The sequence below is a fragment of the Uniformispora flossi genome, assembly GCF_049534875.1.
Taxonomy (GTDB): domain Bacteria; phylum Actinomycetota; class Actinomycetes; order Streptomycetales; family Streptomycetaceae; genus Yinghuangia; species Yinghuangia aomiensis.
The window spans coordinates 388,535-500,592 of record NZ_JBMULZ010000004.1 but is presented as its reverse complement, the minus strand read 5'-3'; the positions used below and the strand labels follow the sequence as shown (position 1 = coordinate 500,592).

106 protein-coding genes, 1 tRNA gene, 2 pseudogenes and 1 riboswitch (1 of these 110 cut by a window edge) are annotated in these 112,058 nt (G+C 72.4%); of the genes and pseudogenes, 52 read left to right on the top strand and 57 right to left on the bottom strand.

The window, feature by feature from the left end; translation table 11 throughout:
• The 5 genes from ACPA54_RS12175 to ACPA54_RS12155 form a co-directional block, all read right to left on the bottom strand.
• Positions 1-13: the start of a type II toxin-antitoxin system HicA family toxin gene (locus ACPA54_RS12175; protein WP_423529017.1), read on the bottom strand. Its footprint begins 161 nt before the window's first position; the window shows 13 of its 174 coding nt (coding positions 1-13); it begins with the start codon at positions 11-13; the stop codon falls past the left edge of the window.
• 54 nt (positions 14-67) lie between these two features.
• Positions 68-295 carry a type II toxin-antitoxin system HicB family antitoxin gene (locus ACPA54_RS12170; protein WP_423528840.1) on the bottom strand — a complete coding sequence of 76 codons (228 nt, stop codon included), beginning with the start codon at positions 293-295 and terminating at the stop codon, positions 68-70.
• 207 nt (positions 296-502) lie between these two features.
• On the bottom strand, positions 503-982 hold the full coding sequence (locus tag ACPA54_RS12165) for a GNAT family N-acetyltransferase (protein ID WP_423529015.1): 480 nt from the start codon (positions 980-982) through the stop codon (positions 503-505).
• Positions 983-1,076: 94 nt separating this feature from the next.
• Complete coding sequence (locus ACPA54_RS12160) at positions 1,077-1,436, bottom strand: ArsR/SmtB family transcription factor (protein ID WP_423528838.1); 360 nt, start codon at positions 1,434-1,436, stop codon at positions 1,077-1,079.
• 30 nt (positions 1,437-1,466) lie between these two features.
• Complete coding sequence (locus ACPA54_RS12155) at positions 1,467-1,880, bottom strand: arsenate reductase ArsC (protein WP_423528836.1); 414 nt, start codon at positions 1,878-1,880, stop codon at positions 1,467-1,469.
• An 89-nt stretch (positions 1,881-1,969) separates the two neighbouring features.
• Between ACPA54_RS12155 and ACPA54_RS12150 the strand changes: the two genes are divergently transcribed.
• On the top strand, positions 1,970-2,284 hold the full coding sequence (locus tag ACPA54_RS12150) for an ArsR/SmtB family transcription factor (RefSeq protein ID WP_423528834.1): 315 nt from the start codon (positions 1,970-1,972) through the stop codon (positions 2,282-2,284).
• Positions 2,281-3,378 carry an ACR3 family arsenite efflux transporter gene (gene arsB / locus ACPA54_RS12145; RefSeq protein WP_423528832.1) on the top strand — a complete coding sequence of 366 codons (1,098 nt, stop codon included), beginning with the start codon at positions 2,281-2,283 and terminating at the stop codon, positions 3,376-3,378. The genes ACPA54_RS12150 and arsB overlap by 4 nt, the downstream gene beginning before the upstream one ends.
• A gap of 18 nt (positions 3,379-3,396) precedes the next feature.
• On the opposite strand, the gene ACPA54_RS12140 is transcribed toward arsB, so the two are convergent.
• Positions 3,397-3,759 carry an ArsR/SmtB family transcription factor gene (locus ACPA54_RS12140; RefSeq protein WP_423528830.1) on the bottom strand — a complete coding sequence of 121 codons (363 nt, stop codon included), beginning with the start codon at positions 3,757-3,759 and terminating at the stop codon, positions 3,397-3,399.
• 208 nt (positions 3,760-3,967) lie between these two features.
• On the opposite strand from ACPA54_RS12140, the gene ACPA54_RS12135 reads away from it, so the two are divergent.
• On the top strand, positions 3,968-4,462 hold the full coding sequence (locus ACPA54_RS12135) for an ArsI/CadI family heavy metal resistance metalloenzyme (RefSeq protein WP_423528828.1): 495 nt from the start codon (positions 3,968-3,970) through the stop codon (positions 4,460-4,462).
• 118 nt (positions 4,463-4,580) lie between these two features.
• On the opposite strand, the gene ACPA54_RS12130 is transcribed toward ACPA54_RS12135, so the two are convergent.
• Positions 4,581-4,654, bottom strand: a tRNA-Thr gene (locus ACPA54_RS12130).
• Between the two features lie 228 nt (positions 4,655-4,882).
• On the opposite strand from ACPA54_RS12130, the gene ACPA54_RS12125 reads away from it, so the two are divergent.
• Together ACPA54_RS12125 and ACPA54_RS12120 are read left to right on the top strand one after the other, a co-directional pair.
• A complete protein-coding gene (locus ACPA54_RS12125; protein WP_423528827.1) occupies positions 4,883-5,155 on the top strand; it encodes a GlsB/YeaQ/YmgE family stress response membrane protein in 273 nt (90 codons plus the stop codon).
• A 91-nt stretch (positions 5,156-5,246) separates the two neighbouring features.
• Complete coding sequence (locus tag ACPA54_RS12120) at positions 5,247-6,107, top strand: acyl-CoA thioesterase (protein ID WP_423528825.1); 861 nt, start codon at positions 5,247-5,249, stop codon at positions 6,105-6,107.
• Positions 6,108-6,232: 125 nt separating this feature from the next.
• On the opposite strand, the gene ACPA54_RS12115 is transcribed toward ACPA54_RS12120, so the two are convergent.
• Positions 6,233-7,810, bottom strand: coding sequence for a GMC family oxidoreductase (locus ACPA54_RS12115; RefSeq protein ID WP_423528823.1), 1,578 nt, complete (start codon positions 7,808-7,810; stop codon positions 6,233-6,235).
• Between the two features lie 180 nt (positions 7,811-7,990).
• Positions 7,991-8,545, bottom strand: a complete 555-nt coding sequence (locus ACPA54_RS12110; RefSeq protein ID WP_345677117.1) for a flavin reductase family protein — start codon at positions 8,543-8,545, stop codon at positions 7,991-7,993.
• Positions 8,546-8,826: 281 nt separating this feature from the next.
• Here ACPA54_RS12110 and ACPA54_RS12105 point away from each other — a divergent pair.
• From ACPA54_RS12105 to ACPA54_RS12095, 3 genes and pseudogenes are all read left to right on the top strand, one after another.
• Positions 8,827-9,609, top strand: a pseudogene (locus ACPA54_RS12105) (MFS transporter); the annotation flags it as partial.
• Between the two features lie 112 nt (positions 9,610-9,721).
• Positions 9,722-10,273 carry an MFS transporter gene (locus tag ACPA54_RS12100; RefSeq protein ID WP_423529013.1) on the top strand — a complete coding sequence of 184 codons (552 nt, stop codon included), beginning with the start codon at positions 9,722-9,724 and terminating at the stop codon, positions 10,271-10,273.
• The gene (locus tag ACPA54_RS12095; RefSeq protein WP_345677115.1) at positions 10,270-10,875 is read left to right on the top strand and encodes a TetR/AcrR family transcriptional regulator; all 606 of its coding nucleotides are present in this window, start codon (positions 10,270-10,272) and stop codon (positions 10,873-10,875) included. The genes ACPA54_RS12100 and ACPA54_RS12095 overlap by 4 nt, the downstream gene beginning before the upstream one ends.
• Positions 10,876-10,964: 89 nt before the next feature.
• Here the strand turns inward: ACPA54_RS12095 and ACPA54_RS12090 are convergent, their stop codons facing one another.
• The 7 genes from ACPA54_RS12090 to ACPA54_RS12060 form a co-directional block, all read right to left on the bottom strand.
• Positions 10,965-12,509 carry a class I adenylate-forming enzyme family protein gene (locus ACPA54_RS12090; protein ID WP_423528821.1) on the bottom strand — a complete coding sequence of 515 codons (1,545 nt, stop codon included), beginning with the start codon at positions 12,507-12,509 and terminating at the stop codon, positions 10,965-10,967.
• A 119-nt stretch (positions 12,510-12,628) separates the two neighbouring features.
• The gene (locus tag ACPA54_RS12085; RefSeq protein WP_423528819.1) at positions 12,629-12,982 is read right to left on the bottom strand and encodes a cupin domain-containing protein; all 354 of its coding nucleotides are present in this window, start codon (positions 12,980-12,982) and stop codon (positions 12,629-12,631) included.
• A 30-nt stretch (positions 12,983-13,012) separates the two neighbouring features.
• Entirely contained in the window at positions 13,013-14,077 is a 1,065-nt protein-coding gene (locus tag ACPA54_RS12080; protein WP_423528817.1) for a D-2-hydroxyacid dehydrogenase, read from the bottom strand.
• Positions 14,074-14,970 (bottom strand): thiamine pyrophosphate-dependent enzyme, encoded by an 897-nt coding sequence (locus tag ACPA54_RS12075; RefSeq protein ID WP_423528815.1) that lies wholly within the window; start codon positions 14,968-14,970, stop codon positions 14,074-14,076. The genes ACPA54_RS12080 and ACPA54_RS12075 overlap by 4 nt, the downstream gene beginning before the upstream one ends.
• Positions 14,967-16,091 (bottom strand): hypothetical protein, encoded by a 1,125-nt coding sequence (locus ACPA54_RS12070; RefSeq protein WP_423528813.1) that lies wholly within the window; start codon positions 16,089-16,091, stop codon positions 14,967-14,969. The genes ACPA54_RS12075 and ACPA54_RS12070 overlap by 4 nt, the downstream gene beginning before the upstream one ends.
• On the bottom strand, positions 16,088-16,363 hold the full coding sequence (locus ACPA54_RS12065) for a 4Fe-4S dicluster domain-containing protein (RefSeq protein WP_423528812.1): 276 nt from the start codon (positions 16,361-16,363) through the stop codon (positions 16,088-16,090). The genes ACPA54_RS12070 and ACPA54_RS12065 overlap by 4 nt, the downstream gene beginning before the upstream one ends.
• Positions 16,360-16,935 carry a 2-oxoacid:acceptor oxidoreductase family protein gene (locus ACPA54_RS12060; RefSeq protein WP_423529011.1) on the bottom strand — a complete coding sequence of 192 codons (576 nt, stop codon included), beginning with the start codon at positions 16,933-16,935 and terminating at the stop codon, positions 16,360-16,362. Before ACPA54_RS12060 ends, ACPA54_RS12065 begins: the two co-directional genes overlap by 4 nt.
• A 126-nt stretch (positions 16,936-17,061) precedes the next feature.
• Here ACPA54_RS12060 and ACPA54_RS12055 point away from each other — a divergent pair, with 126 nt between their 5' ends.
• Entirely contained in the window at positions 17,062-17,871 is an 810-nt protein-coding gene (locus tag ACPA54_RS12055; protein WP_423528810.1) for a TetR family transcriptional regulator, read from the top strand.
• 114 nt (positions 17,872-17,985) lie between these two features.
• On the opposite strand, the pseudogene ACPA54_RS12050 reads toward ACPA54_RS12055, so the two are convergent.
• Positions 17,986-18,248, bottom strand: a pseudogene (locus ACPA54_RS12050) (hypothetical protein); the annotation flags it as partial.
• A 488-nt stretch (positions 18,249-18,736) separates the two neighbouring features.
• On the opposite strand from ACPA54_RS12050, the gene ACPA54_RS12045 reads away from it, so the two are divergent.
• Both ACPA54_RS12045 and ACPA54_RS12040 read left to right on the top strand, forming a co-directional pair.
• Positions 18,737-20,389 (top strand): diguanylate cyclase domain-containing protein, encoded by a 1,653-nt coding sequence (locus ACPA54_RS12045; protein WP_423528808.1) that lies wholly within the window; start codon positions 18,737-18,739, stop codon positions 20,387-20,389.
• Positions 20,390-20,716: 327 nt separating this feature from the next.
• Positions 20,717-21,664, top strand: coding sequence for a carbohydrate-binding protein (locus tag ACPA54_RS12040; protein ID WP_423528806.1), 948 nt, complete (start codon positions 20,717-20,719; stop codon positions 21,662-21,664).
• A 51-nt stretch (positions 21,665-21,715) separates the two neighbouring features.
• On the opposite strand, the gene ACPA54_RS12035 is transcribed toward ACPA54_RS12040, so the two are convergent.
• From ACPA54_RS12035 to ACPA54_RS12025, 3 genes are read right to left on the bottom strand one after another with little or no spacing between them, the layout of a single operon-like run.
• Positions 21,716-22,546: an SAM hydrolase/SAM-dependent halogenase family protein gene (locus ACPA54_RS12035; RefSeq protein ID WP_423528805.1), complete on the bottom strand. Its 831-nt coding sequence runs from the start codon at positions 22,544-22,546 to the stop codon at positions 21,716-21,718.
• The gene (locus tag ACPA54_RS12030) at positions 22,543-24,954 is read right to left on the bottom strand and encodes a glycoside hydrolase family 65 protein (RefSeq protein ID WP_423528804.1); all 2,412 of its coding nucleotides are present in this window, start codon (positions 24,952-24,954) and stop codon (positions 22,543-22,545) included. Before ACPA54_RS12030 ends, ACPA54_RS12035 begins: the two co-directional genes overlap by 4 nt.
• The gene (locus tag ACPA54_RS12025) at positions 24,951-25,721 is read right to left on the bottom strand and encodes an HAD family hydrolase (protein ID WP_423528802.1); all 771 of its coding nucleotides are present in this window, start codon (positions 25,719-25,721) and stop codon (positions 24,951-24,953) included. The genes ACPA54_RS12030 and ACPA54_RS12025 overlap by 4 nt, the downstream gene beginning before the upstream one ends.
• A gap of 213 nt (positions 25,722-25,934) precedes the next feature.
• Here ACPA54_RS12025 and ACPA54_RS12020 point away from each other — a divergent pair, with 213 nt between their 5' ends.
• Together ACPA54_RS12020 and ACPA54_RS12015 are read left to right on the top strand one after the other, a co-directional pair.
• On the top strand, positions 25,935-26,141 hold the full coding sequence (locus ACPA54_RS12020; protein WP_423528800.1) for a hypothetical protein: 207 nt from the start codon (positions 25,935-25,937) through the stop codon (positions 26,139-26,141).
• Positions 26,138-26,443: a hypothetical protein gene (locus tag ACPA54_RS12015; RefSeq protein WP_423528798.1), complete on the top strand. Its 306-nt coding sequence runs from the start codon at positions 26,138-26,140 to the stop codon at positions 26,441-26,443. Before ACPA54_RS12020 ends, ACPA54_RS12015 begins: the two co-directional genes overlap by 4 nt.
• A gap of 42 nt (positions 26,444-26,485) precedes the next feature.
• Here the strand turns inward: ACPA54_RS12015 and ACPA54_RS12010 are convergent, their stop codons facing one another.
• From ACPA54_RS12010 to ACPA54_RS11990, 5 genes are all read right to left on the bottom strand, one after another.
• Positions 26,486-27,361 carry a class II fructose-bisphosphate aldolase gene (locus ACPA54_RS12010; RefSeq protein WP_423528796.1) on the bottom strand — a complete coding sequence of 292 codons (876 nt, stop codon included), beginning with the start codon at positions 27,359-27,361 and terminating at the stop codon, positions 26,486-26,488.
• On the bottom strand, positions 27,339-28,397 hold the full coding sequence (locus ACPA54_RS12005) for a 1-phosphofructokinase family hexose kinase (RefSeq protein WP_423528794.1): 1,059 nt from the start codon (positions 28,395-28,397) through the stop codon (positions 27,339-27,341). Before ACPA54_RS12005 ends, ACPA54_RS12010 begins: the two co-directional genes overlap by 23 nt.
• 96 nt (positions 28,398-28,493) lie before the next feature.
• On the bottom strand, positions 28,494-29,729 hold the full coding sequence (gene nagA / locus ACPA54_RS12000; protein ID WP_423528792.1) for an N-acetylglucosamine-6-phosphate deacetylase: 1,236 nt from the start codon (positions 29,727-29,729) through the stop codon (positions 28,494-28,496).
• A complete protein-coding gene (locus tag ACPA54_RS11995) occupies positions 29,726-30,691 on the bottom strand; it encodes an ROK family protein (RefSeq protein ID WP_423528790.1) in 966 nt (321 codons plus the stop codon). The genes nagA and ACPA54_RS11995 overlap by 4 nt, the downstream gene beginning before the upstream one ends.
• Entirely contained in the window at positions 30,688-31,641 is a 954-nt protein-coding gene (locus ACPA54_RS11990; protein ID WP_423528788.1) for an SIS domain-containing protein, read from the bottom strand. The genes ACPA54_RS11995 and ACPA54_RS11990 overlap by 4 nt, the downstream gene beginning before the upstream one ends.
• A gap of 236 nt (positions 31,642-31,877) precedes the next feature.
• Here ACPA54_RS11990 and ACPA54_RS11985 point away from each other — a divergent pair, with 236 nt between their 5' ends.
• The 4 genes from ACPA54_RS11985 (at position 31,878) to ACPA54_RS11970 (ending at position 36,370) form a co-directional block, all read left to right on the top strand.
• Positions 31,878-32,663: a DeoR/GlpR family DNA-binding transcription regulator gene (locus ACPA54_RS11985; protein WP_423528786.1), complete on the top strand. Its 786-nt coding sequence runs from the start codon at positions 31,878-31,880 to the stop codon at positions 32,661-32,663.
• 415 nt (positions 32,664-33,078) lie between these two features.
• Positions 33,079-34,392, top strand: a complete 1,314-nt coding sequence (locus tag ACPA54_RS11980) for an extracellular solute-binding protein (RefSeq protein WP_423528784.1) — start codon at positions 33,079-33,081, stop codon at positions 34,390-34,392.
• Positions 34,393-34,521: 129 nt separating this feature from the next.
• The gene (locus ACPA54_RS11975) at positions 34,522-35,481 is read left to right on the top strand and encodes a carbohydrate ABC transporter permease (RefSeq protein WP_423528782.1); all 960 of its coding nucleotides are present in this window, start codon (positions 34,522-34,524) and stop codon (positions 35,479-35,481) included.
• Between the two features lies 1 nt (position 35,482).
• The gene (locus ACPA54_RS11970; protein WP_423528780.1) at positions 35,483-36,370 is read left to right on the top strand and encodes a carbohydrate ABC transporter permease; all 888 of its coding nucleotides are present in this window, start codon (positions 35,483-35,485) and stop codon (positions 36,368-36,370) included.
• A gap of 91 nt (positions 36,371-36,461) precedes the next feature.
• On the opposite strand, the gene ACPA54_RS11965 is transcribed toward ACPA54_RS11970, so the two are convergent.
• Positions 36,462-37,040, bottom strand: coding sequence for a TetR/AcrR family transcriptional regulator (locus tag ACPA54_RS11965; protein ID WP_423528778.1), 579 nt, complete (start codon positions 37,038-37,040; stop codon positions 36,462-36,464).
• Positions 37,041-37,130: 90 nt separating this feature from the next.
• Between ACPA54_RS11965 and ACPA54_RS11960 the strand changes: the two genes are divergently transcribed.
• Both ACPA54_RS11960 and ACPA54_RS11955 read left to right on the top strand, forming a co-directional pair.
• Positions 37,131-37,577, top strand: coding sequence for an anthrone oxygenase family protein (locus ACPA54_RS11960; RefSeq protein ID WP_423528776.1), 447 nt, complete (start codon positions 37,131-37,133; stop codon positions 37,575-37,577).
• Between the two features lie 106 nt (positions 37,578-37,683).
• A complete protein-coding gene (locus tag ACPA54_RS11955; protein ID WP_423528774.1) occupies positions 37,684-38,109 on the top strand; it encodes a DUF4267 domain-containing protein in 426 nt (141 codons plus the stop codon).
• A gap of 96 nt (positions 38,110-38,205) precedes the next feature.
• On the opposite strand, the gene ACPA54_RS11950 is transcribed toward ACPA54_RS11955, so the two are convergent.
• Together ACPA54_RS11950 and ACPA54_RS11945 are read right to left on the bottom strand one after the other, a co-directional pair.
• Entirely contained in the window at positions 38,206-38,337 is a 132-nt protein-coding gene (locus tag ACPA54_RS11950) for a DUF397 domain-containing protein (protein ID WP_423528772.1), read from the bottom strand.
• Entirely contained in the window at positions 38,294-39,208 is a 915-nt protein-coding gene (locus tag ACPA54_RS11945) for a helix-turn-helix domain-containing protein (RefSeq protein ID WP_423529009.1), read from the bottom strand. Before ACPA54_RS11945 ends, ACPA54_RS11950 begins: the two co-directional genes overlap by 44 nt.
• Positions 39,209-39,453: 245 nt before the next feature.
• Here ACPA54_RS11945 and ACPA54_RS11940 point away from each other — a divergent pair, with 245 nt between their 5' ends.
• From ACPA54_RS11940 to ACPA54_RS11930, 3 genes are all read left to right on the top strand, one after another.
• Positions 39,454-39,582: a hypothetical protein gene (locus ACPA54_RS11940; RefSeq protein WP_423528771.1), complete on the top strand. Its 129-nt coding sequence runs from the start codon at positions 39,454-39,456 to the stop codon at positions 39,580-39,582.
• The gene (locus tag ACPA54_RS11935; RefSeq protein WP_423528770.1) at positions 39,579-39,902 is read left to right on the top strand and encodes a hypothetical protein; all 324 of its coding nucleotides are present in this window, start codon (positions 39,579-39,581) and stop codon (positions 39,900-39,902) included. The genes ACPA54_RS11940 and ACPA54_RS11935 overlap by 4 nt, the downstream gene beginning before the upstream one ends.
• 419 nt (positions 39,903-40,321) lie before the next feature.
• Positions 40,322-41,866, top strand: a complete 1,545-nt coding sequence (locus tag ACPA54_RS11930) for an ABC transporter substrate-binding protein (RefSeq protein ID WP_423528768.1) — start codon at positions 40,322-40,324, stop codon at positions 41,864-41,866.
• Between the two features lie 78 nt (positions 41,867-41,944).
• On the opposite strand, the gene ACPA54_RS11925 is transcribed toward ACPA54_RS11930, so the two are convergent.
• Complete coding sequence (locus ACPA54_RS11925; RefSeq protein ID WP_345677088.1) at positions 41,945-42,286, bottom strand: cupin domain-containing protein; 342 nt, start codon at positions 42,284-42,286, stop codon at positions 41,945-41,947.
• Between the two features lie 255 nt (positions 42,287-42,541).
• On the opposite strand from ACPA54_RS11925, the gene ACPA54_RS11920 reads away from it, so the two are divergent.
• From ACPA54_RS11920 to otsB, 3 genes are read left to right on the top strand one after another with little or no spacing between them, the layout of a single operon-like run.
• Positions 42,542-42,940: a DUF3263 domain-containing protein gene (locus ACPA54_RS11920; protein ID WP_423528765.1), complete on the top strand. Its 399-nt coding sequence runs from the start codon at positions 42,542-42,544 to the stop codon at positions 42,938-42,940.
• 28 nt (positions 42,941-42,968) lie between these two features.
• Positions 42,969-43,676, top strand: coding sequence for a LytR C-terminal domain-containing protein (locus tag ACPA54_RS11915; RefSeq protein ID WP_423528763.1), 708 nt, complete (start codon positions 42,969-42,971; stop codon positions 43,674-43,676).
• 10 nt (positions 43,677-43,686) lie between these two features.
• Positions 43,687-44,514 carry a trehalose-phosphatase gene (otsB, locus tag ACPA54_RS11910; RefSeq protein ID WP_423528761.1) on the top strand — a complete coding sequence of 276 codons (828 nt, stop codon included), beginning with the start codon at positions 43,687-43,689 and terminating at the stop codon, positions 44,512-44,514.
• An 83-nt stretch (positions 44,515-44,597) separates the two neighbouring features.
• On the opposite strand, the gene ACPA54_RS11905 is transcribed toward otsB, so the two are convergent.
• Entirely contained in the window at positions 44,598-46,040 is a 1,443-nt protein-coding gene (locus ACPA54_RS11905; protein ID WP_423528760.1) for an alpha,alpha-trehalose-phosphate synthase (UDP-forming), read from the bottom strand.
• Between the two features lie 97 nt (positions 46,041-46,137).
• On the bottom strand, positions 46,138-47,121 hold the full coding sequence (locus ACPA54_RS11900; protein ID WP_423528758.1) for a glucosyl-3-phosphoglycerate synthase: 984 nt from the start codon (positions 47,119-47,121) through the stop codon (positions 46,138-46,140).
• A 189-nt stretch (positions 47,122-47,310) separates the two neighbouring features.
• Positions 47,311-47,451, top strand: a riboswitch (SAM riboswitch).
• A gap of 13 nt (positions 47,452-47,464) precedes the next feature.
• On the opposite strand from ACPA54_RS11900, the gene thrC reads away from it, so the two are divergent.
• The 4 genes from thrC to groL all read left to right on the top strand — a co-directional run bounded on the left by thrC (position 47,465) and on the right by groL (position 51,745).
• A complete protein-coding gene (gene thrC, locus ACPA54_RS11895) occupies positions 47,465-48,739 on the top strand; it encodes a threonine synthase (protein ID WP_423528756.1) in 1,275 nt (424 codons plus the stop codon).
• A gap of 39 nt (positions 48,740-48,778) precedes the next feature.
• Positions 48,779-49,057 carry a ubiquitin-like small modifier protein 1 gene (locus tag ACPA54_RS11890; protein WP_345677080.1) on the top strand — a complete coding sequence of 93 codons (279 nt, stop codon included), beginning with the start codon at positions 48,779-48,781 and terminating at the stop codon, positions 49,055-49,057.
• Positions 49,058-49,568: 511 nt separating this feature from the next.
• Positions 49,569-49,772 carry a cold-shock protein gene (locus tag ACPA54_RS11885; protein ID WP_018386095.1) on the top strand — a complete coding sequence of 68 codons (204 nt, stop codon included), beginning with the start codon at positions 49,569-49,571 and terminating at the stop codon, positions 49,770-49,772.
• Positions 49,773-50,119: 347 nt separating this feature from the next.
• Positions 50,120-51,745: a chaperonin GroEL gene (gene groL, locus ACPA54_RS11880; RefSeq protein WP_345677079.1), complete on the top strand. Its 1,626-nt coding sequence runs from the start codon at positions 50,120-50,122 to the stop codon at positions 51,743-51,745.
• 105 nt (positions 51,746-51,850) lie between these two features.
• Here groL and ACPA54_RS11875 read toward each other — a convergent pair whose 3' ends face one another.
• Complete coding sequence (locus tag ACPA54_RS11875; protein WP_423528754.1) at positions 51,851-52,228, bottom strand: hypothetical protein; 378 nt, start codon at positions 52,226-52,228, stop codon at positions 51,851-51,853.
• Positions 52,229-52,360: 132 nt separating this feature from the next.
• Here ACPA54_RS11875 and ACPA54_RS11870 point away from each other — a divergent pair, with 132 nt between their 5' ends.
• A complete protein-coding gene (locus ACPA54_RS11870) occupies positions 52,361-52,648 on the top strand; it encodes a DUF4031 domain-containing protein (RefSeq protein WP_423528752.1) in 288 nt (95 codons plus the stop codon).
• A gap of 14 nt (positions 52,649-52,662) precedes the next feature.
• Here ACPA54_RS11870 and ACPA54_RS11865 read toward each other — a convergent pair whose 3' ends face one another.
• Positions 52,663-53,301 (bottom strand): HD domain-containing protein, encoded by a 639-nt coding sequence (locus tag ACPA54_RS11865; protein ID WP_423529007.1) that lies wholly within the window; start codon positions 53,299-53,301, stop codon positions 52,663-52,665.
• 162 nt (positions 53,302-53,463) lie between these two features.
• Entirely contained in the window at positions 53,464-55,629 is a 2,166-nt protein-coding gene (locus tag ACPA54_RS11860) for a HelD family protein (protein WP_423528750.1), read from the bottom strand.
• A gap of 301 nt (positions 55,630-55,930) precedes the next feature.
• On the opposite strand from ACPA54_RS11860, the gene ACPA54_RS11855 reads away from it, so the two are divergent.
• Complete coding sequence (locus ACPA54_RS11855) at positions 55,931-56,119, top strand: hypothetical protein (RefSeq protein ID WP_345677074.1); 189 nt, start codon at positions 55,931-55,933, stop codon at positions 56,117-56,119.
• Positions 56,120-56,183: 64 nt separating this feature from the next.
• Here the strand turns inward: ACPA54_RS11855 and ACPA54_RS11850 are convergent, their stop codons facing one another.
• Positions 56,184-57,857 carry a DNA repair helicase XPB gene (locus ACPA54_RS11850; protein WP_423528748.1) on the bottom strand — a complete coding sequence of 558 codons (1,674 nt, stop codon included), beginning with the start codon at positions 57,855-57,857 and terminating at the stop codon, positions 56,184-56,186.
• Positions 57,858-58,198: 341 nt separating this feature from the next.
• Between ACPA54_RS11850 and ACPA54_RS11845 the strand changes: the two genes are divergently transcribed.
• Positions 58,199-59,083: an ABC transporter ATP-binding protein gene (locus ACPA54_RS11845; protein ID WP_423528746.1), complete on the top strand. Its 885-nt coding sequence runs from the start codon at positions 58,199-58,201 to the stop codon at positions 59,081-59,083.
• On the top strand, positions 59,080-59,943 hold the full coding sequence (locus ACPA54_RS11840; protein WP_423528744.1) for a hypothetical protein: 864 nt from the start codon (positions 59,080-59,082) through the stop codon (positions 59,941-59,943). The genes ACPA54_RS11845 and ACPA54_RS11840 overlap by 4 nt, the downstream gene beginning before the upstream one ends.
• Positions 59,944-59,973: 30 nt before the next feature.
• On the opposite strand, the gene ACPA54_RS11835 is transcribed toward ACPA54_RS11840, so the two are convergent.
• Positions 59,974-62,397 carry a helicase-associated domain-containing protein gene (locus tag ACPA54_RS11835; RefSeq protein ID WP_423528742.1) on the bottom strand — a complete coding sequence of 808 codons (2,424 nt, stop codon included), beginning with the start codon at positions 62,395-62,397 and terminating at the stop codon, positions 59,974-59,976.
• 189 nt (positions 62,398-62,586) lie between these two features.
• Between ACPA54_RS11835 and ACPA54_RS11830 the strand changes: the two genes are divergently transcribed.
• Entirely contained in the window at positions 62,587-63,459 is an 873-nt protein-coding gene (locus ACPA54_RS11830; RefSeq protein ID WP_423528741.1) for a hypothetical protein, read from the top strand.
• Positions 63,460-63,467: 8 nt separating this feature from the next.
• Here the strand turns inward: ACPA54_RS11830 and ACPA54_RS11825 are convergent, their stop codons facing one another.
• The 5 genes from ACPA54_RS11825 to ACPA54_RS11805 all read right to left on the bottom strand — a co-directional run bounded on the left by ACPA54_RS11825 (position 63,468) and on the right by ACPA54_RS11805 (position 68,429).
• On the bottom strand, positions 63,468-64,442 hold the full coding sequence (locus ACPA54_RS11825) for a sucrase ferredoxin (RefSeq protein ID WP_423528739.1): 975 nt from the start codon (positions 64,440-64,442) through the stop codon (positions 63,468-63,470).
• 232 nt (positions 64,443-64,674) lie between these two features.
• Positions 64,675-65,571, bottom strand: a complete 897-nt coding sequence (locus ACPA54_RS11820) for an ABC transporter ATP-binding protein (RefSeq protein ID WP_423528737.1) — start codon at positions 65,569-65,571, stop codon at positions 64,675-64,677.
• Positions 65,568-66,680: a FecCD family ABC transporter permease gene (locus ACPA54_RS11815; RefSeq protein WP_423528735.1), complete on the bottom strand. Its 1,113-nt coding sequence runs from the start codon at positions 66,678-66,680 to the stop codon at positions 65,568-65,570. Before ACPA54_RS11815 ends, ACPA54_RS11820 begins: the two co-directional genes overlap by 4 nt.
• Positions 66,677-67,699, bottom strand: a complete 1,023-nt coding sequence (locus ACPA54_RS11810) for a FecCD family ABC transporter permease (protein WP_423528733.1) — start codon at positions 67,697-67,699, stop codon at positions 66,677-66,679. Before ACPA54_RS11810 ends, ACPA54_RS11815 begins: the two co-directional genes overlap by 4 nt.
• A 475-nt stretch (positions 67,700-68,174) precedes the next feature.
• A complete protein-coding gene (locus ACPA54_RS11805; RefSeq protein WP_345677064.1) occupies positions 68,175-68,429 on the bottom strand; it encodes a hypothetical protein in 255 nt (84 codons plus the stop codon).
• A 186-nt stretch (positions 68,430-68,615) separates the two neighbouring features.
• Between ACPA54_RS11805 and ACPA54_RS11800 the strand changes: the two genes are divergently transcribed.
• Positions 68,616-68,999, top strand: coding sequence for a cold-shock protein (locus tag ACPA54_RS11800; RefSeq protein ID WP_345677063.1), 384 nt, complete (start codon positions 68,616-68,618; stop codon positions 68,997-68,999).
• A 20-nt stretch (positions 69,000-69,019) separates the two neighbouring features.
• On the opposite strand, the gene ACPA54_RS11795 is transcribed toward ACPA54_RS11800, so the two are convergent.
• The 4 genes from ACPA54_RS11795 to ACPA54_RS11780 are packed head-to-tail and all read right to left on the bottom strand — an operon-like array spanning position 69,020 to position 72,509.
• Positions 69,020-69,850 (bottom strand): 1,4-dihydroxy-6-naphtoate synthase, encoded by an 831-nt coding sequence (locus ACPA54_RS11795; protein ID WP_423529005.1) that lies wholly within the window; start codon positions 69,848-69,850, stop codon positions 69,020-69,022.
• 30 nt (positions 69,851-69,880) lie between these two features.
• On the bottom strand, positions 69,881-70,525 hold the full coding sequence (locus ACPA54_RS11790; RefSeq protein ID WP_423528730.1) for a futalosine hydrolase: 645 nt from the start codon (positions 70,523-70,525) through the stop codon (positions 69,881-69,883).
• 9 nt (positions 70,526-70,534) lie between these two features.
• Positions 70,535-71,020, bottom strand: a complete 486-nt coding sequence (locus ACPA54_RS11785; protein WP_423528728.1) for a hypothetical protein — start codon at positions 71,018-71,020, stop codon at positions 70,535-70,537.
• A gap of 10 nt (positions 71,021-71,030) precedes the next feature.
• On the bottom strand, positions 71,031-72,509 hold the full coding sequence (locus ACPA54_RS11780; RefSeq protein ID WP_423528727.1) for an MFS transporter: 1,479 nt from the start codon (positions 72,507-72,509) through the stop codon (positions 71,031-71,033).
• Between the two features lie 198 nt (positions 72,510-72,707).
• On the opposite strand from ACPA54_RS11780, the gene ACPA54_RS11775 reads away from it, so the two are divergent.
• Together ACPA54_RS11775 and ACPA54_RS11770 are read left to right on the top strand one after the other, a co-directional pair.
• Complete coding sequence (locus ACPA54_RS11775) at positions 72,708-73,550, top strand: DUF3027 domain-containing protein (RefSeq protein ID WP_345677204.1); 843 nt, start codon at positions 72,708-72,710, stop codon at positions 73,548-73,550.
• A gap of 160 nt (positions 73,551-73,710) precedes the next feature.
• Positions 73,711-76,830: a sacsin N-terminal ATP-binding-like domain-containing protein gene (locus tag ACPA54_RS11770; protein ID WP_423528725.1), complete on the top strand. Its 3,120-nt coding sequence runs from the start codon at positions 73,711-73,713 to the stop codon at positions 76,828-76,830.
• A 15-nt stretch (positions 76,831-76,845) separates the two neighbouring features.
• Here the strand turns inward: ACPA54_RS11770 and ACPA54_RS11765 are convergent, their stop codons facing one another.
• Together ACPA54_RS11765 and ACPA54_RS11760 are read right to left on the bottom strand one after the other, a co-directional pair.
• A complete protein-coding gene (locus ACPA54_RS11765) occupies positions 76,846-79,263 on the bottom strand; it encodes an HAD-IC family P-type ATPase (protein WP_423528723.1) in 2,418 nt (805 codons plus the stop codon).
• A 52-nt stretch (positions 79,264-79,315) separates the two neighbouring features.
• Entirely contained in the window at positions 79,316-79,639 is a 324-nt protein-coding gene (locus ACPA54_RS11760) for a DUF2530 domain-containing protein (protein ID WP_423528721.1), read from the bottom strand.
• Positions 79,640-79,862: 223 nt separating this feature from the next.
• Between ACPA54_RS11760 and ACPA54_RS11755 the strand changes: the two genes are divergently transcribed.
• From ACPA54_RS11755 to ACPA54_RS11725, 7 genes are all read left to right on the top strand, one after another.
• Positions 79,863-81,359, top strand: coding sequence for an NCS2 family permease (locus tag ACPA54_RS11755; protein WP_423528719.1), 1,497 nt, complete (start codon positions 79,863-79,865; stop codon positions 81,357-81,359).
• A 63-nt stretch (positions 81,360-81,422) separates the two neighbouring features.
• A complete protein-coding gene (locus tag ACPA54_RS11750) occupies positions 81,423-81,854 on the top strand; it encodes a MarR family winged helix-turn-helix transcriptional regulator (RefSeq protein ID WP_423528717.1) in 432 nt (143 codons plus the stop codon).
• Positions 81,855-81,996: 142 nt separating this feature from the next.
• Positions 81,997-83,271, top strand: a complete 1,275-nt coding sequence (locus ACPA54_RS11745) for an MFS transporter (RefSeq protein WP_423528715.1) — start codon at positions 81,997-81,999, stop codon at positions 83,269-83,271.
• Between the two features lie 134 nt (positions 83,272-83,405).
• Positions 83,406-84,131: a maleylpyruvate isomerase family mycothiol-dependent enzyme gene (locus tag ACPA54_RS11740; RefSeq protein ID WP_423528713.1), complete on the top strand. Its 726-nt coding sequence runs from the start codon at positions 83,406-83,408 to the stop codon at positions 84,129-84,131.
• A 576-nt stretch (positions 84,132-84,707) separates the two neighbouring features.
• Positions 84,708-85,214, top strand: coding sequence for a SigE family RNA polymerase sigma factor (locus ACPA54_RS11735; RefSeq protein ID WP_423528712.1), 507 nt, complete (start codon positions 84,708-84,710; stop codon positions 85,212-85,214).
• A complete protein-coding gene (locus ACPA54_RS11730; protein ID WP_423528710.1) occupies positions 85,201-86,070 on the top strand; it encodes an AsmA family protein in 870 nt (289 codons plus the stop codon). The genes ACPA54_RS11735 and ACPA54_RS11730 overlap by 14 nt, the downstream gene beginning before the upstream one ends.
• A gap of 107 nt (positions 86,071-86,177) precedes the next feature.
• Positions 86,178-87,239: a hypothetical protein gene (locus ACPA54_RS11725; RefSeq protein ID WP_423528708.1), complete on the top strand. Its 1,062-nt coding sequence runs from the start codon at positions 86,178-86,180 to the stop codon at positions 87,237-87,239.
• A gap of 13 nt (positions 87,240-87,252) precedes the next feature.
• Here the strand turns inward: ACPA54_RS11725 and ACPA54_RS11720 are convergent, their stop codons facing one another.
• Positions 87,253-88,482 (bottom strand): MFS transporter, encoded by a 1,230-nt coding sequence (locus ACPA54_RS11720; protein ID WP_423528706.1) that lies wholly within the window; start codon positions 88,480-88,482, stop codon positions 87,253-87,255.
• Between the two features lie 95 nt (positions 88,483-88,577).
• On the bottom strand, positions 88,578-89,699 hold the full coding sequence (gene serC, locus ACPA54_RS11715; protein ID WP_423528704.1) for a phosphoserine transaminase: 1,122 nt from the start codon (positions 89,697-89,699) through the stop codon (positions 88,578-88,580).
• 157 nt (positions 89,700-89,856) lie between these two features.
• On the opposite strand from serC, the gene ACPA54_RS11710 reads away from it, so the two are divergent.
• Together ACPA54_RS11710 and ACPA54_RS11705 are read left to right on the top strand one after the other, a co-directional pair.
• On the top strand, positions 89,857-90,210 hold the full coding sequence (locus ACPA54_RS11710; RefSeq protein ID WP_423528703.1) for an Imm51 family immunity protein: 354 nt from the start codon (positions 89,857-89,859) through the stop codon (positions 90,208-90,210).
• A 113-nt stretch (positions 90,211-90,323) separates the two neighbouring features.
• Positions 90,324-93,299 (top strand): FAD-binding and (Fe-S)-binding domain-containing protein, encoded by a 2,976-nt coding sequence (locus ACPA54_RS11705; RefSeq protein WP_423529003.1) that lies wholly within the window; start codon positions 90,324-90,326, stop codon positions 93,297-93,299.
• Positions 93,300-93,410: 111 nt separating this feature from the next.
• Here ACPA54_RS11705 and ACPA54_RS11700 read toward each other — a convergent pair whose 3' ends face one another.
• A complete protein-coding gene (locus tag ACPA54_RS11700; RefSeq protein ID WP_423528701.1) occupies positions 93,411-95,201 on the bottom strand; it encodes a PucR family transcriptional regulator in 1,791 nt (596 codons plus the stop codon).
• Positions 95,202-95,472: 271 nt separating this feature from the next.
• Here ACPA54_RS11700 and ACPA54_RS11695 point away from each other — a divergent pair, with 271 nt between their 5' ends.
• Both ACPA54_RS11695 and ACPA54_RS11690 read left to right on the top strand, forming a co-directional pair.
• Entirely contained in the window at positions 95,473-97,035 is a 1,563-nt protein-coding gene (locus ACPA54_RS11695) for an APC family permease (protein WP_423528699.1), read from the top strand.
• A 206-nt stretch (positions 97,036-97,241) separates the two neighbouring features.
• Positions 97,242-98,903, top strand: coding sequence for a flavin monoamine oxidase family protein (locus ACPA54_RS11690; protein WP_423528697.1), 1,662 nt, complete (start codon positions 97,242-97,244; stop codon positions 98,901-98,903).
• Positions 98,904-99,551: 648 nt separating this feature from the next.
• On the opposite strand, the gene ACPA54_RS11685 is transcribed toward ACPA54_RS11690, so the two are convergent.
• The 3 genes from ACPA54_RS11685 to ACPA54_RS11675 form a co-directional block, all read right to left on the bottom strand.
• Positions 99,552-100,307: an SDR family NAD(P)-dependent oxidoreductase gene (locus ACPA54_RS11685; RefSeq protein ID WP_423528695.1), complete on the bottom strand. Its 756-nt coding sequence runs from the start codon at positions 100,305-100,307 to the stop codon at positions 99,552-99,554.
• Positions 100,308-100,379: 72 nt separating this feature from the next.
• Positions 100,380-100,961: a nuclear transport factor 2 family protein gene (locus ACPA54_RS11680; RefSeq protein ID WP_423528693.1), complete on the bottom strand. Its 582-nt coding sequence runs from the start codon at positions 100,959-100,961 to the stop codon at positions 100,380-100,382.
• 202 nt (positions 100,962-101,163) lie between these two features.
• Positions 101,164-102,276, bottom strand: a complete 1,113-nt coding sequence (locus ACPA54_RS11675) for a citrate synthase 2 (RefSeq protein ID WP_423528692.1) — start codon at positions 102,274-102,276, stop codon at positions 101,164-101,166.
• 416 nt (positions 102,277-102,692) lie between these two features.
• Here ACPA54_RS11675 and pdxH point away from each other — a divergent pair, with 416 nt between their 5' ends.
• A complete protein-coding gene (pdxH, locus tag ACPA54_RS11670) occupies positions 102,693-103,355 on the top strand; it encodes a pyridoxamine 5'-phosphate oxidase (RefSeq protein ID WP_345677041.1) in 663 nt (220 codons plus the stop codon).
• A gap of 77 nt (positions 103,356-103,432) precedes the next feature.
• Here the strand turns inward: pdxH and ACPA54_RS11665 are convergent, their stop codons facing one another.
• Entirely contained in the window at positions 103,433-104,206 is a 774-nt protein-coding gene (locus ACPA54_RS11665) for an SDR family NAD(P)-dependent oxidoreductase (protein WP_423528689.1), read from the bottom strand.
• Positions 104,207-104,663: 457 nt separating this feature from the next.
• Here ACPA54_RS11665 and ACPA54_RS11660 point away from each other — a divergent pair, with 457 nt between their 5' ends.
• Positions 104,664-106,040 carry an MFS transporter gene (locus tag ACPA54_RS11660; protein ID WP_423528687.1) on the top strand — a complete coding sequence of 459 codons (1,377 nt, stop codon included), beginning with the start codon at positions 104,664-104,666 and terminating at the stop codon, positions 106,038-106,040.
• 132 nt (positions 106,041-106,172) lie between these two features.
• Here the strand turns inward: ACPA54_RS11660 and ACPA54_RS11655 are convergent, their stop codons facing one another.
• From ACPA54_RS11655 to ACPA54_RS11645, 3 genes are all read right to left on the bottom strand, one after another.
• Positions 106,173-107,192 carry a lytic polysaccharide monooxygenase auxiliary activity family 9 protein gene (locus ACPA54_RS11655; RefSeq protein ID WP_423528685.1) on the bottom strand — a complete coding sequence of 340 codons (1,020 nt, stop codon included), beginning with the start codon at positions 107,190-107,192 and terminating at the stop codon, positions 106,173-106,175.
• A 165-nt stretch (positions 107,193-107,357) separates the two neighbouring features.
• A complete protein-coding gene (locus tag ACPA54_RS11650; RefSeq protein ID WP_423528683.1) occupies positions 107,358-108,131 on the bottom strand; it encodes a hypothetical protein in 774 nt (257 codons plus the stop codon).
• 67 nt (positions 108,132-108,198) lie between these two features.
• The gene (locus ACPA54_RS11645) at positions 108,199-108,954 is read right to left on the bottom strand and encodes a sugar isomerase domain-containing protein (protein WP_423528681.1); all 756 of its coding nucleotides are present in this window, start codon (positions 108,952-108,954) and stop codon (positions 108,199-108,201) included.
• Positions 108,955-109,311: 357 nt separating this feature from the next.
• On the opposite strand from ACPA54_RS11645, the gene ACPA54_RS11640 reads away from it, so the two are divergent.
• Both ACPA54_RS11640 and ACPA54_RS11635 read left to right on the top strand, forming a co-directional pair.
• Complete coding sequence (locus ACPA54_RS11640; protein WP_345677036.1) at positions 109,312-109,998, top strand: iron-dependent transcriptional repressor DtxR; 687 nt, start codon at positions 109,312-109,314, stop codon at positions 109,996-109,998.
• A gap of 300 nt (positions 109,999-110,298) precedes the next feature.
• The gene (locus ACPA54_RS11635) at positions 110,299-111,861 is read left to right on the top strand and encodes an MFS transporter (RefSeq protein ID WP_423528679.1); all 1,563 of its coding nucleotides are present in this window, start codon (positions 110,299-110,301) and stop codon (positions 111,859-111,861) included.
• Positions 111,862-112,058: the final 197 nt, after the last annotated feature.

Sequence of the window (112,058 nt, the reverse complement as noted above, 5' to 3'; positions counted from 1 at the left end):
AGGTCCGACACAGCTCAGCCAGGACGCGGGCACCCGAGAGGTCGCGCGGTAACGGGGCCCGCCGGGCTCATGCGGAGATCCGGAGCTGCAGGCGCTCAAGGTGCGCGTCTTCCAGCGGGATCGGCGGAGCCGCGGCATCGTCGTCGAAGTACAGCTCCAAGGACTCGCGCACCATTGCCACAGCTTCGGCCTCGGTGCGCCCTTGGCTTGCGACTTCGACCTCCAGGCAGCGGGCCACCCACCACGGATTCTCGAAGGTGAGGACGAGAGACAAGTCCAGCTTGCGCTCGGTCATGGCGTCAGCGTATGCCTGGGATGCCTCGGCTGGTCCGGCTTCGGATGGTGCCCCGAGTGGGGAGGATGGCGCGCTGGAAGGTCGGCCCGCAGGGTCCGTACGACAACGTGTACTGCCCGCCCAAACGACACCAGACGGGCAGACGGCGTCTGGCCTGCGGCCGGCATTTTGCGGCGAGCTCCCCGCGGCACGGCGGGCGGCCGAGGGCTACAGCCGCGGACTGCGGCGTTCGATCATCACGACGTCGCGCCAGGTGCCGTGGTGGCGTCCGATGCGTTCGCGGATGCCGATGGTGCGGAAGCCCGCGGCCTGGTGGAGGGCGAGGCTGGCGGTGTTCTCGGGGAAGACGCCGGACTGGATGGTCCAGATGCCGGCTGCCTCCGTCGAGGTGATCAGGGCTTGCAAGAGTGCGCGGCCGACGCCTCGGCGTCGGGCGTTGGGGTGTACGTAGACGGAGTGTTCGACGACGCCTGCGTACACGCAGCGGTCCGACACGGCGGAGGCCGCGATCCAGCCGAGTACGCGCTCGTGGCCCGCTTCGTGCGCGAGGGCGACGAATCGGTGCTCGGGCAGCCGGACTTGGTCGAAGTCGGCCCAGGTGGGTGTCCGGGTCTCGAAGGTGGCGTGCCCGGTGTCGATGCCCGCCTGGTACACGGCGAGGACCTGGTCGGCGTGGTCGGCGGTCATCCCGGCCACGCGGACGATGCCGGTCGGCGACGTGCTCACCGGCGCCTCGCCCGGACGGCGGCGGTTGCGTCGGCGGGTTGGTGGCTGTCGTCGCTCATGTCGTCTCCTCGCAGGGCACGGCCGACGGGGTGGGGGCGGGGTGGCCCATGACGGCGTCGGCGGCGGTCGGGAAGCGGGACAGGCAGTTCTCGTTCACCCGGTAGAACACGGAGGTGCCGCGCCGCTCGGCGATGACGAACCGCACGTCGGCGAGCAGCTTGAGATGGTGCGAGACCGTGGACTGCCCAACCTCGGAGCGCCCGACGATCTCGCCGACGCTCATCGGGCGTCGCTCGACCGCGAGCAGGTTGACCAGTCGGACCCGGGTGGGGTCCGCGAGTGCCTTGAACCAGGTCGCGTAGGTGGCGGCGGTGTCGGCGTCGAGCGGCCGAGGGCGCCCGTTCTCGTCATTCATCGACAATCGACGATAGACGATGCAGGGCGGTCAGGCGGTGTCGGGCAGCAGTTCGGCGAGAAGCGTGCGGACGCGACGTTCGATCGCGTCGCGGATCGGGCGGACCGCGTCGACGTCCTGTCCGGCGGGGTCGTCGAGTGCCCAGTCGAGGTAGCGCTTGCCGGGGAAGACCGGGCAGGCGTCGCCGCACCCCATGGTGATGACGACGTCGGATGCCTGGACGGCTTCGGTGGTCAGGACCTTGGGCTGCCGGCCGGCGATGTCGATGCCGACCTCCTTCATCGCCTCCACGGCGACGGGGTTGACCCGGTCGCCGGGGATCGAGCCTGCCGAGCGGACCTCGACCCGGTCGCCGCCGAGGTGGCCGAGGAATCCCGCCGCCATTTGGGAGCGGCCCGCGTTGTGGACGCAGACGAACAGCACTGAAGGCTTTTCGAGGGACATGCGGGTGCCTTTCCGCGGCTCGGGGTCTGGGGGCGCGCATCGCTGGGGGGTTCGCGTGGGTGCTTTCGCGGCCGGTAACGTATCAGTCCATGATGACGTCAGCTGACACTGATCTGTTGAAGGTGCTGGCCGATCCGCTGCGGATGCGGATCGCCCAGTTGCTGGCGCGCGAGGCGCTGTGCGTGTGCCACTTGGTGGAAGAGACCGGCGCCAAGCAGACGAATCTGTCGAACCACCTCAAGGTGCTGCGCGAGGCCGGCCTCGTCGACACCGAGCCGTGCGGGCGGTTCCTCTACTACCGGCTCAAGGCCGACGTCGTCGCCGAACTCGCCGCGTCCCTCGGCCGGCTCGCCGAGACCGCGGCCCGGACCGCGACGTCCGACCGGAAGAGGCCCTGTACGTGACCGCCACCGAACCCCGCCGCGCACCGGCCGCGTCCGGCGAGGGCGGCACGGCGATCGTCGGGAAGCTGTCGACGCTCGACCGGTTCTTGCCGGTGTGGATCGGTGTCGCCATGGGCGTCGGGCTGGGCCTGGGCAAGCTGATCCCGGGTCTGGACGACGGGTTGAGCAAGGTCGAGGTCGGCGGGATCTCCCTGCCGATCGCGCTCGGCCTGCTCCTGATGATGTACCCGGTGCTCGCGAAGGTCCGCTACGACAAGCTCGATACCGTCACCGGCGACAAGCGGCTGATGGCGTCCTCGCTGGTCGTCAACTGGGTGATCGGCCCGGCGATGATGTTCGCGCTCGCCTGGGTCTTCCTGTCGGACCTGCCGGAGTACCGCACTGGTCTGATCATCGTCGGGTTGGCGCGGTGCATCGCCATGGTGATCATCTGGAACGACCTCGCCTGCGGGGACCGTGAAGCCGCGGCCGTGTTGGTGGCGCTCAACTCGGTGTTCCAGGTCGTGATGTTCGGCGTGCTCGGGTGGTTCTACCTCGACGTGCTGCCCGGGTGGCTCGGCCTCGGCGAGGGGGAGCACCTGGACGTGTCGTTCTGGAAGATCGCGCTGAACGTCGTGGTGTTCCTCGGCATCCCGCTCCTGGCCGGCTTCCTGACACGCCGCCAGGGCGAACGTGCGAAGGGGCGCCAGTGGTACGAGGAGCGTTTCCTGCCGAAGATCGGCCCGGTCGCGCTGTACGGGCTGTTGTTCACGATCGTGATCCTGTTCGCGCTGCAAGGTGACACGATCACCTCGGAGCCCGGCGACGTCGCGCGGATCGCGCTGCCGCTGCTGGTGTACTTCGGGGTCATGTGGTTCGGCTCGTACGCGCTGGGCCGCGGCATCGGCCTGCCGTACGACCGGACCGCCACGCTGGCGTTCACCGCCGCGGGCAACAACTTCGAACTCGCGATCGCGGTCGCCATCGGCACGTTCGGCGTGACCAGCGGGCAGGCCCTCGCGGGCGTCGTCGGCCCGCTCATCGAAGTGCCCGTCCTGGTGGGGCTGGTGTACGTGTCGCTCGCCCTCGGGCGGCGCATCCGACGCCCGGCGTGACGCGTGGCCGAACGTGCGTCAGCTTCGGTCGGCGAGCAGGCCCGACAGTGCGGTGAGGGCGGCCGGCTCGACCTTGTAGAACATCCAGCTCGCCTTGCGCCGGGCGGAGACCAAGCCGGCCTCGCGCAGCTTCTTCAGGTGGTGGGACACCGTCGGCTGCGACACCCCCACGTCCGGCAGGTCGCACACACACGCCTCGCCGCCTTCGTGGGAGGCGATGAACGAGAACAGCCGCAGCCGCACCGGGTCGCCGAGCGCCTTGAACATGGCGGCCAGCCGGTCCGCGTCGACCGCGTCCAGCGGCTTGCGGGACAGCGGCGGGCAGCACGGAACCGCGTCCGCGGCGGCGTCCAGGACCGGCAGCTCCCGAAGATTCGACATACGTCGATATTGACACCCGTCGACTGGCCCGGCAAGAAGCGCCCGGCCGCCGCGATGCGCGACTGCCCGGCGCTCGGATATGGCCGACGCCCGACTGATTCGACAAACGCCGATATTGACAATCGCCGAATCCGGGGAGATGCTCGGAGTAAGCGATATAGACAGACGTCGAATCAATGGCGTCGCCCCGACCCTGGAGGTATCCGCCGTGTCCCGCGTCCAGCTCGCCCTGCGCGTCGCCGACCTCGACGCCTCGATCGCGTTCTACAGCAAGCTGTTCGGCACCGAACCGGCCAAGCTCCGCGACGGCTATGCCAACTTCGCCATCGCCGAACCCCCGCTCAAGCTCGTCCTCATCCAGGGCGCCGAGGGCGAACCGACGGTCATGGACCACCTCGGCGTCGAGGTCGAGACCGTCGGCCAGGTCGCCGCGGCCACCACCCGCCTCGCGGACGCGGGCCTGGCCACGATCGAGGAGAACGACACCGCCTGTTGCTACGCGGTCCAGGACAAGGTCTGGGTCCACGGCCCCGGCCGGGAGCCGTGGGAGGTCTACGTCGTCAAAGGCGACGCCGACCGGATGGCCAAGGACGGAGACTCGGCGTGCTGCCTGCCCGCTACCGACTCGGGTGTCCCGGCGCCGTTGGCCGCCGGAAACCTCATCGGCCTGAATCCGGCGAACTCCGGTGGCTGCTGCGGGTGAAGCCGGCCTGCGCGGAGAGCCCCGCATCCGGGACGGGGTGCGGGGCTTTCGGCGTCGAATATCCGCCGGAAAACGGCAAACCCCAGGCCAGAGGCTGTCTGTCCTGGGGTTTGAGGGGAGCCCCGAGTCGGGTTCGAACCGACGACCTACGCTTTACAAGAGCGCCGCTCTGGCCAGCTGAGCTATCGGGGCGGAAATGCGCACGGACCATTGTGCACCGTGCGGGACACGGTACAAGCCACGGGCCTGGGCGGGCGATGCGATTTGGGAGACCTGCGGCCAAGGGGGGCCTGGTGGTGCGGGGGCGGGGTGGGAGGCCCGGCCTGAGGTTTTGTCTCGTTTGTTGCGGTTATTGGGGCGGGTGTCGTCGGAGTTCTCCGCGGGCCTGTCGGCTGCCGCGTCACGAGCGGGAGGGATCGCATGTTCTGGACCATCATCGGCCTCATCTTCACCGGGCTGATCATCGGACTGCTGGGCCGGCTGTTCCTGCCCGGGAGGCAGAGCATCGGGATGCTCGCCACGATCGGCGTCGGCATCCTCGGCACGCTGATCGGCTACTGGATCGCGGCCGCGCTGGGCGTCGAGGAGACCCGGGGCGTCGACTGGATCCGGTGGATCATCAGCATCGCGGTGTCGGCGGGGCTTGTCGCCCTGGTCGCGGGCTATCTGAACAAGGGGCGCTCGCGGATGTGAGGGCCGGGGGAAGGGGTGCCCGCAGCAGGGGGCGGAATCGCGGATTCCGCCCCCTGACGCATCGTCAGATCGGGTTTGCGATCATGCGGGCATGGCCAGTGGAACAGCTTTGTGGCCGGGCATCGACCTGGCCGACCTGATAGCCGCCTTGCAGCTCACCGACACCGGTGCCGCGGATCCGGCGCCGCACGCGGCCCGCTTCCGGGCCCGCAACGTCCCCTCGCGGCTGCCGACCACGCTCGGCAGCCAGGTGCTCGCGCAAGCCGTCGTGGCGGCCGAGCGGGTGGTGCCGGGGATGGCGGTGCAGTCGATCCAGGGCGTCTTCCCGCGCGGCGGGGTCGCGGCGGACCCGGTCGGGATCGACGTGGAGATCGTGCAGTCCGGGCGCGCGCTCGCCACGGTTGCCGTGACGTTCCAGCAGGAAGGCCGGGAGCACTGCCGCGCCTTGGTGATGCTGTCGCGCGACGAGCCGGACTTCCTGCGGCACCAGCGTCCGCTTCCCGACGACGTGCCGCGGCCCGACGCCTGTGCGGATCTCCCGGTCGCGCTGATGCCGTGGGAGGTGCGGACCTTCGGCGGGGAGGACGCGCTCGCGCCGGACCTCGCCGGGCCGCCCGCGCTGGACGTGTGGATGCGGTGCAAGGACGTCGACGATTCGCCGACGCTGTCCCGGGCGCTGCTCGCGCACGGCACCGAAGGCTTCCTCGGGCCGGTCGCGCTGCGGCCGTACCCGGCGGACCACATCGCGGCGCGGGGCGGCAAGGGCACGTCGGTGATGCTCAGTCAGACGGTGACTTTCCACGAGCCGTTCTCGATCCACGAGTGGCTGCTGCTGCGCTGCGAGAGCGTGTACGCGGGCCGCAGCCGCATGCACGGCCGCATTCACGTCTACGCGGAGGACGGACGCCTGGTCGCCTCGGTCGCGGCGGACGGGCTGATGCGGGTGGCGTGAGGTCGGCCCGAGCCGTGCAGCAGGCCCGAGCCGCGAGGTCAGCCCGTGTCCGAGTGGTGCGGTCGGCCCGGGTCGTGCAGCAGGCCCCGGCCGTGGGGCGGACGTCGTCCGCCCCGCGGCCCCGGCTACTTCTTCATCAGGTCCGCCGCCTTCTCCGCGATCATCACCGTCGGTGCGTGTGTGTGTCCCCGGTTGATGCGCGGCATCACCGAGGCGTCGACCACCCGCAGGTTCGTGATGCCGTGCACGCGCAGCTCCGGGTCCACCACGGCGTCGTCGCCGGTGCCCATGCGGCAGGTGCCGACCGGGTGGTAGAGCGTTTCGGAGTGCTCGTTGACGTAGCGGTTGATGGTGTCGTCGTCGCCGGTGCCGGGCCAAGGGGGCATCGGGGCGCCCACGTAGCGGCCGAGGGCGCTGGTCGTGAGCAGGCTTGCCGCGCGGCGTAGGCCCGCGACCAGGGTGGTGCGGTCTTCCGGGGTGCTCAGGTAGGCCGGGTCGATGACCGGGCGTCGGTACGGGTCGGGGCCGGACGGGACGATGGTGCCGGTGCTGCGCGGCTGGAGCAGGACGGCGGCGACGGTGATGCCGTGGCCGGCCGGGGGTTCAAGGCCGTGGTTGACGAACGGGCCCGGTGCGAAGATCAGTTCGATGTCCGGGGCGGGGGCGTCCTCGTCGGTGCGGATGAAGGCGACGGCCTCGCCGACGTTGGACGTGAGCAGGCCCTTGGCGAGCAGGAGATAGCGCAGCAGTTGGGCCGGGGACTCGGCGCCGGCGAGGGTCACCGGTTCGGTGCAGCCCGACAGCGTGGCGGCGGCCAGGTGGTCCTGCAAGTTACGCCCGACGCCTGGGAGTTCGTGGCGGACCGGCAGTTCGGCGGTGCGCAGCACGTTCGGGTCGCCGATGCCGGACAGCATGAGCAGGTGCGGCGAGCCGATCGCGCCGCCGCTGAGGACGACGTCGCGGCGGGCGCGTACCTGGTGGATGCGGTCGGACGAGTCGGCGTACTCGACGCCGATCGCGCGCTTGTCGTTGTCGACCAGCACCTTGCGGGCGCGGGCACCTGTGGTGACGGTGAGGTTGGGGCGCTTGCGGGCCGGGTGCAGGTAGCCGTCGGCCGCGCTCCAGCGGCGGCCGCGCTTCTGGGTCACGGGGGTCGGCGAATAGCCCTCGTTGTCGGGGAAGTTGAGTTCGCCCAGGCGTGGCATGCCTTGTTCGGCGCACGCGGCGAGGAAGGCGATCGTGGTGGGGTTGGGGTCGCGCAACTCCTGGATGTGCAGCGGGCCTTCGGTGCCGTAGACGTCGCCGTGGTTGGAGCCGGTGCGGTGCTCCGCGCGGCGGAAGTACGGGGCGACCTCGTCGTAGGACCAGCCTTCCGCGCCGAGTTCGGCCCAACCGTCGTAGTCGGCACGGTGTCCGCGCACCCACATCTGCGCGTTGAGCGACGAACTGCCGCCGAGCGTCCGCCCACGCGGCCAGTACAGCTCGCGCTGGGCCAGTTCGGGCTGCTTGCCCGTGTGGAAGTCCCAGTCGTAGGCGGTCTTGAACAGTTTGGAGAATGCCGCGGGGACGCGGATCTCCTGCTTGCGGTCCGACGGTCCGGCTTCGAGCAGCAGGACCTGCACCGTCGGGTCCTCGGAAAGCCGCCCGGCCAGCACGCAGCCCGCGGAGCCGGCGCCGACGATGACGTAGTCGTACGTGAGCATGTGGCGGCCTTCCCTCGGCAGGGGTCGTGGGACGCGTACGCGTACTCGTGCCGTACTCGTGCCGTACTCGCGTGGTGCTCGTGGAGATGCGCGCGGACTACTCGGGGGTAGTGACCACGTGCGTACGCACAGGAGTCTGGCGCGTCGCGGCGCCGCCGGGTAGGGGCCGACCCGGGTCGGTTAACCGAGCGATCGGTAACGGCCGCGGAAGTGCACCAGCGGCAGGCCCTCGGGGCTGGGGAGTTCGGCGGCCAGGACCTCGCCGATGACGAGGGAGTGGTCGCCTGCTTCGACGATTTTGTGGGTGCGGCATTCGAGGGTCGCCAGCGCGCCGCCGACCAGCGGGGCGCCGCTGACCGGGCCGCGCCGGTGCGGGACGTCCGCGAACATCAGGCGGTCGCTCACCCGCCCCGGGATCGCGAACCGTCCGGCGACGTGCCGCTGGCTCTGCGACAGCAGCGAAACCGCCCACAGCGGCTGCGCGTCGAGGACGGCGCGCATGCGCGCCAGGTGCCGCAGGCTCACCAGGACGAGCGGCGGGTCCAGTGAGACGGACAGGAACGCGGTCGCCGTCATACCGACGTCGTCGGACGCGGGGGTGTCGCTGGTCTCCCCGGTCTCGTGCGCGGTGACCACGACGACCCCCGCGGCGAAGCGGGACAGCGCGTTCTTGAAGGTGTCGGGGTCGACCGGGTAGGTGCTCGCGCGGTCGGCGGCGGGATCGGGAATGTCCACGGGCTCAGCCTAGGCGGCGGGACCGCCCGAGCCCGGGATGCGGCCCCGGGGCCCTGGGGGGCTAGAGAAACCTGCGGGGAGATGCCGTATGGTCCCGAAAAGTCATCGACCCATGATGTTGCCGGGGGGCGGACGCGTGGGCGTTGGGCGGGCGGGGCCGGACCCGGCCCGGTCCGGCGACGGCACGGCCGCCCCCGGTGGGCGGCCCCTGGAGCGGGAGTACGGGGCTGGACGCACACACCGGTGGGACCGGGCGCCTCGGGGCGCGGCAGCGGGCGCTGATGCCCGTCCTCATCTTCACCGCGGTCGCCGTGTCGGTCATGAGCACGCTCGGCGCGCCGCTCGTGCCGACCGTCGCGCGCGAGCAGAACGTGTCGCTGGACACCGCGCAGTGGCTGCTCACCGTCACGCTGCTGACCGGCGCCGTCGCGGCCCCCGTGATGGGGCGCCTGGGCGACGGCCCGCACCGGCGCGGCGTGATCGTGGGTGCGCTGGTGTGCGTGGTGGCGGGCGGTGCGCTGGGCGCGGTGGCGCCCGGGTTCGGGCTGCTGGTGACCGGGCGGGCGCTGCAGGGCGTCGGCATGGGCATCATGCCGCTGACCATCGCGGTGGCCCGCGACCATCTCGAACCGGCGAAGGTCCGGTCGGGGATCGCGGTGCTGTCGGTGACCACGTCGGTGGGTGCCGGGCTCGGATACCCGGTGACCGGGTTCATCGCGCGCGAGCTGGACTACCGTGCGGCGTTCTGGTTCGCCGCGCTGGTGGGTGCGGTCGCGCTGCTGCTCGTCGCGCTGGTGGTGCCGAAGGGCTTGGCGTCGCGGCGGCAGCCGCTCGACCTCACTGGGGCGCTGCTGTTGTGCGGAGGCCTGGCCTCGCTGCTGCTGATGGTCAGTCAGGGCGGGCGCTGGGGTTGGGGATCCGGGACCGTGCTGGGCCTTGGGGGGTGCTCGGCGGTGCTGTTCGCGGCGTGGGTGTGGCAGGCGCTGCGTACCGCCCATCCGCTGGTCGAACTGCGGCTGCTGGGCAACCGCGACGTCCTGACCGCGGATGTCGCCGCCGTGCTGGTCGGGATCGGCCTGTACATGACGATGTCGCTGATCAACCTCTACTCGCAGATCCCCGGCCACCACGGCTACGGCTTCGGAACTGTCGGTGGTCGGCGCCGGACTGGTGCTGATGCCGCTGTCGCTGGGCAGCCTCGGCGCGAACCGGGTGGCGGGGGTGTTCGCGGCACGCTTCGGCATGGGGCCGGTGCTCCCTATCGGCTCGCTTGTGGTCGCGGCGGACATGGTGTTCTTGGCCTTGTGGCGCGACCACCTGTGGCAACTGGTGGCCGGGTCGGTGCTGTTGGGCGTCGGCGTCGGCACCACGTTCGCGGCGATGCCGGCGCTGATCGTCAAGGCGGTGCCGCCGCACGAGACCGGCAGCGCGACCAGCCTGAACGCGGTCCTGCGGTCGGTCGGCGGGGCGTTCGGATCGGCGGCCGTCGCGGCGCTCCTGACCGCTTACACCCCCGCGTCCGGGGGCCCGGCGGAAGACCGCGGTTACACAGTGGCCTTCCTCGTCGGAGCGGGGGCTTGTATTTTGGGGGCGTTTGCGGCAATTGGCATACCTGCGACCAGGCGCAATGTGAGCCGACAGACGTCGGGATCACACGGCGACCGAATGGTCGACGGGCTACCGTCTAAGGCCCTGGATGGCCCCTGCGGCGAAGGAAGTACGCGGTGAACAGCTCGGCACCCCACTACGCGACCACCGACCGGCCGCGCCGTCGCGATGCCGCGGCCAGCCGCAAGGCACTGCTCGACGCCGCGCGCCTGCTCTTCGGCGAACGCGGCTACGACCGGACCACGCTCCGCGACATCGGCGACCGCGCCGGCGTGGACGCGGCCCTGGTGGCCCGCTACTACGGCAACAAGGCGGGCCTGTACCTCGCGGCGATCGAGGAGGACGGCCAGGACGCCGTCGCCGCCCGCCGCGACCTCGCGCACATCGGCAAGCTCGCCGACTTCCTCGTCGCCCGCATCGACGACCTCGGCGGCCCCGGCCCGATGTTCCGCGCCGCGCTCGGCGAGGAAGGCGATGTGGCCGTCCGTGCGGAAGCGGCCGCGGCGGTCCGCCGCGCGATGGTCGACCCGATGGTCGAACGCATCGGCGGCGACACGGTCCGCGCCCGCCAGCGCGTCGAACTCGCCGTCGCCGCACTCATCGGCCTCGCGGCGATCCGCCCCACCGGCTTCTTCACCGAGCTGACCGCGCTGTCGCGGGACGACCTGGTGGCCCTGTTCGAGGAGGCCTTCGCGGGGATGCTGGGAGACGCGGAGGAGTAAGCGGAGGAGTAGGGGTAGCGCTTCCGTGAGCGCGGCGCCGTCGTCGGACGGTGCCGCGCTCACGCGTTTTCCGGGCGATTTTCGGGGCCTCAGCCCGCCCGTGCCGCCAGGATCTCGTCCACCAACTGTCGCCGGCGCACCTGGCCGGTCGCCGGGGTCCGCGGCAGCTCGTCCGCGTAGAAGACGCGGCGCGGGTGCTTGTGCGAGGCGAGGCGGCCTTCGCAGGCGGTGCGGATGGCGGCGGGGCCGGGGATGGCCGACGGGTCGGCGGGGACGACCACGGCGCAGACGACTTCGCCCCACGTCGTATCGGGGAGGCCTATGACCGCGACATCGCGGACGCCCGTGACATCGGCGAGGACGCGTTCGACCTCGGCGGGGGCGACGCTTTCGCCGCCGGTGCGGATCAGGTCGCGGCTGCGTCCGGCGATCGACAGGTAGCCGTCTTCGTCGAGCACGGCCAGGTCGCCGGTGCGGTACCAGCCGTCCTGGAGGACCTCGGCGGTGGCCTCCGGGTCGTCGAAGTAGCCGTCGAAGAGCAGCGGGCCGCTCACGTACAGCTCGCCCTCCGGGTCGAGGGCCAGGTGCTGGTAGATGCTCGGCACGCCGCAGCTGCCCGGCTTGCGGACCACGTCCGGGCCGTCGAGGGAGGTCACGTTGCCGGCCTCGGTCGACCCGTAGAACACCCGCAGGACGGCGTTGGGTGCCACGTGGGCTATTTCCGCGAGGAGTTCCGGGCCGGTGGCCGAGGTGCCGGAGTCGGCGAAGCGGAGCGTCGGGAGGGTCCCGCGGTCGTCCACGGGTGCGGAGACGGCTTCGACGGCCGAGCCGTCGGCCGCGGGTTCCGCGGCGTCGCCCCCCTGCTCCTCGGCGAGCGCGGCCAGCACGCGTTCCCACACCGCGGGCACGCAGTTCAGCCGGGTCGCCGCGTGCTTGCGGACCGCGGCGACGATCGACGCGCCGTCGGTCTGCGGCACCATGACGAGGGTGTCGCGGGCCTGCCACTGCTGGAGCGCGATCGTCCACGCGCCCATGTGGAACATCGGGTACACGCACACCATCGCCCCGCGCGGCTCCAGCTGCGAGCCCGGGTGGGTGCGCAGCACGTTCACGCGGTGCGACAGCACGACGCCCTTGGGCTTCCCGGTGCTGCCCGAGGTGAAGAAGATCGCGTGCGGGTCGGTCTCCTGCGGTTCCGGCACGTCCGGGGCCTCGGCGGGCTCGTCCGCGGCCAGTTCGCGCAGGTCGGCGAGCGACAGCACGGGCACGCCCGTCCGTTCGCCGACCTCGTCCGCGGCCACTCGCTCGTCGCCGATCAGCAGCGCCGGTTTGGCGGTGCGGATCAGGCTTTCCGCTTCGTCCGGCGGCAGCGCCGGCCCGATCGGCACGTATACCGCGCCGATCCGGGCCAGCGCGGCGAACACCGGCAGGATGTCGAGCGACGTCGCGTTCCAGCAGACCACGCGGTCGCCGGGGGAGACGCCGTAGCCGAGCAGCGCCCGCGCCGTGCGGTCGCCGTCGGCGGCCAGCTCGGCGAAGGTGACGCTCCGGTCGCCCAGGATTGCCGCGGCGCGGCCGGGGACGGCCCGTGCCGCACCGGCGAAGACCTCCCCGATGACGAGTCCCTGCCCCACCCCGTACCTCCCTGTTCGTGCCCGCGCGGCCGCCCGGTCGTGCACCCGCCCGACCCAGGTACGTTACGAGCCGGAGGGGATGCTGAAAAGAGCAGCGTCCCCGGGCCGGCCGCCGCCGGTCAGGCGTCCTTCAACTCCACGATGATCTCGTAGTACGGCTGTTCGCCGACGTTGACCGCGGTCTCCACGCCGCCCCGCTTCATCGGCACCACGACGCCCGGCACGACGTCCGCCGCGAAGTAGTCGCGGTACTCGCCCGCGCTGTCCGGTTCGGGCTCCACCGCGATCCGGTCGCCGCCGATCTGCACGAGGTAGTAGTCGAGGTCGTGCCGGTGCACGTCGCTGCGCTCGCCGGGGGCGAGCGCCAGTTCCCAGATGCGGACCTTGGCGTCCTCGAACAGGATCTTGCTGCCGATGCCGCCGAGCTTGCGCTCCGCGGTCCCGCCCTCGCCGGGCTGGTGCTGCTCGCTCATGCCGGTCTCCTCGCAGATTCGGACGGGGCGTCAGTAGCCCGCGTCGGGGTCGACGGTGTTGCGCAGCGGTTCGCCCGCGAGGTAGCGGGCCAGGTTCTCCCGGAACAGCCGGTACACGCCGGTGAAGTGGTCGCGGCCGTCGCTGGAGCAGTGGGCGGAGATCGCCAGGTTGGGGGCGTCCCACAGCGGGTCGTCGGCGGGCAGCGGCTCGGCGCGGGCGACGTCGATCGCCGCCGCGGCCAAGTGCCCCGATTCCAGGGCCTCGATCAGGTCCTTCTCGACCACGAACGAGCCGCGTCCGACGTTGCAGTAGAAGGCGCCCGGCTTCATCGCCGCGAAGGCGGCCGCGTCCATCGTGTCGATGGTGTCCGCGGTCTCGGGAGCCGCCGAGATCACCGCATCGCACAGGCCGAGCATGGTGTGCAGGTCGCTCGGGGCGAAGAGGCGGTCGACGTGCGGGGCCGGGGTGTCGGTGCGGCGCCGTGTCGCGTACACCGTCATCCCGAACGCCTGGGCGCGCTTGGCGATCTCGCTGCCGATGCCGCCGACGCCGACGAGTCCCAGCGTGCGGCCGGACGCGAGCGTGCCGAACACGGCCTTCCACGTGTGCTCGCGCTGCCGCTCGGCGAGTTCGCGGTGGCCCTTGTAGTGCGCGAGCAGGCGCGCGAACGCGAACTCGGCGATGGGGACGCCGTTGACGCCCGCGGCCGTGGTCGCGGTGATGCGTGCGGTCGGCAGACCCGAGGACAGCAGCTGTCCGTTGCCCGCGGCGACGCTCTGCACCCAGCGCAGGCGGGGCGCGTGGTCCGCCACGTCGAAGGGGAGGTCGGCGACCAAGGCCACCTCGACGCGGGCCAGGGCGTCGATCTGCTCGGGCGTCAGTTCGGGTGCGCGGGAGCGCAGTTCGGCGTCGGCTTCGGAGCCCGGGCGGCCGCGTTCGGTGCGCAGGGCGAAGTCCTCGACGTAGCGGCAGTCGACGATCTCGATGCGCGGGTCGAGCGCGCGCAGCGCGTCGATGTCCGCGGCGACGCGCTCGGGCGGGCGTGCGTCCCAGGTCGGCGGATGCATGATGCCGACGACGAGCGGTGCGTTCATGTGCGACGTCCTTTGTCCGTGCTGCTGCGGGTGGAGCCGGGCTCTTTGCCGAGGTCTTTGCCGTCTTTGCCGAGGTCTTTGCGGAGGTCTTTGCGGAGGTCTTTGAGGACGCCGGGCCGGTGGGTGTGCGCCACCACCTCGTCGAGGTAACCGGGGGCTTCGGTGGTGTCGACGAACCAGCCGGTCGGGCACATCGTGAGGATTTCCACGAAGGAGAAGCCCAGCCCGGCGCGTTGCACCCGGAACGCGTCCTTGATCATGCGGTTGGCGCGGGTGATGTTGACGGCGTTGTTGACCGCGGCGCGGGCGACGTAGGCGACGCCGTCCAGGCCCGCGATCAGGTCGGCGAGCCGGATCGGATGGCCGTGCGCGGCCGCGTCACGCCCGCCGAGGGTGTTCTTGGTGCGTTGTCCGAGCACGGTCGCGGCGGTCATGTGGCCGCCGGTCTCGCCGAACACCCCGTTGTTGAGCATGAAGCAGGTGATGTTCTCGCCGCGGGCCGCCGCGTGGACGACCTCCTGCAGCCCTTCGTTGACCATGTCGCCGTCGCCTTGCACGGTGAACACCAGCGTGTCCGGGCGGCAGCGTTTGACTCCGGTCGCCAGCGAGGGCGCACGGCCGTGCAGCGCTTGCAGGACCTCGATGTCGAGGTTGTTGGAGTACGCGGTGTAGCAGCCGATGCCGAACACCGCGATCGCCCGGTCGACCTCGCCGAGTTCCTCGACCTGCTCGACCATCGAACGCATGGCGATCGGCTCGCCGCAGCCCGGGCACAGGTGGTGGGCGCCGACGTCGATGAGCGCCGGGGTGAAGTCGTGCACGAGGCGCGCACCGCACGACGGCGGGGCGTCCGTCGGCACGACGGGGGTGAGGGGGAGTCGCTTGCCGGTCACGAGGTCCTCCCGACGGTCGCGGCGCCGCCCACGGCCGCGTCGTGGACGGCGGTGATGCGGCTCCGCAGGACGGCCACGTCGAGGTCCGGCGCGATGCCGAAGCCGGACGGATCGAGGCTGAGGCCGCCGATGAAGTGCACCGGCGCGGCCCCGAGGACGGCGAGCCGGACGTCGTCGAGCATCTGGCCGCGGTTGTTCTCGTACACGGCGACCGCACGGGCCCGTCGGGCCCCCTCGGCGACGGCTCCGGCCGGGAACGGGACGAGGGTGATGGGGCGGATGTAGCCGACCCGGCGGCCCTCGGCGCGGAGTTCGCGGACGGCTTGGCGGACGTAGGTGCCCGGTGTGCCGTAGGCGATCACGACCACGTCCGCGTCGTCGGTGAACGCGCTCTCCGCCAAGGGGGTTTCCTCGGCGACCATGCGCTCCATCGCGTCGACGTGCCGGTGGTAGAACTCGGCGAGGTCGTAGCCCGCGTCCGCGCGGCCCTCGGCGTGGCGCTGTTTGGCGTCGCTCAGCGGCGAGATCAGCTTGGCCGCGCCGGTGCCGCCGGACCTGCCGTCCAACGCCCAGTCGCGCGGCGGCAGCGGGCCGAAGTCGAGGGGCTCCACGGTGACCGACTGGTGGGTGTGCGCGAGGTAGTAGTCGCCCATGACCAGCACCGGGCTGCGCCACTTGTCCGCCAAGTGGAACGCGCGCTGCGTGAGTTCGACGGCCTCCGGAACACCGGCCGGAGCCAGCACGAGGTGCCGGTAGTCGCCGTGTCCGCCGCCGCGGGTGGCCTGGAAATAGTCGCCCTGCGCCCGGGCCATGTTGAGGACGACCAGCGGGAGCCTCGCGTACACGATTTCGGCGAGGGACTCCTGCATGAGCGACAGCCCCTGCCCGGTGGAGCCGGTGGCCGCGCGGGTGCCGGTCGCCGCCGCGCCCCAGGCCATGCCGACGGCCTCCAGCTCGCTCTCCGCGTTGACGCAGACTCCGCCGACCTCCGGCAGGCGCGCGGCCATGGTCTCCAGGACCTCGGTGAACGGGGTCATGGGGTAGCCGGCGAAGAACCGGCAGCCGGCCGCGAGCATGGCTTCGGCGATGGCCGCGGAGCCGGGCATGATCGCGGGCGTCATGCGGGGCCTCCGGCGGTGTCGTGGGTCTGCGGCTCCGTGTACCGGTACACCTGGAAGACGAAGTCGGGGCAGATCGCCGTGCACGCTTTGCAGGCGATGCAGCCGGGCAGCAATTGCGGGTAGCGGTAGCCGCGTTCGTTGACCTCGTCGGTGGTCATGCGCAGCACGCGCGGCGGGCACGCGTCGATGCACAGTTCGCAGCCCTTGCAGGCTTCGGTGTCGATGACGAGGGTGCCGAGGCTGACGGCGCGCTCGTCGGGGGATTCGCTCATGCCGGGACTCCCGTCGTCGCCCACGCGTCGAGCAGCGGGGTGGCGGCCTCGTGGCCGGCGCGCAGGGCGGCTTCGTTGGCGGGGATGTGGCGGTGCCGGTAGGCGGGCAGCACGTCGGGCAGGACGCGGATCAACGTGTCCAGCGCGGCGATGCCGGTGGCGGCCGCGAACGCGCCGAGCGCGACCATGCCGACCGCGTTCGGGTTCCCGACGCCGGTGGCGAGTTCGGTCGCGGGGATGCGGACGGCCGGGCCGGGGTGGGTGCCGGGGTCGGCGTCGAGCGTCGCGTTTGCGACGAGCAGCCCGTCCGGCCGGAGCTTCGTCAAGGGCCCGGCGGCGTGGGCGGGATGGAGGACCACCGCCGCCCAGGCACTGCCGACGGTGGGTGGGGACTCGACGGGGGTGTCGCCGAGTACGAGCGTGGTCTCGGAGTTGCCGCCGCGCATCATGCCGCCGTACGAGCCGAAGAACATCGCGTGCCGGCCCTCCGCGACGGCCGCGTGCGCGAGGAGTTCGGTGGCGAGCTGGACGCCTTGGCCGCCGATACCGGTCCACAGGGTTTCGCGTTGCACGCACACCTCCGAGACGCCGTCCGGAACAAGCGCCACAAGTATGAGAACGTTGTTCCGGAGAGTAGCGTCCGGCGTTCCGGACCGGAAGAGTTCCGGGGTGGGAGCTGCGGACGGGCGGGAGCGGGGATGCGCGGCGAGGGTGCGGAAGGCGCCGGCGGCGGGGAGCGGCCGGACGGCGCGCGGGTGCCGGAGGGGCTGGTGCGCGAAGCGGTGCAGCGGCCGCTGGCGGCGCGGTGGGCGGTGTACGCGGAAGAGGTGCGGCGGCTGGTCGACGCGACGTACCGGGTCGTCGAGCGGACCGGGAGCCTGGACCCGACGGTGCGCGAGATCCTGCGCGAGTCCGGGCTGTCGAACCAGGCGTTCTATCGGCACTTCCGCTCCAAGGACGAACTGCTCGTCGCGCTGCTCGACGACGGCCGCCGCCGGATGGCGGACTACCTGCGGCACCGGATCGCCGCCGCCCCGGACCCCGCGGGCCGGGTCCGCGCCTGGATCGAGGGCGTCCTCGCGCAGGCGGGCGACCCGGTCGCGGCGGCGCGCACCCGGCCGTTCCTCGCCCACCAGGACCGCCTCGCCGAACAGTTCCCGACCGAGCAGCGGAACTCGGCGGAGGCGATGATCGGCCCGCTGCGGGAGGTGCTGGCGGAGGCGTACGGGGCGGCGGACGGGGAAGCCGGGGACGGCGTCGCGTCCCGCAGGCGTGACACCGGGACCGGACGCTCGGCCGCCGGTGCGCCGGGTCGCCGCGATGCCGAGGCCGAACGCTCCGCCCCCGAGATCTCGGACCGTCGCGCCGCCGCCGCGGACGACGCCCTGACCGTCTACCGCCTGTCCGTGGCATGCCTCCACGACCACTTGCGCGCCCGGACGGCGCCCGAGCCGGACGAGACGGCTCGCGTGGTGGAGTTCGCGCTGCGGGGGCTGGGGCTGCGCTGAGGGGCCCGGGCCGCAATTCGGCAGTGAGGCGTCCGGGCGCGGTGTGGGTGGCCGGCTCGACTGGGAGGGTTGCTCGCGCGGGACGCGTTCGGGCGCGCTGTCCGGGAGGGGCGGGCGGCAGGCCCCGCCGTCCCACGCGTGCGCCGGACGCGCCGCGAAGTGCGGGGCCGCAGGCGGCGGGGCGCCTGGGCTGGCCCCGCATCGGTCTGGCCGACCCGGTCGACGCCCGTTTAGCGGTCGCACACGTGCTCGCCGTCGGCCTCGATGAACACCACGCGGTGCCATGGGATGTCGCCGCCCGGCACAAACGCCGGCAGCGGCACGCGCTTGGGCTCCTTGCCGCGGCGGCTCACGCCCAGCACGAACCGGACCGGCAGGGGTTGCTCGCGCGGGACGCTCGTGCCGCTGGGCGCAGCGCCGGTGGGGGAGGGCCGGGTGGTCCGAGCCGTCACGCATCGGGCCGGTCGGCTCGGGTGGCCTCGTCCGCCATCGGCGTCATGAGCGGTTCGGCCGAGCCGCCGGGGGTGTTCGCCGCCGCTCGTTCCCCCGTCGCCCGGGGCCTTCACGGGGTCTTCGTGATCTCTCCGCGGGGCCCGCACGGATTCCCGTTGCCCGGCCCGGTCCGCAGGCGGTTGAATGAGCGCGCTCCGCGTCGCCAGCGAAACGGTTTGTGCAGCCCGATACGGTGTGACGCGTGAGGTGGCTCACAGTGAGCCCGGTATCGATGACAGTACGTCGCCGATGCTGTGCCCCCTGTGATTCAGTTTCCCTGGAATCGGACGATATCTGTTCAGAAGACGCTCACACGAGCACCGATGAACGAGAACCACCCCAGAAGCACCTTCGCCCTCGCTCGGGGAGACCGATGACCGCCGAGACGGAAACCCACGTCCGGCTGGCGACCCTCCGCCTCCTCTACCGGGTCGTCGCGGACCTCAACGCCACGCGAGACCTGCGCGACACCCTGCAAGCCGTGGTGGACGGCGTCGTGTCCGGGCTCGGCTTCAACGCCGCCGCGGTCAACGTGGTCCGCGCGGACGGCGACCTCGAAGTGTCCGCGGTGGCCGGCGGCGACCACCGCGGGGGTGTGGCCGGCGACCGGGGCCGCGACCTCTCCGCCGCACTGGTCGGCCGCGTCGGCCCGCGCGCCGACTGGGAGCGACTCCTCGCCTCCGCCGAGCACTGGGGGCCGCTCCGATTCCTGAGCCACCGTCAGGGCCCGCACCCGCACGGCCGCGTCCCCGCCTGGGTGCCGGACATCCCGGTCAGCGACCACCCCGACGCCTGGCACCCCTACGACGCGCTCCTCGCCCCCCTCACCACCCCGGAAGGCGAACTCGTCGGCGTACTGTCCGTCGATCTCCCCGTCGACGGCCGCAGACCCGGCCCGTGGCGCTGCGAGGTGCTCGGGATGTTCGCCGCCCAAGCCGCCATCGCCGTCGACAACGCCCGGCTGCGCGCCGAGATGGTGCGCGCGCTCGCCCGGCTCGAAGACGAGCAGCACGCGCTGCGGGCCAGCGAGGAGAGCTTCCGGCACGCTTTCGAATACGCGCCGAGCGGCATGGTCATGACCGGCGTGCTCGGCCGTGAACGCGGCAAGCTGCTGCGCGCCAACGACGCCCTGTGCCGCATGCTCGGTTATCCGGCGCCGGTCCTGCGCCGCCTCGGCCTGGCCGCCGTCGTGCACCAGGACGACATCGACCTGCTGGTCTGCCACCTCGGCGGCACGGCACCCACCGAAGGCTGCACGGAACTGCGGCTCGCCCGCAGCGACGGCACCTACCGCTGGGTGTCCCTGCGGACCTCGCACGTCGGCGACGGCGACGGGAACCCGCGGTTCCTGCTCACCCACGTCGAGGACGTCGAAGACCGCCGGCTGCGCGAGCAGGCCCTCGTGCACCAGGCCAGCCACGACCCGCTCACCGGGCTGCCCAACGGCCGCGAACTCCGGGCCCGCCTCGACGCCACGTTCACCCGGGCCCCGCGGCTCGCCGAGGTCGGCGCCGGTCCGATCCCCGCGCAGTCCCCCGCGCTCCTGCACCCGGGCGGGATGGCCGCGCACGGCCAGCACGCCATGCACACGCACGCGCCCGGCCCGCACAGTGTGCACGGCGACGGGAAGGGCCTCGCACTGCTCTTCTGCGACCTCGACGGCTTCAAGCGCATCAACGACGACTACGGCCACCACGTCGGCGACGCCGTGCTCGTCGAGGTCGCCCGGCGCCTCACCGTCGCGGTCCGCGAAGGCGACACCGTCGCCCGGCTCGGCGGGGACGAGTTCGTGGTGCTCGCCGACGGCATCGGGCGCGACGAGGCGCACGACCTCGCGGTCCGGCTGCGCCGCGCGCTGTCGCTGCCGATCCGTGCCGAGGGCGAGATGGTGCCGCTGGACGGCGCGAGTTTCGGCATTGCGTGGGCGGACTCCGCGGAAAAACCGGAGGACCTGCTGCGGATTGCGGACGAGCGCATGTACCGGCAGAAGCGCGGCCGCGAGCGCGCCCAGCGCCAAGCCGGCTGACGGCCGATTCGACCGCACCCGACCGCCGACCCGACAGGTGCGCGCATCTCGGTCTTGACGGGGCGGATCGCCCGTTCGGACCTGGCGCGGGAACGTCGGAAAAGTGCCGCAAAGGGGCACGCATGTTCGCCGGAAAACGGGGCGATTGCCGCCGTACGGCCCAACCGTGGGGCGGATGTTTGTGGTCCAGGCGATGGACAGTGGCCATCCCGTCGTCCGTCGCCCGTTAGTGTGATGCGTCGGCCTGTCGACGCGAATCGATAGCCGTGCGCCGTCAGCGGACCGCACGGAGCGTACGAAGTCAGTCTCACAGGAAGGGCGAACCCGATGACGGTGGGTACCGAGGGAGAGCCGGAGGACCCGTACGGCTACCTCTACCGCCCCGGCCCGGGTGAGGCGCAAGGCGGCGTCCCGTCTGCGCCCCCGTCGGGGTTCGGTACATCGCCGTATGTGCAGGTCGGGCAGACCCGCTACGGGCAGCCGCAGCCTTACGGCTCGCCCCCCGGTCCGGAGACCCAGGCCTTTGCCTCGGGAGCGGCCGGACAGGGTTCGCAGGCCACCCAGGCCATACCGGGCGGACCCGCGTCCGCGCCGCCGGGCGTGCCTCCGCAGCGCCGCGACGGCGGCGGGCACGGCGGCCGGGGCGGCGGATCGCGCGGCCGCGGCCCGCTGATCGGCGCGGTCGTCGCCGTGGTCGTGGTCATCGCGGTGATCGCCGGTGTGCTCGCCATGAACTCGGACGGCGACGACGCGAAGGGCAACGAGTCCGCCTCGCCGACGGCCGTGAAGCCGAGCAGCGCACCCCCATCGACGCAGCCGCAGACCTCCGCGCCCGCGACGACGGCGGCACCCGACAAGTTCGGCGAGAACGAAGCGGAGAACGCGCAGCTCGCCGGCGGTGCCGCGGTCGCGAACAACGCCCAGAAGTTCAGCGGCAGCGGCTTCGTCAACGTGCCGGCCGCGCCGGGCGCGTCCATCACGATCACCGTCGAGGCGCCGACCAAGGGCACGTACTCGCTGTACGTCCTGTACGCCAACCCGGACCCGGTCACCAGCGGCGCCAACCGTGCCAAGCGCACCCTCACGGTCAGCGCCAACGGCGACCCGAAGTACGGCCAGCTCAACATGTACGGCACCGGCAGCCCGGACAGCTGGTACACCACGTACCGCACGGTCGACCTCAACCAGGGCACCAACGCGGTCAGCCTCACCTGCCAGCCCGGCGACTCGTGCAACGTCGCCGTCGACAAGATGTGGATAGGGCCGAAGAAGTAGCCGTCGGCCTGGGGGCGGGCCGTATCGCCCGCCCCCGTCGCGCACCGCCTGTTACACCGCTCCCGTGCCGCCGTCCGGCCGCCGGAGCTTGACCGGGTCGCCCGGCCGCACGCGGAGAGCGCGTGCCGCGTCGCCGCCGTTGACGGTGAGCGCGACGTACCCTGCCGAGTCCAGCAGCGCCACGAGCGCACCCGCGGCCACGTCGCCGAACGTGCGGCGGTACGGCACCCAGTGCACGTCGCCGTCGGCCTCCACGTCCAAGGCGCCGCCGCGTTCCACGCCCAGCTCGCGGATGTGGCGTTCGGTCAGCGACAGTTGCACGTTCCCGAACCGGTCCTCGGTGAGGACTTCGGCGTAGCCCGTCCCGCGGTCCACGTACGCGACCGGATCGGCCGGCCGCACCAGGCTCCCGGCGTCGAGGCGTCGCCCGACCTCGGACGGCGGCGTCCCCGTGCCGAGATGCGCGGCGATCGGTGCGAACACGTCGCGGCCGTGGAAGGTCGCGGACACATGCGGCAGCATCAGCGCGGGGTTGCCGAGTTCGTACGCCTCCCGGATCCCGCCCAGCGCGTCCGCCGCCCACGGCAGCAGACCGTTGTCCGGCCCCACCAGCAGGTGTTCGGACGTGCACACCAGCACGCCGCGCCGTGCCGTCCCCACCCCGGGATCGACGACCGCGACGTGTACCCCCGGCGGGAGATAGGGGAGTGTCTGCGCGAGCAGCAGCGCGCCGCGCCGGATGTCCCCCGGCGGGACTTCGTGGGTGATGTCGAGGACGCGGGCCTCCGGGGCGATCCGGGCCATGACACCGCGGCACGCCGCGACGAAGCCGTCCGCCGTGCCGTAGTCGGTCAGGAACGAGATGGGCAGCACCGGCGTCACAGGTCGGCGTCGTGCAGCGTGGGCTCGGTGCCCGAGCCCACGTTCGGGCCGGACTGCGCGTGGCGGCGCGCCGGTTCGCGGCCGGGCGGCTGGTGCAGGCGTTCCAGCGGCACCGGGCGCGGGATCGGGCGGCTCACCGGCCGGCCCCGGACCACTTCCACTTCCTCCTCGTCGTGCATCAATGTCATGCGCTCGCCCTGGCGCAGTTCGTAGGTCGCGTGTGAGGGCGTGATCTCGACGTACAGCAGCGAATCGCGCCGCAGCATCATCGAGAACGCGATTCGGGACAGCCCGGACGGCAGGCGCGGCCGGAACACCAAGTGGTCGTCGTGGTCGCGGAGTCCGCCGAACCCGGCGGTCAGCGCGATGCACGCACCCGCCAACGAGGCCATGTGCAGGCCGTCCTTGGTGTTGCCGCCGAGGTCGTGCAGGTCCATCAAGGCGGCCTCGGCGAGGTAGTCGTAGGCCAGGTCGAGGTGCCCGACCTCGGCCGCGATGACGGCCTGCGAGCAGGCGGACAGCGACGAGTCGCGCACCGTCAGGCGCTCGTAGTAGGCGAAGTTGCGGGCCTTCTCCTCGGCGGTGAACGCGTCGCCGCGCACCTGCATGGCGAGCACCAGGTCGGCCTGTTTGACGACTTGCTTGCGGTACAGATCGAAGTAGGGGAAGTGCAGGAGCAGCGGGTACTTCTCCGGCGGCGTGTTGTCGAAGTCCCACATCTCGTGGTTGGTGAAGCCTTCGGACTGGCAGTGCACGCCGAGCTTGTCGTCGTACGGCAGGAACATGGCCGCGGCGGCGTCGCGCCAGCCCGCCATCTCCTCGGTGTTCACGCCCAGCGCGCCGGCTTCGTGCAGGTGCCGGGTGGCCGAGTCGGCGGCCGCGCGGAGGTTCGCCTGCGCCATGAGGTTCGTGTACATGTTGTTGTCGGCGATGGCGCTGTACTCGTCGGGCCCGGTCACCCCGTCGATGCGGAACAGGCCTTCGGCGTCGTGGTGGCCGAGCGACCGCCACATGCGCGCCGTTTCGACGAGGATCTCCATGCCGAAGTCGCGCTCGAAATCGATGTCGCCGCTGGCCCGCACGTAGCGTTCGACGGCGCGGGCGATGTCGGCGCCGATGTGGAAGGCCGCGGTGCCGGCCGGCCAGTAGCCCGAGCATTCCTCGCCGCGGATCGTCCGCCAGGGGAATACGGCGCCGGCCAGTCCGAGTTGGCTCGCGCGTTCGCGGGCCAGCGGCAGCGTCGAGTGGCGCCAGCGCAGCGCCTGGGCGACCGCGTCGGGCAGGCAGAAGGTCAGCACCGGGAGCACGAACGTCTCGGTGTCCCAGAAGCAGTGGCCGTCGTAGCCGGGGCCGGTGAGGCCCTTGGCCGGAATGGCGCGTTCCTCCGTGCGGGCGCCCGCCTGGAGGACGTGGAACAGCGCGAACCGGATGGCCTGCTGGAGTTCCATGTCGCCGTCGATCTCGATGTCCGAGCGCTTCCAGAAGTCGCCGAGGTACTGGCGCTGCTCGTTGACGAGGCCGTCCCAGCCGGTGAACCGGGCGGCGGTGAGCGCGGCGGCGACCTGGTCGCGGACCGCGGGGAGGGAGCGCGCGGCGGACCAGCCGTAGGCGATGTACTTCACCAGCCGCAGCGTCTGGCCGGGCTGGAGGACCGTGGTGACGCTGTAGCGGGCCTGGTCGGGGTCGCTTTCCACTTCGCCCTGGAAGTCGGCGGGGCAGTCGACTTCGTGGTCCATCGCGGCGGCGACCCGCAGGCCGCTGAACCGGGTCTGGTGCACCAGCAGCGCCTTGGCGTCGGTGTTGTGCGTGTGCTGCTCGGCGACCAGCGGTGCTTCCATGACCGCGGAGGCGCGCGGGTCGCCGGTCCACGCCGGAAGCTGCTCGTTGGCGACGAGTTCGGACTGCACGACGATGCGTGCGGGCCCGTTGAGCGGTTCGACTTCGTAGGCGATGGCGGCGACGGCGCGCTGGGTGAGGGACACCAGGCGTGTCGAGGTGACCCGCACCGAGCGGCCCGCCGGGGACGTCCATTCCGCGCGCCGGCGGAGCATGCCGTCCCGGAAGTCGAGGCGGCGCTGGTGCTCGCGGAGGTCGCCGTACCGCAGGTCGAACGGCTCGTCGTCGACGAGCAGCCGGATGATCTTGCCGTTGGTGACGTTGATGACGCTCTGGCCGGATTCCGGCTGCCCGTAAGCGGCTTCCGCGTACGGCAGCGGCCGGAGTTCGAACACGCCGTTGAGGTAGGTGCCGGGCAGGCCGTGCGGCTCGCCTTCGTCGAGGTTGGCGCGCAGCCCGACGTGCCCGTTGGACAGCGCGAACACCGATTCGGCGCGGGCGAGTACGTCGAGGTCGAGGGACGTTTCGGTGAGCCCCCACGGCTCGACCGTGTAGGCGTCGTGCGCGGTCATGAGGGGTCCTCCGGGTCGTGCGGGTGCCGCGGGTCGAGCAGGTCCGCGAGGTCGGTGACGACGATGTCCGCGCCGTGTTTGCGCAGGGCGTCGGCTTGGCCGACCCGGTCGACGCCGACGACGTACCCGAAGTCGCCCGCCCGGCCCGCCGCGACGCCGGCCAAGGCGTCCTCGAACACCGCGGCTTCGGCGGGTGGGTAGCCGAGCTTGCGGGCGGCGGCGAGGAAGGTGTCCGGGGCGGGTTTGCCCGGCAGGTTCTCGTCGTGCGCCACGATGCCGTCGACGATCACGTCGAACAGGCCGTCGTATCCGGCGGCGTGCAGCACGTCGCGGCAGTTGGCGCTGGACGAGACGACGGCGCGCGGCACGTCGAGGGCCTGCAGCTTGCGGACGTAGTCGAGCGAGCCGGCGTACGGCTCGACGCCCTGTTCGCGGATCATCCGCAGCACGGTGTCGTTCTTCTCGTTGGACAAGCCGTAGACGGTGCGGGTGCCCGGCGGGTCGTCCGGGTCGCCTTCCGGCAGCGTGATGTCGCGCGAGGCGAGGAAGCCGCGGGTGCCGTCCAAGCGGGGTCTGCCGTCCACGTAGGTGTCGTAGTCCGCGCCCGCGTCGAACGGCACGAACGGGGTTCCGGTGCGCGCCGCCTCGGCGCGCAGGAACCGGTCGAACGTGTCCTTCCACGCGGCGTCGTGCACTTTCGCGGTCTGCGTGAGCACTCCGTCGAGGTCGAACAGAAAGGCGTGGATCGAGTCCGGCAGTCCCAACATGCGCCCACTGTTACCCGGGAGGGGGCCCGCTCATCCGCGGCGCGCCGACCGCGGGCCGATCCGGTGCGGATCGGGGCGCGGATCCGCGCCGGGCGCCGGCTTCCGGCCGCGGCGGTCCGGGACGCGGCCGGGAACCCGCTACCTTGGGGCTTTGCCGGGCCGGGACCCGGGCGGATCCTCGGGACGAGGGACGACGAGGGGAGGGGGTCGGCCATGGCGGTCGTAAAGGTCGCGCTGTCGCTGCCGGACGACTTGGCGGCCGCGGTGCGCGAAGCCTCGGGCGGCGATCTGGAGGCGTACATCGTCAAGGCGCTGCGGTCGGCGCTGCTGATGGACGCGATGCGGGAAGTGGCCGACGCCGGGCCGCCGGCGCCGCCGCCCGACGACGTGCTGCATGCGGCAGAGACGGATTTGCGATGAGGCGCGGCCAGGTCTGGCGGATTCCCACGGTGGGCCGCGAGCGCACTGTCCTGGTGGTCGGGGCCGACGAGGTGACCGCCCTGTACGGGCAGGCGCTGTGCGTGGTCGTGCACGAGCCCGGCACGTTCCCCGAGTCGCTGGTGACGGTGCCGCTGACCGAGCCGGTGGAGGGTGTCGTCGGGGTTCCCGACGTGGCCGGTTTCCGGCAGGCCCGGTTCGACCACGGCAAGCTGCTCGGGCGCGTGGACGTCGACACGATGGAGCGCGTGGAGGTCGCGCTGCGGGCGATTCTGGAGCTGTGAGCCGGGCCCGGCACGGCGCCCGGATGGGGGTCCGGAACGGGCTCAGCCTGCCGGTGTGGTGCCGGGGTCCGCGGTGATCACCGTCAGCAAGTGCCGCACGGTTTCGGCCATGGCGTCGCGGGCTCGGGACAGGGCGGGGCGCGGGTCCTTGCGGTCCGGGTGGGCGGCGAACTCGGTGCGCAGGGCGCCGTCGAAGGCGATGTTGAGCGCCGTCCCCACGTTGATCTTGGTCATGCCGTGCGCGGTCGCCTGCCGGAGTTCGCCGTCCGGCACTCCCGACGAGCCGTGCAGGACGAGCGGTACGCCGACCGCGGCACGCAGCTCGGCTATCAGCGCGTGGTCGAGGGCGGCGGTGCGTGTGGTCATTGCGTGGCTGCTGCCGACCGCGACGGCGAGGGCGTCGACGCCGGTCGCGGCGACGAACTCGACCGCCTCGTCCGGCCGGGTGCGGGCGCCGGGAGCGTGCGCGTCGAGGGCGGGCTCGCCGGCTTTGCCGCCGACCTGGCCGAGTTCGGCTTCGAGCCACAATCCGCGGTCGTGCGCCCATGCGGCGGCGGCGCGGGTGGCCGCGACGTTGCCGGCGTAGGGCAGCTTCGACGCGTCGAACATCACCGAGCTGATCGCCGTCCCGGCCGCCGCGTGCAGCAGGTCTTCGGACACCACGTGGTCCAGGTGCAGGCCGACCGGCACCGCGGCATCCGCGGCGAGGGCCGCGCACGCCGCGGCGAGCGGACGCAGCCGTCCGCCGTGGAACCGGACGGCGTTCTCGCTGAGGGCGAGGACCACCGGCAGCCCGGCCGCCTCCGCACCGGCGACGACGGCCTCGGCGTGTTCGAGCGTGATCGCGTTGAACGCGCCCGCCCCGCGCCCGGCCTTGCGCGCGGACCCGACGATCTCACCGGTCACCGTGAGCGGCATGGCAGTTCCTTTCCGAAGGGCCGCTTTCCGAAGGGCCGCTTTCCGAGGGGCCGCTTTCCGAAAGCCCGCTTTCCCGGGGCCCGCTGTCGGGGGGCCTGCGTTCGGGAGGCTCCGTGGCGCTGACCAGCACATGGGCGCGGGCGGTCGCGTAGGTGGTGCGGTCCACGCTGCCGGCGAGCGGTGCGGCGACCGCGGAGGCCGACCACGCGACCGCCTCGGCGAGCAGATCCGGCCACGGCCGGCCCGCGGTCAGCCCGGCCAGCAGCGCCGCGACGCCCGCGTCGCCCGCGCCGGTCGGGTTGCCGTGGATCGCATACGGCAGCCGCGCCCGCCACCAGCCCGCCCCGGTGGCGGCCCGCAGTCCGCGCGGGCCGAGCGAGGCGACGACCGCGTCGCCGCCCGCGGCACGGAGCATCGCGGACAATGCGGCGACCGCCTGCCCGGGATCGGATTCGCCGGTGGCGTCGCGGAGTTCGTCGGCGTTCGGCTTGACGAGGTCGGGGCCGGCGGCGAGCCCTGCGCGGAAGGCCGGTCCGGAGGTGTCCAGCAGCACCGGGACGCCCGCGTCGCGGGCGCGGCGGACGAGGCCGGCGTAGAGGTCAGTGGGTGCGCCGGGCGGAAGGCTGCCGCACAGCGCGACGCCGCGGGCGTCGCCGAGGAGTGCGTCGTAGGCGTCCCGGAGCCGGGCCCAGTCGGCGTCGCCGAGGTGGGGACCGGCTTCGTTGAAGACCGTCGCGTCGTCGGCGGACGCGTCGACGACGGTGGTGGTGCGGCGGCTTTCCGCGGCGACCGGGACGGTGGCGTCGCGGAGTCCGGCGGCGGCGAGGTCCTCGCGTATCTGCTCGCCGGTGCGGCCGCCGACCGGACCGAGCACCGCGGCCGGTATGCCGAGCGCGGCGAGCACCCGGGCGACGTTGACGCCTTTGCCGCCCGCTCGGGCCGCGACGTCCTCGACGCGGTTGCTGCCGTGCCACGCGACGCGGTCGAGGTGGTAGGTGACATCCAGCGCGGGATTCGCGGTGACCGTGACGATCACGCGGTCCCCCGGGAAGACAGGCGAGGCGGGACGGCCGGAGCCGGCGGTATGCCGGACTCCCCGGACGGGCTCCCCGGCGACGGCGCGGTCACGCCCTCACCGCCCGTCCGGCCGGATCCGGCGCGGCGGCGCCTCCCCGACCCAGCGCCCGCCCCACAGCACCCCGGCGACCCGCAGATCGGCGTCCAGCACCACCAGGTCGGCCCGCAGGCCGGGGGCGATCGCGCCGACCCGGTCGCCGAGGCCGAGCGCCCGCGCGGGCGTCGTGCTCAGTGCCCGGACGGCGTCGGTGATCGGCAGATGGTTGTCGCGCACCGCGGTACGCAGCGCCCGGTCCAGCGTGAGCGTGCTGCCCGCGATCGAGTCCCCGTCCGCGAGCCGCGCTATCCCGCCCTCGACCCGCGCGGTCATCGGCCCGAGCGGATACACGCCGTCCGGCATGCCCGCGGCGCCCATCGCGTCGGTGATGAACGCGACCCGCTCGGCGCCCGCCGCGGCGAACGCGAGGTTCACCGTGCCCGGATGCAGGTGCACGCCGTCGTTGATGAGCTCGACGACAACGTCGCTGTCCTGGAGCAGCGCGGTGACCGGGCCCGGCTCGCGGTGGTGGACGCTGCGCATCGCGTTGAACAGGTGCGTCGCCACCGAGGCCCCGGCGCCGATCGCCGCCTGCGTCTCGCGGTGCGTGCCGTCGGTGTGCCCGACCGCGGCCAGCACGCCGCCGTCCACGAGCTGCCGCACGAGGTCGACGCCGCCCGCGAGTTCGGGAGCGAGCGTGACCATCCGCACGGTGCCGCGGCCGGCCCTGAGGAGCGCGTCGACTTCGCCGCGGTCGGGTTCGCGCAGCAGGTCCGGATCGTGCGCGCCGCACCGTGCGCGGCTCAGGTAGGGGCCCTCCAGGTGGATTCCGGTCAGCACGCCGTCCTCGACGAGGCCCGCCAACGCGTCCACGGAACGCAGGAGTTCCTCGTGCGAGGCGGTGACCAACGAAGCCATCGTCGTGGTGGTGCCGTGCGCGCGGTGGAACGCCGCGACGCGCAGTGCCTGCCCAGGGTCGCCGGACATGTACGACGCCCCGCCGCCGCCGTGCACGTGCATGTCGACGAAGCCGGGCACCAGCCAGTGCCCGGAGAGGTCGTGCACGGCGTCCCCGGCGGCCGGTTCGACAGGTCCGACGGGTCCGACAGGTTCGACGGGTCCGACGGGTTCGACGGGTTCGGCAGTCGGCCCGGCGCTTTCGATCAGGCCGTCCGCGACGACGATTTCGCCGTTCTCCAGCACGCCGGACGGCAGCACGACGCGGGCTCCGCGGAGCCGGGTGCGGCGCCTCACCGGAGGCCCTCGGCCAAGTCCCAGGCCAGCAGCGCCGCGCCGTGGCAGCCGGCGTCGTCGCCGAGCGCGGCGGCCTCGATGCGCGGCACGTGCTGGACGGTCGCGCGTTCCGCGAGGGCCGCGCGCAGCGGCTCGAAAAGCGTGTCGCGGGCGCGGGAGAGACCGCCGCCGACGACCACCAGCCGCGTGTCGAGCAGCGCGAGCGCGATCAGCAGGCCGTCGGCGAGCGCGGAGACCGCCTCGTCCCAGACCCGGGCGGCCACCGGGTCGCCCGCGCCGACCCGGGCGGCGACTTCGGCCGCGGTGGCATGCGAGCCGGGCACGGCCTCGGCGTACATGCGGGCCACCGCGGGGCCGGAGATGACGGTTTCCAGGCAGCCGCGCGCGCCGCAGCCGCACGGCGTGCCGCCGGGCCGCACGACGATGTGGCCGATTTCGCCGGCGCGGCCCTGGGCGCCCGCGTACGGCTTGCCGTCGAGCACGAACGCGCCCGCGACGCCGGTGCCGAGCGGCAGGAACAGGAAGTTGTCGCAGCCCTTCGCGGCGCCGAGCCGGCTTTCCGCGAGCCCGCCCGCGCGGACGTCGTGGTCGAACGCGACCGGCAGGCCCAGGCGTTCCGCGACCAGGTCGCGCAGCGGCAGGTCGCGGAAACCGAGGTTCGTGGAATACACGGCAGTGCCGGTGGCGGCGTCGACGATGCCCGGCACCACGACGCCCGCGGCGACCGGGTCGAGGCCGCGTTCGAGCGCGGTGCGGCGCAGGTCGTCGGCGAAGCCGATGATGCGCTCGGTCACCGCGGCGGGGCCGCCTTCGCGGCCGGTGGGGCGGCGTTCGGTGTGCACGAACGTGCCGTCGGCGCCGACGAGTCCGCCCTTGACGACGGTGCCGCCGACGTCGAGGGCGACCACGCAGTCGGCCGGGAAGCCGGGCGTGGGGAGGGGGTCCGGGTGTGCGTGCGTCACTGCTGCTCCTGGCCGAGGATCACCGAGCGGGTGAGGTTGCGCGGTCGGTCCGGGTCGAGGCCGCGGGCGTAGGCGACGGCCGCGGCGAGGCGCTGGATGCGCACCAGGTCGGCCATCGGGTCGCGGTCCGGTGCGGTGACGAGGCGGCCGCCGGTGGCCGCGACGTCGGCGGCGAGGCCGTCCGGGACGGCGCCCAGCACCCAGGTCACGCGGCCCGGCGCGGCGATGCTGATCGGGCCGTGGCGGTACTCCATGGCCGGGTAGTGCTCGGTCCACGCGGTCGCGGCTTCGCGCATCTTGAGGGCGGCTTCGGCGGCGAGGCCGACCGTCCAGCCGGTGCCGAGGAAGGTGAACTGCTCGGCGGCGACCAGGTCGGCGGGGAGGTCTTCGGCCAGCGCGTCCGCCGCGTCGCGGACCGCCGCGGCCAGGTCCTCGCCGAGGTGGGCGCGCAGCAGCGCGAGCGCGGTGGTGGCGAACCGGGTCTGCACGACGGACTCTTCGTCGGCCCAGTCGAGCATCACCAGGTGCCGGGCGGCACCGACGACGGGGGTGCCGGGGGATCCGGTGATCGCGGTGGCGGGCACGTCGGGGGAGGTGGCGCGCAGGCGGGCGAGCAGGTCGAGGCATTCGGTGGTGGTGCCGGAGCGGGTGAGCACGACGATCCGGTCGTAGGCGCGGCCGTAGGGGAACTCGGACGCGGCGAACGCGTCCGTCCAGCCGTGCCCGGCGCGTTCGCGCAGCTCGGCGTAGGCCTGCGCGACGAACCACGAGGTGCCGCAGCCGGCTATCGCGACGCGTTCGCCCGGCCGCGGGAGTGCGGCGGCGAGGTCCGCCGGCGGTTCCGCGGCGAGCTGCGCGGCCCGCGCCCACAGCCCGGGCTGGGTGGCGATCTCGGCGAGGGTGTGGCCCGCGCCGAGGGAAGGGCCGCCCGTTCCGTCGTTCGCCGTCATGCGCGTGTCCTCCCGGGGCTGCGGAGCGGTCTCGACCTTGTGGCGTGAAACGAGCGGTCCGAGCCGAGGTCGGCAGGGGTGTTCTGCTCGAATGTGCTCATTGAATAGCAGTTGAAAGCACAAATCTGCAAGAACGCCATAGGCTGGCGCGTGCGGAGCGCGCCGGACCGCGGCGCCCGCCGCACAGCCGGGCCGCCCGACGCGGCAGGATGTCGTCGACAAGTGGGAGGTGCGGCGTGAGTCGCTATGAGCGTTGGGGCGCGCTCCTGGAGCTGCTGGCGAAGGAAGGCCGCCTGGACGTCGACGAGGCCGCCGGCGTCCTCGACGTGTCCGCGGCGACGATCCGCCGCGACCTCGACCAGCTCGCCCAGCAGCAGATGCTCACCCGCACGCGTGGCGGCGCGGTCGCGCACTCCGTCTCGTACGACCTTCCGCTGCGCTACAAGACCGCGCGCCGGGCCTCCGAGAAGCAGCGGATCGCGGTGGCCGCGGCCGGCCTCGTGCAGCCCGGGCAGACCGTCGGCCTCAACGGCGGCACCACGATGACCGAGGTCGCGCGGGCCCTGGTGACCCGCGCCGACCTGCACGCCGAGGGCGAAGCGACGACGCTGACCGTGGTGACGAACGCGCTGAACATCGCGGGCGAACTCGCCGTCCGCCGGCACGTGAAGATCGTGGTCACCGGGGGTGTCGCGCGCCCGCAGTCCTACGAGCTGATCGGCCCGCTGGCCACCGGCATCCTGCGCGAAGTCGCTCTGGACGTCGCGATGCTCGGCGTCGACGCGGTGGACGTGGAGCACGGCGCGAGCGCCCACCACGAGGGCGAGGCGAGCATCAACCAGCTGATGGCCGCGGGCGCCGACCGGGTGATCGTGGCCGCCGACTCGTCCAAGCTCGGCCGCCGCGCGTTCGCGCGCATTTGCGCGGTCGACGCCATCGACACCCTGGTGACCGACGCCGCCGCGTCGGACGCGCTGATCGCCCGGTTCCAGGACGCCGGCGTCCGCGTGCTGCGCGTCTGACCCGCCACCGCACCGCCACCACACCGCCGCCGCACCACCACCGCACCACCTCCGACCCGCCGCGGGCGCGGAGTTGATCCGCATCCGGGTCGCGGCCGATCCGCCGTCGCCCAATCGTTACTGATCCAATTCCGGGCGGAGCCGCCCCTTTTGCCGGTCCATGTACGGGTTCGGCGCGCATTGCCGCGCATCTTCGCCCAATTGATCATTCCAATCCGGGAATTGGTGTAGACCTTTCGCGGGCCGGGGTGTTGACTCGATACCGGTGGAGTCCCAAGATGCTCGTCACTGCTTGAACGTTTGCACAGTGGTCCCTTTGCAAGCACTTATGCGCACGTGCAAGCACACGGCTCCGCTTTTTGCCGGAGCCGGCCACGGCACCAGTCGTGATCTCCGGTGAAAAGGTGGATTCAGGGTGAAGCGGAAGCTCATGGCGGCGGCGGCAATCGGCCTGTCCGCGACGATGATGCTCACGGCGTGCGGCAGCAGCGGCGACGACAAGACGGACGACACCAACGCGTCCGCGCCGGGCGGGGGCGGCGGCAGCGCCCCCAAGGACGGCACGATCAAGCTCGTCGTGGCCGACTACGGCAGCGGCGACGGCAGCACGCAGAAGTACTGGAACGGTGTGATCGGGAATTTCAACGCGAAATACCCGGGGATCAAGGTCGACCTCCAGGTGATCAACTGGGACGACATCGACAAGCAAGTCCAGACCATGGTCCAGAACAACCAGTTGCCGGACATCCTGCAGACCGGCGGATATGCGGACAAGGTCGCGGACGACCTGCTCTACCCGGTCGACGAAGTCATGTCGGACACCACCCGCGCCGACTTCATCGACTCGTTCCTGCCGGCGGCCACGGTCAACGGAAAGCAGTACGGAATTCCGTTCACCTCCAGCACCCGCCAGCTGATCTACAACAAGGACCTCTTCGCCAAGGCCGGCATCGCCGAGCCGCCGAAGACCTGGGACGAACTCAAGGCCGACGCCGAGAAGCTCAAGGCGGCCGGCGTCGCCACCCCCTTCGGCCTGCCGCTCGGCAAGGAGGAGGCCCAGGGCGAGTTCATGAACTGGATGCTCGGCAACGGCGGCGGCTACAAGACCGGTGACAAGTACACGGTCAACAGCCAGGCCAACGTCGACACCATGACGTGGATCAACGACAACCTCGTCAAGACCGGCCTCACCGAGCCCAACCCGGGCACCAAGGACCGCAAAGAGGTCTACACGGACTTCTACGGCGGCAACGTCGGCATGGTGAACAGCAACCCGACGATGCTGACCCAGATCAAGTCCAAGTACCCGAACCTCAACTACGGCACCGCGGCCATCCCGGGCAAGACCGACCCGCTCACCGAGACCCTCGGCGTCTGCGACTGGGTCATGGCGTTCAAGAAGAACGGCAAGAAGGACCAGATCAAGGCCTTCCTCGACGTCGCCTTCAACACCGAGAACTCCCTGAAGTTCCAGCAGGAGAACTCGTTCGCGCCGGTCACCAAGTCGGTCATGGCCAAGATGGTCGCCGACCCGGCCAACGCCCCGCTCAAGCCGTACATCGACCTGCTGCCCAAGGCGAAGTTCTACCCGCTGAACGACACCGCGTGGGACGTCCTCTCGCCGAAGATCAAGGAGCAGCTCGGCCTCGCCGTCTCCGGCAAGTCGCCGAAGGACGTCCTGGACCAGCTCCAGAAGGAAGCCGAAGCCGCCGTCCAGCAGCAGAAGTAGCCGCCGCGACGTCCGAATACCGGCCTGCCGGACCCTGACCGGGGCCGCCGCCCACCCCCCGCCGCCCGGACCGCGGCGGGACGGCGGCGGCCCCGGCCGACCACCCTCCGACCGAGGGAGGAGACCACCGTGCGCGAGACCGCGCCACCGTCCCCGCCGCAGGACGCCTCCGCGGCGGACCGGGCGGCCGCCCGATCCCGCCGCCCCCTGCCCGTCCGGCTGCGCCGGGCGCTCGGCCCCGTCCCGTGGATCGCCCCCGCGGTCCTGCTCATCGTGCTCGTCGTGCTGTGGCCCGTGTACGAGATGGTGCGCAGTTCGTTCCTGCGCATCCGCCGCAGCGGCGTCGTCAAAGGCTCCAACGGCACCGACAACTACAAAAAGCTGTTCGACGAACCCGACTTCACCCACGTGCTGTGGAACACCGTCATGTGGGTGGTCGTCGTGGTCGGCGTCACCGTCATCCTGTCGCTGGCCCTCGCCCAACTGTTCAACCAGCACTTCCCCGGCCGCCGGGTCGCCCGCTGGGCGCTCATCGTGCCGTGGGCCGCGTCGGTCTTCATGACCGCGCTGGTGTTCCGCTGGATGCTGCACCACAGCTACGGCGTGATGAACACCCTGCTGGTCGACCTGCACATCATCGACCAGGGCAAGGACTGGCTCGGGAAACCGGCCACCGCGTTCCCGTGGATGATGGGCGTCGCGGTGTTCGTGTCCCTGCCGTTCACCACGTACACGCTGCTCGCCGGACTCCAGACCGTCCCCGCCGAGGTGTACGAAGCCGCGCGCGTGGACGGCGCCTCCAAGTGGCGCACCTACCTGTCCGTGACGCTGCCGCTGCTGCGCCCGGCGATCCTCGTCGCCGTCGTCATCAACCTCATCAACGTCTTCAACTCGTTCCCCATCATCTGGGCGATGACCGGCGGCGGTCCCGGCTACGAGACCGACACCACGACGACGTTCATGTACAAGCTCAAAGCGGCCGACATCGGCGAAAGCGCCGCGCTGTCGGTGGTGAACTTCGGGATCCTCATCGTCCTGGTGCTGGTCTACCTCGGGGTCAACCGCTGGACGACCAAGGAGGCGGACTGACATGGCGGACACCGTCGTCGCCGAGGACGTGCGCGTCGAACCGCCGGCCGCCCCCGTCCGGCCGCGCCGCCGTTCCCCCGGGTACCGCAAGTGGCTGGTCGCCATAGCCGCGTGGGCGATCGCGCTGCTGTTCCTCTTCCCGTACGTGGAAATGTTCCTCGGCGCGCTGCGCCCCAGTGAGGAACTCACCGAACCCGGCTACCTGCCCTCGAAGTTCGAGTGGTCGAACTTCGTGAACGTGTGGCGCGACTCCCAGCTCGGCCACAACCTCCAGGTGTCGCTGCTCGTCGCCGCACTGTCCACCGTGGTGGTCATTGCGGTGGCGCTGCCCGCCGCGTACTACACGGCCCGGCACCGCTACCGCGGACGCGGCGCCTTCCTGATGCTCGTGCTGGTGACCCAGATGTTCCAGCCGACGTCGCTGGTGGTCGGCCTGTACCGGGAGTTCTACAACGCGGACCTGCTCGACTCGGTGTGGGCGCTGGTCATCGTGAACGGCGCGTTCAACCTGGCGTTCGCCGTGTGGATCCTCACCGCGTACTTCGCGTCGATCCCCGTCGAACTGGAAGAGGCCGCGATGATCGACGGCGCGTCGCGCTTCGGCGCGCTGCGCCGGGTCACGCTGCCGCTGGCCATGCCCGGCATCGTGACCGCGGTGATCTTCGCGTTCATCACCGCGTGGAACGAGTTCGTGGTCGCGCTGACCTTGATCACCACCCCGGAGAAGCAGCCGCTGACCGTCGGCATCAACAGCTTCCTCGGCGCGTACGAGGTGCAGTGGCAGTACATGTTCGCCGGTTCGCTGGTGGCGATCATCCCGGTTGTGGTGCTCTTCGCCTACATCGAACGCCACGTGGTGTCGGGGCTGACGGCGGGGTCGATCAAGTAACGGACTGCCGCCCACCGTCCGGGCGGCGAAAACGGGCCGGACGAGGCGCGCCCCCGAAGCGCCTCGCCCGGCCGGGGCTTGTGCCCGGGCGTCAGAGCACGGCGAGCCGGTCCACCAGCAGCTCCACCCGGGGCTCCGCGTAATCCGGCAGCAGGCGGTTGGTGCGGGTCAGGGTGGCGAGGCCGTGCAGGGACGCCCAGAACGTCTCGGTGAACAGCCCCGGGTCGACGCCGTCCCCGGCGACCTCGGCGAGGCTCTCCATGAGCGCGGCGAACGCGTCTTTCAACGGTGCCGGGGTGTCCTCCCGCGCGTAGGCCAGGCCGCCGTCGAGCTGGAAGATGGCGTCGTAGACCGCCGGGTTGCGTGCGGCGAAGTCGAGGTAGGCGCGGGCCAGCGCGGCGACCCGGGCGCGCGGGCCGTCCGCGGCCGAGGTCGCGGCACGCAGGGCCGCGGCCAGTTCGGTGGCCCCCTCCAAGGCGACGGCGCCGATGATCTCGCGCTTGCCGCGGAAGTGGCTGTAGAGGACCGGCTGGCTGTACTCGATGCGCTCGGCGAGCCGGCGGGTCGTGACGGCGTCCCAGCCCTGCTGCTCGGCGAGTTCGCGGGCGGTGGCCACGATGAGGCGCTCGCGCTCGGCCCGCTCGCGCTCCTTGCGTTCCTGTACTGACATGCTTCGAATCTAGCAGTGATAGACAATCGAGCGCCAGCAATGCTAGCGTTGCCCCATCACCTAGCAGCGCTAGATTCCAGAGGGGTCCCCATGCTCGCCACGCTCCAAGTCGTCACCGTCGTCGTCGTCGGCCTGATGGTGGGGGTGGAGTTCTGTGTCGCCTTCATCACGAAGCGCATCCTGGACGCGCTTCCCGGCGACGCCGGCCAGCTCGGCCACGCCCACGGCGGCCGGATGCTCGGCGCCCTCATGCCGTTCTGGTACATAGGCTCGGTCGTCCTCAGCGCGATCTGGGCCGTCGCCGCATGGGGCGATCACGGCACCGGGCTCGTGGTCACCGCCGCCGGTCTCTTGGTCCTCAGCGTGGTCATGTCGGTGCTGCTGCTCGTGCCGATCAACAACCGGAACAAGACCTGGACCCCCGAGAACCGGCCCGCTGACTGGCAGGGGCAGCTGAACCGCTGGGAGCGCTACCACTACGGCCGCGTCGCCGTCATCATCGCCGCGTTCACCTTGCTGGTCGCCGCCCTCGTCTGACCCGGAAGCCGCTCCGGCAAGCGCCGGTTCAGTCATCCGCCGAGCCGACGAAGCCCCGCAGAAGACCTGTTCGACGACCGTACGACGCCCCGCAGGGAGAAGAACAATGTCGCTGAAGAAGATCAACACGGTCCTCGCCGCCACTTTCGTCCTCTTCATCCTGTGGTTCGGGACGGAGTACATCGTGAATCCGCAGTCGGTGGCGCCGGGCTACGGCGTGCCGGACTGGCCGTCCGGCGACGGCGGCGGCTTCCTGGTCGTCAAGGGGATCCGCGACGTCGTCATGGCCCTGGGCCTGGGCGCCCTGCTGGTGACGGGGCAGCGCCGGGCGCTGGGCTGGGTGATGGTGGTGGAGGCCTTCGCCGCCTATGGAGACATGGCCAACGTGCTCACCCACCACGGCTCCGTGGCCACCGCGCTCGGCGTGCACTGCCTGACCGCGACGCTGATGGTGGTCAACGGCCTGCTGATCATGCGCGAGACCCGCGCGGTCGCGGCCGCGCCGGCGACGCGTGCCGCGCAGCCCGCCTGAGTCCGTGTCGGCGAGTCCAGGCAGCCCCGGACAGGTCGGAAAACCGGAAGCCCCGGCCGGAACACTCCGACCGGGGCTGTCCGGGCTCTTCGTGCGTCAGTTCGTCGCGGACTTCAGGGAGTCCGTGAGCGACGCCCAGGAGGACGCCGAGACGGCAAGCGACCCCCGCGCCGGGTCCTTGCTGTCACGGACGGGGACGACACCGGGGGAGCCGTCGGCTACCTCCACGCAGTTGCCGCCGGCTTGGTTGCTGTAGCTGCTCTTGCGCCATGCGAGGGATCCGAGGCGGGGGCGGGACACGTCCACGGCTGAAGTCCTCCATTGCTGATGCGATCAAGTCGAGCGACATGATCGGGGGTAGGGCAAGTGCCCGAAGCTGATCGTAAGTGGTCTGGTAGTGAGCGACGTCCGCGGCGTCTTCGACGAGTCGGCCGTAGTCGGCGCCTTCCGTGTACGCAGCCGGGGGGTCGTCCCCGGGCAGGGTCAGCAGCGTCAACGATCCGCCCATAGCCGCGTGTTCGCCCTGGTCGAAACACAACACCTGAATGGTGATTCGGGGATCGTCGGCCGCTTCTCGAAGCCGGGCAAGCTGTCGCCGCATGACATCAAGCCCACCGACAGGGCGACGGATCACCGCTTCGTCCAAGACGATCCCCAGCTTTGGCGCATCCGCCTTCCGGAGCCGTTCCTGACGGGCCATCCGCAGCATGAGCTGTTCCGCAAGTTGCTCCTCGCTCGTCCAGGAGGGCCACACGCGGAGCAACGCGCTTGCGTACTCCTCGGTTTGAAGCAGACCCGGCACAGTGTGAGCCGCGTACTCGCGGATGAATGACGCGTACCCGGCTCGATCCATGAACTCCTGTGACCAGTCCGGGAACGCCTGCTTGATCAGGTGCTCCCACAGATCCACGAGCCATCCGTCGGCGCCCAGGGTGTCGTCCAGGGCTTGGGCCAGTTCCCGGGTCGGCCGGTGCCCCCGCGCTCGTTCGATCTGCGTGATCCGCGTGCTGTGGACGCGGACTTCCTCGCCCAACTTCTCCTGTGTCCAGCCGCGCGCCTCGCGCAGCAGCCGCACGCGGCGCCCGAACAACGCGGCCAACGAGTCGACCGGTTTCACGTTTGGCACGAATTCCCCCTCGGCCAAGATCATTTCCCCTGAAACCTCCACGTTTCAGGAAGGCATGCCTTACGAGACTAGCCGCGCTGCGCCACCGTCGAGATACACACGGTGACAGTGCGGTTGACGGATTGGACGGCAGGTAGGGCATGGGCGAGACGAGCAGGCGCCGGTATCCCGCAGGTCCGGCGACCGGGACGGCGCGTGACCTTCACGCGGCGTTTCGGATGGCCGGATTCGAACTCCCGGAAATCGAGCCCCGGTTGCTCGCCGACGGGTCGGTGGGCGTCGACGTCGGTCCCGTGTCGCTCAACGTCGCCGCGCGGCTCGCCGACTGGATCCGGGAGCGCACGTGAAGGCCGCGGCGTTCGCCTGGGATCGGGACGGCGACATCGTGGTGCTTCAGCCCAGCCAGGTTCGCGCCCGAACCGCCGTGCTCCGCAGGCTCCGCTGCGAGCCGACGCAGCCCCAGCAGACCGGCGCGCCGTTCGCCGTCGGCGACTGGGTCGCGACCCGCGACGGCTTCGTGTACCGCCCGGCGGGCCGGGTGGTCATGGTGGCGAAACCCGCCGGCGGGCCCGATTGGATCCTCCAAGTCCGTCCCGACGGGGACGGGTTCCCCTACCTGATCGAGTCCGCGAAGGTCCGCAGGATTCCGGCACCGAAGCGACGATGACCTCCGGTTGTCCAGAGCCCGCAGGGTAGGCCGCGCGCGAGGGGAACACGCCCGCACCGGGCGGTAGAAAGACCTCACCGCAACGGAGTCCCGCCGGATGGTCGTGTCGCCGCGACCACCCGGTGCTTCGCGTCCGCGGAATCGCACCGGCACCACCGTTGTCGACGGCCTTCCGTCCCAAGGCCCGCGGACAAGCACGGACAGCACGCCGCACCACACACCACTCCGACCGGAAGCGGCCGACCACCCCCCGACGGAAACCGCATCGGCCCCGGATCCGCGTACCACAGCCGCCCGTTGACGCGGGCGTGGCCCATCAGGTGAAGGTTGGCCCTGCATTGACTCGCATTTCGCGCGTACTGCCCCCATTCTCAAGACACGGCCGGGGCGCACGACCGCGCCGCGGGCGGCTCGTCGCGGTGGCCGCGGCCGTCGGCATTCTCGTCAGCGGCTGCGCGTCCGGCGGAGGATCCCCGACGCCGGCGGACACGCCTCGCAGGGGTGGCTCGCTCACCCTGAGCCTGCCGGGCGACGCGGCCAGTTTCGACCCCACGCAGACGATGTTCGCGAACGTCGCCGACGGCCAGCGGCTGGCCGCCGTCTACGACAATCTGCTGTGGACCGATCCGGGCACCGGCACGGTCCAGCCGAAGATCGCCGAAAGTCTCGTACCCGAACGCGAAGGCGCGGCCTGGGTGCTGCGGATCCGGCCGGGCGTGAAGTTCAGCGACGGCACGCCGTACGACGCGGCGGCGGTGGCGGCCAACTGGCAATGGCACAAGCTCCCCGCGAACAAGTCGTTCCAGACGATGGCCGTACTCAACATCAAGGCCCTCGACGTCGATCCCGCCGACCCCCTCGTCCTGCACATCACGTTGGGGCAGGCCAATGCGAACTTCGACCGCATCGTGGCCCGCAACCTGTCCTTCATCGCCGCGCCCAAGACCCTGGACAGCGCCGGGACGGCACGCGACAGGCCGGTCGGCGCGGGGCCGTTCCTGCTCAAGGAATGGACCAAGGGGCCGAAAGGCCGCCAGGTCTACGTCCGCAACCCGGACTACTGGGAGAAGGACAAAGGGCTGCCGTATCTCGACGAACTGATCATCAAGCCGGAACTCGACATCGAGCACGCGGTCAAGGGGCTGGGCACCGACGCGGACCTGACCGTCACCGTCGATCCCAAGAACCTGGCGCTTGCCCGCGACCACGGCCTTGATGTCCAGGAACTGCGGCTCAACGGCGGTGCGATGGTGCTGTTCAACACCGCGACCGGTCCGTTTGCCGACCCACGGGCCCGCCGGGCCGTCGCGCTGGCGTTGAGCGGCTCGGAGATCAACGACAAGTTCTACAAAGGCGCGGGGACTCCGGCCAAGGGCATCTTCAGTTCGTCGTCGCCGCTGGCCAACAACCAGATCGCCGCGCCGGAGAACGACGCCGCACAGGCCGCGCGGTTGTTCGACGAGGTGACCGGCAACGGTGCCAAGCCCTTGGAATTCACCTATGTGACGCCGGCGGCGCCGACCACGGTGGCGGTCGCGAAGTACATGCAGGCCAAGCTCGCTGCCTACCGCGGTGTCTCGATGAGCATCCGGGAGGTCGACGTCCCCACGTACATCGGGACGGTGCGGAAGGGCTCCGGCGCCTGGAACGCCGCGGTCGGACAGCAGTGGATCGACGACCCGGAACCGGGTGTCTACGACGTCCTCAACGCCGCGAGCTTCGCCAACCTGTCCGGCTACAACAGCCCGGCGGTCAACGCGGCGCTGGACGAGGCCCGCCGCACCACCGACACCGCGGCCCGCCGCGACGCGTACACCCGCGTCCAGCTCCAGGTGAACCGGGACATGCCGTTCTGGGTGTACCAGGAGGCGGTCGCCGCGGCCTTGTCGACGTCCAAGGTCGTCGGCCTTCAGCTCTTCAACGACGGGTTGATCCACTGGGACCGCATCGGGCTCAGCGCGTAGCGGTGCCGGAGCGGACGCTGTCGGCTGATGCCACCGTGCCATGCACGGGTGGGACCGGCCGACAGCGTCCGGACTCGGTCAGAGCTGGATGACGTAGGCCTTGCGCAGCGTCTCGTGGATGGTCCAGCGGGTCTTCGCGCCCTCTTCGAGCACGCACGCGTCGCCGGGGCCGACCTCGATCGTCTCGCCGCCCTCGACCTCGATGGTCGCGCGGCCGCTGACCACGACGAACATCTCGTTCGCCTCGGTGTCGGTGACGACGCCCGGGGTGATCTGCCAGATTCCGCGGAGGATCTTGCCGTCCTCGGACTCCCACAGCACCTTGCCGGTGACCTCGGGGGTCCCGGACACGATGAGGGACGGGTCGAGCGGATCGGCTTCGAGTTCCGCGTCGGGGATGTGAACGGCAAAAGTCGACATGTCTGGCGACGATAGTCGGCGCGCGCGACGCGCGGGGCCGCGAACGGGCCGCGCGGTGTCTGGACTTTGCGCCGTACGTTGACACGCTGTCAGGGCGTGCGGCATTTGCCCCGAACCTCTGCGCAGGCGGGTGAATCGAATGATTTCTCCGACCCGGTGCGGTGGCGGTCCCCGGCTGCGTCGGTGCGGCCCGGCAGAATGGCGCCCGGAAAGACAGGCCTCGGCGGCGAGGCGCGCGAGGCTCGGAGGGGCAGCATGACCGATCGGAACAACGCCGGACAGCCGGCCGCGACCGCCCGCATACCCGGGCTCGACGACGCCGCGGCCGCCCCGCCGCCGTCCGGCCCGGGCCGCCCCGCCGTCCCGGCGCCGTCCCCGGCGCCCACGGAAACGGCCCCGGCCGGCGGTGAGCTGTCGGACCGCGAGCTGGACATCCTCGAATTCGAACGCCAGTGGTGGAAGCACGCGGGCGCCAAGGAACGCGCGGTGCGCGACCGGTTCGGCTGCTCGCCGACCCGCTACTACCAGGCGCTCAACGCCCTGCTCGACCGTCCCGAAGCCCTGCGGCACGACCCGGTCCTGGTCCAGCGGCTGCGCCGGTTGCGCGAAGCGCGGCAGCGGGCCCGGTCGGCGGTGTCCCGGCCCGGGAGCTGACGCCCACTCAGACAGCCGGAGACCGCCCATGCGCCCCCGTCCCGCCCGCCGGAACCGCCGTCGCCCCGCGGACCTCACCGACCCGGGTACGGGATTCCACGGGTTCCCCGGCTTCGGGCAGGACGCCGGGGTGTGGCACCGGCCCGACCACCTCGAGGCCCCCGACGCGGAACCGCCGCCGGGGCCGCTGGAACGCGTCGGCCCGGTCGGGTCGTCGGCGGTCGCGGTGCTGGCGGTGGCCTTGCTGGTCGGCGGCCTTGTCGCCGGGTTCGGCCATGCCCCGGGCGATCCGAGTGCCCGCCTCGGCCCGGGGCCGCCCGCGAGCGCCGTCGCCGCCGCGGGACCCGCGGAGGCACCCGCCGCGGCCACCGCCTCCGCACCGGCTGCCCCGCAGTCCGCGGCGAAGTCCGGCGACGTGGTGGTGCTCGACCAGGGACGCACTCCGACGGCGGCCCGCGCGCTCGTGCAGAAGCTGGGCGGGGGCGGGTGGCGGGTGACCGGCACCGGGGCCTTCCACGGCAACGTCCCGGCGACCACCGCCTATTACCCGACGGGCCAGGAAGCCGCCGCGAAGAAGCTGGCCGCGGCGTTCCCGGAGATCCGCCGGGTCAAGCCCGCGTTCCCCGGGATCTCGCAGACCAAGCTCGTGGTGATCGTGGTCGACACGCAGAATCCGCCGCTCGTTCGGAAGGTGTTGGGCACCGAAGCGCCCCATACGCCGTCAAAAGGTCGCTAGGTTGGAGGCCATGGAGCTGCCCCAACCGACCACGCCCGCCGGCAAAGCCGGGCTGACCGCACTCCTCGACGACCCCTCCGGTGCGGTCGTGGCCCTCGATTTCGACGGCACCCTCGCGCCGATCGTCGACGACCCGGAGGCCGCCCGCGCGGACACCGATGCGGTCCTGGCCCTGTCCCGGCTGTCCCCGCACCTGGACGCCGTGGTGATCGTGACCGGCCGCCCCGCCGCGGTCGCCGTCGCCTACGGCCGGTTCGCCGGCGTCCCCGGACTCGACCGCCTCGTGGTGCTCGGCCACTACGGCCTGGAGCGCTGGGACGCGGTCAGCGGGCGCGTGCACGCGCCCGACGTCCCGCCCGGCGTCGACGCCGTGCGGGCCCTGCTGCCCGGCGTGCTGTCCGGACTCGGCCTGTGGGAGACCACCTGGACCGAGGACAAAGGCAGCGCGCTCGCCGTCCACACGCGCCGCGCCGCCGACCCGCAAGGCGCCCTCGACGCACTTCGCGCCCCGCTCGCCGCGCTCGCGCACGACCACGGCCTGGTCGTCGAACCCGGCCGGTACGTGCTGGAGTTGCGTCCCGCCGGGATGGACAAGGGCCAGGCCCTCACCGCGTTCCTCGCGGAACGCGGCGCGCGCAGCGTGCTGTTCGCCGGTGACGACCTGGGCGACCTGGCCGCGTTCGACGCGGTGGAACGGCTGCGCGGCGAGGGCGTCGCGGGCGTGACGGTGTGCAGCGGCTCCGCGGAGGTGAGCGAACTCGCCGAGCGCGCCGACGTGGTCGTCGACGGACCGCCCGGGGTCGCGGCGCTGCTTGCCGCCCTCGCGGACGCGGTGTAGCGGGCGGCCTGCCCAAGCGGAACCAAGCCCGGGTCCATGCCAGCCCGGGGCCGGCCCAAGCCCGGCCCAAGTCCGGCCCGGGCTCAGCCCAGCGCGTCCAGCTGGTCGAGGAACCACTGCTGTGGGCTCAGCGCGGTCGCCGCCGCGGCGAGCCGCTTGGTGCGTTCGCCGCGTTCCGCGTCGTCCATCGACAGCGCGGTGTGCAGGGCCTCGGTCGTCGCCGTCACATCGAACGGGTTCACCACGACGGCGTCCGCGCCGAGTTCCTCGAATGCGCCCGCCTCGCGGGACAGCACCAGCGCGCAGCCGCGCTCGGACACCACCGGGATCTCCTTGGCGACCAGGTTCATGCCGTCCCGGATCGGGTTCACCAGCGCCACGTCGGCGAGCCGGTACGCCGCCAGCGACCGCGGGAAGTCGTCGTTGACGTGCAGGATCAGCGGCTGCCAGGTGCCGTCCCCGAACTCGTCGTCGATCTCCTTGGCGATCCGCTGCACCGCCGCCGTGTACTCGCGGTACTCCGGCAGGTCGTGCCGCGACGGGTACGCGAACGCGACGTGCACCACGCGCCCGAGCCACTCCGGCCGGGTCCGCAGCAGGTCGCGGTAGGCCAGCAGCCCCCGCACGATGTTCTTCGACAGCTCGGTCCGGTCCACCCGCACGATGACCTTGCGGTCGCCGACCGCCTCGCGCAGCGCGGCCAGCCGCGCCTCGACGTCCGGCCGCGACGCGCGGTCGCGCAGGAATTCGGCGTCCGCGCCGAGCCCGTGCACGCCGATCTCGGTCACCCGGCCGGCGTGCGTGACGGTCATCGCCGCGCGGTCGACGTCGGCGCCGAGCAGTTCCTCGCAGCAGTCCAGGAACGCGCCCGCCCACCGCCGGGTCAGGAATCCCGCGTGGTCCGCGCCGAGGATGCCTTCCAGTACGGCACGCGCGATGTCGTCCGGCAGCAGCCGGAAGTAGTCCGGCGGCGCCCACGGGGTGTGCGAGAAGTGCCCGATCCGCAGGTCGGGCCGCAACGAGCGGAGCATCCGCGGGGTGAGCGTCAGGTGGTAGTCCTGCACGACGACCTGCGCGCCTTCGCTCGCCTCCGCCGCGAGGGCCTCGGCGAACGCCGCGTTGTAGGCCTCGTACGACGCCCACTCCTTGCGGAACCGGCCGTCGAAGACCGGCGTGGTCGCCGTGTCGTACAGCATGTGGTGGATGAACCACAGCGTCGAATTGGCTATGGCGTTGTAGGCCCGCGCGAACGTCCCCGGGTCGATGTCCAGCATGTGGACGGCCAGTCCGCCGGTGTCGTACCCGGCCCGGTCGATCCGCCCGGCCGGCGCTTCCCGCGCCGCGGTGCGGTCCGCCTCCGACAGCGCCGCGCACACCCACACCGCGCCGGTGCCCTGGCCTGCCGCGGAGAGCCCGGACACGAGTCCGCCGCCGCCGCGCCGGACGCTCAGCGAACCGTCGTCCTCGGCGTGGAACGACACCGGACCGCGGTTGGACGCGACAAGGACACGTGCTTGGGCGCTCATGCCTGCAAACCTAGCCATCCGGCCGGTCGGACAAACCCCGGAGCCGTGCCGCGCACCCGGGCGCGACCCGGCACGGCGTCCGGGACTGCCCGCGGGATCAGCCGGCGAGCGCGTCGCGGGCGCGGTACTCCGGGATCGTGATCATCGGGGGCCGTTCGTGCGCGGCCACGTCGTGGCTGGTCACCCGGAACCCCTTCTCGTCGCGTTCGAACTGGGCGAACAGCGTGTTGAGGCCGCCCGCGCCCTTGCGCACCCGGCCGTCGCGGTGCAGCCGCTCCAGCACCGCCTGCCAGATCTCGCCCGCCATCCGGCCGAGCCCGGCTTCGTCCTGGTGGCTGTGCCGCCGCACGCCCACGTCGACCTGCGCCATCGCGTCCAGGCCGACCAGGTTCAGGGTGTCGACGAGCATCGCGGTCTCGATGCCGTAGCCGCACGGGAACGGCAGGCGTTCCAGGAGGTGGCGGCGCACCGCGTACTCGCCGCCGAGCGGCTGCACGAACCCGGCGAGTTCCGGCCAGTACATGTTGAGCAGGGGACGCGCGACCAACTCGGTGACCCGGCCGCCGCCCGCGGGCACCACGGTGTCGCCGATCTCCAGCGGCCGGTCGTACATCGCCTTCACGAGCTGCACGGACGGGTCGGTCAGCAGCGGGCCGAGGATGCCGGACACGAAGTCCGCGGAGAACCCGCGCAGGTCGGCGTCGACGAAGCAGACGAGGTCGCCGGTCGTGGCGAGAAGCGATCGCCACAGCACCTCGCCCTTGCCGCGCACCGCGGGCAGCCGGGGCAGGATCTCGTCGCGGTGCACCACGCGGGCGCCCGCCGCGGCGGCGACGTCGGCAGTGCGGTCGGTGGACCCGGAGTCGACCACGACCAGCTCGTCGACGAGCGGGTGGCGCTCCATCAGCTCGCTGCGGATCGTGCGGACTATCGCCCCGACGGTCGGCTCCTCGTCGAGGGCCGGCAGCACCACGCTGACCCGGATCTGCCCTGCCCGCTTTGCTTCCACCAGCTTCGGGACCGGCCAATCGGCGGCGGTCGAGGACCTCCGGTCCAGCCAGCGGCTCACCTCGGGCAGCACTGTGACGTTCCCCTGTCGCTTCTTGCGCGCATCGTGCGATTCGTGTGTCTATCGTCTCGCGTGGCGGACGGCGATGATCGGCGGGTGGCCGCTTCGGTTACAGTCTTCGTCACGAGGTACGACGATCGCACGTCGACCCGGACAAATGCGGTGCACGAGCCGGTGATACGGCCCACTAGCCCGCCATACAGCTCATCCAGAGGGGCAGAGGGAACGGCCCGTTGAAGCCCCGGCAACCATCCGATCGGTACCCATGTGCATTGCACGCGGGCCTCCCGGCGGACTGGTGCCAAGTCCGTCCCGCGGGAACCCCCGTGGGGAAGATGAGGAGAGAGGCCTCGCCATGGCTACACCCACGATCGATTCCGCCGCCCTGACCTCCGGTGCCTTCGGCCCCGCGGCCGCCTTGTCGTGCCGCGAATGCGGTGAGCGCTACGACCTCGGCCCGATCTTCGCGTGTGCGTTCTGTTTCGGGCCGCTGGAGGTCGCCTACGACTTCTCCGGCGGCGTGACCCGCGAGCAGATCGAAGCCGGTCCGAACAGCATCTGGCGGTACGCGCCGCTGCTGCCCGTGTCCGCGGACGTGGCCTCCCGCCCGAACCTCAACCCGGGCTTCACCAAGCTGGTCGCGGCCCGCAACCTGGGCCGCGAGCTGGGCCTGAAGGACCTGTACGTCAAGGACGACTCGGGCAACCCGACGCACTCGTTCAAGGACCGCGTGGTGGCCATCGCCCTCGAGGCGGCCCGCAACTTCGGCTTCACCACGCTCTCCTGCTCGTCGACCGGGAACCTGGCCGGTGCCGTCGGCGCCGCGGCCGCCCGGGCGGGCCTGCGCTCCTGCGTGTTCATCCCGTCCGACCTGGAGGCCGGCAAGGTCGTCACGGCGGCCGCCTACGGCGGCGAGCTGGTCGCGATCGAGGGCACCTACGACGAGGTCAACCGATTCTGCTCGGAGCTGATCGGCGACCCGGTCGGCGAGGGATGGGGCTTCGTCAACGTCAACCTGCGGCCGTACTACGGCGAGGGCTCCAAGACGCTGGCCTACGAGATCGCCGAGCAGCTCGGCTGGCGGCTGCCCGAGCAGATCGTGATCCCGATCGCGTCCGGCTCGCAGCTCACCAAGATCGACAAGGGCTTCCGCGAGCTGATCAAGCTCGGCCTGGTCGAGGACGCCCCCTACAAGATCTTCGGGGCGCAGGCCGAGGGCTGCTCGCCGGTGTCCGCCGCGTGGAAGGCCGGGCACGACGTGATCCGGCCGGTCAAGCCGGACACCATCGCCAAGTCCCTGGCCATCGGCAACCCGGCGGACGGGCCCTACGTGCTCGACGTGTGCAAGCGGACCGGCGGCGCGGTGGAGGACGTCGACGACACGCAGGTCGTCGACGCGATCAAGCTGCTGGCCCGGACCGAGGGCATCTTCGGCGAGACCGCGGGCGGCGTGACCGTCGGCGTGCTGCGCAAGCTGGTGGAGACCGGGCAGCTGGACCCGGACGCCACGACCGTCGTCCTCAACACCGGCGACGGACTCAAGACCCTGGACGCCATCGAGGGCACGACGGGCGCGACCGCGACCATCCGCCCTTCGCTGGACGCGTTCCGCGCGGCCGGCCTGGCCTGACGCCGCCTCCGTAAGAGCCTCGAAAGGTTGATGACACAGATGAGCGTTTCCGTCCGCATTCCGACGATCCTGCGCACCTACACCGACGGCGCCGCCGAGGTCACCGCCGAGGGCGCGACGCTGGCCGAGGTCGTCGAGTCGCTGGAGAAGAGCTACCCGGGCATCGCGGCGCGCGTGCTCGACGACACCGGCAAGCTGCGCCGGTTCGTGAACGTCTATGTCAACGACGACGACGTGCGTTTCGCGGACGGCCTGCAGACCGCGACGCCGGACGGTGCGAACGTCTCGGTGATCCCGGCCGTCGCGGGCGGTTGTTGATCCCGCAATAAACGAAGTCCGCCGCCCGGTGCACCGGGCGGCGGACTTTTTTCATGATCCCAACCCGAGGCCCGCCAGAGCGCCTTGCGGCGCGCCGCATTCGGAACCGCCGATTCCGTGGAAGGCTGGTGCCGGTGCACTCCGGTACTACCGCATTTTCCGGAGATGTCGCGGCAACCGCCACAGAATCCCGTGGCCGGGATCACACCCGAAATGTCCCGTTCGTCGCATTTATTGCGGAGTGAAATGCGGCTTTCCGTGGCCTACGTCACGCTCTGGGGCTTTTATTCCTCCCGGATTTCTCGTCCGTTTGACCTGTTGCGTCGGGCACGCATCCGGATACATTCAGCCGCGGTCGGACGGTTCCACGTACTGGTTCCTGGTGTGTGGCAACAACTCGCGAACCTGCTTGCCCTGTGCTGACTTCACTCAGTCGGTCAAGAAGTAAGCGAACGACCCGGAGCTGCGGCGCGCAGTTTCCGTGAAAGGGCCAGTAACAGGGGAGTTAGGAATGGCTCAGGGCACCGTCAAGTGGTTCAACGCGGAGAAGGGGTACGGCTTCATCGCGGTCGACGGTGGTGCGGACGTCTTCGTCCACTACAGCGCGATCCAGATGGACGGGTACCGGACGCTTGAGGAAGGACAGCGGGTCGAGTTCGAGATCTCGCAGGGGCAGAAGGGCCCGCAGGCGGACATGGTCCGCGTGACCGGCTGAGCCCGTTCACAGCTCTTCTGAATACTGCTTTTCTTCTTCAGACGTGCCGAAGGCCCGGTCCCCCGTGCAGGGGGGTCCGGGCCTTCGGCGTGCCCGGGGGGCGCCGGAGCGGGCGGGACGGCAGGGGCGGCAGCGCGGCGCGGGCCCTGATACGGCCGGGTCCGCTTGCACTCGACCTACCCGAGTGCTAATCATTGGCGTTAGCACTCTGGATGTGAGAGTGACAAAAGGACCGGGCAGACGAGGTCCGGAGGCCGTGGGGGAAGGATCCCCGCGGAGTCGGGTCGTCCGTCGCGGGCGTCGGCCGGTCCTTCAGCATCCACCCCGTTCTGGGAGGACCTCACCACATGGCCAAGATCATCGCGTTCGACGAAGAGGCGCGTCGCGGCCTTGAGCGCGGGATGAACCAGCTCGCCGACGCCGTCAAGGTCACGCTCGGCCCCAAGGGCCGCAACGTCGTGCTCGAGAAGAAGTGGGGCGCGCCCACCATCACCAACGATGGTGTGAGCATCGCCAAGGAAATCGAGCTGGAAGACCCGTACGAGAAGATCGGCGCCGAGCTGGTCAAGGAGGTCGCGAAGAAGACGGACGACGTCGCCGGTGACGGCACGACGACCGCGACCGTCCTGGCCCAGGCGCTCGTGCGTGAGGGTCTCCGCAACGTCGCCGCCGGCGCCAACCCGATGGCCCTCAAGCGCGGCATCGAGAAGGCCGTCGAGGCCGTCTCCGAGCAGCTGCTCAACCTGGCGAAGGACGTCGAGACCAAGGAGCAGATCGCTTCCACGGCCTCCATCTCCGCCGCCGACCCGCAGATCGGCGAGATGATCGCCGAGGCGATGGACAAGGTCGGCAAGGAAGGCGTCATCACCGTCGAGGAGAGCAACACCTTCGGGCTCGAGCTCGAGCTCACCGAGGGCATGCGCTTCGACAAGGGCTACATCTCGCCCTACTTCTCCACCGACCCGGAGCGTATGGAGGCCGTCCTCGACGACCCGTACATCCTGATCGTCAACAGCAAGATCGCCTCGGTGAAGGACCTCCTCCCGCTGCTGGAGAAGGTCATGCAGAGCGGCAAGCCGCTCGCGATCATCGCCGAGGACGTCGAGGGCGAGGCCCTGGCCACGCTCGTCGTCAACAAGATCCGCGGCACCTTCAAGTCCGTCGCCGTCAAGGCCCCGGGCTTCGGCGACCGCCGCAAGGCCATGCTGGGCGACATCGCCATCCTCACCGGTGGCCAGGTCGTCAGCGAAGAGGTCGGCCTCAAGCTGGAGAACGCGGGCATCGACCTGCTCGGCCGCGCCCGCAAGGTCGTCGTCACCAAGGACGAGACGACGATCGTCGACGGCGCCGGCGACTCGGACCAGGTCGCGGGCCGCGTGAACCAGATCCGCGCGGAGATCGAGCAGTCCGACTCGGACTACGACCGCGAGAAGCTCCAGGAGCGCCTCGCCAAGCTGGCCGGCGGCGTGGCCGTCATCAAGGCCGGCGCGGCCACCGAGGTGGAGCTCAAGGAGCGCAAGCACCGCATCGAGGACGCGGTGCGCAACGCCAAGGCCGCCGTCGAGGAGGGCATCGTCGCCGGTGGTGGCGTGGCCCTGCTCCAGGCGTCCGAGGGTGCGTTCGGCAAGCTCGAGCTGGACGGCGACGAGGCCACCGGTGCCGCGATCGTCAAGCTCGCCGTCGAGGCCCCGCTGAAGCAGATCGCGGTCAACGCCGGCCTTGAGGGCGGCGTTGTCGTGGAGAAGGTGCGCAACCTTCCCTCGGGCCACGGTCTGAACGCCGCGACCGGCGAGTACGTCGACCTGGTCGCGACCGGCATCATCGACCCGGCCAAGGTGACGCGCTCCGCGCTGCAGAACGCGGCCTCCATCGCCGCGCTGTTCCTCACCACCGAGGCCGTCATCGCGGACAAGCCGGAGAAGGGCGGCGCCCCGGCCGGCGGCGCCCCCGACATGGGCGGCATGGACTTCTGATCCGAGGGCCCGGTGACCGGGCCCGCGGACCGGACGGCGGGTATTCGACGCCGAGGTCTCTTCGGAGGGCGGCATCCCCTTGGGGGTGCCGCCCTTCGGCGTTTCCTACTCGGCCGCCGAGAGCCACCCCAGCGGGGCGATCGGAGTCGCCGCCTTCTCGCACATCCACGTCGGGTCTTCGCCCAGTTCGGGTTCCAGGTAGAGCTGGTGGGCGTCTTCCGTGTCGGCGTGGTGGGGGCAGGCGGGCCAGCGGATGCCCGTTTCGTCGAGGGCTTCCTGGACGTCCTGCGCGACGAGTCCGGGGGCGAACTTCGCGCCGTCCGGCCACTCGCGGCACCACCAGCGGCGCCCCGCCACGGCGTCCTCGACGAGGGACACGATGGCCGGGTCGGTGGCGCCGCACGCGGTCAGGTCGCGCAGCACCACCGCGCGGGCTTCGTGAAGGGCGGTTTCGACGGGGTCTTCGATGGGGTCTGCGTCCACCCCTCCATTGTCCGCGGCCGGGGGCGGAGCCGCGGCGGGGGCACGCGGCACGGGCAGGGCCGATCGCGTGGCGGACGTCGTCCCGCCGCGTCCCCCGGGCCTGTCGGCCGCGCCGCGGGGGATGATCGACCCGTGACGGTACTCATCGATCCCCCCACGTGGCCCGGTCACGGCCGCATGTGGTCGCACCTGGTCAGCGACGTCTCCTACGACGAACTGCACGCGTTCGCACGCGCTTTGGGCGCGCCCGAGCGCGGGTTCGACCGGGACCACTACGACGTCCCGGCGGAAATGTACGACCGGGCGATCGCGCTGGGCGCGCAACCGGTCGGCGGCAGGGAACTCGTGGCGCGGCTCAATGCCGCCGGGCTGCGGCGGCGGAAGCGGCGCAACGCGGGCCCGGCGCCGGACGCGCCCTAGACACGCCCTGGCGCTCAGCCCTGCTGCCGGGGGATCCCGCCTTCCAGCCGCTCCAGTTCCGTCCGCAGGTTGCGCCGCGCCGGCTCCTCGTAGCGGGCGTAGCCCATCGGCGTGTGGAACAGCCGTGGCAGCGCCAGCAGATCACGCAGTACCGCGGCGCGCGCGTTGCGGAAGGCCTCCTCCGGGACGAACGCGTACTCGTCCCGGACCGCCGCCGCATAGGCGTCGTAGGTCTCGCGCGGCGTGGCCAGGATCGCGAGGTCCGCGTCGCACAGCACCGCCGCGTTGCGGTCGCCTTCGGACGGGGCGTGCTCGGCGGTGACCCGTACCAGCCGGGCGGTCTCCGCGACCAGCGGCGGGTCGATGCCCGCCTCGGTGAGCGCGCGTTCCGCGAGGCGGGCGCTGCGTTCCTCGTTGTCGGCGCGGGCCGGGTCGTAGACCGCGTCGTGGAACCACGCGGCGAACCGGACCGCGTCCGGGTCGTCGGCGTCCTGGGCGAGTTCGTCGACGAGGTCGAGTACCGCGAGCAGGTGTCCCGTCGCGTGGTAGCGCCGGTGCGCCTGCGAGTACCGGCCGATCAGATCCTCGCCGACGGCGGCGGCCGTCGCGCCGGAGTCCCCGACGAGCCGGGCCCAGCGTTCCTGCAGCGTCATGGTGGCGGTCTCCTGGATGCGTTCCACGGGTTCAGCATGCCAGCCGCCCCCGGCATTTCCCGGGACGCCATGCGGTGCGGCGCCCCGAGCGGAGCATCCCCCGAGACCCGGTCGGCGAATCCGATGATCGTTCCGGGAATGCGGGCGTGACGTCCGTCCGGTTCAGGCGGCGAGTTCGTCGGGGAGTGCGCGGCTGTGCGTGACCACCAGGCCGGAGACGGCGCGGGTCAACACGACGTACAGCCGTCGCAGGCCTTGCGGTTCGGCTTCGACGATCTCCGCCGGTTCGACGACCGCGATGTGGTCGAACTCAAGGCCCTTGGCCAGGCTCGCCGGGACCAGGTTGAGCCGCGACTCGGTCGCGGTGTCGGCGCCCAACTCGCGGAAATCGGTGCCGGTTTCGGCGAGCGCCTTGGCCAGCGCCGGAATGCGGGCGTCGGCGGCGATCAGGCCGACCGAGCCTTCCAGACCGAGCAGGACCCGGGCGTCGGCGGCCGCCGCGGTGTCCAAGTCCGCCGCGTCGGCCGGGTTCAGGGTGAGCGACCCGGGCGCCTCGCGAACCGACGACGCGGGGGCCAGGCCGGGGGCGATGTGCGGGAGCAGGCGGCTCGCGAAGTCGAGGATTTCGCGCGGCACCCGGAAGCCCTGGGTCAACTCCTCGACACGGGCGCCCTCGTGCCCGAGGTGCCGGAGCGTCTCGGCCCAGTCGGCGGCCGCCCACGGCGTGGTGCCCTGCGCGATGTCGCCGAGCACGGTCGCCGAACCCGTGGTGCAGCGGCGGCCGATCGCGCGGCACTGCATCGCCGACAGGTCCTGGGCTTCGTCGACGACGACGTGGCCGACGCTCGGTGTCCGCGCGACCAGGTCGGCCGCCTCGTCGATGAGCACCGCGTCCGCGGGCGTCCACTTCGCCGAACCGACCCCGCGGGCCGGCTTCTCCCACAGCAGCAGCGCCTGTTCCTCGGTGGTGAGGATGCCGTCCGCGTTCGCGGCCAGGAACTCCGGGTCGGAGAACAGCCGCAGCACCAGCTTCGCCGGATCGACGGCCGGCCACACCGCGTTGACCACGTCGCGCACCGGCTTGGACCGCGCCACCGCGTCCTGCACCCGGTCGTCCGGGGACTCGCCGGCGCGTTCCATCTGCACCAGCACCGCGTGCGCGAGGCGCTGGTGCAGCATGTCGCGGGCGGCGCCGTACCGGACGTCGCGGCCGCGCAGCGCGGTCACGACCTCCTCGATCTCGTACGCGGGCAGCCGCCACCGCCGCGAACCCCGCACCACCAGCAGCGACTCGGCCGGCATCGCGACACCGGACCACACCGCGCAGCGCAGCACCTCGGCCATCCGCGCGTCGCCCTTGAGCCGCCCCCGGTCCGGGTCGTCGGGGGCTTTGACCGGTACGCGCGCGACGCGGCCGACGAGGTCCTCGACGGTGGTCTGCCCGACCTCGACCTCGCCGAGCGCGGGCAGCACCTGCTGGATGTAGTCGAGGAACGACCGGTTCGGGCCGACGACCAGGGTGCCGCTGCGCTGGAGCCGCTCGCGGTGCGCGTACAGCAGCCACGCCACGCGGTGCAGGCCGACCGCGGTCTTCCCGGTGCCGGGCGCGCCTTGGACGCAGACGGTGTCGCCGAGGTCGGCGCGGACGATCTCGTCCTGTTCGGGCTGGATGGTCGCGACGATGTCGCGCATCGGGCCGACGCGCGGGCGCTCGATCTCCGCGGCCAGGATCGCGCTCGCGCGGTCGGTCTCGTCGCGGTCGGTGAGGTGCTCGTCCTCGAACGCGGTCAGGTCGCCGCCGGTCCAGCCGAAACGGCGGCGCAGCTCCACGCCGAGCGGTTCGATGCGGGTGGCGCGGTAGAACGACCGCGACACCGGGGCGCGCCAGTCGACGACCATCGGGTCGCCGAGGTGGTCGTGCACATGGCGGCGGCCGATCCAGAAGCGTTCGACGGGTCGCGTCGGATCGGCGGCGACCTCGACGGGCGCGGTGCCGGTGGACACGTCGGGGGCGTCCGCGAAGCGGCCGTCGACGCGGCCGAAGAACAGCGGGGCGTGCGCGTGGTCGGCGAGGGCCGCGATGCGGGCCTGGATCAGGCTGTGCACGAGCTTGTTGGAGACGTCGTTGCCGCCGACGTCGCGGAGGTCGAGCGCCTCGGTCTCCTCGCGCATGCGGCGCAGGGCCGTGCGGGCCGCGGCCAGGTGGGCTTGTTCCGCGGCGAGTGCGGCTTCGGGGTCCGCCTCGGTGTCGGGCAGGTCGGCCGACCGGGCGTCGGGGGCGAGGCCGTCGCCGGCGTAGGGGGCGGGGTCCGTTTCGAACGCGGGCATGCGGGCTCCGGGTGCGGTAGCGGCAGCGGGGTCGCCGACCGATTCCGACCGGGCGGCGTGGCGCCGGCGCCCAACCCTCGCGGGCAGTGCGGTTACGCGGCAGCGGAAGCAGGCCAGCTTAGGCGGGCGCTCCGGGGCGGGCAAACCGATTCCGGCGCGGAATCCGATGCGCGTCCGGGCCCCGGGGCCGACCCCGAGGGCGTCCCCGAGGCCGGGTCGGGGGTGTCATCCCCGCGGCCTACCCCGATTGGCGACCCGGTGCCGACGCGCCCCTTATGCGGGGAAACCTAACGTTGTGGACATGGTGACCGTATTCCACTCCCACGCTCTGTCCGCCCCGCTCGGCCCGGACGCCGCGGCGTCCGGCCGGGCCCACGAAAGCGTCCTCGCCCGGACCGGCCGGATCGCCGCGCTCACCGTGCGCGGCGCGGCGATCTTCGCCGTCACCGGGCTGAAAGTCGCGATCCTCGGCAAGGACGGCGTCGATTGACCGCCGTCCCTGCCGTCCCTGCCGTCCCTGGCATCTCTGCCGTCCCGCCCGTCCGGTCCGTCTCTCAGGAAACCTCGTCCGGAAGCTCGCCGCCGCGCAGGTCGTCGGCGTCGACGATGCGGTACGCGTAGCCCTGCTCGGCCAGGAACCGCTGCCGGTGCGCGGCGAACTCCTGGTCGATCGTGTCCCGCGCCACCACCGAGTAGAAGCGCGCCGCGCGGCCGTCCGCCTTCGGGCGCAGCACCCGGCCGAGGCGCTGGGCCTCCTCCTGGCGCGACCCGAACGAGCCGGACACCTGGATCGCGACCGCCGCCTCCGGCAGGTCGATCGAGAAGTTGGCGACCTTGCTGACCACCAGCACGGAGATCTCGCCCTGCCGGAACGCCTCGAACAGCCGCTCCCGCTCGGTGTTGCGGGTCTCGCCCTTGATGACCGGGGCGTTCAGCGTCTCGCCGAGTTCGTCGAGCTGGTCGATGTACTGGCCGATGACCAGCGTCTGCTCGCCCGCATGGCTCTCCACCAGTTCGCGGGTGACCCGCGTCTTGGTCGCGGTGGTCGCGCAGAACCGGTAGCGCTCCTCCGGCTCGGCCGTCGCGTACGCCAGTCGTTCCGCGTCGGTCAGCGTGACCCGCACCTCGACGCAGTCCGCGGGCGCGATGTAGCCCTGGTTCTCGATCTCCTTCCACGGCGCGTCGTACCGCTTCGGGCCGATCAGCGAGAACACGTCGCCTTCGCGGCCGTCTTCGCGCACCAGCGTCGCGGTCAGGCCGAGCCGCCGCCGGGCCTGCAGGTCGGCGGTGAACCGGAAGATCGGCGCGGGCAGCAGGTGCACCTCGTCGTAGACGATGAGGCCCCAGTCCCGCGAATCGAACAGCTCCAGGTGCGGGTAGACGCCCTTCCGGCGCGTCGTCACCACCTGGTACGTGGCGATCGTGACCGGGCGGATCTCCTTGCGGGTGCCGCTGTACTCGCCGATCTCGTCCTCGGTCAGCGACGTCCGCTTGACCAGCTCGGCCTTCCACTGCCGCGCCGAGACCGTGTTGGTCACCAGGATCAGCGTGGTCGCCTTCGCGGTCGCCATCGCCGCCGCGCCGACGAGCGTCTTGCCGGCGCCGCACGGCAGCACCACGACACCCGAACCGCCGTGCCAGAAGCCCTCCACGGCCTCCAGCTGGTACGGGCGCAGGTGCCAGCCGTCCTCGGCCAGGTCGATCTGGTGCGCCTCGCCGTCCACGTACCCGGCCAGGTCTTCCGCGGGCCAGCCCAGCTTGAGCAGCACCTGCTTGATCTGGCCGCGCTCGGACGGGTGCACCGCCACGGTGTCCGGGTCCACCCGGTTGCCGACCAGCGGTGCCATCTTCTTGCTGCGCAGCACCTCTTCGAGGACCGCGCGGTCGGTCGTGGTCAGGACCAGGCCGTGCGCGGGGTGCTTGGCGAGGGTGAGGCGGCCGTACCGCCCCATGGTGTCGGCGACGTCGACCAGCAGCGCGTGCGGCACCGGGTAGCGCGAGTAGCGCAGCAGCACGTCGACGACCTGCTCGGCGTCGTGGCCCGCGGCGCGCGCGTTCCACAGGCCGAGCGGCGTCAGCCGGTAGGTGTGCACGTGCTCGGGCGCGCGCTCCAGCTCGGCGAACGGCGCGATGGCCCTGCGGCACTCGGCGGCGGCCTCGTGGTCGATCTCCAGGAGGAGGGTCTTGTCGGACTGGACGATCAGGGGGCCGGATGTCGGCTGAGCCACGCGGACCTTCCTTACGGCGAACGGCGGACAACAAGTGTGAACCACTCCGGGAGCCCGGGTGTTCCGCCCGCCGGACCGGCGGCCCGTTGCGCGGCGCCGAGCGGGGCCGGGCGCCCGGCGGGAACCGGCGCGGAAACCGGCCGAAAACCGATCCGGACCGGCGATATTCCCCCCGGGTAGCAGCCGTCTTGCACCGTACTGCGCAGGGATGAGCGGGAGAGCCATCCCTAGGGAGGAACCACGGCCGAGGCACCCGCTTTTACTCTGGATATTCAATGGCGCATTTCCTGCCGCGGCCGGTACCCTCCGACCCCCTTGCGGCCTCCGACCCAGGTCCCGCGTTGAGTACGCACGGGCTGACCCGCGACTACGGCCGCGGCACCGGCGTGTTCGACGTGGGGCTGGTCGTGCCGCGCGGCTGCGTGTACGGACTGGTCGGGCCCAACGGCGCCGGCAAGACCACCCTGCTGTCGCTCATCAACGGCCTGCGCCGCGCCGACTCCGGCGAGGTCGTCTTCGGTGTCCCGGCGCACCGCGTCGCGGTCTGCACCGACGTGCCCGAGTTCGAACCCTGGCTCGACGCCGAGGAAGCCGTCGAACTGGCGGGCCGCCTGGTCAACCCGGACCTGCGCCCGGAGAACGTCAAAAACGCGCTGCACCGCGCCGGCCTCGTCGAGGCCGCCGACCGCAGGGTCGGCTCGTTCTCGCGCGGCATGACCCAGCGTCTCGGCCTGGCCGCCGCCCTGGTCGGCGAACCCGACCTGATGATCCTCGACGAACCCACCTCGGCGCTCGACCCGCGCGGCCGCGCCGAAGTCCTCGACCTGGTCGCCGGGATGCGCGGCCGCACCACCGTGGTGTTCTCCAGCCACATCCTGGCCGACGTGCAGCGGGTCTGCGACCACGTCGGCGTGCTGCGCGCCGGCCGCCTGCTCTACCAGGGCCCGGTCGCCGAACTCGTCGCCGAACACGTGCGCCCCACCTGGCTCATCCGGCTCCGCGACGACGGCGCCGCACTGTGCCGCACCTTCGCCGCCGAGGACTGGGTGGTCCGCGTCTCGTCGGTCCGCCCCGGCCTGGTCCGGGTGCACGCGCGCACCGTCGAGGACGGCGAACGGCACATCCTCGGCGTGCTCGACCGCAGCGGCGCCCGCGTCATCTCCGTCGGACCGGAGGAATCGGACCTGGAGAGCGCGTTCCTGTCCATCACCGGGGCGGCCCGATGACCAGCCGTTCCGACACGGCCGCCGCCGACGTGCGCGCCGACGCCCCGGCGGTGGCCGGGACCCGGTACGCGCGCACCGCCGCCGCGGCCGCCGCGGTCCGCCGCCGCCGTCCCCTCGGACTGTGGCGCCTCGAAGTCCTGCGCGTCGTCCGCACCAAGCGCTGGCTCCTGTTGTTCATCGCCTACCCGGTGCTGGGCAGCGCGGGGCCGATCATCGTCCGGCACATCAACTCGATCCTGTCCGCGCTCGGCGCGGACGGCGTCGACGTGCCGACCGACCTCACCGCCGACGCGGCGATGACCTCCTACGTCGGCGTGTCCGGCCAGATCGGCCTGCTCGTCGCGCTCGGCATGTGCGCGGCCGCCCTCGCCGTCGACCACCGGCCCGGCCTCGCCGCGTTCTACCGCACCCGCACCTGCAAACCCTGGCAGCTCGTCCTGCCCCGCTGGACGGTGTGCGCGGGCGCGGTGTGCCTGGCGAACCTCGTCGCGTCCGTCATCGTGTGGGCGGAAATCCGCTGGCTGTTCGGCCCCGTCCGCACCGACCTCATGCTGTACGGGATCTTCTTCTCGACCATCTACCTGCTCATGGCGCTCAGCCTGGTGGCCGGCGCCGCCGCGTTCCTGCGCCGCCCCGTGGCCCTGTTCGGCACGGCCCTCATCGCGCTGATCGTGTCGCCGCTGCCGCGCCTGTGGAAGCCGCTGCGCGGCTGGTCCCCGGACAAGCTCAGCTCCGTCGAGATCGGCCTGCTCGACGGCCATGAACCGGGCAGCTACGCCGGACCGGCCGCGGTCGCGCTCATGATCACCGGCACGCTGCTCGGCCTGTCGGTGTGGCGGATCGGGCGCCGGGAGATGTGAGGCGGCGGCCGGGATTTCCCCCGGCCGCGCTCAGGCTTCGTCGTCGCCCGGTTCCACCGGCGCGACGCCCGTGATCCGGTGCAGCGGATAGGTGTGGAGTTCGCCGACGGTCTGCTCCTGCGCCGTCACGAAACCGCCCTCCAGACCCAGCGGCACGATGATGCGCTGCGTGGCCCGGCCTTCGCGGGTGACGTAGCCGATCCACACCGGACGCCGCTCCGCCTGCGCGGACTGCAACGCCAGCAGCGTCTCCGCCGCCGAGGTGCGCGGCAGCTCGGCGGGCGCCTCGGCGTCCCCCGCCCCCCGGCCGCGGCCCGCGGTGGTGCGGTCCCCGGCGCGGATCGCGGTCACCGCGGCGGCGACCAGCGTCCCGCCCGGCGCGGGCGGCTCCCCGGCGACGCGCGGCGGCAGCGACCGCGGCGGGGTCCGCAGCGCGTCCGGGCGGGTCACCACGACGTCGCCGGTCGCCGACTCGGCCATCGGCGCGTATCCGAGTTGGCGCAGCATCGACAGGACCGCGTCCGGTGCCGCCTCGGCGGCCACCACCGTCGGTGCGAGCCGCCGCATCCGCAGCCCGTGCGCGCGGCGGTCGGCCAGCAGCTCGCCGAGCAGTGCCTCGTCGTCGCACCGCAGGTAGGCCGACGCCGCGCCGACGCGCAGCCGGCCGTGCCGCCGGGCCACGTCGTCGACCAGGTAGGTCAGCGGCTGCGGCACCGGCGTGCGGGAGTGCGTGGCGAACAGCCGGTGCAAGTCGGCGGCCGTCCGTCCGGAGTCCAGCGCGCGGCGGATCGATGGCTCGCTGAACCGGTACACCGTCGCACCGCCCGTGGACTCGACGTCCGCGGCCATGTGCAGCTCCTGCGCCAACTCCACCACCAGCGGGCCCGGCGCGACCGCGGTCAGGTCGGCCTGCAGCAGCACGTGGTCGAGCGGCGTCGGCAGCAGCGGCTCCAGCAGCAACGCGGCCCGCGGCAGGTCCCCGCCGAGCAGCGCCCGGCCCGCGGCGCTCAGCGCACCGCGCCCGGTCACGCCCAGCAGCTCCGCCTCGACGAGCGTGCGGTCGGCCAGCTCGGACCGCAGCCGCGCGGTCCGCACCGGGCGGTGCCAGGCCAGATCGGCGAGCAGGTCGGCGGCGGGCGCCGTGCTGCCGGGGGCGAGGCCGGCGAGGCGGCCGAGCAGCGCGTGCCGCACATCGGGTGCGGCGGTGCGGTCCACGCCGGGGCCCAGCGCGTTCACCGGGCGGTCCTTGTCGTCGCGCGTGCCGACCAGGCCCGGGACACGGGTCGTCTCCAGCCACACCCCGGCCAGCACCGACCAGCGTTCCGCGGTCGGGCGGGCCCGCCAGGTGTCATATGCCGGAGTGGGAAGCCACCGCTCGTCGGCTTCGCCGTCGCCCGCCGCCAACCCGGCCGCGTAGGCGAGTTCCAGCCACAGCGCGGCCTCCGGTTCGGGGACGTCGAGCGTCACCGCGGCACGCTTGAGGTCGCGCATGCCGAGGCCTCCGGCGCGCAGCACCGGCGGCCCGCCCGCGCTCCACGCCTCCAGCAGGTCCTCGATCCGCCGCACCGCGGTGAAGGCCGCCCCGGCCGCCGCCGCGTCGACCAGTTCGGGATCGCGCGGGGTCACCGCCAACTCGGGCGGCTCCGGCTCGAGCTGCCGGTGCACCCGGCCGCCGCGCAGCGTCAGCGCGACCTCGCGCGGCAGCACCACCGTCTGCGGCCCTGCGGGCACCAGCAGCGCCCGCGCCAGCAGCCACTCGACGGGGCTGCTCGCCTCGTCGGCCCGCACCGGCCGGTCGGCGCCGCGGACGCTGCCGGTGGGCGGGCCCCAGACCAGCTTCTCCAGCACTTCGGCGGCCTGCGGGGCCTCGGCGAGAAGGGCGCGCAGGGCGTCGGCGTCGGCGAACAGGGCACCGATCTCGGCGATCGCGGTCACCGCGTCCGGGGTGGGCGGAAGGCCGAGCGCGGACAGCAGCTCCTGGAGCCGGGCGGGGCCGGTCGCGGACAGCGCGGAGGCGAGGGCGGGGCCGAGCCCGGCCGGGGCGGCGCCGGCCAGGTCGCGCACGGTGCGGACCACGCGCAGAGCGTCCTCGGGGCCCCACAGCAGCGCCCGGGTCCGCAGCTCGGCGACGGCGCCGGGCAGCTGCGGCACTTCGGGGCCCACCAGCGCGGCGAGGTCGGCGAACCGGAAGCCGTCGGGGAGCACCACGGCGGCATCGACGACCTGCAGGGCGAACCGGTCCAGGCGCTCCAGCGCGCGGGACACCGACGCGCGGGTGGTGGCGCGGGTGGCGAGCTGGGTGAAGTCGACCGGGACGGGCGTGACCAGGTCCGGGCGGGCGCGGAGCAGCGCGCCGAGTTCGTCGTCGCTGCGGCGGCGCAAGTCCTCGGCGAGCGTCCGCGGGCCCCCGGGTGATCCGGCGGTCTCGGTGGCGGTCTCGGTCGACATGGTCATCCCCACAACGTTAGAGCGTCGGAGGCGAAGGTGAGCACCAGGATGATCGGTGGCGGGAGGTGCCGGATCGCGGTCATCGGATCGGGGTCATCGGATCGGGGTCATCGGATCGGGGTAAGGGATCGTAGGGCTCACGCTCCGGACCGTAAGCTCGTTCCCGGTTCTGTCCGGGTGATCAGGGGGCCGGCAATGGATTTCGAGAGCGACCGTCTGGTCCTGGAATACCTGGGGCAGGTCGGCGATGCCGCGCAGCGGAAGCTGCGGCCGGCCGACCGGGCCCGGCTCGTCGACCGGCTGCGTACGCAGATCAACAGCGAGCGGGAGCGGGCGAGTTCCGACAATCCGTCGCAGGTGCGGACGATCCTGGCCCGGATGGGGTCGCCCGAGGCCGTGGTCGCGAACGAGGTGCTGCGGGCGCCCAGTTACGACGCGCACAATGCGCTGGCCGGGGCGGGGCTCGGCGAGACCGCCGGCTATTCGCGGGGGTCGCGGGCGACGATCGCCGCGCAGATCGGGTTCCGGCCGGACGCCAGCCCGGTGCCGTCGCAGCGCGACGGCTCGGACGGCGACGGATTGGAGGCCAAGCCGATCGCGCCGCTCGGCGACGGGCTCATCGGCTGGCCCGCCTACCCGATCGGGATCCTGCCGGAGGGCAGCTCCGACTGGGAGGGCGGCGAGATCGTCGGGCCGGAGCCGGTGCGCCGTATTCCGATGCGCGCTTCCGCGCGGGAGCTGATGGCGATCGTGCTGATCGCGGTCGGTGCGATGGTCGGCTCCGTGGTGGTCGTGGTGATAGGGCTGCTGGTCGTCTTCACGTCCGGGGTGTGGGCCGGCGACGACAAGCGCATGGCGGCGTACGTCCTCCCGTCGGTGACCGTCGCGGCGTTCGTGACCGCGATGTGGCTGCGCGCCACCGGCCACGCGGGCGTGGACCTGACGCGGTCTCAGGCCGTGCACCGCTTCGAGGAGTTGCTGCCCGCGATCCCGCGGATAGCGGGAGCCGCGGCAGCCGTCTACCTGCTGTTCAAACTGCTGCGGACGCAAGCGCCCGATGCCGAGTAGCCCGCGGATCACCTGGCAGGCGCCGAGAGTTCCCGCAGTTCGTCGAGCACGAATCCGTCCGGGTCCGTCACCGAGCCCTGCGAGCACGACGTGAGGCGCGGGCAGCCGCTGCGCGCCGTGCGCACCGTCACCCGGAACATCCGTCCCGCCGCGGTGAGATCGACCGTCGTGCCGCCGTCGGCACGCTCGACGTGGCCGAGCGTGCGCACCGCCTCGACCGTGAGGATGCCGGTGTGGCTGCGCACGAACCACTCGGCGGCCTGCGCGGCGTGCGGCAGGCCCATCCGCCCGCGGTAATGCGCCAGGTCCACCTCGCCGCGCAGGCACGCCGCGCCGACCTTCGCCGCGACAGGCTCGGTCACCAGACCGTGGTAACTCCCGTGCGGCAGCGCCACGAGGTTGGCGGCGAACCGGTCGCCGCCCACGTGCGTGGTCTCCCACACCGGCTCGCCGTAGGCCGCGTGCAGCGTGCGCACGGTGGGCCGCCCGAACTGCGCGCAGCACGGCTCGCGTTTGCCGTGCGTGCACACCAGCAGGACCGGCTCGCGGTGCTCCGTCCCCCAGTTCGGGCGCTCGCCGCGCGACACCGCGGCGACGTCGAGGTCCAGCAGTTCGCGCAGGTCGGCGACTTCGCGCTGCTCCATCCACACCGGGGCGCCGTGCGGGCCGCCGGAGTACGCGACGTAGACCTGGTGCGGGGGCACCGGGCGGCGGTTTCCGGGGCGGCGCACGAGCTGCGGGCGGATCCGGTACGCGGGCAGCCGTTCGATGAACTCCGCGACGTCCGCGGGGACATCCGTAGGCAGACCGTGGGCGGGCCACGGGCCCGGGTGTTCGACGACCAGCCAGGCGTCGCAGGTCTCGGGCGCGCTGCCGAGCACCGCTTCGCCGAGCGCACGGGTGACGGCGGCGCAGCGGTTCGCACCCCGGGCCGGGGCGGCGGCGGGGGCGGCGGGGGCGGTCGAACTCACCGGTGGGTTCATCGGGCGGCTCCTGGTCCATGCGGTGCGCCGACGAGTGCGGCACGGCAGGAACGTTTGTGCGAACGAGCGTGTGTGCGAGTCGAGCGGGGCGAATCGGGCAGGCAACGCGGATCGAACAGGTGAAGCAGGTGGAGCAGGCGCAGCAGTCGTAGAAGGAGCAACAGGGACAGCAGTTGCCGCACGCAGAACAGACGCGGCAGGTGAGCAGGTGAGACGGGCAGCGCGGAACGGCTCAGCCGTCCGACGTGTCCGCCCCGTCCTTCGCGGACTCCGACTCCGACCCGGACTTCCGCACCCCTGGCGCTCCCGGCACGATCATCGGCGCGCCCGTCACCGGGCACGGCACGACGACGCAGTCCAGGCCGAAGACCTCGCCGACCAGTTCCGCGGTGACGATGTCGGACGGCGCGCCCTGCGCGACGATCCGGCCCGCGCGCATGGCCACGAGGTGGTCGGCGTACCGGCACGCCTGGTTGAGGTCGTGCAGTACGGCGACCGTGGTGCGGCCGCCTTCCTCGCCGAGTTCGCGTATCAGGTCGAGGACCTCGACCTGGTGCGAGATGTCCAGGAAGGTGGTGGGCTCGTCGAGCAGCAGGATCTCGGTGCCCTGGGCGAGGGCCATGGCGATCCAGACGCGCTGGCGCTGGCCGCCGGAGAGTTCGTCGACGTAGCGGTCGGCGAGGTCGGTGACGTCGGTGCGGCGCATCGCGTCCTCGACGGCGGCTTCGTCGTCGCGCGACCACTGCTGCCACCAGCGCTGGTGGGGCTGGCGGCCGCGGGCGACCAGGTCGCCGACGGTGATGCCCTCGGGCGGCTGCGGGCTCTGCGGCAGTACGCCGACCTGCTGGGCGACGGTGCGGGTGGGCAGCGACCGCAGGTCGGCGCCGTCCAGCAGTACGGCGCCGGCGGCGGGCTTGAGGAGGCGGCCGAGGGCACGCAGCGTCGTCGACTTGCCGCACGCGTTGGGCCCGACGACGACCGTGACGGCGCCGGCCGGGATGTCGAGGTCGAGGTCCTCGACGATGATGCGGTCTTCGTAGGCCAGGCGCAGCCCGCGTGCGGAGAGTTCGCGGCGGGCGGCGGGGGCTTCCGCGTGCGTGTCGACAGGGGAGTCGGCAGTCACGGTCATGCGGCACCTCCGGTCCGGGAACGGGTGAGCAGCCACAGCAGGTAGGGGCCGCCGATCGCGGCGGTGACCACGCCGACCGGCAGTTCGGTGGGGGAGAAGAGCAGGCGGGCGCCGATGTCGGCGACGCACACGATGAGCGCGCCGACGAGCGCCGACGACACCAGGGGGATCTGCGGGGTGCGGGCGAGCCGCCGGGCGACCTGCGGGGCCATCAGGGCGACGAACTCGACGGGGCCCGCGGCGGCGGTGGCCGCGGACGCGAGGACGATGCCGATGACGGCGAGCCCGAGGCGGGTGCGGCCCAGGCGGATGCCCAGCGACGTGGCGGTGTCGTCGTCGAACCCGGCGGTGCGCTGCGCGCGTCCGGCCCAGGCGAGGAACGGCAGCAGCACGAGCAGGGTCAGCGCGAGGGGTTCGGCGTAGTCCCAGCCGCGGCCGTTGAGGCTGCCGGACATCCACACCTTGGCCTGCTGCGCGAGCACCACGTCGGCCTTGGTGAGGAGCATGTTGGTGACGCTCACCAGGGCCAGCGAGATGCCGACGCCGATGAGCACGAAGCGCTGGGCCTGCAGGCCGCGGCGCCACGCGAGGAGGTAGACGAGTGCGGCGGCGCCGATGCCGCCGAGGAGGGCCGCGTACGGGATGTCGCCGCTGCTCATGCCGCCGAGCACGAGGAATCCGACGACGCAGGCGCCCGCCCCGCGGGTGATGCCGATGACGTCCGGGCTGGCGAGCGGGTTGCGGGCGACGGTCTGGATGAGCGACCCGGCCGCGCCGAACGCGAGGCCGACCAGGACGCCGGTGACGACGCGCGGGAGCCGGAGCGTCCCGACGACGAAGTCGTTGTCGTTGGGCACCCCGAAGACCGAACGCAGCGCGTCGAGGGGGGACACGTAGGTCTCGCCGACGCACAGCGCGGTGACGAACGCGGCGGCGAGCAGCAGGAGGAGCACGCCCGCGACGACCGCGGACCGCCGGTGCACGAGGAACGACGCGCGGCGGTGCCGCAGCAGGCCGTGCCCCGCGGGCCGGGGCCGGCCGGATGGCCGGGACGGCGGCTCGGCGGGCTTCGCGGCGCCCGGCTCGGGGCGCGTGGTCAGGTCCGTCATGCGGCGGCCACCGGGCGTCGGCGGACCAGCAGGATCAGGACGGGCACGCCGAGCAGCGCGGTCATCACGCCGACGCCGACCTCGGCGGGCGGGAAGATCACCCGGCCGATGACGTCGGAGACCAGCAGGAGCGCGGGGGCGAGCACCGCGGACGTCGCGAGGACCCAGCGGTGGTCGGTGCCGACCAGGGCGCGGGCGGCGTGCGGGACGGCGAGGCCGACGAAGGCGATGGGCCCGGTGGCGGCGACCGCGGCGCCGGTCAGCACGACCGCGCCGAGTCCGCCGACGATGCGGATGGCGGCGACGTTGCGGCCGAGTCCGGCGGCCACGTCGTCGCCGAGGGCGAGCGCGTCCAGGCCGCGCGCGACGGCGATCACCAGCGTCGCGCCGACGGCGAGGAACGGCAGGACCTGCCAGGCGACGTCGGCGGTGCGGCCGGACAGCGACCCGGCGAGCCAGAACCGGTACTCGTCGAGGGTGCGCTGATCGGTCGTCAGGATCCCGGTGACGACGGCGCCGAGCGATGCGGCGAGGGCCTGCCCGGCGAGGGCGAGTTTGACGGGGGTGGCGCCGCCGCGGCCGCGCGAGGCGACCGCGTAGACCGCCACACCGGTCAGGAGCGCCCCGGCGAGGCCGAACCATACGTAGCCGGTGAGTGATCCGACGCCGAATACCGCGATCGCGGTGACCACGCCGACCGCCGCGCCGGTGCTGATGCCGAGGATGCCCGGCTCCGCGATGGGGTTCCGGGTGAGGCCCTGCATGACGGTGCCGGCGAGGCCGAGCGCCGCGCCGACCGCGATGCCGACGACGGTGCGCGGCACGCGCATCGACCGGACGACGACCGCGTCGGGGCTGTCGCCGCCGTGCAGCAGCGCCGACCAGACGGTGCCGAGCGACATGTGGCGGCTGCCGACCGCGAGGGAGAGGAAGGCCGCGACGACCAGCACGAGCAGCGCCGCGACCAGGAACCCGGTCCGGCGCAGCGTCGTCCGCTCGCGGATTCCCTGGGCTGCCACGGAATTAGGTTAGGTTAACCTAAACGCCCTGGCAAAGCCTGGTGGGATGTGGGGTGTTGCACATTCGCCGCGAAAAGGCGCGCGCCGGTCGCGTGGAAGGGCGGTCGGCCGCCGGCCGCACGGGCCAGGCGCACGGCGAGTCGATGTCCGGTCCTGCCCTTTGTGGGCGTGGGGCCGCGCCCCGGCCGTGGCCCCACGCCGCAAGGGACAGGGCGTGCGGCGCCGTCCGCGTTCGCCCTTTGTGGATCATCGGAGATCGACGTACAGGTCTGTGCGTTTCGGTTCGCCGGGGGTTCCGGTGCCGCGAACTTCCCATCGTTAAGAGCGCTTGTCAATAGACGATGACAACGTGCGCGTGTCGACACGTGTCGATGCCGCGCGGCGTGACGCAGCGTGGCCGAAACGCGGCTGACGGGGCGTCAGCCAAGCTGTCCGACAGGCGCTCGGGCAGGCCGGGTTTCCGGCAGGCGGGTTGCTAGGCGGGCAGCTTGCGGCGCTGGCCGCGCGCGGCGGCGAACAGCCCGCCCATCGCCAGGGCGAAGCCGAGCGGCATCAGCATGCTCAGCAGATACACGGCGCGCGGCAGCGGGTGCGCGCCGATGAGGAACGGGGTCAGCGTGACCAGGACGGCCAGCGTGCCGACCGCGAACACGATCGCGCCGACCCGGATCGCCAGGTCGGCCCGGCCGACCGCGGGGGCCGCTGCGGGGGAAGTTTCGACGGTGCTCACCCGTCCACCGTACTTGCTGCGCCGGGCGGTTCCCGGCCGGGTATCCCCGTATGCCCCGTCGGTCCCGACCGTTAGCCTGGTCGGGTGAACGGGGGGCGTCCGCTGCGTCACCTGGCGTACCCCGTCATGGAACTACCCGTCCCGGGCCATCCAGATGGCGACGTCCCGACACAATCGAGGTCCCCCGTGCCTACCGGCAAGGTCAAGTGGTTCGACACCGAGAAGGGCTTCGGCTTCCTCTCCCGGGACGACGGCGGCGACGTCTTCGTCCACTCCTCCGCGCTGCCGCAGGGTGTCGACTCGCTCAAGCCCGGCATGCGGGTCGAGTTCGGCATCGTCGAAGGCCGCCGCGGCGAGCAGGCGCTGTCCGTGCGCGTGCTGGACCCTCGCCCGTCCGTGGTCGCCGCCACCCGGAAGAAGCCCGACGAGATGACCGTCATCGTCGAGGACGTCATCAAGGTCCTCGACGGCGTCTCCAACACGCTGCGCCGCGGCCGCCACCCCGACAAGCCGACCGCGCACAAGGTCGCCGAACTCCTGCGCGCGGTGGCCGACCAGCTGGAGAGCTGAACCCGGCGGCCCGGACCGCGTCAGCGGCCCGGGAACGCCAGCAGTTCGGGGGCCACGCCCGGGACCAGGCCCTCGTCGGCGGCGCGCGTCAGCAGCCCGCGCACGGCCGCGTAGCCCGCTTCGCCGAGGTCGCGGGTGAACTCGTTGACATACAAGCCGATGTGGCGCTCCTGCACGGTCGCGCTCATCTCCTGCGCGTGCTCCTGCACGTAGGCCCGTGACGCCGCCGGGTCCGCCCACGCGTACTCCACCGACGCCCGCGCCGCCGCGGCCAGCGCCGGAAGATCCAGCGAACGCCGCGCGACGATCGCGCCCAGCGGGATCGGCAGGCCGGTGTCCGCCTCCCACGCCTCGCCCATGTCGGCCAGGCACGTCAGGCCGTACTCCTGGAACGTGAAACGCGCTTCGTGGATCACCAGGCCCGCGTCCACCACGCCGTCGCGCACCGCGGGCATGATCTCGTGGAACGGCAGCACCCGGATCTCGCCGACGCCGCCCGGCACCGCCTTCGCCGCCCACAGCCGGAACAGCAGGTACGCCGTGGACCGTTCGCTCGGCACCGCCACCACACGGTCCGCCAGGTCGGCCGGCGCCGCCGCGTCCCGGGTGAGCACCAGCGGCCCGCAGCCGCGGCCCAGCGCACCGCCGCACGGCAGCAGCGCGTATTCGTCCAGGACCCAGGGCAGGGCCGCGTAGGAGATCTTCAGGATGTCCAGTGCGCCTTGCTCGGCAAGCCCGTTGGTGATGTCGATGTCCGCGTACCGCACCTCGACGCCGGGTGCGCCGGGCACCAGGCCGTGCGTCCACGCGTGGAACGTGAACGTGTCGTTCGGGCACGGCGAATACGCCATCGTCAGACTCACGCGGCCACCTCGCTCAGCTCAGCTTTCGTCCAGTACCGGCAGCACCGCCGCCATGGCCGTGCCCAAGGCCGTCAGCGCGCCGGGAATCCGCCACGCCGCCCGGTCCCGCGGACCCACCGCGTTGGACACGGTGCGCAGTTCGCCGACCGGCAGTCCCGCCGCGGCCGCCGCGGTGGCGACCCCGAAGCCCTCCATGGCCTCCGCCGCCGCTCCCGGGTGACGCGCCGTCAGCTCGGCCGCGCGCGCCGCGCTGCCGGTCACCGTCGACACGGTGAGGACCGGGCCCTCGACCACCTGCGGGAGCACGCCGCGCGCCGCGGCGGCGATCCGCGCGGACAACTCCGGGTCGACGTCGTAGCGCACGGTGCCGAAGCCGAGTTCGTCGACCGGCACGAAACCGTCGGCCGTTTCCGCGCCCAGATCCGCCGCCGTTATCGAGGTCGCGACCACCAGCGCGCCGAGCGGCGCGGCCGGGGCGAAGCCGCCGCCGATGCCCGCGCTCAGCACCAGGTCGTAGGGCGCGAGCGACAGCGCCGCCGCGGTCCCGGCCGCGGCCGCCGCCGGACCCACGCCGGCGGCCAGCACGTCGACGTGCGGAAAGGCGCCGCCCGCGAGCACGGCATCGCGCTCGGCGGGCACGGCGGTGACGATCAGGATCCGCACGGGAGGGGGTTACTTCTTTTCGAGCGAGAAGAGCCAGACCTTGTTCGCGGTCTCGTCCTTGCCGTACTCGATGACCGCGACCGGCAGCGACTTGACCTTCTTGCCGTTCTGGTCCGTCTGCTCGAACGTGCCGACCGGCACCCGGAAGCCCTGGTAGTACGTCTTGTCCGTAATGATCGGTCCGGCCTGGCTGCCGACGATGACCTGCCAACTGTGGTCCTTGACCGACGTGTCCACACCGACGCCCACGTCGGCACCCTCGGACACCTTCAGCACGGTCGGCTTCTTGAGGCCCTCGGAATCCGGCGTGGCGCACGCGTCGGCCTTGGCCTGGTCGGTGCCGACGTTCTTGCAACGCGCTTCGGCGTGCACCGACTCGGTCCCGCTGACCACGGTGACCAGAGCGGACGGCTTGGAGAGGCCGCAGCCCGTCAGGGCGAACGCCCCGAGAGCGGCGACACCCGCGACGGCGGCGGTGCGGCGGCGGTTCATCATGATCCGAAGGTTACCTGCCGCTGCGTACCCGGAAGCCGGGGGACCTCGTCGGGCGCCCCCGGCGCGTCGTGAGCCGCCGTCCGGCGGTCAGCAGGGTGAGCAGCAGGACCGACGCGGCGATGCTCATGCCGAGCGTGCCGTTCAGCGGCAGCGCGATACCGACGCCGCCGCCGATCACCCACGCCATTTGCAGCGCGGTCTCCGACCGTGCGAAGGCAGACGTGCGCACTTCCTCGGGAATGTCGCGCTGGATCATCGCGTCGAGCGACAGCTTGCCGAGTGCCTGCGCGAGACCCGCCACCGCGGCTACCCCGCACACCGTCGGCAGGCCGTAGGCGATGGCCGCCATGACCGCCGACGCGGCGGCCACCGCGAGCGTCCCGGCGATGATCGCCTCGGGCGCCTTCGACTTCAGCCACGCCCCGAGCGCGGTGCCGACCGCGTTGCCGACCGCTGCTGCGACGACGACGACGGCGAGCGCCTTCTTGCCGTCGTAGCCGCCGATCGGCTCCTCGCGCAGCAGGAAGCCGAGGAACATGATCAGGAAGCCGGAGAAGGCGCGGAAGGCCGCGTTGGCCCACAGCGCGAGCACCACAGACGGGCCGACACTGCGCAGCCGCCGCTTCCCCTTGCCCTTCGAGCCGAGCTTGTCGGCGACCGTCTTGCCCTCGCGGCGCGGCCGCGGGAACGACGACTCGTGGTCGACGCCCGCCGCCTCGCCGGTGAACGAGGCTCGGTCCTCACCCTCCGGCGAGTCGACCTTCGCGGGCAGCGTGAACGACAGGATGGCGCCGAAGAGGAACACCACGGCCGCGGTGTACATGATCCAGGCGGTTCCGGCGGTCGCCTTCAGGCCGCCCGCCACCGGTGCCGCCAGCATGGTGCCGATCAGGCCGAACAAGGTGATCCGCGAGTTGACCTTGACCAGCGACATGGAGCGCGGTTGCAGGCGCGGGACGACGGCGCTGCGAGTGACGCCGTAGGCCTTCGACGTCATCAGGACGGCGAACGCCTCCGGATACAGCTCGATCCCGCCGTCCTCGATCGACCCGGCCATCGCGTACGCGAGCCCCGCGCGCACCAGCATGGTGAGCGCGATGGCGAACCGGCGGCCGCGCCGCAGGCGGTCCAGCAGCGGCCCGATGATCGGCGCCATGAGCGCGAACGGCGCCATGGTGATCAGCAGGTACAGCGCCACCCGGTCGCGCGCCTGCCCGGTCGGCACGGAGAAGAACACCGTGGTGGCGAGCGAGATCGTGACCAGCGCGTCGCCCGCGTTGTTGAGCGCGTGCAGCTCGATGAGGTTGCCCAGGCCGCTCTCGCCCGCGCCCTTGGAATGCGACGCGCGGCGGAACTTCCGGGCCAGGTTCGCGGGCAGGCCGCCGAACCAGGCGGCCATCCGGCGGGTGCGGCCGGTGCCGGCCGCGCTGCTGCCGCGTACCCGTACGCCGCCGCTCCGTGCTTCGCCTCGCGTCCGCACCGCGCCCATTCCTTCGGCTGTCCCTCGGAGTCGGAGATGAAATCTGAGATGACTGAAACTGTGCAGCTCGGTGTGCATCCTGCCCGGTCGGGACCGGGTTGCATCATCGGTGACACGCCGAAGAAGCCCGCCGGTTGCGGCCTTGGCAGGGGCAATCTGCGCCTCTTGAGGGTAGCCCTCGCCATCGGGCCCGGCGGTTGAGAGAGAATCACTCTCGTGAGTGCCCCGATCCGTAGTCGAATCCCTGACCGCCTGTGCGCGGAAGCGGTCGAACTCGCCCTTGCCGCCGTGGAGGAAGTCGCCGGCCGCGGGCGGGTCGGCGAGCACCTGAGCCTCCAGGTGGACGGTGACCGCGTCGTCACGCATTTCTTCGCCTGCCGAGAGGAGGCCTACCACGGCTGGCGCTGGGCGGTGACCGTCGCCCGAGCGCCGCGCGCCAAACTGGTGACCGTAGACGAGACCGTGCTGGTGCCCGGTCCCGACGCGCTCCTCGCCCCCGAGTGGGTGCCATGGAGCGACCGGCTCAGGCCCGGCGACCTCGGGGTCGGCGACCTGCTGCCGACCAAGGAGGACGACGACCGCCTCGAGCCCGGCTTCTCCGGCGCCGACGAGCCGCCCGAGAAACTCGCCGACCCCGTCGGGTTCGGCCCCGCGTCGCTCGCCAACGAGCTGGGCCTCGGCCGGCAGCGGGTGCTGTCGCCGCTCGGCCTGGACCTGGCCGCGGACCGCTGGGAGGAGCACTTCGGCGTCCGTACGCCGATGGCGCAGGCCGCCCCGGCGCAGTGCGTGACGTGCGGGTTCCTCATCCGCATCGGCGGGCCGCTCGGCCAGGCGTTCGGCGTGTGCGCCAACGAGTACGCGCCCGCCGACGGCCACATGGTGTCGCTCGGCTTCGGCTGCGGCGGCCACTCGGAGGCCGCCGTCATGCCCGCCGTGCCGCCGGCCGCCGAGCCGGTCGTCGACGACTACGAGATCGAGCCGGTGCGGGTGCACCACGAGGCCGGTTCCGTGGACGCCGCCGAGCCGGCCGAGGAACTCGGTCACTCGTGAGCCGCTCGTAAGCCGCTCCCGACGCACGCCCCGCCACGCTCCGGATCCGGCCCCGCCGGGCCCGGAGCGGGCGGAGTTTGCCGGTTGTGCCCGGCTCTCTCCGGCTCCGTCTCCGTGCGGATTTGGCACTCGACCCCCCAGTGCGGGCAGGGTTGTCGCCATGGGCACCGAGGACACCTTCGCCACAGGCGGACTGCGCCGCGCCGTGTTGGACGCGTGGGCCGCGCAGCCTGCGCGCTTTCGTGAGGACGCCAACGCCGAAGAGGAACTCGCCCTGGGCGGGTATCGCGACCGCCTGGTGGTCGAGCTGGCGCAGAACGCCGCCGACGCCGCGGTCCGCGCGGGCGTCCCCGGCCGCCTGCGGCTGACGCTCCGCGACGGCGTGCTGACCGCCGCCAACACCGGCGACCCGCTGAACGCCGACGGCGTCCTGGCGCTGTCCACGCTGCGCGCCTCCGCGAAACGCGACGCCGACCCCGCCACCGTCGGGCGCTTCGGCGTGGGCTTCGCCGCGGTCCTCGCGGTCACCGACGAGCCGGCCGTGCTGTCCGCCCCCGGCGGGGTGCGCTGGTCGCTCCGCGAGGCCCGCGAACTCGCCGCCGGGATCCCGGAGATCGCCGCCGAGGTGGCGCGCCGCGACGGCGCCGTGCCGGTGCTGCGGCTGCCGCTGCCCGCGGACGGGACCCCGCCCGAGGGCTACGACACCGCCGTCGTGCTGCCGCTGCGCGATGGGCCCGCCGCCGACCTCGCCGACCGGCTCCTCGCCGAGATCGACGACGCGCTCCTGCTGACCCTGCCCGGCCTGGCCGAGATCGTCGTGGACACCGCCGACGGCGTCCGCGTGCTCACTCGCCGGGACGAGGACGGCCTCGTCGTGGTCGCCGACCGCGGCCGCGACACCCGCTGGCGGCTCGGCACCGCGGGCGGACCGCTGGACGCCGCGCTGCTCGCCGACCGCCCCACCGAGGAGCGGCTGCGCGGCGCCTGGTCGGTGCTGTGGGCCATCCCGGTGGACGACACCGGCGCCCCGCTGCCGCTCACCGCGCCCGCCGCGACGTGGCGCGCCGACACCGGCGCGGCCGCCGCCGGACCCGTGGCGGTCAAACCGGTCGTGCACGCCCCGACCCCGTCCGACGAACCGCTGGGCCTGCCCGCATTGCTCGTCGCCACGTTCCCGCTGGACAGCACGCGGCGGCACGTCGCCCCCGGTCCGCTGCGCGACCACCTCGTGGAGCGCGCCGCGGACGCGTATGCCGCGCTGCTGCGCGACTGGCCGGGTCCGTTCCGGCGCGACCTGCTCGCCTTGGTGCCCGCCCCCGCGCCGGAAGGCGAACTCGACGCGCTGCTGCGCCGCGCCATCCTGGCCCGGCTCGCGGAGACCCCGTTCCTGCCGCTCGCCGCGCGCGGCGCCACCGCGGCCGAGCCCGCCGAGCCCGCCGAGGCCGCGGCGGACCTGCCGGCCGCGCAGCGGCCCCGGGACGCCGTCCTGCTCGACGGCGCCGGCCCCGCGCTCGTCGCCGCGCTCGCCCCCGTCCTGCCCGGCCTGCTGCCCGCCGGCCTCGACAAGACGCCCGCGCTGCGCGCGCTGGCCGTGCGGCGGCTGCCGCTCGCCGAGGTGGTCGACCAGCTCGCCGCGCTCGACCGCGAGCCGGAGTGGTGGCACGGCCTGTACGGGGCACTCGACCCGGCCGACCGCGACGCCCTCGGCGCGCTGCCCGTCCCGCTCGCCGACGGCCGTCTGGTGCGCGGCCCGCGCCACCTGCTGCTGCCCGGCCCGGACACCCCCAAGCCCGCCGTGCTCGCCCCGCTCGACCTGCGGATCGTGCACCCTGACGCGGTGCACCCGCTGCTGGAACGCCTCGGCGCGGTGCCCGCGGCGCCGCGCACCGTCCTGGCCGACCCGGCGGTGCGCGCCGGGGTCACGGACGTCGACGACCACGACGACCCGGACGCGTTCACCGACGCCGTCCTCGAACTCGTCCGCGCCGCGCACCTCGCCGAAGGCGACGAACCGTGGCTCGCCGAACTGCCGTTGCCCGACGACCAGGGCGAACTCGTCCCGGCCGGCGAGCTGATGCTGCCCGGCGGCACCCTCACCGCGCTCGTCGAGCCCGGGACGCTCGGCGTCGCCGACCCGGAACTGGTCGAGCGGTGGGGCGCCGACGTGCTGCGCGCGGTCGGCGTACTCGACTCGTTCGGGTTGGTCGCCGAGGACGACGTGGTCCTCGACCACGACGCCTGCGAACACGACCTCGACCTGGAAGCCGACTGGCTCGACGACGTCCTCGACCACCTGCCCGACCCCGAAGTGCCGCCGGTGCTCGCCACGTTCACCGCGGTCCGGGACCTCGACCTGGTGGCCGACGAGGCCTGGGAAGACGCGCTCGACGTGCTGGCCGCGCCGCCGCTGCGCGCCGCCGTGGTGGACCCGGCGTACGCGCTGCTGCCGGACGGCAGCCGTGCCGAGATCCCGTCCTACACCGCGTGGTGGCTGCGCGGGCACCCGGTGCTCGACGGCCGCCCGCCCGCCGGGCTGCTCGCCGCGGGCGCCGACCCGGCGCTGCACGGGCTGTACGACGAGGTCGACTCGCACCTGGACGACGTGTTCCTGCGCGCCCTCGGCGTCCGCACCACGCTTGCCGCGCTGCTCGCCGAACCGGGCGGCCCGGACGAGCTGCTCGACCGGCTCGCCAAGCGCTCGCACGATGTCGAGCGCGACCAACTGCGGCTGCTCTACACGGCGCTGGCGGACGTCGACATGGACCGCGTGGACGCCCCGCACGAGGTGCGTGCGGTCGTCGCGGGCCGGCTGACCGTGGTCGAGGCGAGTTCCGCCGCGGTCGCCGACGCCCCCGACCTGGCCGCGCTGCTCGCCGACGACCCGGCGTGGGCGATCCTGCCGGTGCGCCCGGACAAGGCCTCCGCGCTCGCCGAGCTGCTGCAGCTTCCGCTGGTGTCCGAGGTGGTGCCGGGTGCGGTGCTGAGCCTCGGCGTGCGGCACCCGGTGCCCGACGCGGTGCAGGCGGCGCTGGCGGGTGCTCCGACGGAATATGTGGAGCACGGCGAGCTCCTGGTCGCCGGTCCGGACGCGGCCGAGCTGGAAGCCGAGTGGCGGTACCTCGACGGCGAGGTCCACGCGACCACGTTCGAGGGCTTGGCCCGCGGGCTGGCGTGGGCGGCGGGGGAGTGGCACCGCCGCTTCGAGGTCGCGCAGTTGCTGGCCGACCCGTCGCTCGCCCCGCTGCTGGACGCGGAACGCGACTTCGACAACCCCCTGTAGCGGCTTCGGCTGCTGCTACGTCCTGGCGCCCGGCTTGCGCGGCTTCGCGTGGGCCGGGCCCTTGCGTTCCGGGTGCGTGCCGTTCGCGTTCCCGTGTTCCGGCCGGTAGCGGTCGATCCAGCCGGAGACGTGCCAGCCGAGTTCCAGGACGGCCATGCCGATACCGCCGATGCCGACCGCGATGCCCCAGTTCGGCAGGTCGTCGGGGTACAGCGCGAAGAAGTCGGCCAGGAACGGCACGAACAGCGCCAGCACATAGCCGAGTCCCATCGCGGCGATCAGCAGGATCTTCCACCACGTGTAGGGCCGCGCGACGATCGCCAGGATCCACATGGCGACCATGAACAGCGTGATGGTGGCCGCCGTGCGGTCCTGGTCGAGGCTGGATTCGCCGGCCACCCGGGCGATGGCGTAGGTGGTGAACGTGGCGGCGGCCGCGACGATGCCCGAGGGGATCGCGAACCGCAGCACGCGTTCCACGAATCCCGGCCGGGCGCGCTCGTTGTTGGGGGCGAGTGCGAGGAAGAACGCGGGGGTGCCGATGGTGAGGGTGCCGATGAGCGTGAGGTGCCGGGGCAGGAACGGGAACGGCAGGCTCACGACGCCGATGAGCAGCGACAGCAGCAGCGAGTAGACGGTCTTCGACAGGAACAGGTTCGCGACCCGTTCGATGTTGCCGATCACCCGGCGGCCTTCCGCGACCACCGACGGGAGGCTGGCGAACTTGTCGTCGAGCAGCACGATTTGCGCGACCGCGCGGGTGGCCGCGCTGCCGGTGCCCATGGCGACGCCGATGTCGGCGTCCTTGAGGGCGAGGACGTCGTTGACGCCGTCGCCGGTCATCGCGACGGTGTGCCCGTTCGACTGCAGGGCCGACACCATCGCCCGCTTCTGCTGCGGGGTGACCCGGCCGAAGATCGTGTTGTCGTCGAGCTTCCGGGCGAGTTCGGGTTGGTCGGCGGGCAGGGTGCGGGCGTCGACGGGGTGGTCGGCGCCGTCCAGGCCGAGCTTGCCGGCGACCGCGCCGACGGCCACCGCGTTGTCGCCGGAGATGACCTTGGTGGCGACCTGCTGGGTGTGGAAGTACCGCAGGGTGTCCGCCGCGTCGGGCCGGAGGCGCTGCTCCAGGACGACCAGGGCGGCCGGGGTGGCGGAGCGCGCCGCGTCGTCGGACAGCGCGCCGTCCACCTGCGCGAGGAGCAGCACGCGCAGGCCTTGGGAGCCGAGTTCGTCGACGTCGGAGAGGAGCGGCGTGCCCGGTCGGAGGAGGACGTCGGGGGCGCCGAGCAGCCACGAGCCGTGTGCGGCGAAGGTGGCGCCGCTCCACTTGCGGGCGGAGGAGAACGGTTCGACGGCGGTGACGCGCCAGCCTTCGCCTTCCGGGGCGGGGCAGGCGTCGACGATGGCCTGGAGGCTGGCGTTGGGCCGCGGGTCGGCGGTGCCGAGGGCGCCGAGCACGTCCTTGACCGGCAGGTCGCCGTCGAGGGTGCGGATCTCGCCGACGTCCATGCCGCCTTCGGTCAGCGTGCCGGTCTTGTCGCAGCACACGACGTCGACGCGGGCGAGGCCCTCGATGGCGGGCAGTTCCTGGACGAGGCACTGGCGGCGGCCGAGCCGGATCACGCCGACGGCGAAGGCGACCGAGGTGAGCAGCATGAGGCCCTCGGGGACCATCGTCACCACGCCGGCGACCATGCCGGTCATGGCGCCCGCGAACGAGTTGCTGCTGCGGAGCTGGCTGACGAGGAGCAGGACCGCGACCGGGACCATGATCCAGGTGACGTATTTGAGGATGCGGTCGAGTCCGGACCGCAGCTCGGAGCTGGTCAGGGTGAAGCGGCTGGCTTCCTCGGCGAGCTGGGCCGCGTAGGCGTCGCGGCCGACCTTGGTGGCGCGGAAGGCGCCGTTTCCGGCCGCCGCGAAGCTGCCGGACATGACCGGGTCGCCGGGGCGCTTGTGCACCGGGTCGGACTCGCCGGTCAGCAGCGACTCGTCCATCTCCAGGCCTTCGGCGGCGACCACGACGCCGTCGACGACCGCCTGCTCGCCGGAGCCGATCTCGCAGACGTCGTCGAGCACCAGGTCGCGGGGGGTGACCTCGGTGGTGCGGCCGTCGCGGCGCACGCGCGCCTTGGCCTCGCCGACGACCGCGAGCGCGTCGAGGGTCTTCTTGGCGCGCAGCTCCTGGATGATGCCGATGGCGGTGTTGGCCACGATGACCAGGCCGAACAGGCCGTCCGCGGGCTCGCCGAACACCATGATCACGACGAACAGCGTCCCGATGATGGCGTTGAACCGGGTGAAGACGTTGGCCTTGACGATGTCCGCGGTGCCGCGGCTGGACCGCGCCGGGACGTCGTTGACCTGTCCCGCCTCGACCCGTTCGGCGACCTCCTGCGAGGTCAGTCCGGTGGGCGGCTCAGCTTCGATCATGACCTGAAGTTACGTCATGAGATGACCGATTTTGTGCGGTTTGCCGGTGTGTTCAGTCGCGGGGCATGTCCGGGTCGTCGCGCGGGGCGTTCGGGTGCCGCGCGGCGTATTCGGCGGCGTGGCGTTCGGCGTCCCGGCGGTCCAGCGCCGCGTGCCGGCGGCGCACGTACCAGAGGCCGAGTATCCCCAGCCCGGCGCCGGCCAGCGCGCACCACGACCACCACTCGTGGCCGTCGTCGGCGAGGGTGTCGCGGAACGGCAGCGACATGAGGAACAGGGCGAACCAGACCACCGTGCCGACTGCGACGATCTTCACATCGTCGGCTTCGAGCGGTTCGGGGTCGGGGCGGCGGATGCGCGCTTGCTGCCTGGTCACAAGCGGCAAGGCTACTCGGCGCGGGTGGACGGGGGGTCTTGGGAGGGGGTATGCGACACGCGACCGGTTTCGTCCGATGCGTACCTGTCTGGCACCCTGTGAGCGCCGGATAAGGAGTTGGAGCTTTCCCCAGGGAATCCCCGCAACCGCCGGCCTCCCCCTGGAGGAACATCCGAACCGGCGCTCGTCCCCGCCCGCGCCGCAGTCCCCGAGGAACGCCTTCATGACCGCCGGTGCCCCCGCATCCGCCGTCCGCACCCCCGCGCCCAAGCCGCCGAAGAAGGGCCGGATCGCCGCGCTGGCCGCGCGCGGCGCGCGAGCCAACGACCGCTTCTTCAAGATCTCCGAGCGGGGCTCCTCGCCGCTCCAGGAGGCGCGCGGCGGCATCGCGACCTTCTTCACGATGGCCTACATCATCGTGCTGAACCCGATCATCCTGAGCGGCGCGACGGACAAGTACGGCCACCACCTGTCGCACGGACAGGTGGTCACCATGACCGTCCTGGTGGCCGCGGTGATGACGGTGATCATGGGGGTGGTCGGCAACATCCCGCTGGCGATCGCCGCCGGGCTCGGCCTCAACGGCGTGGTCGCCTTCCAGATCGCGCCGAAGATGTCGTGGCCCGACGCGATGGGCCTGGTGGTGCTGTCCGGCATCGCGATCGTGCTGCTGGTGGTCACCGGGCTACGCGAACTGATCATGGACGCCATCCCGCTGGGGCTGAAACAGGCCATCGGGGTCGGCATCGGCTCGTTCATCGCCTTCCTCGGCCTCGTCGACGCGGGCTTCATCTCCCGCACCCCGGACGCGGCCGGCTCGACCGTCCCGGTCACCCTCGGCACCGACGGCCACCTGCAGGGCTGGCCGACGCTGGTGTTCTGCCTCGGCGTGCTGCTCACCTTCGTGCTGCTCGTCCGCAAGGTGCGGGGCGCCATCCTCATCAGCATCGTGCTGATGACCGTGCTGGCCATGATCGTCAACGGGATCGCCGACATCGCGCCCGGTCAGTGGGGCCTGATCCAGCCCGAGGTGCCGGACCAGGTCGTCTCCACGCCGGACTTCGGGCTGCTCGGCAATGTGAGCCTGACCGGCGCGTTCTCCGAGGTCGGCGTGCTCACCGCGGTGATCTTCGTGTTCACCCTCATGCTGTCCGACTTCTTCGACGCGATGGGCACGATCATCGGCGTCAGCAGCGAGGCCGGGCTGGTGGACGAGAAGGGCAAGATGCCGCGCATCGGCCGGATCCTGTTCGTCGACGGCCTCGCCGCCGTCGCGGGCGGCGCCGCGTCCTGCTCGTCCAACACCTGCTACGTGGAGTCCACCGCGGGCGTCGGCGAAGGCGCCCGCACCGGCTTCGCCAACGTGGTCACCGGCCTGTTCTTCGCCGCCGCCCTGTTCCTCACCCCGCTGGCCACCGTGGTGCCGTACCAGGCCGCCACTCCGGCGCTGGTCGCGGTCGGCTTCCTGCTCATGACCCAGGTGAAGAAGATCGACTGGGACGACTGGGAGCTGGCCGTCCCGGCGTTCCTCACGATCGTGCTCATGCCGTTCACCTACTCGATCACCAACGGCATCGGCGCGGGCTTCCTCGCCTACGTCGTGCTCAAGGCCGCCAACGGCAAGGCCAAGCAGGTGCCGTGGCTGCTGTGGATCGTCGCGGCGTTCTTCTTCGTCTACTTCGCCATCGACCCGATCGAGCAGCTGCTGGGCGTGAACTGACGGAATAGGACGGGTGCAGAATCCGTTGGCCGTTAGCGAAGGTAATGATCTAAGCTAACGAACGTGTCCTTGTCCGATTCCGACCGCGCCTCGGTCGCCGTGCTCCGCGCGTCCGTGCTCAAGCTCGCCCGCCGCCTGCGCAACCAGCGGGCGGACGAGACCCTGAGCCCCACGCAGCTTTCCGTGCTGGGCGTCCTGGTCGCCAAAGGGGCCATGACCCCCGGCGAACTGGCCCGGCACGAAAAGGTGCAGCCGCCGTCGATGACGCGCGTCATCGCCGGGTTGGAGGACCGCGGCCTCGTGCGCCGCGATCCGCACCCCGACGACCGCCGCCAGATCACGGTCACCGCCACCGAACCGGCGGCCCACGTGGTCGCCGAGAGCCGGCGCCTCGGGAACGCGTGGCTCGCCGCGCACCTCGAAGCGCTCTCCGAGGACGAGCTGGCCGCGCTCCGCGCCGCCGTGCCCGTCCTGGAGCGCCTCGCCCAGCTCTGACGGGGGGAACGAGGCGGACGGCCGAAGGGGTCGGACGGACGAGGAGACGCACCGTGCTCGCGGTGCCGCACGTCCGTCCGATGAAGGGAGCGCCTTGGCCACCGCCGCGCCGCAGGCCAGTGCCGGACCGGCCCGACCATCCATGTTTTCCTCGCTCCACAACCGCAACTACCGCCTCTTCGCGGCGGGCCAGGTCGTCTCCAACACCGGCACCTGGATGCAGCGCCTCGCCCAGGACTGGCTGGTCCTGAAGCTCACCGGCAGCGCGATGGCGCTCGGCATCACCACCGGTCTCCAGTTCCTGCCCATGCTGCTGTTCGGCCTGTGGGGCGGCGCGATCGCCGACCGCTACCGCAAGCGCCCGCTGCTCATCGCCACCCAGACCGTGATGGGCCTGCTCGCCGCCACCCTCGCGGTCCTCGACCTCACGGGCGCCGTCGACGTCTGGCACGTGTGGCTGCTCGCCGTCGGCCTCGGCCTGGCCACCGCCGTCGACAACCCGACCCGCCAGTCCTTCGTCGTCGAAATGGTCGGCCGCAAGGACCTGCCCAACGCGGTCAGCCTCAACTCCGCCAACTTCCAGCTCGCCCGCATCACCGGCCCCGCCGTCGCGGGTCTGCTCATCGCCGCGATCGGCACCGGCTGGGTCTTCGCCGTCAACGCGGTGTCGTACGCCGCCGTCATCGCCGGCCTGGCCGCGATGCGCGAGCGCGAACTGAACCCGGTCGTGCCGGTGCGCCGCGAACCCGGCCAGCTCCGCGAAGCCCTGCGGTACGTGCGGGCTCGTCCCGACCTGATCGCGACGTTCGCCCTGGTCGGCTTCATCGGCACCTTCGGCTTCAACTTCGCGGTCACCCTCGGCGGCTTCGCCAACCAGGTCTTCCACGCCGGACCCGGCGCGTTCGGCCTCCTCAACACGGTCTTCGCCCTCGGCTCGCTGGCCGGCGCCCTGCTCGCCGCGCGGCGCGGGCGGTCGCGGATGCGCATGCTCATCGGCGCGGCCCTGGCCTTCGGCGTGCTGAGCGTCGTGGCCTCGCTGATGCCGGGCTACTGGAGCTTCGCGATCGCGTTGATCCCCATCGGCATCGCCGGGATCACCTTCAACACCGCGGCGAATTCCACCGTGCAACTCGGCGTGGACGCCGCGCTGCGAGGGCGGGTGATGGGCCTGTACATGCTCGTGTTCATGGGCGGTACGCCCCTCGGCGGCCCGCTGGTGGGCTGGATCGCCGAGCAATTCGGGCCGCGCGCGGCGCTGTTCTTCGGCGGCGCGGTGTCCGCCGCCGCGGCGGTCGCCGTAGGCCTTGTCCTGGCCCGGAATTCCGGCCTGAAGGTGCGTGTGCGGGTGCGCCCGCACCCGGCCGTCCATCTGGTGGACCGGGCGCCCGCGACCAGTCCCGAACCCGTTGCGGTGTGATTCCTTACCCCTGTGGTCAAGAACTAACACATAGTCAAAATCCTTGCGGTGTAAGGCAAATCTTTATGGGTTGCTAGCCCGCATGGGTGACGGAAGTCATCGACATCAATCGTTCCACGCGGAACGATTGACCTATGGACTATGTGCGATTCCAGCACTCGCTCCAGGCGGAAGGCGTACGCCTGGCCGAATCCGCGGCGACTGGACTGGACACCCCGGTCCCGTCCTGCCCCGGATGGACGGTCGCCGATCTGGTCGGACACACCGGATCGGTCTACCGGACGGCAACCGAGCAACTACGCACCGGAAACCGCGGCGATCCAGCCGCGGCGGCGGCTCCCCGAGCAGACCTGCTCGCCTGGTACAGCGAGGCTTTGGCCGAACTCCGCGCGGAACTGGCCCGCCGCGACCCCGGTGACCCGGCGGACGGCGGGGACGGCTCCGCCGACGACGTCGGATTCTGGTACCGGCGGCTGGCCCACGAGGCAGCGATGCACCGCACGGACGTGGAGATGGCGGTGGGCGTCCCAAGGCCCATCGACGTCGACCTCGCCGTCGACGGCATCGACGAGGCCCTGCGCGTACTGCTGCCCATCCGGTACGACGCGGCCGGACCCGATGCGGCGGTCGGCCGCACCATCGGCGTCCACACCCACCAGCAGCACTGGCGCCTGACGCTGCGCCGCGACAACGTCGAAGTGTCCCGCTCGCCGGGCTTCACCGACGCCGCCGTCGCGGGCGATCCCGGGGACCTGCTGCTCTACCTGTGGGGCCGCCGCCCCGGCACGGTGGTGTCGCGCACCGGCGACCTGACCGTCCTCGGCGCGTTCCGGCGGCGGCTCGCGCTCTCGATGGTGTAGCCCACCCCCGATGGTGTAGGCCCGCACCGCCCGCCGACCCCGGCGGTTTCGACCCGACCGCCGTCCTCGACCCGTGCCCGGAGCCGGGTGGGGCCGCGCGGGGGTTAGTTTGGACGGGTGAACCCACGCACGCGTACGCGGATCGTGTCCGCCACCCTCATCCTCCTGCTCATTGCCGTCGCGATCGGTGCAGCATTCCAGTGACCTCGCGATGACCCTGCGTCGACCTGCGGCAACAGCCGCCGACCGGTCCGCCGAACCTTCGCCCACCCCCGCCGCACCGCGTCGGGCCGGGGCGTTCCCAGGAGACTCACAGGTTTCCTTCACTGGTTCGTAACAGTTTCCGTGCAACCGTCTGCCTTCGCCGGTGTGTAATCCCCCCGGGTGAACCGGTAATTCCCGGGATGGGCGGAGGTGGCGCGGAGCGTGCTGGTGCGGACGGCCGAAACGGCGGCGGGAAGGCCTGTGGGATCATCGGTCCTTTGGCCGACCACGCAGCCGGCCCGCGCGGTGCCGCGCCCCCGAGGGGGGCCGCCGGCCACGGGCCGGGCGCCCGACCCCGAGGGACGACGACACATGACCGAGGAGGAGTTCGACGCGTTCTACCATGCGTCGTTCTCCCGCCTCGTCCACCAGCTCTATGCGCTGACCGGGGACTTCTCCGAGGCGCAGGACGTGGTGCAGGAAGCGTTCGTCCGGGCCTGGGACCGCCGCTCGCAGTTCTTCGCCGCGGACGCCCCCGAAGCGTGGATCCGCACCGTCGCGTGGCGGCTCGCGGTGAGCCGCTGGCGGCGCGCCAAGCGCGGGTGGGAACTCCTCCGCCGCAACCACGTCGACCAGCCCGTCGAAGGTCCGGACCCCAACCACGCGACCCTGGTCGCCGCGCTGAAGCAGCTTCCCGAAGCCCAGCGCCAGGCCATCGTGCTGCACCACCTGTGCGACATGACGGTCGACCAGATCGCCGCGGAGGCGGACGTCCCCACCGGCACCGTCAAGGCCCGCCTGTCGCGCGGCCGGGCGGCGCTCGCGAAGATCATCGGGGACCGGGAAGGGGAGGCGGAGGACAACCGTGCCCGTTCCTGACGACGACCTCGCCGACGTGTACCCCGACCAGCACCAGGACCCCGCGCTGGCGCGCGCGCTGCGCGACCTGCCGATGCCCTCGCCCGCGGTGCCGCGGTGGTCGCCCGCCGAGGTGCGGCAGCGGGGCGTCCGGCGGCGCAACCGGCGGCATGCCGCCTGGGGCGGCGCGGGGGTGATCGCCGCCGCACTCGTCGGGGTCCTCATCGCCGGGCCTCTCACGCCCGAGCGGGGCCCTACCGGGGCGGCCGGGCCGCAGCAGGTCCAGGCCGCCGACCCGGGGGCGTCGAACAGAACGCCGGGACCGGGGTCTGACGGCGCGACGCCGTCGGCGTCGCCGTCCGCCGCGCGCATCGACATCGGCAACCTCGAACTCACCATCTACGACGACTCCGGACGCCCGAGCGGCGACATGATGGACGCGGTGGCGAACGACGCCGCGGTGGACACCCTGACCGGGCCGACCCACCTCGAAGTCGTCGGCCGGTACGAGAGCAAGGCCTTCGAAGTCGCGGCGACCGCGGGCGGATCCGACCTCAGCCTGCCGTGGGTCGTGGAACTCGCCACCGGCAACGGCCAGTTGCTCTACGTCACCTCTCCCGCGGCGTGCCCCGACCAGGGTTGCGAAGACCATCTGGCGAACCAGGCGGTCATCGGAGTGTTCACCCAGGCCGGCGCCCGCAAGTTCTACGACTCGGTCGAACAGGGCGACGCCGTCGACGTGGTGGGCTACTGGGGCGGCGGCAACTCGACGGTGCCGCCGTCGTCGGCGCCCGCGGACGCGTCGTCGGCGGCGAAGTCCCGAGCAGGGCAGCCCGAAGCGCGGACCTCGGCACCCCCGGACACGGTCGCGGGCTGACCCGGCGCGGCCGACCGGCGGGGGCGGCGGACCACGGGACGGCGGACCACGGGACGACGGCGACCCTCCGCTGCCGCAGCACACGCGGGCTGGCACTGTTGTGCGGCATGAGGTTGTCCCGCCCGCGTCTGCCCGCGGCCGCCGTGCCGGTAATTGCCTTTCTGCTGCTGCCCGTTGCCGCCGCGCGGGCGGAGACCGCACAGAGCGAGCTGTTCGCGGTCCAGGATCCGCGGATCACCGAGTCCAGCGGCCTGGCCGCCAGCGCGCTGCATGCCGACGTCTACTGGACCCACAACGACAGCGGCGACCAGCCGCGGATCTATGCGATCGGTGCGGACGGCCGAACCAAAGCGACGGTGACGCTCGCCGGGGTGCAGGCCCGCGACTGGGAGGCGATATCCACCGGCAAGGACGACGCCGGGCGGCCGGTGCTGTTCGTCGGCGACATCGGCGACAACAAGGCCGAGCGCTCCGAGGTGGTGGTCTACCGCGTCGCCGAACCGGCCGAGCTGAAGGACGCCACGGTCACTCCGGTGAAGTACCGGGTGCGCTACCAGGACGGGCCGCGGGATGCGGAAGCGCTGATGGCCGATCCGCGCAGCGGGAAGCTGTACATCGCGAGCAAGGCCAATCAGGGCGCCGTGTACGAGCAGCCCGCCGCGTTGTCCGACTCCGCCGTCAACACGTTCACCCGGGTCGCCGCGGCACCCCCGGTGGTGACCGACGGCGCGTTCTCGCCGGACGGCACGCGGCTGATCCTGCGGGGCTACTTCGGCGCCACCATGTACGCCGCACCGGGCCGGGAGATCGGCACGGTCAGCGTGCCGTTCCAGAAGCAGGGCGAGTCGGTGACGTTTACCCGCGACGGGCGGGCGGTGCTGTTCGGCAGCGAAGGCGCGAACAGCACGGTTTACCGGGTCGCGTTGGAGGGCGAGGCGGTGCCGGACATGGCGGCGGGCCGCGGGGCCGCGGGACCGCAGGTCGTGTCCCCGGGGCCCGGTTCCGCACCGAGTGCCGCGCCGGCGCTTCCGGCGCCGGGGGGCGGGGACCAGGACGGGGATGCCGGGCGGCCGAAGCAGAAGGCGTACGGGCCCGGATTCCTGGCGGTGTTCGGGATCGTGCTGACCGTCTACGTGGTCATGCAGATCCGGGGCCGGAAGAAGGGCTGACGCCCGTCGGCGCTCACCGGGCGGGCCCGGCCGCGGTGCGTCCGCTGAGCAGGAGCGCGGGCACGGCGGCGGCCAGGAAGACCGGCACGATGAGGAAAGCCGTGCGGGTGTCGAGCAAGTCGGCGAGCAGCCCGAGCAGGAACGGGGCGCCGCCCGCGGCCAGCGCGGTCGCCAGCGCCGAGCGCGAGGTGGCCAAGTCGCTGCGGCCGTCCGCGCATTCGATCGACCGCGCGACGGCCAGCGGAAACTGCACGGACATGCCGCAGCCCGCGACGAACAGGCCCGCGAACGACAGCCACGGCACGGTGCTCAGCCACAGCACGGCGAACCCGGCGAAGTTCACCGCGAGCGCGGTGAGGTAGACGCCGGTGAGCGGGAACCGCAGCGTCAGTGTCCCGCCTGCGAGACGGCCGGCGCACAGGCCGGCGACGACCGCGGTCATCGCGGTCGCGGCGGCGCCTTCGGACAGTCCCGCGCGGTCACGGAGCAGGTCGGAGGCCCACAGGGAGAGGGAGAACTCGACGGCGACGGCGGTGACGACGACAGTCCAGGCCCACCAGTAGCGGCGGGGAAGGGGGTGGTCGGAGGTGGTGCGGTGCTCCGTGGGCACGGTGGCCGCGACCCGGTCGTGCCCGGGTATTCGGGTGCTGCGGAACAGCGCGTACAGGGTGGCGATCAGCAGCGGGGTGGCGAGCATGCCGTAGCGCCAGCCGAGGCCGGAAGCCTGGGCGCCGCCGATCGCGAGCGGCGCGACCATGCCGACCGCGGCGCCGATGCCGTGCGCTTCGCTGAGCCGGCCGGGCCCGGCATCCGGCCCGTGGTGGTCGACGACCGCGGCGGCGACCAGGTTGACGACGGCGAAGCCGCCGAGCCCGCACAGCATCGCGCCGGTGACGGTCACCGCGGGCCAGGGGCCGAGCCCGTACACCAGGACACCCGCCGCGAGCGTGGCGAACGACCCCCACAGCGCGGGGCCGCGGCCCCACCACAGCACCGGGCGGCTGCCGAGCAGGCCGACGACCAAGCCGCCGACCGCATAGCCCGTGCTGTGCAGGCCCGCGACGGCCTTGCCCACGTGCTGGTCGTCGCCGAGCAGCGGGACGGACGGGCCGAAGCAGTACAGGAAGTATGCGAACACGGCCATCTGCAGGTACAGCAACCACGTCGCCCGGTCCCGGCCGGCGGGTGCCGTCGTGGGGACGTCGGCGGACATGCCGGGTGCGGCGGTTTCGGCGCGATTCACGCGAAGAGGGTACTTGGTGCGGCAACGGAAAAACCCTCCCCGTCGGCTTGGGGCCGGGGGAGGGTTCTCCGATGCCGCGGGTGTCCGCGCCGGGCTCAGCCCAGGCGCTCGACCACGTGGTCGATGCAGGCGGTCAGCGCCTCGACGTCCGACGGCTCGACGGCCGGGAACATCGCGATGCGGAGTTGGTTGCGGCCGAGCTTGCGGTACGGCTCGGTGTCGACGATGCCGTTGGCGCGCAGCACCTTGGCGACCGCCGCGGCGTCGACGCTCTCCGCGAAGTCGATCGTGCCGATGACCTGCGAGCGCTGCGCCGGGTCGGTGACGAACGGGGTCGCGTAGGCGGACTTCTCGGCCCACGTGTAGAGGCGGGACGACGAGTCGCCGGTGCGGCCGACGGCCCAGTCCAGGCCGCCTTGGCCGTTGAGCCACTCGAGCTGGTCGGCGAGGAGGAACAGGGTGGAGATGGCCGGGGTGTTGTACGTCTGGTCCTTCGCCGAGTTGTCGATCGCGGTCGGCAGGTCGAAGAACGGCGGGATGTAGCGGTCGGTCGCGGCGATCCGCGCGGCGCGCTCCAGCGCGGCGGGCGAGAACGCGGCGAGCCAGAGGCCGCCGTCGGCCGCGAAGCACTTCTGCGGCGCGAAGTAGTAGACGTCGAACTCGTTCGGGTCGACCGGCAGGCCGCCCGCGCCGGACGTCGCGTCGACCAGGACGAGGGAGCCCTCGTCGGCGCCCGCGGCGCGCTTGATCGGCATGGCGACGCCGGTGGAGGTCTCGTTGTGGGTCAGCGCGTAGGCGTCGACGCCGGCCTCGGCGACCGGCAGCGGGTGCGTGCCGGGCTCGGACTTGACGACGGTCGGCTCGTCCAGCCACGGCGCGGCCTTGACCGACGACGCGAACTTGGAGGAGAACTCGCCGAACGACAGGTGCTGCGACTTGCGCTCGACCAGGCCGAACGCGGCGATGTCCCAGAACGCGGTCGAACCGCCGTTGCCGAGCACCACCTCGTAGCCCTCGGGGAGACGGAACAGCTCGCGGACCCCGTCGCGGACCTTGCGGACCACGTTCTTGACCGGCGCCTGCCGGTGCGAGGTTCCGAGCAGGGAGGTGCCGGTCGCGGCGAGCGCGTTGAGCGCTTCCGTACGGACCTTGGACGGGCCCGCGCCGAACCGGCCGTCGACGGGCTTCAGCTCTTCGGGAATCTGGATCTCGGCCACGGTGTGAGGGTAACCGGGGCCGGGTCATGGAAACGTCAAAATCCACAAAGTGAGACGATCTGGACCGGGATGTGGAATCGCCGGCGACGGGGAGTGAGACCGGGTGGGGGCGCGGGGTGAGACGGCGGGTGTCGCCGCCGCCCTCTACGATCCCCGCGTGACCGATCATGAGGCATTGGCACCGCTGACCTTGTCGGAGAGCCCCAGCAGCCCCGGGCGGTTCAGCCTGCTGCTCGACGTCGCCGAACCGCGCGTCATGGCGGTGTTCGAGGCGTGCGGGCAGTACGGCAACGGATACGCGTGGGAGGGCGTGGCCCGCTCCGCGGTGCGCAACCGCGCCCCGGGGCTCGACGGCCGCTTCGACTACGACTGCGAGGCGGGCATGTTCGCTGCTTACGGCAGGGACCGGGAGGCGCTTCGGAGCCTGGGGGTGCTGCTGCGGGATGCCTACCTGGACGATGCCGTGCTGCGGGAGCTGATCGAGTCGGGGGATCCGGGGCAGTTCGACTGAGTCGAGCGGGGGCGGGGGCTGTGGACAACTCGGGAGCCTGTGGATGACGGGGTTGCTGTCCGCGGCGCTGCTTTGTCAGGCCTTTGACAAGGGGATCCCCCTTGACCGGTGTGATGGTCGTACTCGCGGCGGGTTGTGGTGCCACGGGCCGCGCGCGTTGCCAGACTTGGCCCGTGCCTGATTCCGACGTCGCCGCAGCGTCCGCCCCCGACCTCGCGCAAGCGCTGCGTGCGCGGATCCGGGGCGGGGTCCGTTTCGACGCGCAGGCGCGCGGACTCTATTCGATGGACGCGTCGAACTACCGGCATGTCCCGACCGGGGTCGTCACCCCGCGCGACGTGGAGGATCTGGCCGCGGCGGTGGCCGTCTGCCACGAACAGCGGGCGCCGATGACCGTGCGCGGCGGCGGCACCAGCATTGCCGGGCAGGCCACCGGCCGCGGTGTGGTGCTCGACACCGCGCGGCACCTGACGCGCATCGAGTCGCTCGATCCGGACGCGCGAATTGCGGTGGTCGAGCCGGGCGTGGTCCTCGACGACCTGCGCGCGGCCGCGGCGCCGTACGGCCTCACCTTCGGCCCCGACCCGTCCACGCACAGCCGCTGCACGCTCGGCGGCATGATCGGCAACGACTCGTGCGGCGCGCATTCCGTCGCATGGGGCCGGACGTCGGCCAACGTGGCGTGGCTGGACGTGCTCACCGCGGACGGCGTCCGCATGCGCGTCGGCCCGGAGTCCGCCGTCGAGCCGGAGGCCGGTTCGGACATCGGTGCGGAGCGGATCCGTGCCGAGTTGCTGGCGCTCGCGGACGACAACCTCGCCCTTGTCCGCACCGGCTTTCCGCGGCTCGCCCGCCGGGTGTCCGGGTACGCGCTCGACCGGCTGCTGCCCGAGCACGGCCGCGATCTGGCGGGTGCGCTGGTCGGCACCGAGGGCACGTGTGCGGTGGTGCTGCGTGCGGGTGTCCGGCTGGTCGAGGCGCCGCGGGTCCGGGCGCTGGCGGTGCTGGGGTTCGCGGACGATATCGCGGCGGCGGAGGCGGCGCCGGCGGTGCTGCCGTACGGGCCGCTGACCGTGGAGAGCCTCAGCGCGGAACTCGCCGCGCTGGCCTGGTCGGCGCGCTCGGTGCGGCTGCCGGACGGCGGTGCGTGGCTGTTCGTGGAGACCGGCGGCGACACCCGCGACGAGGCGTACGCACGGGCGTTGTCCGTCGCGCGCGGCCTGGGGCTGTCGGCGTCCGCGTACCGGATCGAGGCCGATGCCGCGGGGCAGCGGGCACTGTGGCGGATCCGCGAGGAGGCGTCGGGCACGGCGACCCGGCTCGCGGGCGACGTCGAGGCATGGCCGGGGTGGGAGGACACCGCCGTGCCGCCGGAGCGCCTGGCTGCCTATCTGCGTGAACTCCACACGCTGATGGGGCGATTCGGCCTGCGCGGGCTGCCGTACGGGCATTTCGGCGAGGGCTGCGTGCACATCCGCTTCGACTTCGACCTGATCAGCGAACCGGGGGTGGCGCGATTCCGCGGCTTCTCGTCCGAACTCGCCGATCTCGTGGTGGCACACGGCGGTTCGCTCTCCGGAGAGCACGGAGACGGACAGGCCCGAGCCGAGTTCCTGCCGCGCATGTACGGCGACGAACTGGTCGGGCTCTTCGGGCGGTTCAAGTCCGTATGGGATCCGGACGACCTGCTCAACCCGGGCGTCCTGGTGCGCCCCCGCCCGATCGACGCCGACCTGCGCTTCGCCGGGATGCCCCGGACGCCGGTCCCGGTCGCGTTCGGATACCCGCACGACGGCGGCGACTTCGCGGCCGCGGTTCGCCGCTGTGTCGGCGTCGGCAAGTGCCGCGAGTCGGCGTCGACGGCGTCCGGCGGCGTCATGTGCCCGTCGTTCCGCGCGACCGGCGAGGAGAAGGACTCGACGCGCGGCCGGGCCCGGCTGCTGCACGAAATGCTCGTGGGCGACGTGGTGACGGACGGCTGGCGCGCGGAGGAGGTCCGCGACGCGCTGGACTTGTGCCTGTCCTGCAAGGGCTGCCGCAGCGACTGCCCCGTCGGCGTGGACATGGCCACCTACAAGGCGGAGTTCCTGCACCACCACTACGCCGGGCGGGTACGGCCCCGGGCGCACTACACGCTGGGCGCCCTGCCATGGTGGGCGCGGGCGGTGGCGTCGGTGCCGTCGGCCGCGCGCGTGGTGAACGGTTTGGCGGCGCGTCCGGCGTTGGCACGGGCGGGGCTGGGGTTTGCGGGCCTCGACCCCTCGCGCGGGCTGCCGGCCTTTGCGCCGGAGCCGTTCACCCGCGGTTGGGTCCGACGCCGGCCGGTTGCCGTCCGCCGCTCGGCCCTCGGTGCGCCCGGCCCGCGCGTCGTCCTCTGGCCGGACACCTTCACGAACCACTTCGCCCCGGAGATCGCGTGGGCGGCGGTCCGGGTGCTGGAGGACGCGGGGCTGACGGTCGTGGTGCCGCCCCGGCCGGTGTGCTGCGGACTGACATGGGTGTCGACGGGTCAACTCGACACCGCTCGCCGGGTCATGCGCCGGACCTTGCGCACCCTGGAGCCGGCGCTGACCGCAGGATTGCCCATCGTCGGACTTGAGCCTTCCTGCACGGCGGCGCTGCGGTCGGACGTGCCCGAGCTGCTCGGCCGCGAGGCGGCCGAACTCCCCGGCCTGGTCCGCACCTTCGCCGAGACCCTTGCCGAGTACGCCCCCGGCTGGACCCCGCCCCGCCTCGACCGCCCGGTCACCGGCCAGCTCCACTGCCACCAGCACGCCATCCTCGGCGACGCCGCCGACCGCGCGCTCCGCGAACAGGCGGGTCTGTCGGGCACCTTGACCGGCGGTTGCTGCGGACTCGCGGGCAACTTCGGCTACGAACCGGGCCACGCCGGGATCTCGACCCGCATCGCCGCCGAACGCCTGCTCCCGGCCTTGGAATCCACGCCCGACGCCGAGGTCCTGGCGGACGGCTTCAGCTGCCGCACCCAGATCCGCGAGCTGACGGACCGGCGGCCGCGGCATCTCGCGGAGGTCTTGGCAGACGGGCTGGCAGAGGGGCTGGCAGAGGGGTTCGACGGGCGCGCGTAGCCCATGCGGATTTGCCTTTGCGGAAAGCGTTTTTCGCGAAGGAGTACCGCCCCCCGGTGTCACCAAACGGGACCCGGACGGCGTCGACCGCATGATCGAGCCGAGCCGGTCCTACACGTGGCGACGGGCCTGCAATGCCAGGCGCAGGCCCAGCACCGTTTCCGGATCGTCCAAGTCCGTGCCCAGCAGCAGCGAGATCCGGCCCAGGCGGTCGTACAGCGTCTGGCGGTTCAGGTGGAGGTCGCGGGCCGTCTCGGCCTTGCGGCCGGCATGGGTCAGGTAGGCCTGGAGGGTGGGGAGGAGTGGCTGCCGGGCGGTGCGGTCGTGTTCGAGGAGGGGCCCCACCGCGCGGCGGACGAAGGCGGCGAGGTCGGCGTGTTCGCGCATGCGCCACAGGAGGAGTTCGATGTCCAGGCGGCGGGCGTCGTACCACGGCTGCTCGGGGAGGCCGCGGGCCGCGGAGGCGGCCTCGGCGGCGTGCCGGAGGCCGGGGCCCGCGGCCGGCCACGGGCCCGCGGCGCCCACCACGACGACCGGGGGGACCGGGCCGGGGGCGAGGCCGGCGCGGGCGAGGCCGGCGCGGAGAGCCGCGGCGACGCGGTCCGCGACCGCGACGCGTTCGCCCGCCGCGCGCAGGCCCAGCAGCAGGGCGAGGCGGCCTTCGACCGGGCGCACGCCCAGCAGCGTGGGCAGGCCGAGGCCCGCGAGCTCCTCCTGGACGACCCGGGCGATCGGCGCCCAGTCCGCCGGGCCCACGGCCTCGCCGAGGGCTTCGCCGGGGCCGTCCGCGCCGAGGCGGACCACCACCGGCAGCAGCGGGCCGGTGTCGTGCTGGAAGCCCAGGACCCGGGCCTGCCGGGCGGCGTCCTCCTCGGCGACCCGGCCCTCGGCCAGATCCCGGAGGAAGTCCCCGCGGCCGCGGGCGGCGAGCTCCTCCTCGTGCCGGGCCTGCCGCAAGGCCACCGCGAGCAGGCCCGCGGCATGGTCGACGACGATCCGGCCGAGCGGCAGCACCGGACCGTGCACCGGCAGCACGACGAGCCGGCCGCGCAGCGGCTGGCCGCTCTGCCCCGGTGAGGGGCCGCCCGCGGGGACGTCGACGACGAGCGCGGTGCCCGGCACCAGTGCGGTGGCGGCCCGTTCGTACGCTCCGGAACCGCCGCGGCCGCCGCGCAGCCCGGCCCACGCGTCGAGAGGGTCGGCGTCGCCCTCGGGGCCGATGCCCGATGGCGACGCGGTGTAGAGGAGCCGTCCGTCGGCGTCCTCGAGGTACACCGGGTTGCCGACGTTGTCGGCCAGCAGCGCCAGCACTTCGGGGACACCGCCGCCGCCGAGCAGGACCTCCGTGCAGCGGCGGTGCACGTCCTCGCCCTGCCGCAGCAGTGCGTAGTGGCCGTTGACGATCTCCGTGTGGATCGCCTCGGTGACCGCCACAAAAGGGACTTCGCGGTGCAGCTGGACGAGTGGCAGGCCGCGGCTGCGGGCGGCTTCCACCATCGCGGCGGGCAGCACGTCGAAACGCTGGCCGAGTTCGACGACCAGCGCGGCGATGCCGCGGTCCGCGAGCTGCGCCACGAAACGGCGCTGGTCGGCGGGCCGGGGCCCGATGCCCAGGCCGGTGGTGAGCAGGAGTTCCTCACCGCGCAGCAGCGACGCGATGTTGGGGACCTCGCTGGTGTGCACCCAGCGGATGGCGCGTTCCAGACCCTCCGGGCACGCCACGACCTCCGGCAGGCCGCGCCGCAGCGGCGGGAGTTCCAGGGCCTCGCGGACGGTGATGCCGGCGAGGCCCGGCCGGTCCTGGCGGCCCGAGGCCGGTGCGGTCCGGGCACCCGGCGGACCCGCCGCCGACGCCGCCGGGCCGGGAGGGGCGGCGGTCGCGATTGTCCCCGAGGTGTCCATCCGGGCAAGTTACCGGCGATTTTGCCCGCCGGGAATAACGGCGGCGTTGCGAACCCCGCACACCGTCGGTGCGCCCCGACACTCCGTCGCCCCCCGGGCCCGAAGTGCTGACCGGCTGTCGGTTGTCGCGGAACGCTTCCCGCATCGAAGCTGGCGGACCGAATCGACACCGCGACATCGAACAAGCGATCAGACGTCATCGGAATGTGATGCGTGCAGGCTAAAAATCGCTCACATTCCTCACGCATTCCGAGCATTCGAAGGAGGTGGCATGTCCACGGAGAGCAGCACCGCGGCCCCGCCCGCGTCCGGTTCCGGCGAGGTGAACCGGCTCAAGGCAAACTCGGTCGGCCTGGTCGGCGTCGTCTTCATGGCGATCGCCACGGCGGCCCCGATCACCGCGATGACGGGCAACCTGCCGGTCATCGCGGGCAAGCAGGGCAACGGCCTCGGCGCGCCCGCGGCCTATATCGTCGCGACCGTGGTCCTGACCATCTTCTCGGTCGGCTACGTGACCATGGCCAAGCACATCACCGCGGCGGGCGCGTTCTACGGATTTATCTCGCACGGCCTCGGCCGCATCGTCGGCATGGCCGCGGGTCTGCTCGCGGTGATGGCGTACGTCGTGTTCGAAGCCTCGATCCTCGGCTTCTTCGCGAAGAACCTGCACGACCTCGTGCAGGACCAGTTCAACACCGACATCCACTGGGGCGTCTGGGCGTTCGTCGGTGTCGCGATCATCGCCTGTCTCGGCTACTTCGACATCCACCTGACCGCCAAGGTGCTCGGCATCGCGCTGGTGCTGGAGATCTCGATCCTCGCCCTGGTGTCGCTCGCGGTGATGTTCACCGGCGGCGGCCCGGACGGCTACCTGGCGGGCGAAGCGCTCAACCCGATCCACGGCATCGAGGGCGCGGACGGCACCATCGGCGCGGCGGCCGGCTTCGGCCTGTTCTTCGCGTTCTGGTCGTGGGTCGGCTTCGAGTCGACGGCGATGTACGGCGAGGAGTCCCGCGACCCCAAGCGTGTCGTGCCCCGCGCCACGCTGATCTCCGTGGTCGGCGTCGGCCTGTTCTACGTGTTCGTCTCGTGGATGATGGTGTCCGCCCAGGGCCGCGGTGTCGTGGAGGACAGCAGCGGGCTGTTCTTCGACCCGCTCGGCGACCACTTCGGCGGCTGGGCCGTCAAGGTCTTCCGCTGGCTCATCGTCACCGGCTCGTTCGCGTGCGCGATGGCGTTCCACCAGTGCGCCGCCCGCTACCTGTACGCGATCGGCCGCGAAGGCTTCATCCACCCCTCGCTCGGCAAGACGCACCGCACACACGGTTCCCCGCACATCGCCTCGGTCGTGCAGACCGTCATCACGGTCCTCATCGTGACCGGCTTCCTGCTCGCCGACATGGACCCCGTCGTGCACATGTACGGCCTGCTCGCCCTCCTCGGCACCGGCGCGATCCTCATCGTGCAGACGCTGTGCTCGTTCGCCGCCGTCGGCTACTTCCACGTGCAGGGCAAACACCCCGAGACGAAGCACTGGTTCAAGACACTGGTCGCGCCCGTCGTCGCCGGCGTCGCGATGATCGGCGTTGTCGGCCTGCTGTTCTACAACTTCGAATCGGCCGCCGGTGATGCCGCGAACACGCTGCTGTTCGACCTGATCCCGTGGATCCTCGGCCTGCTGTTCGTCGGCGGCATCGCCCTGGCGCTCTACATGAAGGCCAGCAGCCCGGACGCCTACGAGCGGATGGGCCGCATCATCCTCGAAGACGCCGGGGAACGCGACCACGCGCCGGCCATACCAGCACAGACGGCTACCGACCCCGCGCGCACCTGACCCCGGTCCCCGCCTGAACCCCGCCGCCCCGGCCTGCTGCTGACTGCGCATCAGGCCGGGGGCGGTCCGCGGCCCCCGGGCCGTACGCAGCACCGCTCCGCAGCGAGCGGCGGCACCACCCGCGTACGGCCCGGGGGCCTCGTGCTGCCCGGGCATCGCGCGGGGACGCCGTCCGAACACTCCCGACCCGCACGAGAGGACGCCTCATGGCACGTACCAACCCGATGCAGGCCCTGAAGAACATGGCCGCGGACCACGCCGCCGCCGACCGGCTGCGGATGCCCGTCGACGAGTACCGCGGCCTGCGGGACGACGCCGCGGCCGAACCGGCCGGGTCCAGCCGCCGTTCGCTGCTCAAGCGGGCGGCCGCGCTCGGCATCGGTGTCGGTGTCGGAGGTGCGGCGTTCGCCCGCCCGGCGTTCGCCGCGACCGAGGTCAAGCAGATCACCACCAACAAGCGCATCGCGATCATCGGGGCCGGTATTTCCGGCCTGACCGCCGCGCTCACGCTCGCCGATGCGGGTGTGAAGGCCACCGTGTACGAGGCCAACCCGTCGCGAATCGGCGGCCGCATGTACACACAGAAGACGTACTGGGGCAACGGCCAGACCTCGGAGGTCGGTGGCGAGCTGATCGACACCGGGCACAAGAAGATGCTCGAACTGTGCCGCCGTTTCGGGTTGTCCACCATCGACTTCGCCGCGGCCGGTCCGGCCGGCGCGACCGAGGTGCTGAAGTTCGACGGTACGTACTACCCGCGTACGCAGGCCGACGACGACTTCAAGGCGATGTACCAGGCCGTGCGCCGCGACTTCCAGGACGCCGGCGACGTCACCTGGAACAACGCCAACGCGGCCGGCATCGCCCTGTCGAACATGACGCTGTACGACTGGATCGAGTCCCGGGTGCCGGGCGGACACGCGTCCAAGCTCGGCCAGTTCCTCGACGTCGCCTACAACGTCGAGTACGGCGCCGACACGGTGAACCAGGCCGCGTACGCCGGGGTGAGCATGCTCGGCTGGCAGACCAACCCCGGCCACTTCAACATCTGGGGCGGCTCCAACGAGCGCTACCACATCGTCGGCGGCAACGACCAGGTGCCGCAGGCGATCGCCGCCGCGCTGCCGTCCGGCACCGTGCAGATGGGATACCGCCTGGTCGCCGTCCGCGCGAACGCCGACGGCACCCAGACGCTGACCTTCGACAACGGCGGAACGACCAAGACCGTCACGGCCGATCACACGATCGTGACGGTGCCGCTGCCGATCCTCCAGGGCCTCGACCTGAGCCGGGCGAACTTCGACCCGCTGATGACGAACCTGCTCCGCGACGCGCGCATGGGCTACTGCACCAAGCTCAACATGCAGTTCTCGTCGCGGCCGTGGAACGGCACGGGTGCGTGGCCGGGTGTGGCTTCCGGCGACTCGTTCAGCGACCTGGCCTACCAGCAGACCTGGGACACCACGAAGGGCCAGGCCGGCAGCACCGGCATCCTCATCCAGTACGGCGGCGGCTCCCTCGCCTACGGCCTGAACCCGGCGGGCCCGTTCAACACCGACAGCGACCCGGCCGTGCGGTCGATCGCGTCCGGCTACCTGACGCAGATCGACACGGTCTTCCCGGGCACCAAGGCCGCGTGGACCGGCAAGGCGCAGCTGTCCGCCTGGCACAAGAACCCCTACTCGCTGGGGGCTTACTCGTACTGGCCGGTGTCCTACCTGCACCGTTATGCCGGATATGAGGGCACTCGGCAGGGCAACATCCACCTCGCCGGCGAGCACACGTCCAACGACTTCCAGGGCTACATGAACGGCGGTGCGGTCACCGGCGAACGCGCCGCCGACGAGGTGATCGCCGACCTCTCCTGATCCTGCGGCGGCTGCCCGCCTGGGTGGTCGAACTCCCGTGAAAATCCGATTGTTCGCGTGCCACGGGAATTCCGGGCGTCTCCGATCCGGCCCCGACTGTGCGGTTTGCAGTCGGGGCCGTTGGGCATCCATGGGCGGGTCCGGACAACCGGGTGAACGGGGCGGCGGCGAACTTGACTGATAGGTAAGGATCTGTCAGTAATAGTGACAGATGTCCGATATGTAGCTAGGCAGTTAGCCGGTGGAGGGGGGTCTGTCAAGACCCAACCAAGCGTCTTTCTTGGGCAGTTGGCGACACGAGACGCCACGAACGCGCCGAAGAATCCGAGTTATCCGGTCAATCCCTGACAGATGAGTATTCTTCCTTCCGGATCTGGACCGACCCGACGCCACCGAACCGCGAGCCACGCGGGCGGAAGTGCAGGCGGTCAACGCAACACCGGAATACGAGACGCAGCACCAGCCGCAGAACCGACCGCAGTACCGGCAACAGCACGACCCCGGCACCAGCTCGACATCGACCTGTCACCCGCCCTCCCCGCCTGCCGGGGGAGGGCGGTCGGCATTTCCGGCCGAGGGCGCTCCCCGCCCCCGTCCCCGCCCGGAACCCGTCCGGCACCGCGAGGACTCCGGCGCCGCGGCCCCGGCTCACACCGTCGCGGTCAGCCCGCCGTCCACCAGCAGGTGCGTGCCCGTGATGTACGACGCCTCGGCGCCCATCAGGAACCGCACCGCGCCCGCGATCTCGTCGGGCGTGCCCAGCCGCTTGAGCGGCGGCCGCGACTCCAGCTTCGCCCGGTTCCCGGGGCGTTCGAACGCCTTGGCGAGCATGGGCGTTTCGATGTACCCCGGGCACACCGCGTTGACCCGGATGCCGTCGGTGGCCAGCGACGCCGCCAGCGACCGGGTGAGTCCCAGCAGCCCCGCCTTCGATGCGCAGTACGCCGGGTTGGCCGGGTTGCCGACCACCGCGTTGATCGAGGCGATCCCGACGACCGCCGAGCCCTGGTGCGTCCGCAGGTCGTCGAGCATGGCCCGGACCAGCAGCGCCTGCGCCCGCAGGTTGACGTCCAGCACCAGGTCCCACACGTCCGGCTCCAGGCCGGGCAGCGACCCGGAGTCGACCACGCCCGCGGCATGGACGAGCCCGCCGAGGCCGCCCAGCACCGACCGGGACTGCTCCAGCGCCTCCGGATAGGCCCCGGCGTCGCGCACGTCGACGCGCAACCCGATCGCCGGGACGCCGTGTTCCTTCGCGATGCGGTCCGCGTGGCCGACCGCGGCCGCCTCGTCCACGTCCCACAGCGCGACCGGCCGCCCCGCCGCCGCCAACGCCGCCCCGCACGCGCTCCCGATGCCCGAGGCGCCGCCGGTGACGATGACGCCCGTGGTGATGCCGCTCATGGTGAAGCTCCTTCCGCCCCCGTGCCCGCCGATGCTCTCCGTGTCGTCACGCCCCGCCCCGCGCGGGACCGGTCACTCGCTCCCCGTCCGCGCCCAGAACTCCTGCCACGACGGCCACTTCTCGGGCAGCTCGGACCGCGTGATCATCGGGTTGTCCGGGAAGTGGAAGCGGTCCGCGACCTTCAGCGGGTGCTCCAGCACGTCCGCCGCATAGAACGCCTTGGGCTTGCGGGAGCGGAAGTACCACCGGCCGTCGCGGCGTTCGTACCGGTCCCAGTACTGCATCGGCATGACGACCCACAGGTCGCCGACCTCGTGCTCGGGGCGGCAGTAGACGACGCCGGTGGCGTGGTCGTCGTCGACGAAGTCGATGACGTGGTTGCCGATCAGGTGGAACGTGATGCCGTACGGCCGCAGCACCGGGTCGAACCACCGGGCCAGCGCCTCGCGGCCGGACCCGCCGTCGCCGGTCTGCACGTCGTCGACGAAGAGCGACGCCAGCGCCGGCACGTCCCGGCTGTCCAGCGCGAGCGCGTAGCGGGCGGCCAGCTGCCGGATCTCCTCGTACGCCTCGACGCGCCGCAGCCGCCGCTCGGTGTCGGCTGTGTCGGCTGTGTCGGCGATGGACGCCCCTTCGGAAGCCTGTGGTGTCACGGGTGCCCCTCCGCAGACAGTGGTGACAGTTGGTTGACATAAATCAACTATCACGGCGAGGCTGCGAGAGATATGGAGTGTGGGGAGTCCCACGCGGCAGCCCGGCCGAGCGCCCGGGAACGCCGACGGCCCGCCTCCTCGTGGGAGTGCGGGCCGTCGGGCCGGACGCCTGTCGAGAGCGGCGAGCCGGGACGTGCGGACGTCAGCTGTTCTTTATGTGGACCGTGTCGTCGTAGCCCGGGACCTCGGTGACCGGCCGCGGGCCCGGGCCGATGTAGCGGGCGGACGGGCGCACGAGACGCGAGGTGCGCTTGTGCTCCAGGATGTGCGCGCTCCACCCGGCGGTGCGGGCGCAGGTGAACATCGAGGTGAACATGTTGGCCGGGACCTCGGCGAAGTCCAGCATCACCGCGGCCCAGAACTCCACGTTGGTCGCCAGGACGCGGTCCGGGCGGCGGGCGTGCAGTTCCTCCAGCGCGGCCTTCTCGAGCGCCGCGGCGACCTCGTAGCGCGGGGCGCCGAGCTCCTTCGCGGTGCGGCGCAGCACGCGGGCGCGCGGGTCCTCGGCGCGGTAGACGCGGTGGCCGAAGCCCATGAGGCGCTCGCCGCGGTCGAGGACGCCCTTGACGTACGCCGAGGCGTCGCCGATCCGCTCGATCTCCTCGATCATGTGCAGCACGCGCGACGGGGCGCCGCCGTGCAGCGGGCCCGACATGGCGCCGACCGCACCCGACAGGCAGGCCGCGACGTCCGCGCCGGTGCCGGCGATGACGCGCGCGGTGAACGTCGACGCGTTCATGCCGTGCTCGGCGGCCGACGTCCAGTAGGCGTCGACGGCCTTGACGTGCTTCGGGTCCGGCTCGCCGCGCCAGCGGATCATGAACCGCTCGACGATCGTCTCGGCCTTGTCGACCTCGCGCTGCGGCACCATCGGCTTGTCGAGGCCGCGGGCCGACTGGGCGACGTAGGACAGCGCCATGACGGCGGCGCGGGCCAGGTCGTCGCGGGCCTGGGCGTCGTCGATGTCGTGCAGCGGTTTGAGACCCCACACCGGGGCGAGCATGGCCAGCGCGCTCTGCACGTCCACGCGGATGTCGCCGGAATGGATGGGGATGGGGAAGGACTCGGCGGGCGGAAGTCCGGGGTTGAAGGCGCCGTCGACCAGGAGCCCCCAGACGTTGCCGAAGGAGACGCGTCCGACCAGGTCCTCGATGTCGACACCGCGGTAGCGGAGTGCGCCGCCCTCCTTGTCGGGTTCGGCGATCTCCGTCTCGAACGCTATGACTCCTTCGAGCCCGGGTACGAAGTCGGACATCAGGCGGCTCCTCATGCGAATCTCGACTGACTTGTGGTGACTTGTGGCCGGGTCCTTCATACCCCGCGTTACCACAACCTGTCTTCCCCCGAAGGCATCCGCGCGATACGGCGCAAGATCGTTACTGGCGCGCTCGCCGATACCGGCCGGGGGCGGCGAATCGGTGGTCTGGCGAAGACGCCGCGACGGGTCCGCGTTGTTGCTTCGCCTATGAAGTTGTGGGTGACGGTTGTCGACAGGCCACAATATCTCTCGACATCGAGATGACCTAGACGGGCCGACCACCGGGATCGTGAAGTGGGGCACACCCGGGTGGCGTATCCGCGCGATTCGCACCTTCGGGGGACACCCACACGGGTGTATCCGGGTCGCGCGCGGGTGCCCGCCGTGCGGGCACCGGCCCGACCCGTCCGGGGATGCTAGGAAGAACCGTGGACCTCAACCAGCTCATGGCCATGCGCCGCCACTACCGCGGCGAAGGCATCGACGCCGGCGCGCTGCCCGCCGCCCCGATGCCGCTGTTCGCGCACTGGCTGCGCGAGGCCGTCGCCGCCGACCTGCCGGAGCCGAACGCGATGGTGGTCGGCACCGCGTCCGCCGCGGGGCGCCCGAGCAGCCGGACCGTGCTGCTCAAGGAGTACGACGACGCCGGCTTCGTCTTCTACACGAACTACGACTCCCGCAAGGGCCGCGAGATCGCCGCGAACCCGGCGGTGAGCCTGCTCTTCCCGTGGCACGCCCTGGACCGCCAGGTGGTCGTCGGCGGCACCGCCGAGCGGGTGTCGGCCGAGCGCACCGCGGCCTACTTCGCGTCCCGGCCGTACGGGTCGCGGATCGGCGCGTGGGCCAGCGAGCAGTCCCGCGTCATCACGTCCCGCGAGGACTTGGAGAAGAAGTACGCCGAACTCGCCGCCCGCTTCCCGGAAGGCACCGAGGTCCCGGTGCCGCCGTTCTGGGGCGGATACCTCGTGGTGCCGGACAGCGTGGAGTTCTGGCAGGGCCGCGAGAACCGCCTGCACGACCGGCTCCGCTACCGCCGCGAAGGCGATGCGTGGGTCGTGGAACGGCTGAGCCCCTGAGCCCCTGAGCCTGCCCCTGACACCGCTCCTGACGCCGCCTGCGCCGCCGCCCCGGATGCCTGGGGGCGGATCCGGGCTCAGCCCGTCCGGTGCACCTTGTGCTGGGCGGCCTGGGCCAGCGGGCGCAGTACCAGGAGGTCGACGTTGACGTGCGCGGGGCGGGTGACCGCCCACACCACGGCGTCCGCGACGTCCTCGGCGGTGAGCGGCTTCTCGACCCCGGCATAGACGGCGGCGGCCTTGGCGGCGTCGCCGCGCATCCGGTTGACCGCGAACTCGTCGGTCTTCACCATGCCGGGCGCCAGCTCGACGACGCGCACCGGTTCGCCGCTGAGTTCCAGCCGCAGCGTGGCGGCGATCGCGTGGGTGCCGTGCTTGGCGGCGACATATCCGCCGCCGCCTTCGTAGGCGGTGTGCGCGGCCGTCGACGACATCACCACGACCGTCCCGGCGCCGCTCGCGACCAGCGCGGGCAACAGCGCCTGCGTGGTGTGCAGCGTGCCCATGACGTTGACCTGGTACATCGCGAGCCAGTCCGCCGGGTCGCCGGTCGCCACCGGGTCCGCCCCCAGGGCGCCGCCCGCGTTCGCCACCAGCACGTCGCAGCGCGGCAGCGTGGCCGCGAACGCGTTGACCGCCGCGCGGTCCGTCACGTCGAGGGGGTAGGCCGCCGCGGACTGCCCGGCCGCGCGGATCTCCGCGGCGACCGCCTCGATCCGGTCGGCCCGACGCGCGGTCAGCACCACGTGGTAGCCCGCCGCGGCCAGTCCGCGTGCGCTCGCCGCGCCGATCCCGCTGCTCGCGCCGGTGACCACCGCGAGGGGCGGGTGCGCGGAGTGCTCGCTCGTCATGCAGCGCACGGTAACAGCCGGGCGGGCGCCGCGGCCTGGACACGGCGGGTGTCCGGAAACCGCTTCCCGGCGGGCGGCCGGGACCCGGGAAACGCAGCGACCCGCAGGCCTTCCGCTCCGGGTGGAACGGTGCCGAGGGGACGTCCTCGGCGGCCTGCGGGTCGGGTGTCTGCCTGGTTTTCGCCGACCGTCTGCTGTGTGTGAATCCAGCACAGCTCCGTGGCGCTGCAGTCGCAACGGGCCTGACTTCGGTCGGGAGACCGGAGTGGCGGCTAGCGGGCAGCCACCTCACGCGTCCGATACTTGCTCATTGATCGAACCACCTCCTTTCCCGTGTACCGCAGAACGTAGATCGCGATCTGCCGCGGCGCAACGGATTTAAAAGGGAATTCACAGGTGGGGCATCTCACCCGGAACCCGGGAATACAGCAGCCACTTCGTGCGCTTTGATGTGGCCGTGCCCGTCCCTCAGCAGCCGGCCGAAGCCGGCGCCGCAGACGACCCCGTTCCCATACCCGCGCCCCGCGAGAGCCCGCCCTCCGCCACCGCCGCGGACGACCGGCCGTCGGGGCGCACGCGAGGATTCGCGCGCAAGGCATTCGCCGATGTGACGCCGCTGCGCGGCTCGCCGGATTACCGCCGCCTGTGGTTCGGGTCGACGGTGTCGATGCTCGGCCAGCAGATGACCGCGCTGGCGGTCTCGGTGCAGGTCTACGACCTCACCGGCTCCAATTTCTCGGTCGGCCTGGTGGGTCTGTTCTCGCTTTTCCCGCTCGTCGCGTTCGGCCTGCTCGGTGGAGCGATCGCGGACAGCATGGACCGCCGCAAGCTCGGCCTGATCGCATCGTCCGGCTTGGCGTGCATGTCGCTGGTGCTGGCCGTGCAGGCGGTGCTGGGGCTGCACCAGGTGTGGCTGCTCTACACCGTGGTGGCCTTGCAGTCGGCGTTCTTCGCGGTGAACAGCCCGACGCGCAGCGCGATGATCCCCAGGCTGCTGCCCGCCGAGCAACTCCCGGCGGCGAACGCGCTGTCCACGATGAGCATGAACCTCGGCCTGACGCTGGGGCCGATGCTCGGCGGCCTGATCATGGGCGTGTGGAACACCGAGACGGTGTACGTCGTCGACGCCGTCGGGTTCGCCGCGTCGCTTTACGCGATGTGGCGGCTGCCCGCGATGCTGCCGGAGCGGGCGAACGGCGGCGACCCGGGCAAGCCCGCGCAACGGGCCTCGGTTGCCGAGGGATTCCGCTTCCTGCGCACCCGGCCCAATGTGCGGATGACGTTCCTCGGGGACATCGCGGCGATGGTGTTCGGCATGCCGCGGGCACTCTTTCCGGCCATCGCCGTCGCCTGGTACGGCGGCGACACGGCCACCGTCGGCCTGCTGACCGCGGCGCCGGCGGTGGGCGCGCTCGCCGGTTCGCTGTTCTCCGGCTGGCTGGGGTCGGTGCGCTACCAGGGCCGTGCGGTGATCCTGTCGATCGTCGCGTGGGGCCTGGCCATCGCCGCGTTCGGGCTGACGAGCTGGCTGTGGCTGGGGCTGCTGTTCCTGGCGGTCGCCGGCTGCGCGGACACGATCAGCGCGGTCTTCCGCAACACGATCCTGCAGGTCGCCACGCCCGACGAGATGCGCGGGCGACTGGCCGGCGTGTTCATCGTCGTCGTCGCGGGCGGTCCGCGGCTCGGCGACTTCGAGTCGGGCAGCGTCGCCGCGCTGGCCACCGAGCGGGTCTCGGTGATCAGCGGCGGCTTGGCGTGCGTGGTGGCGGTGCTGCTGCTGACCGCGCGCTGGCGCGGCTTCTGGCGCTACGACGCGAAGAACCCGGTGCCGTAGCACGGTCGGCAGCGGTCGCACGGGCCGAGGCCCCCTGATCCGGACGGAGGAGGGACGGGGGCCCCGGCGCTCGTGGGGAGGTGCTGCGGTGCTGCGGTGCTGTGCCGTGGTGCGGTGGTGCCGTGGTGCGGCTCAGCGGTGCGCGCGGCGGCGGGCGTAGATCAGCGATCCGGCGCCCAGCGCGAGGACGCCGCCCGCGCCGCCCGCGAGGAGCCCGACGGAGGCGCCTCCGCCGCCGGTCTGGGCGAGTTCGCCGGTCTGTGCGGCCGGGGCGGCGGCCGGGGCCACATCGGCGTCGGCTGCCCCGGGCGGGGCCGCGGACGCCGGTCCGGCGGCCTGCGGAGCGGCCGAACCGGCCTTGCCGGTCTGCGGGTTCGTACCGGCCGGAGTTCTGCCGGCCGGCGTCGCGACGTCGTGGCCGGTGTGCCCGCCCGAAGTGCCGCCGCTCGTGTTTGCGGCACCGCCGGAGGTGCCCGCCGGTGCGGTCGGGGCCGGCTTGCCGCTGCCGTCGAAGGACACGTCCGAGCAGGAGTAGAACGCCTCGGGGCTGTCCGAGCGCTGCCAGACGATGTAGATCAGGTGGCGGCCGGACTTCTTCGGGAGCTGGCCCTTGACGACGTAGGCGCCGTTCTGCAGCTGCGGGTCGGTCGCGGTGGCGAACGGCTTCGCCTCCAGGTCGGACCACTTGAGCGGCTTGGTGACGTCGAATCCGTCCTTGGTGATGTAGTACTCGAACGAGCCCTTGTGCGGCGCGGTCGCCTTGTAGAGGAACGTGTAGGCGCCGCCGGACGGCAGGTTCGTGGTCGGCCAGTCGGTGCGCGGCAGGTCGAGGCCGGCGTACTGCGGGTTGTTCGCGCTGCACAGCTTGCCGTCCGGGATGAGCTGCCGGTGGTTGCCGGCGGCCTGCGCGATGTTGACCGCGTTCGGGTCGTAGAACGGCTGCGGATTGTTGCCGACCGCCGCCTTCGCCGCACGGCACGCGGACAGCGTGAAGTTCTCCGGGTTTTCGCCGCCCTGCGTCGAACACAGTTGGATGCGGCTCGGCGGGTTCTGCGACGTGCCGTGCGCGGCGGCCTCGCCCGCGGCGGCGAACCCGGCGGCGAGCGGAAACGCGGTGACCATGGCGACGGCTGCGCTGCGGCGGATCTTCATCAGGAGGTGTTCCTCTGCCTTCGGCCGGGGGTCCGGAACGGTGCGTTCGTGCCTCGACACGTGACGCTAGACCCGGCGAAACGCAGGAAACCCCTGATCGGAGCGCCTTATGGGGCTCTTAGGGAAGCGATCGGCGAGGGTTAAGGAGCCGATGAAAATCGGGGGTCAGGAAGCCTCGGCGGGCCGCGGCGCGATCCACAGGGCCTCCGCCTGGGCGGCGATCCGGCCGTCCGGGTCGTAGAGCGTCGTGGCGGTGCGCACCTTGCGGCCGTCGCGGCCGAGCAGCCGCCCCATGACGATGCAGCGGTCGCCCACGTAGGGGAGGGCGTCGATGCGGGCGGTGAACCGGCCGAGGAGCAGCAGCGGGATGTCCGTGCCGAGCACGGTCCAGGCGCCCGGACAGTCCAGCGCGGCCCACACGAACTCCGGGCGGACCCGGGCCCCGTCGGCGTCCGCGAGGGATGCGTCGGGCACCCACGGGGTCGCGGTGGTGCCGGGCTGCTGCGGCAGCAGGCCGGGGAACAGCCGCAGCCCGTCGCCTTCGGCACGTGCGGTGCCGCACACGAAGCAGGTCGGGAAGGGGTGTTCGTCGCGCCCGGCGAAGAACGCCGCGGACGCTTCCGCGGCAAGGTCGAAGGTCACCGGGTCGACCGGCTCGAAGCCCGCGTCGTCGAGCACCGCGTCGGACGCCGCGGCGGCCTCGGCCACGAGCGTGCCGCCGTCGTGCAGCCGCAGACCGCCCTCGTCGGCGTCGAGCACCTGCAGCGGCCGCTCCAGCGGCGGCGGCTGCCGCAGCGTGACGGTCGCCGCGGGGTGCCCGCCCAGCAGGCCCGCGAGCCGCCCCGCGACGTAGCCGCCGTTCCCCGACTCCGGGGGCCCGTTGAAGCGGGACGCGACGGTGAGGGAGTCGGGGCGGCGGAGATCGTCAGGCTCGGGCATGGGCTCCACGGTACCCAGTGGCACGCGCGGGCACGGGGCAAGCGCGGCGCGGCGGGAGTGGCCTTCGTCAGCGGAGATAGAACACCCGGTCGGCGTTCTCCGCCAGCATGCGGTCGTTCCATTCGGCGCCGCCCGCGATGTTGGCGCTCATGAAGACCGGCGGTTCGACGCCCAGCGCGACCATGCGGCCGATGACCGACACCATGAGCGCCTGCATGAGGGCGGAGCACACGACGCCGGATGTCGGGCCGATCTTCTGCGGGACGCCGTCGACGGCGAGGGCGGCGTCGCCCACCGGGACGCCCGCGTCCAGCACCACGTCGCAGTTGTCGAGCAGCCGGGTCCCCGACGGGTGCCGGGACGGTTCTGCGGTGCTCGCCGCGACCGAGGTGACGCCGACGACCAGCGCGCCGCGGTCGCGGCCGAGCCGGGCCAGTTCGACCGGCAGGCCGTTGCGGCCCGAGAGGGACAGCACCACCAGCGCGTCGCCCGCGCGGACGCCCGCGCCGTCCAGCACCGGAGCGGCCAGCTCCGGCAGCTTCTCCACCGCGCTGCTCGTGGTGATCGGCCGCACCGACAGGTCGTTGCCGGGCGCGATGAGCGGGTTGGCCAGGATCAGGCCGCCGGCGCGGTAGACCACGTCCTGCGCGTTCAGCGCGGAGTGGCCGCCGCCGAACACGAACAGCCGGCCGCCGGCCGCGAGCGCCCGGGCGATCCCGTCCGCCGCGTCGTCGACCGCGGGCAGCTCGCGGTCGCGGAGCCCTTCCAGCAGCGCGATCGCCGCGTCCAGGTACCGCGCGCCCAACTCGGCCGTCTCCGCCATGCCGCCGTCCTCTCCCGTCGGTGTCCCATTGGTACAGACCAACGCACGGTGCGGGTTGCCGGGCACGGCTGTCAACCCCCGCCCGGACCCATACGGCCGTCCGGCATCCGGGGCGCGAACGCCGGGCGAACGGGGGACCCGCATCCCGCGCGGCGGGTGACCGGCCCGCGGGGATGACGACAGAATGTCGGAACGTTGCACGAATGCGGTGTGCCGGAGCGGGCGGCGTACGCGCCAGGGCGGTTTTCCGGGCGCTGTCGACCGGCGCACCACCCCCCCGGCGGTACGGACGGCTCCAGCCGCCCGTCCGGTGGGCCAGAATTGGGGCAGGACCACGAAGAAACGGAGCCGGCAGTCGTGAGTGCACTCATCGACACCACGGAGATGTACCTCCGGACCATTTTCGAGCTGGAAGAGGAGGGCGTGGTCCCGCTGCGCGCCCGTATCGCCGAGCGGCTCGGGCAGAGCGGGCCGACCGTCAGCCAGACCGTGGCGCGGATGGAGCGCGACGGGCTGCTCACGGTCGAAGGCGACCGGCACCTCGAGCTGACCGACGAGGGCCGCGCGCTGGCCACGCGCGTCATGCGCAAGCACCGGCTCGCCGAGTGCCTGCTCGTGGACGTGATCGGGCTGCCGTGGGAACAGGTGCACGCCGAGGCGTGCCGCTGGGAGCACGTCATGAGCGAGCAGGTCGAGCGCAGGCTGCTCGAACTGCTGCGGAACCCGAAGGAGTCGCCGTACGGCAACCCCATCCCGGGCCTGGAAGAGCTGGACCGCGACATGCACGCGGACGACTTCATGGAAGGCCTGGGCACGCTCCTGGACGTGGCCGGGCCGGAGGGCAAGAACGTGGTGGTGCGCCGGATCGGCGAACCGCTGCAGACCGACGCCCAGCTCATGTACACGCTGCGGCGCGCGGGCGTGCGCCCCGGCGCCGTGGTGAGCGTCCACGAGTCGCCGGGCGGGGTCATGGCGGGCAGCGGCGGCGAGGCGGCGGAGCTTCCGCCGGACATCGCCATGCACGTGTTCGTGGCGTCGCGCTAGCCGCGCACGCCGGTCCGGACCCCGTGTGCGGGGCCCGGACCGCATGCACGTCCTCCGCCGTGGGCGGGGTGCCTTCGGGCGCCCCGCCCACCGGCATCTCCGGGGTCTGCGCCCCGCGGACTCCCCACGGCACCCCGGGGTCCCGGGGTCCCGGGCGATTCTCACGACGGGGCCTCCGCCGCTTGAACGGAATGTTTCCTGGCGCGCGCACTCGCGACCTTCCCGGGAAACACGCGCTTGGCACCGTCGCCGCTGTCCAGCAGACCGACAGCCCGCCAGGGGCAGCGACGGAGGACCCGCATGGCCACCGCGACCGCTTCGGCCGACGCCGCCGACCAGTCCCGACCGAGACTCCGCAACCTCCTGTCCTTCCGCGGGCGCTACCGCATGCTGCACCTGGCCATGCTGGCCTTCCTGTGCAGCTTCGTCGTGTGGTTCGACATGGCGCCGTTCATGGACGACATCGGCGCGGAGTTCGGCCTGACCGCCGGCCAGAAGGCCACCCTCGCCCTGTGCAACATCGCGCTCACGATCCCGGCGCGCACCCTCGTGGGGCTGCTCGTCGACCGGTACGGACCGCGCCGCGTCTACGGCAGCCTGCTGATCTTCGCGGCGGTCCCGAACACGATCTTCGCCCTCGCGCAGTCCTACACGCTGCTCGTGGTCAGCCGCCTGATGGTGTCGATCGTCGGCGCCGGCTTCGTGGTCGGCATCCGGCTCGTCGCCGAGTGGTTCCCGAAGCGTGAACTCGGCACCGCCGAGGGCTACTACGGCGGCTGGGGCAACTTCGGCTCGGCCGCGGCCGCGCTCACCCTGCCCGTGCTGGCGAGTTCGCTGGCGGACGGCGAAGGCGCGTGGCGCTGGGGCGTCGGCACGGCCGGCCTCCTCGCCGCCGTCTACGGCGTGTGCTTCCTGCTCATGGCGCGGGACGTCCCGGACGGCAGGACCTACCAGCGTGCCGCCGCCCGCAAGCCCGGCCTCCAGGTCACCAGCCGCCCCGCGGTGTTCGGGCTGATGGCGCTGCAGGTGCCGCTCGCGGTCGCGCTCGGGTTCGTCGTCTACCGGCTCAACGCGGACTTCACGACGACCACGCCGCAGGGCCCCAAGACCTTCCCCGGCGTGATCGGGGACGGCACGGCCGCGGTGCTGTACGCGGTGGTCGCGGCGTGGCTCGCGTACCAGATCCACGCGGTGGTGAAGTCGAACCGCGAGGTGCTGCGCGGCGGGGCGGCGGCGGTCGAGCCGTACCGGTTCGCGCCGGTGGGGCTGCTGGCGATCGCGTACATGGTGACCTTCGGCGCGGAACTGACCATGGCGAGCTGGCTGCCGAGCTTCTTCAAAACGCTGTTCGACATGGACACCGCGGACGCCGCCACCGCCGCCGCGTGCTTCGCCGGCACCAACCTGCTCACCCGGCCGTTCGGCGGCTGGCTGTCGGACCGCACCGGGCGCCGCAAGCTCACCCTGCTCGGGCTGCTCGCCGGGGCGTTCCTCAGCTACCTGGTGCTGTGGCGCATCGACCCCGGGTGGCCGGTCTGGCAGAGCGTCGGACTGCTCGCGCTGGCCTCGGTGTTCATCCAGGGCGGCAACGGCGCGGTCTACGCCATCGTGCCGCAGATCCAGCACCGCCTGTCCGGGCAGATCTCCGGCCTGGTCGGCGCCTACGGCAACGTCGGCGGCGTGCTGTTCACCAGCCTGATCTTCCTGCGGGTCGTCCCGCAGACGGTGTTCCTCGTCATCGGGCTCGCCTCGCTGGGCGCCGGACTGTGCTGCCTGCTCCTGCCGGGCGTGGGCGAAGTGCGTGCCGCGGCGGCGGCGGACGGCAAGGCCGCGGCGGTGCCGGTCGCGGCGCCGGCCGGCTGACGAGCCGTCGGAAAGCCCGCGGGCGGCCCGGGGAGGGACTTGGGACGGCCTCGGAGGCAGGCAGTCGGAGGCAGGCCGGTGGAAGTCGTGGGGGGGGGCGGGGGGGGGCCGGGGGCCCCCCCGGCCGGGTTGTGGGGGGGCGGGGGGGGGGGGTGAAACCGGGGGTGGGGGCGCCCGCCGGCGGGGGCCCCCCCCCC

Coding starts and splice junctions, on each gene's coding strand:
- ACPA54_RS12120 (WP_423528825.1), top strand. CDS start 5,247: ATGGCCAGTGGAACAGCTTTGTGGCCGGGCATCGACCTGGCCGACCTG.
- ACPA54_RS11960 (WP_423528776.1), top strand. CDS start 37,131: ATGCTCGCCACGCTCCAAGTCGTCACCGTCGTCGTCGTCGGCCTGATG.
- ACPA54_RS12115 (WP_423528823.1), bottom strand. CDS start 7,810: ATGCTCACGTACGACTACGTCATCGTCGGCGCCGGCTCCGCGGGCTGC.
- ACPA54_RS11915 (WP_423528763.1), top strand. CDS start 42,969: ATGCGCCCCCGTCCCGCCCGCCGGAACCGCCGTCGCCCCGCGGACCTC.
- ACPA54_RS11705 (WP_423529003.1), top strand. CDS start 90,324: ATGGTCGTACTCGCGGCGGGTTGTGGTGCCACGGGCCGCGCGCGTTGC.
- ACPA54_RS11885 (WP_018386095.1), top strand. CDS start 49,569: ATGGCTCAGGGCACCGTCAAGTGGTTCAACGCGGAGAAGGGGTACGGC.
- ACPA54_RS11755 (WP_423528719.1), top strand. CDS start 79,863: ATGACCGCCGGTGCCCCCGCATCCGCCGTCCGCACCCCCGCGCCCAAG.
- ACPA54_RS11690 (WP_423528697.1), top strand. CDS start 97,242: ATGGCACGTACCAACCCGATGCAGGCCCTGAAGAACATGGCCGCGGAC.
- thrC (WP_423528756.1), top strand. CDS start 47,465: ATGGCTACACCCACGATCGATTCCGCCGCCCTGACCTCCGGTGCCTTC.
- ACPA54_RS12045 (WP_423528808.1), top strand. CDS start 18,737: ATGACCGCCGAGACGGAAACCCACGTCCGGCTGGCGACCCTCCGCCTC.
- ACPA54_RS12160 (WP_423528838.1), bottom strand. CDS start 1,436: ATGAATGACGAGAACGGGCGCCCTCGGCCGCTCGACGCCGACACCGCC.
- ACPA54_RS11815 (WP_423528735.1), bottom strand. CDS start 66,680: ATGACGGACCTGACCACGCGCCCCGAGCCGGGCGCCGCGAAGCCCGCC.
- ACPA54_RS11865 (WP_423529007.1), bottom strand. CDS start 53,301: ATGACGCTGCAGGAACGCTGGGCCCGGCTCGTCGGGGACTCCGGCGCG.
- ACPA54_RS11700 (WP_423528701.1), bottom strand. CDS start 95,201: ATGGACACCTCGGGGACAATCGCGACCGCCGCCCCTCCCGGCCCGGCG.
- ACPA54_RS11650 (WP_423528683.1), bottom strand. CDS start 108,131: ATGCCCGAGCCTGACGATCTCCGCCGCCCCGACTCCCTCACCGTCGCG.
- ACPA54_RS12030 (WP_423528804.1), bottom strand. CDS start 24,954: ATGACCGCGCACGACGCCTACACGGTCGAGCCGTGGGGGCTCACCGAA.
- ACPA54_RS11965 (WP_423528778.1), bottom strand. CDS start 37,040: ATGTCAGTACAGGAACGCAAGGAGCGCGAGCGGGCCGAGCGCGAGCGC.
- ACPA54_RS11890 (WP_345677080.1), top strand. CDS start 48,779: ATGAGCGTTTCCGTCCGCATTCCGACGATCCTGCGCACCTACACCGAC.
- ACPA54_RS12070 (WP_423528813.1), bottom strand. CDS start 16,091: ATGACGCCCGCGATCATGCCCGGCTCCGCGGCCATCGCCGAAGCCATG.
- ACPA54_RS11765 (WP_423528723.1), bottom strand. CDS start 79,263: ATGATCGAAGCTGAGCCGCCCACCGGACTGACCTCGCAGGAGGTCGCC.
- ACPA54_RS12100 (WP_423529013.1), top strand. CDS start 9,722: ATGCCGCTGTCGCTGGGCAGCCTCGGCGCGAACCGGGTGGCGGGGGTG.
- ACPA54_RS11645 (WP_423528681.1), bottom strand. CDS start 108,954: ATGGCGGAGACGGCCGAGTTGGGCGCGCGGTACCTGGACGCGGCGATC.
- ACPA54_RS11770 (WP_423528725.1), top strand. CDS start 73,711: ATGGGCACCGAGGACACCTTCGCCACAGGCGGACTGCGCCGCGCCGTG.
- ACPA54_RS12040 (WP_423528806.1), top strand. CDS start 20,717: ATGACGGTGGGTACCGAGGGAGAGCCGGAGGACCCGTACGGCTACCTC.
- ACPA54_RS12015 (WP_423528798.1), top strand. CDS start 26,138: ATGAGGCGCGGCCAGGTCTGGCGGATTCCCACGGTGGGCCGCGAGCGC.
- ACPA54_RS12140 (WP_423528830.1), bottom strand. CDS start 3,759: ATGTCGAATCTTCGGGAGCTGCCGGTCCTGGACGCCGCCGCGGACGCG.
- ACPA54_RS12010 (WP_423528796.1), bottom strand. CDS start 27,361: ATGCCGCTCACGGTGACCGGTGAGATCGTCGGGTCCGCGCGCAAGGCC.
- ACPA54_RS11785 (WP_423528728.1), bottom strand. CDS start 71,020: ATGATGAACCGCCGCCGCACCGCCGCCGTCGCGGGTGTCGCCGCTCTC.
- ACPA54_RS11955 (WP_423528774.1), top strand. CDS start 37,684: ATGTCGCTGAAGAAGATCAACACGGTCCTCGCCGCCACTTTCGTCCTC.
- ACPA54_RS11970 (WP_423528780.1), top strand. CDS start 35,483: ATGGCGGACACCGTCGTCGCCGAGGACGTGCGCGTCGAACCGCCGGCC.
- ACPA54_RS11860 (WP_423528750.1), bottom strand. CDS start 55,629: ATGCCCGCGTTCGAAACGGACCCCGCCCCCTACGCCGGCGACGGCCTC.
- ACPA54_RS12020 (WP_423528800.1), top strand. CDS start 25,935: ATGGCGGTCGTAAAGGTCGCGCTGTCGCTGCCGGACGACTTGGCGGCC.
- ACPA54_RS12125 (WP_423528827.1), top strand. CDS start 4,883: ATGTTCTGGACCATCATCGGCCTCATCTTCACCGGGCTGATCATCGGA.
- ACPA54_RS12150 (WP_423528834.1), top strand. CDS start 1,970: ATGATGACGTCAGCTGACACTGATCTGTTGAAGGTGCTGGCCGATCCG.
- ACPA54_RS11740 (WP_423528713.1), top strand. CDS start 83,406: ATGGACTATGTGCGATTCCAGCACTCGCTCCAGGCGGAAGGCGTACGC.
- ACPA54_RS12085 (WP_423528819.1), bottom strand. CDS start 12,982: ATGAGCGAGCAGCACCAGCCCGGCGAGGGCGGGACCGCGGAGCGCAAG.
- ACPA54_RS12055 (WP_423528810.1), top strand. CDS start 17,062: ATGCGCGGCGAGGGTGCGGAAGGCGCCGGCGGCGGGGAGCGGCCGGAC.
- ACPA54_RS11830 (WP_423528741.1), top strand. CDS start 62,587: ATGGATTTCGAGAGCGACCGTCTGGTCCTGGAATACCTGGGGCAGGTC.
- ACPA54_RS11940 (WP_423528771.1), top strand. CDS start 39,454: ATGGCCGGATTCGAACTCCCGGAAATCGAGCCCCGGTTGCTCGCCGAC.
- ACPA54_RS11735 (WP_423528712.1), top strand. CDS start 84,708: ATGACCGAGGAGGAGTTCGACGCGTTCTACCATGCGTCGTTCTCCCGC.
- ACPA54_RS11685 (WP_423528695.1), bottom strand. CDS start 100,307: ATGAGCGGCATCACCACGGGCGTCATCGTCACCGGCGGCGCCTCGGGC.
- ACPA54_RS12165 (WP_423529015.1), bottom strand. CDS start 982: ATGACCGCCGACCACGCCGACCAGGTCCTCGCCGTGTACCAGGCGGGC.
- ACPA54_RS11920 (WP_423528765.1), top strand. CDS start 42,542: ATGACCGATCGGAACAACGCCGGACAGCCGGCCGCGACCGCCCGCATA.
- ACPA54_RS12080 (WP_423528817.1), bottom strand. CDS start 14,077: ATGAACGCACCGCTCGTCGTCGGCATCATGCATCCGCCGACCTGGGAC.
- ACPA54_RS11990 (WP_423528788.1), bottom strand. CDS start 31,641: ATGACGGCGAACGACGGAACGGGCGGCCCTTCCCTCGGCGCGGGCCAC.
- ACPA54_RS11675 (WP_423528692.1), bottom strand. CDS start 102,276: ATGTCCGACTTCGTACCCGGGCTCGAAGGAGTCATAGCGTTCGAGACG.
- ACPA54_RS11635 (WP_423528679.1), top strand. CDS start 110,299: ATGGCCACCGCGACCGCTTCGGCCGACGCCGCCGACCAGTCCCGACCG.
- ACPA54_RS12025 (WP_423528802.1), bottom strand. CDS start 25,721: ATGTTGGGACTGCCGGACTCGATCCACGCCTTTCTGTTCGACCTCGAC.
- groL (WP_345677079.1), top strand. CDS start 50,120: ATGGCCAAGATCATCGCGTTCGACGAAGAGGCGCGTCGCGGCCTTGAG.
- ACPA54_RS11825 (WP_423528739.1), bottom strand. CDS start 64,442: ATGAACCCACCGGTGAGTTCGACCGCCCCCGCCGCCCCCGCCGCCGCC.
- ACPA54_RS11780 (WP_423528727.1), bottom strand. CDS start 72,509: ATGGGCGCGGTGCGGACGCGAGGCGAAGCACGGAGCGGCGGCGTACGG.
- ACPA54_RS11840 (WP_423528744.1), top strand. CDS start 59,080: ATGACCAGCCGTTCCGACACGGCCGCCGCCGACGTGCGCGCCGACGCC.
- ACPA54_RS11820 (WP_423528737.1), bottom strand. CDS start 65,571: ATGACCGTGACTGCCGACTCCCCTGTCGACACGCACGCGGAAGCCCCC.
- ACPA54_RS11655 (WP_423528685.1), bottom strand. CDS start 107,192: ATGAAGATCCGCCGCAGCGCAGCCGTCGCCATGGTCACCGCGTTTCCG.
- ACPA54_RS12065 (WP_423528812.1), bottom strand. CDS start 16,363: ATGAGCGAATCCCCCGACGAGCGCGCCGTCAGCCTCGGCACCCTCGTC.
- ACPA54_RS12155 (WP_423528836.1), bottom strand. CDS start 1,880: ATGTCCCTCGAAAAGCCTTCAGTGCTGTTCGTCTGCGTCCACAACGCG.
- pdxH (WP_345677041.1), top strand. CDS start 102,693: ATGCTAGGAAGAACCGTGGACCTCAACCAGCTCATGGCCATGCGCCGC.
- ACPA54_RS11905 (WP_423528760.1), bottom strand. CDS start 46,040: ATGAGCGCCCAAGCACGTGTCCTTGTCGCGTCCAACCGCGGTCCGGTG.
- ACPA54_RS11745 (WP_423528715.1), top strand. CDS start 81,997: ATGTTTTCCTCGCTCCACAACCGCAACTACCGCCTCTTCGCGGCGGGC.
- ACPA54_RS11795 (WP_423529005.1), bottom strand. CDS start 69,850: ATGGCGTATTCGCCGTGCCCGAACGACACGTTCACGTTCCACGCGTGG.
- otsB (WP_423528761.1), top strand. CDS start 43,687: ATGGAGCTGCCCCAACCGACCACGCCCGCCGGCAAAGCCGGGCTGACC.
- ACPA54_RS11665 (WP_423528689.1), bottom strand. CDS start 104,206: ATGACGAGCGAGCACTCCGCGCACCCGCCCCTCGCGGTGGTCACCGGC.
- ACPA54_RS12170 (WP_423528840.1), bottom strand. CDS start 295: ATGACCGAGCGCAAGCTGGACTTGTCTCTCGTCCTCACCTTCGAGAAT.
- ACPA54_RS11835 (WP_423528742.1), bottom strand. CDS start 62,397: ATGACCATGTCGACCGAGACCGCCACCGAGACCGCCGGATCACCCGGG.
- ACPA54_RS11695 (WP_423528699.1), top strand. CDS start 95,473: ATGTCCACGGAGAGCAGCACCGCGGCCCCGCCCGCGTCCGGTTCCGGC.
- ACPA54_RS11725 (WP_423528708.1), top strand. CDS start 86,178: ATGAGGTTGTCCCGCCCGCGTCTGCCCGCGGCCGCCGTGCCGGTAATT.
- ACPA54_RS11925 (WP_345677088.1), bottom strand. CDS start 42,286: ATGTCGACTTTTGCCGTTCACATCCCCGACGCGGAACTCGAAGCCGAT.
- ACPA54_RS11855 (WP_345677074.1), top strand. CDS start 55,931: ATGGTGACCGTATTCCACTCCCACGCTCTGTCCGCCCCGCTCGGCCCG.